This window comes from Synechococcus sp. HK01-R (genome assembly GCF_014217855.1).
In the GTDB taxonomy this organism is placed as follows: Bacteria; Cyanobacteriota; Cyanobacteriia; order PCC-6307; family Cyanobiaceae; genus Synechococcus_C.
On record NZ_CP059059.1, the window covers coordinates 2,208,574 to 2,317,952 of the forward strand.

General features: G+C 61.1%; 130 protein-coding genes, 1 tRNA gene and 1 pseudogene (2 of these 132 only partly in view). 70 read left to right on the plus strand and 62 right to left on the minus strand.

The features are described from left to right. Positions 1–105, plus strand: the end of a protein-coding gene (locus tag H0O21_RS11780; RefSeq protein ID WP_255441021.1) for a thiamine pyrophosphate-binding protein. Its footprint begins 219 nt before the window's first position; only the last 105 of its 324 coding nucleotides appear in the window; its start codon lies beyond the left edge, outside the window; it ends in the stop codon at positions 103–105. Between the two features lie 142 nt (positions 106–247). Next, positions 248–424, plus strand: a complete 177-nt coding sequence (locus H0O21_RS11785; RefSeq protein ID WP_185189776.1) for a DUF4278 domain-containing protein — start codon at positions 248–250, stop codon at positions 422–424. Positions 425–597: 173 nt separating this feature from the next. On the opposite strand, the gene H0O21_RS11790 is transcribed toward H0O21_RS11785, so the two are convergent. Further along, positions 598–825 (minus strand): hypothetical protein, encoded by a 228-nt coding sequence (locus H0O21_RS11790; RefSeq protein ID WP_185189777.1) that lies wholly within the window; start codon positions 823–825, stop codon positions 598–600. Beyond that, the gene (locus H0O21_RS11795; protein WP_185189778.1) at positions 816–986 is read right to left on the minus strand and encodes a hypothetical protein; all 171 of its coding nucleotides are present in this window, start codon (positions 984–986) and stop codon (positions 816–818) included. Before H0O21_RS11795 ends, H0O21_RS11790 begins: the two co-directional genes overlap by 10 nt. Before the next feature lie 154 nt (positions 987–1,140). On the opposite strand from H0O21_RS11795, the gene H0O21_RS11800 reads away from it, so the two are divergent. After that, a complete protein-coding gene (locus H0O21_RS11800; protein ID WP_185189779.1) occupies positions 1,141–1,398 on the plus strand; it encodes a hypothetical protein in 258 nt (85 codons plus the stop codon). 144 nt (positions 1,399–1,542) lie between these two features. Here the strand turns inward: H0O21_RS11800 and H0O21_RS11805 are convergent, their stop codons facing one another. Next, on the minus strand, positions 1,543–1,896 hold the full coding sequence (locus tag H0O21_RS11805) for a hypothetical protein (protein WP_185189780.1): 354 nt from the start codon (positions 1,894–1,896) through the stop codon (positions 1,543–1,545). Between the two features lie 47 nt (positions 1,897–1,943). Here H0O21_RS11805 and H0O21_RS11810 point away from each other — a divergent pair, with 47 nt between their 5' ends. Next, positions 1,944–2,093: a hypothetical protein gene (locus H0O21_RS11810; protein ID WP_164498743.1), complete on the plus strand. Its 150-nt coding sequence runs from the start codon at positions 1,944–1,946 to the stop codon at positions 2,091–2,093. A gap of 8 nt (positions 2,094–2,101) precedes the next feature. Here the strand turns inward: H0O21_RS11810 and H0O21_RS11815 are convergent, their stop codons facing one another. The 7 genes from H0O21_RS11815 to H0O21_RS13500 form a co-directional block, all read right to left on the minus strand. After that, positions 2,102–2,383 (minus strand): DUF1830 domain-containing protein, encoded by a 282-nt coding sequence (locus tag H0O21_RS11815; RefSeq protein WP_185189781.1) that lies wholly within the window; start codon positions 2,381–2,383, stop codon positions 2,102–2,104. 105 nt (positions 2,384–2,488) lie between these two features. Next, positions 2,489–2,917, minus strand: coding sequence for a nuclear transport factor 2 family protein (locus H0O21_RS11820; RefSeq protein ID WP_185189782.1), 429 nt, complete (start codon positions 2,915–2,917; stop codon positions 2,489–2,491). Between the two features lie 65 nt (positions 2,918–2,982). Further along, positions 2,983–3,843, minus strand: a complete 861-nt coding sequence (locus tag H0O21_RS11825; protein WP_185189783.1) for an NAD(P)-dependent oxidoreductase — start codon at positions 3,841–3,843, stop codon at positions 2,983–2,985. Continuing rightward, the gene (locus H0O21_RS11830; protein ID WP_185189784.1) at positions 3,840–4,166 is read right to left on the minus strand and encodes a molecular chaperone DnaJ; all 327 of its coding nucleotides are present in this window, start codon (positions 4,164–4,166) and stop codon (positions 3,840–3,842) included. The genes H0O21_RS11825 and H0O21_RS11830 overlap by 4 nt, the downstream gene beginning before the upstream one ends. 125 nt (positions 4,167–4,291) lie before the next feature. Further along, positions 4,292–5,533: a glutathione S-transferase family protein gene (locus H0O21_RS11835; protein WP_185189785.1), complete on the minus strand. Its 1,242-nt coding sequence runs from the start codon at positions 5,531–5,533 to the stop codon at positions 4,292–4,294. A gap of 127 nt (positions 5,534–5,660) precedes the next feature. Further along, the gene (locus H0O21_RS11840; protein ID WP_185189786.1) at positions 5,661–6,362 is read right to left on the minus strand and encodes a zinc-binding dehydrogenase; all 702 of its coding nucleotides are present in this window, start codon (positions 6,360–6,362) and stop codon (positions 5,661–5,663) included. A gap of 151 nt (positions 6,363–6,513) precedes the next feature. Further along, positions 6,514–6,651: a hypothetical protein gene (locus H0O21_RS13500; RefSeq protein ID WP_240789293.1), complete on the minus strand. Its 138-nt coding sequence runs from the start codon at positions 6,649–6,651 to the stop codon at positions 6,514–6,516. On the opposite strand from H0O21_RS13500, the gene H0O21_RS11845 reads away from it, so the two are divergent. Next, positions 6,592–6,822, plus strand: a complete 231-nt coding sequence (locus H0O21_RS11845) for a DUF1651 domain-containing protein (RefSeq protein ID WP_240789292.1) — start codon at positions 6,592–6,594, stop codon at positions 6,820–6,822. The genes H0O21_RS13500 and H0O21_RS11845 overlap by 60 nt on opposite strands. A 5-nt stretch (positions 6,823–6,827) precedes the next feature. Here the strand turns inward: H0O21_RS11845 and H0O21_RS11850 are convergent, their stop codons facing one another. After that, positions 6,828–7,100 carry a cupin domain-containing protein gene (locus H0O21_RS11850; protein WP_131455545.1) on the minus strand — a complete coding sequence of 91 codons (273 nt, stop codon included), beginning with the start codon at positions 7,098–7,100 and terminating at the stop codon, positions 6,828–6,830. A gap of 20 nt (positions 7,101–7,120) precedes the next feature. Next, positions 7,121–8,440 carry a Rieske 2Fe-2S domain-containing protein gene (locus H0O21_RS11855; RefSeq protein WP_131455546.1) on the minus strand — a complete coding sequence of 440 codons (1,320 nt, stop codon included), beginning with the start codon at positions 8,438–8,440 and terminating at the stop codon, positions 7,121–7,123. A gap of 61 nt (positions 8,441–8,501) precedes the next feature. Between H0O21_RS11855 and H0O21_RS11860 the strand changes: the two genes are divergently transcribed. Next, positions 8,502–9,434 carry a bestrophin family ion channel gene (locus H0O21_RS11860; protein ID WP_185189787.1) on the plus strand — a complete coding sequence of 311 codons (933 nt, stop codon included), beginning with the start codon at positions 8,502–8,504 and terminating at the stop codon, positions 9,432–9,434. 2 nt (positions 9,435–9,436) lie between these two features. Beyond that, the gene (locus tag H0O21_RS11865) at positions 9,437–9,841 is read left to right on the plus strand and encodes a DUF1499 domain-containing protein (RefSeq protein ID WP_185189788.1); all 405 of its coding nucleotides are present in this window, start codon (positions 9,437–9,439) and stop codon (positions 9,839–9,841) included. On the opposite strand, the gene H0O21_RS11870 is transcribed toward H0O21_RS11865, so the two are convergent. After that, positions 9,823–10,956 carry an NAD(P)-binding protein gene (locus tag H0O21_RS11870; RefSeq protein WP_185189789.1) on the minus strand — a complete coding sequence of 378 codons (1,134 nt, stop codon included), beginning with the start codon at positions 10,954–10,956 and terminating at the stop codon, positions 9,823–9,825. The two genes, H0O21_RS11865 and H0O21_RS11870, sit on opposite strands and share 19 nt — an antisense overlap. A 178-nt stretch (positions 10,957–11,134) precedes the next feature. Then, positions 11,135–11,797 (minus strand): SDR family oxidoreductase, encoded by a 663-nt coding sequence (locus H0O21_RS11875; RefSeq protein ID WP_185189790.1) that lies wholly within the window; start codon positions 11,795–11,797, stop codon positions 11,135–11,137. 70 nt (positions 11,798–11,867) lie between these two features. Here H0O21_RS11875 and H0O21_RS11880 point away from each other — a divergent pair, with 70 nt between their 5' ends. After that, positions 11,868–12,110, plus strand: a complete 243-nt coding sequence (locus tag H0O21_RS11880) for a TIGR02450 family Trp-rich protein (RefSeq protein WP_255441022.1) — start codon at positions 11,868–11,870, stop codon at positions 12,108–12,110. Here the strand turns inward: H0O21_RS11880 and H0O21_RS11885 are convergent. Beyond that, positions 12,099–12,764 carry a class I SAM-dependent methyltransferase gene (locus H0O21_RS11885; protein WP_185189791.1) on the minus strand — a complete coding sequence of 222 codons (666 nt, stop codon included), beginning with the start codon at positions 12,762–12,764 and terminating at the stop codon, positions 12,099–12,101. The genes H0O21_RS11880 and H0O21_RS11885 overlap by 12 nt on opposite strands. Before the next feature lie 216 nt (positions 12,765–12,980). Between H0O21_RS11885 and H0O21_RS11890 the strand changes: the two genes are divergently transcribed. Next, a complete protein-coding gene (locus H0O21_RS11890; RefSeq protein ID WP_255441204.1) occupies positions 12,981–13,670 on the plus strand; it encodes an SIMPL domain-containing protein in 690 nt (229 codons plus the stop codon). Here the strand turns inward: H0O21_RS11890 and H0O21_RS11895 are convergent, their stop codons facing one another. Beyond that, positions 13,671–13,811: a hypothetical protein gene (locus tag H0O21_RS11895; protein WP_370523051.1), complete on the minus strand. Its 141-nt coding sequence runs from the start codon at positions 13,809–13,811 to the stop codon at positions 13,671–13,673. Between the two features lie 179 nt (positions 13,812–13,990). Beyond that, positions 13,991–14,227 (minus strand): hypothetical protein, encoded by a 237-nt coding sequence (locus H0O21_RS11900; RefSeq protein ID WP_185189793.1) that lies wholly within the window; start codon positions 14,225–14,227, stop codon positions 13,991–13,993. Positions 14,228–14,495: 268 nt separating this feature from the next. Here H0O21_RS11900 and nth point away from each other — a divergent pair, with 268 nt between their 5' ends. From nth to H0O21_RS11925, 5 genes are all read left to right on the plus strand, one after another. Further along, positions 14,496–15,149, plus strand: a complete 654-nt coding sequence (nth, locus tag H0O21_RS11905) for an endonuclease III (protein ID WP_131455555.1) — start codon at positions 14,496–14,498, stop codon at positions 15,147–15,149. Positions 15,150–15,219: 70 nt separating this feature from the next. Then, a complete protein-coding gene (locus tag H0O21_RS11910; RefSeq protein WP_185189794.1) occupies positions 15,220–15,456 on the plus strand; it encodes a chlorophyll a/b-binding protein in 237 nt (78 codons plus the stop codon). Between the two features lie 73 nt (positions 15,457–15,529). Continuing rightward, positions 15,530–15,799, plus strand: a complete 270-nt coding sequence (locus tag H0O21_RS11915) for a hypothetical protein (RefSeq protein ID WP_185191026.1) — start codon at positions 15,530–15,532, stop codon at positions 15,797–15,799. A 179-nt stretch (positions 15,800–15,978) separates the two neighbouring features. Further along, the gene (locus tag H0O21_RS11920; protein WP_185189795.1) at positions 15,979–16,461 is read left to right on the plus strand and encodes a hypothetical protein; all 483 of its coding nucleotides are present in this window, start codon (positions 15,979–15,981) and stop codon (positions 16,459–16,461) included. Then, positions 16,458–17,288 (plus strand): PfkB family carbohydrate kinase, encoded by an 831-nt coding sequence (locus H0O21_RS11925; protein ID WP_185189796.1) that lies wholly within the window; start codon positions 16,458–16,460, stop codon positions 17,286–17,288. Before H0O21_RS11920 ends, H0O21_RS11925 begins: the two co-directional genes overlap by 4 nt. Here the strand turns inward: H0O21_RS11925 and H0O21_RS11930 are convergent. The 3 genes from H0O21_RS11930 to H0O21_RS11940 form a co-directional block, all read right to left on the minus strand. Then, entirely contained in the window at positions 17,279–17,632 is a 354-nt protein-coding gene (locus tag H0O21_RS11930; protein WP_370523052.1) for an HIT family protein, read from the minus strand. The genes H0O21_RS11925 and H0O21_RS11930 overlap by 10 nt on opposite strands. Before the next feature lie 367 nt (positions 17,633–17,999). Next, positions 18,000–19,076: a photosystem II q(b) protein gene (psbA, locus tag H0O21_RS11935; RefSeq protein ID WP_185189798.1), complete on the minus strand. Its 1,077-nt coding sequence runs from the start codon at positions 19,074–19,076 to the stop codon at positions 18,000–18,002. 207 nt (positions 19,077–19,283) lie between these two features. Then, positions 19,284–20,645 (minus strand): YcjF family protein, encoded by a 1,362-nt coding sequence (locus H0O21_RS11940; protein ID WP_185189799.1) that lies wholly within the window; start codon positions 20,643–20,645, stop codon positions 19,284–19,286. Positions 20,646–20,794: 149 nt separating this feature from the next. On the opposite strand from H0O21_RS11940, the gene H0O21_RS11945 reads away from it, so the two are divergent. From H0O21_RS11945 to H0O21_RS11960, 4 genes are all read left to right on the plus strand, one after another. Then, positions 20,795–21,700, plus strand: a complete 906-nt coding sequence (locus H0O21_RS11945; RefSeq protein WP_185189800.1) for a cation diffusion facilitator family transporter — start codon at positions 20,795–20,797, stop codon at positions 21,698–21,700. Positions 21,701–21,788: 88 nt separating this feature from the next. Further along, positions 21,789–22,451 (plus strand): hypothetical protein, encoded by a 663-nt coding sequence (locus H0O21_RS11950; protein ID WP_255441023.1) that lies wholly within the window; start codon positions 21,789–21,791, stop codon positions 22,449–22,451. 3 nt (positions 22,452–22,454) lie between these two features. Beyond that, complete coding sequence (gene trpS / locus H0O21_RS11955) at positions 22,455–23,468, plus strand: tryptophan--tRNA ligase (protein WP_185189801.1); 1,014 nt, start codon at positions 22,455–22,457, stop codon at positions 23,466–23,468. A gap of 268 nt (positions 23,469–23,736) precedes the next feature. Then, a complete protein-coding gene (locus H0O21_RS11960) occupies positions 23,737–24,393 on the plus strand; it encodes a glycoside hydrolase family 104 protein (RefSeq protein ID WP_255441024.1) in 657 nt (218 codons plus the stop codon). Between the two features lie 7 nt (positions 24,394–24,400). On the opposite strand, the gene H0O21_RS11965 is transcribed toward H0O21_RS11960, so the two are convergent. After that, positions 24,401–24,790 carry a DUF2752 domain-containing protein gene (locus tag H0O21_RS11965; RefSeq protein WP_185189802.1) on the minus strand — a complete coding sequence of 130 codons (390 nt, stop codon included), beginning with the start codon at positions 24,788–24,790 and terminating at the stop codon, positions 24,401–24,403. Continuing rightward, complete coding sequence (locus H0O21_RS11970) at positions 24,787–25,092, minus strand: DUF2605 family protein (RefSeq protein WP_185189803.1); 306 nt, start codon at positions 25,090–25,092, stop codon at positions 24,787–24,789. The genes H0O21_RS11965 and H0O21_RS11970 overlap by 4 nt, the downstream gene beginning before the upstream one ends. A gap of 24 nt (positions 25,093–25,116) precedes the next feature. Here H0O21_RS11970 and thrS point away from each other — a divergent pair, with 24 nt between their 5' ends. From thrS to H0O21_RS12005, 7 genes are all read left to right on the plus strand, one after another. Beyond that, entirely contained in the window at positions 25,117–26,970 is a 1,854-nt protein-coding gene (gene thrS, locus H0O21_RS11975; protein WP_185189804.1) for a threonine--tRNA ligase, read from the plus strand. Further along, positions 26,967–27,365 (plus strand): DUF1824 family protein, encoded by a 399-nt coding sequence (locus H0O21_RS11980; protein WP_185189805.1) that lies wholly within the window; start codon positions 26,967–26,969, stop codon positions 27,363–27,365. Before thrS ends, H0O21_RS11980 begins: the two co-directional genes overlap by 4 nt. Positions 27,366–27,434: 69 nt before the next feature. Further along, positions 27,435–28,484, plus strand: coding sequence for a glucokinase (locus H0O21_RS11985; protein WP_185189806.1), 1,050 nt, complete (start codon positions 27,435–27,437; stop codon positions 28,482–28,484). Positions 28,485–28,515: 31 nt separating this feature from the next. Then, positions 28,516–29,463, plus strand: coding sequence for a homoserine kinase (gene thrB, locus H0O21_RS11990; RefSeq protein WP_185189807.1), 948 nt, complete (start codon positions 28,516–28,518; stop codon positions 29,461–29,463). A 56-nt stretch (positions 29,464–29,519) separates the two neighbouring features. Continuing rightward, positions 29,520–31,091, plus strand: a complete 1,572-nt coding sequence (locus H0O21_RS11995) for an NAD(P)H-quinone oxidoreductase subunit 4 (protein WP_185189808.1) — start codon at positions 29,520–29,522, stop codon at positions 31,089–31,091. Between the two features lie 4 nt (positions 31,092–31,095). Further along, positions 31,096–33,222: a M3 family metallopeptidase gene (locus H0O21_RS12000; protein WP_185189809.1), complete on the plus strand. Its 2,127-nt coding sequence runs from the start codon at positions 31,096–31,098 to the stop codon at positions 33,220–33,222. After that, the gene (locus tag H0O21_RS12005; RefSeq protein WP_185189810.1) at positions 33,215–34,705 is read left to right on the plus strand and encodes an arginine repressor; all 1,491 of its coding nucleotides are present in this window, start codon (positions 33,215–33,217) and stop codon (positions 34,703–34,705) included. Before H0O21_RS12000 ends, H0O21_RS12005 begins: the two co-directional genes overlap by 8 nt. 11 nt (positions 34,706–34,716) lie before the next feature. On the opposite strand, the gene H0O21_RS13695 is transcribed toward H0O21_RS12005, so the two are convergent. Genes H0O21_RS13695 through H0O21_RS12035 form a run of 6 tightly spaced genes read right to left on the minus strand, consistent with a single transcriptional unit; the run spans position 34,717 to position 42,934 of the window. After that, entirely contained in the window at positions 34,717–35,232 is a 516-nt protein-coding gene (locus tag H0O21_RS13695) for a hypothetical protein (protein WP_370523053.1), read from the minus strand. A 31-nt stretch (positions 35,233–35,263) separates the two neighbouring features. Then, entirely contained in the window at positions 35,264–35,857 is a 594-nt protein-coding gene (locus tag H0O21_RS12015) for a triacylglycerol lipase (protein WP_185189811.1), read from the minus strand. Further along, complete coding sequence (folB, locus tag H0O21_RS12020; protein ID WP_131456462.1) at positions 35,857–36,243, minus strand: dihydroneopterin aldolase; 387 nt, start codon at positions 36,241–36,243, stop codon at positions 35,857–35,859. Before folB ends, H0O21_RS12015 begins: the two co-directional genes overlap by 1 nt. Next, positions 36,240–37,553, minus strand: a complete 1,314-nt coding sequence (locus H0O21_RS12025; protein ID WP_370523054.1) for a glutamate-5-semialdehyde dehydrogenase — start codon at positions 37,551–37,553, stop codon at positions 36,240–36,242. Before H0O21_RS12025 ends, folB begins: the two co-directional genes overlap by 4 nt. Positions 37,554–37,578: 25 nt before the next feature. Next, positions 37,579–38,496 carry an ROK family protein gene (locus H0O21_RS12030; protein ID WP_185189812.1) on the minus strand — a complete coding sequence of 306 codons (918 nt, stop codon included), beginning with the start codon at positions 38,494–38,496 and terminating at the stop codon, positions 37,579–37,581. A 28-nt stretch (positions 38,497–38,524) separates the two neighbouring features. Next, on the minus strand, positions 38,525–42,934 hold the full coding sequence (locus H0O21_RS12035) for a translocation/assembly module TamB domain-containing protein (RefSeq protein ID WP_255441025.1): 4,410 nt from the start codon (positions 42,932–42,934) through the stop codon (positions 38,525–38,527). Positions 42,935–42,994: 60 nt separating this feature from the next. Between H0O21_RS12035 and H0O21_RS12040 the strand changes: the two genes are divergently transcribed. The 11 genes from H0O21_RS12040 to H0O21_RS12090 all read left to right on the plus strand — a co-directional run bounded on the left by H0O21_RS12040 (position 42,995) and on the right by H0O21_RS12090 (position 52,338). Then, a complete protein-coding gene (locus H0O21_RS12040) occupies positions 42,995–43,426 on the plus strand; it encodes a Ycf51 family protein (protein ID WP_131593166.1) in 432 nt (143 codons plus the stop codon). Further along, positions 43,423–43,854 carry a DUF4332 domain-containing protein gene (locus tag H0O21_RS12045; protein ID WP_185189813.1) on the plus strand — a complete coding sequence of 144 codons (432 nt, stop codon included), beginning with the start codon at positions 43,423–43,425 and terminating at the stop codon, positions 43,852–43,854. The genes H0O21_RS12040 and H0O21_RS12045 overlap by 4 nt, the downstream gene beginning before the upstream one ends. 68 nt (positions 43,855–43,922) lie before the next feature. Beyond that, complete coding sequence (locus H0O21_RS12050) at positions 43,923–44,201, plus strand: hypothetical protein (protein WP_185189814.1); 279 nt, start codon at positions 43,923–43,925, stop codon at positions 44,199–44,201. Beyond that, positions 44,191–45,849 carry a CocE/NonD family hydrolase gene (locus H0O21_RS12055; RefSeq protein ID WP_185189815.1) on the plus strand — a complete coding sequence of 553 codons (1,659 nt, stop codon included), beginning with the start codon at positions 44,191–44,193 and terminating at the stop codon, positions 45,847–45,849. The genes H0O21_RS12050 and H0O21_RS12055 overlap by 11 nt, the downstream gene beginning before the upstream one ends. Positions 45,850–45,889: 40 nt before the next feature. Then, on the plus strand, positions 45,890–46,654 hold the full coding sequence (locus H0O21_RS12060) for a DUF3887 domain-containing protein (RefSeq protein WP_185189816.1): 765 nt from the start codon (positions 45,890–45,892) through the stop codon (positions 46,652–46,654). A 79-nt stretch (positions 46,655–46,733) separates the two neighbouring features. Then, entirely contained in the window at positions 46,734–49,046 is a 2,313-nt protein-coding gene (gene glgB, locus H0O21_RS12065; RefSeq protein ID WP_185189817.1) for a 1,4-alpha-glucan branching protein GlgB, read from the plus strand. A gap of 81 nt (positions 49,047–49,127) precedes the next feature. After that, positions 49,128–50,186 (plus strand): uroporphyrinogen decarboxylase, encoded by a 1,059-nt coding sequence (hemE, locus tag H0O21_RS12070; protein ID WP_185189818.1) that lies wholly within the window; start codon positions 49,128–49,130, stop codon positions 50,184–50,186. A gap of 11 nt (positions 50,187–50,197) precedes the next feature. After that, positions 50,198–51,205 (plus strand): NAD(P)-dependent oxidoreductase, encoded by a 1,008-nt coding sequence (locus H0O21_RS12075; RefSeq protein WP_185189819.1) that lies wholly within the window; start codon positions 50,198–50,200, stop codon positions 51,203–51,205. 26 nt (positions 51,206–51,231) lie between these two features. Then, entirely contained in the window at positions 51,232–51,591 is a 360-nt protein-coding gene (petE, locus tag H0O21_RS12080) for a plastocyanin (protein ID WP_131456444.1), read from the plus strand. A 217-nt stretch (positions 51,592–51,808) separates the two neighbouring features. Beyond that, positions 51,809–52,135: a c-type cytochrome gene (locus H0O21_RS12085; protein WP_370523115.1), complete on the plus strand. Its 327-nt coding sequence runs from the start codon at positions 51,809–51,811 to the stop codon at positions 52,133–52,135. Further along, positions 52,132–52,338, plus strand: a complete 207-nt coding sequence (locus H0O21_RS12090) for a Nif11-like leader peptide family natural product precursor (protein ID WP_185189821.1) — start codon at positions 52,132–52,134, stop codon at positions 52,336–52,338. Before H0O21_RS12085 ends, H0O21_RS12090 begins: the two co-directional genes overlap by 4 nt. Position 52,339: 1 nt before the next feature. Here H0O21_RS12090 and H0O21_RS12095 read toward each other — a convergent pair whose 3' ends face one another. Further along, entirely contained in the window at positions 52,340–52,546 is a 207-nt protein-coding gene (locus tag H0O21_RS12095; protein WP_131456438.1) for a hypothetical protein, read from the minus strand. Positions 52,547–52,698: 152 nt separating this feature from the next. Between H0O21_RS12095 and clpB the strand changes: the two genes are divergently transcribed. After that, positions 52,699–55,299 carry an ATP-dependent chaperone ClpB gene (clpB, locus tag H0O21_RS12100; RefSeq protein WP_185189822.1) on the plus strand — a complete coding sequence of 867 codons (2,601 nt, stop codon included), beginning with the start codon at positions 52,699–52,701 and terminating at the stop codon, positions 55,297–55,299. A gap of 1 nt (position 55,300) precedes the next feature. Here clpB and H0O21_RS12105 read toward each other — a convergent pair whose 3' ends face one another. Next, the gene (locus H0O21_RS12105) at positions 55,301–55,780 is read right to left on the minus strand and encodes a 6-carboxytetrahydropterin synthase (protein WP_185189823.1); all 480 of its coding nucleotides are present in this window, start codon (positions 55,778–55,780) and stop codon (positions 55,301–55,303) included. Between the two features lie 66 nt (positions 55,781–55,846). Here H0O21_RS12105 and hisIE point away from each other — a divergent pair, with 66 nt between their 5' ends. Next, complete coding sequence (gene hisIE, locus H0O21_RS12110; protein ID WP_131456432.1) at positions 55,847–56,530, plus strand: bifunctional phosphoribosyl-AMP cyclohydrolase/phosphoribosyl-ATP diphosphatase HisIE; 684 nt, start codon at positions 55,847–55,849, stop codon at positions 56,528–56,530. Here the strand turns inward: hisIE and H0O21_RS12115 are convergent. Then, positions 56,430–57,149 carry a peptidase gene (locus tag H0O21_RS12115; protein WP_255441026.1) on the minus strand — a complete coding sequence of 240 codons (720 nt, stop codon included), beginning with the start codon at positions 57,147–57,149 and terminating at the stop codon, positions 56,430–56,432. The genes hisIE and H0O21_RS12115 overlap by 101 nt on opposite strands. After that, positions 57,146–57,637 carry a DUF2214 family protein gene (locus H0O21_RS12120; protein WP_185189824.1) on the minus strand — a complete coding sequence of 164 codons (492 nt, stop codon included), beginning with the start codon at positions 57,635–57,637 and terminating at the stop codon, positions 57,146–57,148. Before H0O21_RS12120 ends, H0O21_RS12115 begins: the two co-directional genes overlap by 4 nt. 282 nt (positions 57,638–57,919) lie before the next feature. On the opposite strand from H0O21_RS12120, the gene H0O21_RS12125 reads away from it, so the two are divergent. The 5 genes from H0O21_RS12125 to H0O21_RS12145 all read left to right on the plus strand — a co-directional run bounded on the left by H0O21_RS12125 (position 57,920) and on the right by H0O21_RS12145 (position 60,660). Then, positions 57,920–58,846 (plus strand): RNA polymerase sigma factor RpoD/SigA, encoded by a 927-nt coding sequence (locus tag H0O21_RS12125; RefSeq protein WP_185189825.1) that lies wholly within the window; start codon positions 57,920–57,922, stop codon positions 58,844–58,846. Positions 58,847–59,083: 237 nt separating this feature from the next. Beyond that, a complete protein-coding gene (locus H0O21_RS12130; RefSeq protein ID WP_185191030.1) occupies positions 59,084–59,455 on the plus strand; it encodes a YkvA family protein in 372 nt (123 codons plus the stop codon). Further along, on the plus strand, positions 59,452–59,793 hold the full coding sequence (locus H0O21_RS12135) for a hypothetical protein (protein WP_131593135.1): 342 nt from the start codon (positions 59,452–59,454) through the stop codon (positions 59,791–59,793). The genes H0O21_RS12130 and H0O21_RS12135 overlap by 4 nt, the downstream gene beginning before the upstream one ends. A gap of 40 nt (positions 59,794–59,833) precedes the next feature. Continuing rightward, positions 59,834–60,097 (plus strand): hypothetical protein, encoded by a 264-nt coding sequence (locus H0O21_RS12140; RefSeq protein WP_185189826.1) that lies wholly within the window; start codon positions 59,834–59,836, stop codon positions 60,095–60,097. Between the two features lie 8 nt (positions 60,098–60,105). Next, positions 60,106–60,660: a phosphate-starvation-inducible PsiE family protein gene (locus H0O21_RS12145; protein ID WP_255441027.1), complete on the plus strand. Its 555-nt coding sequence runs from the start codon at positions 60,106–60,108 to the stop codon at positions 60,658–60,660. Here the strand turns inward: H0O21_RS12145 and H0O21_RS12150 are convergent. After that, positions 60,623–61,192: pseudogene (locus tag H0O21_RS12150) on the minus strand (Nif11 domain/cupin domain-containing protein); the annotation flags it as partial. The gene H0O21_RS12145 and the pseudogene H0O21_RS12150 sit on opposite strands and share 38 nt — an antisense overlap. Between H0O21_RS12150 and H0O21_RS12155 the strand changes: the two are divergent. Next, complete coding sequence (locus H0O21_RS12155; RefSeq protein WP_185189827.1) at positions 61,164–61,397, plus strand: DUF3136 domain-containing protein; 234 nt, start codon at positions 61,164–61,166, stop codon at positions 61,395–61,397. The pseudogene H0O21_RS12150 and the gene H0O21_RS12155 sit on opposite strands and share 29 nt — an antisense overlap. Before the next feature lie 29 nt (positions 61,398–61,426). Further along, a complete protein-coding gene (locus H0O21_RS12160; RefSeq protein WP_185189828.1) occupies positions 61,427–61,765 on the plus strand; it encodes a c-type cytochrome in 339 nt (112 codons plus the stop codon). On the opposite strand, the gene H0O21_RS12165 is transcribed toward H0O21_RS12160, so the two are convergent. After that, positions 61,741–62,010: a YciI family protein gene (locus H0O21_RS12165; protein WP_131456414.1), complete on the minus strand. Its 270-nt coding sequence runs from the start codon at positions 62,008–62,010 to the stop codon at positions 61,741–61,743. The two genes, H0O21_RS12160 and H0O21_RS12165, sit on opposite strands and share 25 nt — an antisense overlap. Positions 62,011–62,112: 102 nt before the next feature. On the opposite strand from H0O21_RS12165, the gene H0O21_RS12170 reads away from it, so the two are divergent. Further along, on the plus strand, positions 62,113–62,484 hold the full coding sequence (locus tag H0O21_RS12170) for an AbrB family transcriptional regulator (protein ID WP_131456412.1): 372 nt from the start codon (positions 62,113–62,115) through the stop codon (positions 62,482–62,484). Here H0O21_RS12170 and trpA read toward each other — a convergent pair whose 3' ends face one another. From trpA to H0O21_RS12185, 3 genes are read right to left on the minus strand one after another with little or no spacing between them, the layout of a single operon-like run. Further along, positions 62,485–63,288: a tryptophan synthase subunit alpha gene (trpA, locus tag H0O21_RS12175; protein ID WP_131594005.1), complete on the minus strand. Its 804-nt coding sequence runs from the start codon at positions 63,286–63,288 to the stop codon at positions 62,485–62,487. Between the two features lie 54 nt (positions 63,289–63,342). Continuing rightward, a complete protein-coding gene (locus H0O21_RS12180) occupies positions 63,343–63,687 on the minus strand; it encodes a DUF3007 family protein (RefSeq protein ID WP_185189829.1) in 345 nt (114 codons plus the stop codon). A 3-nt stretch (positions 63,688–63,690) separates the two neighbouring features. Then, complete coding sequence (locus H0O21_RS12185; RefSeq protein WP_131593120.1) at positions 63,691–63,939, minus strand: NAD(P)H-quinone oxidoreductase subunit L; 249 nt, start codon at positions 63,937–63,939, stop codon at positions 63,691–63,693. A 68-nt stretch (positions 63,940–64,007) separates the two neighbouring features. On the opposite strand from H0O21_RS12185, the gene H0O21_RS12190 reads away from it, so the two are divergent. Beyond that, a tRNA-Leu gene (locus H0O21_RS12190) sits at positions 64,008–64,093 on the plus strand. 74 nt (positions 64,094–64,167) lie between these two features. Further along, positions 64,168–64,368, plus strand: coding sequence for a hypothetical protein (locus tag H0O21_RS12195; protein ID WP_185191045.1), 201 nt, complete (start codon positions 64,168–64,170; stop codon positions 64,366–64,368). Here H0O21_RS12195 and pyrC read toward each other — a convergent pair. Together pyrC and H0O21_RS12205 are read right to left on the minus strand one after the other, a co-directional pair. After that, positions 64,365–65,453: a dihydroorotase gene (pyrC, locus tag H0O21_RS12200; protein WP_185189830.1), complete on the minus strand. Its 1,089-nt coding sequence runs from the start codon at positions 65,451–65,453 to the stop codon at positions 64,365–64,367. The genes H0O21_RS12195 and pyrC overlap by 4 nt on opposite strands. 10 nt (positions 65,454–65,463) lie before the next feature. Then, complete coding sequence (locus tag H0O21_RS12205; RefSeq protein WP_131456394.1) at positions 65,464–67,113, minus strand: SulP family inorganic anion transporter; 1,650 nt, start codon at positions 67,111–67,113, stop codon at positions 65,464–65,466. 120 nt (positions 67,114–67,233) lie between these two features. On the opposite strand from H0O21_RS12205, the gene H0O21_RS12210 reads away from it, so the two are divergent. From H0O21_RS12210 to H0O21_RS12240, 7 genes are all read left to right on the plus strand, one after another. Further along, the gene (locus H0O21_RS12210) at positions 67,234–68,349 is read left to right on the plus strand and encodes a calcium/sodium antiporter (RefSeq protein ID WP_185189831.1); all 1,116 of its coding nucleotides are present in this window, start codon (positions 67,234–67,236) and stop codon (positions 68,347–68,349) included. 130 nt (positions 68,350–68,479) lie between these two features. Next, positions 68,480–68,980: a DUF2231 domain-containing protein gene (locus H0O21_RS12215; protein ID WP_131456390.1), complete on the plus strand. Its 501-nt coding sequence runs from the start codon at positions 68,480–68,482 to the stop codon at positions 68,978–68,980. Beyond that, complete coding sequence (locus H0O21_RS12220) at positions 68,977–69,612, plus strand: DUF2231 domain-containing protein (protein WP_185189832.1); 636 nt, start codon at positions 68,977–68,979, stop codon at positions 69,610–69,612. Before H0O21_RS12215 ends, H0O21_RS12220 begins: the two co-directional genes overlap by 4 nt. Then, the gene (locus tag H0O21_RS12225) at positions 69,609–70,556 is read left to right on the plus strand and encodes a cytochrome c oxidase subunit II (protein WP_185189833.1); all 948 of its coding nucleotides are present in this window, start codon (positions 69,609–69,611) and stop codon (positions 70,554–70,556) included. The genes H0O21_RS12220 and H0O21_RS12225 overlap by 4 nt, the downstream gene beginning before the upstream one ends. A 5-nt stretch (positions 70,557–70,561) precedes the next feature. Continuing rightward, complete coding sequence (locus H0O21_RS12230; protein ID WP_185189834.1) at positions 70,562–72,250, plus strand: cbb3-type cytochrome c oxidase subunit I; 1,689 nt, start codon at positions 70,562–70,564, stop codon at positions 72,248–72,250. A 5-nt stretch (positions 72,251–72,255) separates the two neighbouring features. Further along, entirely contained in the window at positions 72,256–72,861 is a 606-nt protein-coding gene (locus H0O21_RS12235; protein ID WP_185189835.1) for a heme-copper oxidase subunit III, read from the plus strand. Positions 72,862–72,933: 72 nt separating this feature from the next. Continuing rightward, a complete protein-coding gene (locus H0O21_RS12240; RefSeq protein WP_185189836.1) occupies positions 72,934–74,454 on the plus strand; it encodes a GMC oxidoreductase in 1,521 nt (506 codons plus the stop codon). Here H0O21_RS12240 and H0O21_RS12245 read toward each other — a convergent pair. The 9 genes from H0O21_RS12245 to H0O21_RS12285 all read right to left on the minus strand — a co-directional run bounded on the left by H0O21_RS12245 (position 74,436) and on the right by H0O21_RS12285 (position 80,085). Continuing rightward, positions 74,436–74,903, minus strand: coding sequence for a hypothetical protein (locus H0O21_RS12245; protein WP_131456378.1), 468 nt, complete (start codon positions 74,901–74,903; stop codon positions 74,436–74,438). The two genes, H0O21_RS12240 and H0O21_RS12245, sit on opposite strands and share 19 nt — an antisense overlap. 86 nt (positions 74,904–74,989) lie before the next feature. Further along, positions 74,990–75,664 carry a hypothetical protein gene (locus tag H0O21_RS12250; RefSeq protein WP_185189837.1) on the minus strand — a complete coding sequence of 225 codons (675 nt, stop codon included), beginning with the start codon at positions 75,662–75,664 and terminating at the stop codon, positions 74,990–74,992. Then, positions 75,636–75,995, minus strand: a complete 360-nt coding sequence (locus tag H0O21_RS12255) for a hypothetical protein (protein ID WP_131456562.1) — start codon at positions 75,993–75,995, stop codon at positions 75,636–75,638. Before H0O21_RS12255 ends, H0O21_RS12250 begins: the two co-directional genes overlap by 29 nt. Then, positions 75,992–76,354, minus strand: a complete 363-nt coding sequence (locus H0O21_RS12260; protein ID WP_131456374.1) for a hypothetical protein — start codon at positions 76,352–76,354, stop codon at positions 75,992–75,994. Before H0O21_RS12260 ends, H0O21_RS12255 begins: the two co-directional genes overlap by 4 nt. Then, on the minus strand, positions 76,354–76,884 hold the full coding sequence (locus tag H0O21_RS12265; protein WP_240789345.1) for a MotA/TolQ/ExbB proton channel family protein: 531 nt from the start codon (positions 76,882–76,884) through the stop codon (positions 76,354–76,356). Before H0O21_RS12265 ends, H0O21_RS12260 begins: the two co-directional genes overlap by 1 nt. Before the next feature lie 10 nt (positions 76,885–76,894). Continuing rightward, positions 76,895–77,728 (minus strand): sulfite exporter TauE/SafE family protein, encoded by an 834-nt coding sequence (locus H0O21_RS12270; protein ID WP_185189838.1) that lies wholly within the window; start codon positions 77,726–77,728, stop codon positions 76,895–76,897. Then, the gene (locus H0O21_RS12275) at positions 77,725–78,252 is read right to left on the minus strand and encodes a rhodanese-like domain-containing protein (protein ID WP_185189839.1); all 528 of its coding nucleotides are present in this window, start codon (positions 78,250–78,252) and stop codon (positions 77,725–77,727) included. The genes H0O21_RS12270 and H0O21_RS12275 overlap by 4 nt, the downstream gene beginning before the upstream one ends. A 73-nt stretch (positions 78,253–78,325) precedes the next feature. Then, entirely contained in the window at positions 78,326–79,438 is a 1,113-nt protein-coding gene (locus H0O21_RS12280; RefSeq protein ID WP_185189840.1) for a rhodanese-like domain-containing protein, read from the minus strand. 47 nt (positions 79,439–79,485) lie between these two features. Beyond that, entirely contained in the window at positions 79,486–80,085 is a 600-nt protein-coding gene (locus tag H0O21_RS12285; protein WP_185189841.1) for a class I SAM-dependent methyltransferase, read from the minus strand. A 51-nt stretch (positions 80,086–80,136) separates the two neighbouring features. Here H0O21_RS12285 and H0O21_RS12290 point away from each other — a divergent pair, with 51 nt between their 5' ends. Then, the gene (locus H0O21_RS12290; RefSeq protein ID WP_255441028.1) at positions 80,137–80,499 is read left to right on the plus strand and encodes a helix-turn-helix transcriptional regulator; all 363 of its coding nucleotides are present in this window, start codon (positions 80,137–80,139) and stop codon (positions 80,497–80,499) included. An 11-nt stretch (positions 80,500–80,510) separates the two neighbouring features. Here the strand turns inward: H0O21_RS12290 and gorA are convergent, their stop codons facing one another. Further along, positions 80,511–81,872 (minus strand): glutathione-disulfide reductase, encoded by a 1,362-nt coding sequence (gorA, locus tag H0O21_RS12295; protein ID WP_185189842.1) that lies wholly within the window; start codon positions 81,870–81,872, stop codon positions 80,511–80,513. Between the two features lie 170 nt (positions 81,873–82,042). Between gorA and H0O21_RS12300 the strand changes: the two genes are divergently transcribed. Further along, on the plus strand, positions 82,043–82,279 hold the full coding sequence (locus H0O21_RS12300; RefSeq protein WP_185189843.1) for a hypothetical protein: 237 nt from the start codon (positions 82,043–82,045) through the stop codon (positions 82,277–82,279). A 14-nt stretch (positions 82,280–82,293) separates the two neighbouring features. On the opposite strand, the gene H0O21_RS12305 is transcribed toward H0O21_RS12300, so the two are convergent. Further along, the gene (locus tag H0O21_RS12305) at positions 82,294–82,812 is read right to left on the minus strand and encodes a phycocyanin subunit beta (protein WP_185189844.1); all 519 of its coding nucleotides are present in this window, start codon (positions 82,810–82,812) and stop codon (positions 82,294–82,296) included. 93 nt (positions 82,813–82,905) lie between these two features. Here H0O21_RS12305 and H0O21_RS12310 point away from each other — a divergent pair, with 93 nt between their 5' ends. Together H0O21_RS12310 and H0O21_RS12315 are read left to right on the plus strand one after the other, a co-directional pair. After that, a complete protein-coding gene (locus tag H0O21_RS12310) occupies positions 82,906–83,466 on the plus strand; it encodes a DUF2808 domain-containing protein (RefSeq protein WP_185189845.1) in 561 nt (186 codons plus the stop codon). Between the two features lie 91 nt (positions 83,467–83,557). Next, positions 83,558–84,208 carry a ParB-like protein gene (locus H0O21_RS12315; protein ID WP_185191033.1) on the plus strand — a complete coding sequence of 217 codons (651 nt, stop codon included), beginning with the start codon at positions 83,558–83,560 and terminating at the stop codon, positions 84,206–84,208. Here the strand turns inward: H0O21_RS12315 and infA are convergent. Continuing rightward, a complete protein-coding gene (infA, locus tag H0O21_RS12320) occupies positions 84,205–84,474 on the minus strand; it encodes a translation initiation factor IF-1 (RefSeq protein WP_006041809.1) in 270 nt (89 codons plus the stop codon). The two genes, H0O21_RS12315 and infA, sit on opposite strands and share 4 nt — an antisense overlap. Before the next feature lie 223 nt (positions 84,475–84,697). Between infA and H0O21_RS12325 the strand changes: the two genes are divergently transcribed. Beyond that, positions 84,698–84,946, plus strand: a complete 249-nt coding sequence (locus H0O21_RS12325; RefSeq protein WP_185189846.1) for a Nif11-like leader peptide family natural product precursor — start codon at positions 84,698–84,700, stop codon at positions 84,944–84,946. After that, entirely contained in the window at positions 84,943–85,581 is a 639-nt protein-coding gene (locus tag H0O21_RS12330) for a pseudouridine synthase (protein ID WP_255441206.1), read from the plus strand. Before H0O21_RS12325 ends, H0O21_RS12330 begins: the two co-directional genes overlap by 4 nt. Here the strand turns inward: H0O21_RS12330 and H0O21_RS12335 are convergent. The 5 genes from H0O21_RS12335 to H0O21_RS12355 all read right to left on the minus strand — a co-directional run bounded on the left by H0O21_RS12335 (position 85,550) and on the right by H0O21_RS12355 (position 89,003). Further along, the gene (locus tag H0O21_RS12335) at positions 85,550–86,329 is read right to left on the minus strand and encodes a methyltransferase domain-containing protein (RefSeq protein WP_185189847.1); all 780 of its coding nucleotides are present in this window, start codon (positions 86,327–86,329) and stop codon (positions 85,550–85,552) included. The genes H0O21_RS12330 and H0O21_RS12335 overlap by 32 nt on opposite strands. Positions 86,330–86,366: 37 nt before the next feature. Continuing rightward, entirely contained in the window at positions 86,367–86,582 is a 216-nt protein-coding gene (locus H0O21_RS12340; protein WP_131456352.1) for a hypothetical protein, read from the minus strand. A 78-nt stretch (positions 86,583–86,660) separates the two neighbouring features. Continuing rightward, positions 86,661–87,623, minus strand: a complete 963-nt coding sequence (locus H0O21_RS12345; RefSeq protein WP_131593066.1) for an NAD(P)H-binding protein — start codon at positions 87,621–87,623, stop codon at positions 86,661–86,663. Between the two features lie 55 nt (positions 87,624–87,678). Next, on the minus strand, positions 87,679–87,777 hold the full coding sequence (petM, locus tag H0O21_RS12350) for a cytochrome b6-f complex subunit PetM (RefSeq protein WP_007100308.1): 99 nt from the start codon (positions 87,775–87,777) through the stop codon (positions 87,679–87,681). 26 nt (positions 87,778–87,803) lie between these two features. Beyond that, positions 87,804–89,003, minus strand: coding sequence for a N2,N2-dimethylguanosine tRNA methyltransferase (locus H0O21_RS12355; protein ID WP_255441029.1), 1,200 nt, complete (start codon positions 89,001–89,003; stop codon positions 87,804–87,806). Between H0O21_RS12355 and H0O21_RS12360 the strand changes: the two genes are divergently transcribed. Together H0O21_RS12360 and ilvN are read left to right on the plus strand one after the other, a co-directional pair. Next, positions 88,986–90,002 (plus strand): alpha/beta fold hydrolase, encoded by a 1,017-nt coding sequence (locus H0O21_RS12360; RefSeq protein WP_185189849.1) that lies wholly within the window; start codon positions 88,986–88,988, stop codon positions 90,000–90,002. The two genes, H0O21_RS12355 and H0O21_RS12360, sit on opposite strands and share 18 nt — an antisense overlap. Then, positions 89,999–90,529, plus strand: a complete 531-nt coding sequence (gene ilvN, locus H0O21_RS12365; RefSeq protein WP_131456344.1) for an acetolactate synthase small subunit — start codon at positions 89,999–90,001, stop codon at positions 90,527–90,529. The genes H0O21_RS12360 and ilvN overlap by 4 nt, the downstream gene beginning before the upstream one ends. 5 nt (positions 90,530–90,534) lie before the next feature. On the opposite strand, the gene H0O21_RS12370 is transcribed toward ilvN, so the two are convergent. Then, positions 90,535–91,218 carry a peptidylprolyl isomerase gene (locus tag H0O21_RS12370; protein WP_185189850.1) on the minus strand — a complete coding sequence of 228 codons (684 nt, stop codon included), beginning with the start codon at positions 91,216–91,218 and terminating at the stop codon, positions 90,535–90,537. An 11-nt stretch (positions 91,219–91,229) separates the two neighbouring features. Then, positions 91,230–91,766, minus strand: coding sequence for a photosystem I assembly protein Ycf4 (locus H0O21_RS12375; RefSeq protein ID WP_131456340.1), 537 nt, complete (start codon positions 91,764–91,766; stop codon positions 91,230–91,232). Between the two features lie 160 nt (positions 91,767–91,926). Here H0O21_RS12375 and psbD point away from each other — a divergent pair, with 160 nt between their 5' ends. The 4 genes from psbD (at position 91,927) to H0O21_RS12395 (ending at position 99,078) form a co-directional block, all read left to right on the plus strand. Continuing rightward, on the plus strand, positions 91,927–92,982 hold the full coding sequence (gene psbD, locus H0O21_RS12380; protein WP_007100314.1) for a photosystem II D2 protein (photosystem q(a) protein): 1,056 nt from the start codon (positions 91,927–91,929) through the stop codon (positions 92,980–92,982). Beyond that, on the plus strand, positions 92,966–94,354 hold the full coding sequence (gene psbC / locus H0O21_RS12385; protein WP_007100315.1) for a photosystem II reaction center protein CP43: 1,389 nt from the start codon (positions 92,966–92,968) through the stop codon (positions 94,352–94,354). The genes psbD and psbC overlap by 17 nt, the downstream gene beginning before the upstream one ends. A gap of 2,225 nt (positions 94,355–96,579) precedes the next feature. Then, the gene (locus H0O21_RS12390) at positions 96,580–97,851 is read left to right on the plus strand and encodes an autotransporter outer membrane beta-barrel domain-containing protein (protein WP_185189851.1); all 1,272 of its coding nucleotides are present in this window, start codon (positions 96,580–96,582) and stop codon (positions 97,849–97,851) included. A gap of 117 nt (positions 97,852–97,968) precedes the next feature. Beyond that, positions 97,969–99,078: an AAA family ATPase gene (locus tag H0O21_RS12395; protein WP_185189852.1), complete on the plus strand. Its 1,110-nt coding sequence runs from the start codon at positions 97,969–97,971 to the stop codon at positions 99,076–99,078. 60 nt (positions 99,079–99,138) lie between these two features. Here the strand turns inward: H0O21_RS12395 and H0O21_RS13700 are convergent, their stop codons facing one another. The 4 genes from H0O21_RS13700 to H0O21_RS12415 form a co-directional block, all read right to left on the minus strand. Beyond that, positions 99,139–99,351 carry a DUF3955 domain-containing protein gene (locus tag H0O21_RS13700; protein ID WP_185189853.1) on the minus strand — a complete coding sequence of 71 codons (213 nt, stop codon included), beginning with the start codon at positions 99,349–99,351 and terminating at the stop codon, positions 99,139–99,141. 313 nt (positions 99,352–99,664) lie between these two features. Continuing rightward, on the minus strand, positions 99,665–101,053 hold the full coding sequence (locus H0O21_RS12405) for an HlyD family type I secretion periplasmic adaptor subunit (RefSeq protein WP_185189854.1): 1,389 nt from the start codon (positions 101,051–101,053) through the stop codon (positions 99,665–99,667). Positions 101,054–101,089: 36 nt separating this feature from the next. Continuing rightward, entirely contained in the window at positions 101,090–103,111 is a 2,022-nt protein-coding gene (locus H0O21_RS12410) for an ATP-binding cassette domain-containing protein (RefSeq protein WP_185189855.1), read from the minus strand. 107 nt (positions 103,112–103,218) lie between these two features. Next, the gene (locus H0O21_RS12415; protein ID WP_185189856.1) at positions 103,219–104,994 is read right to left on the minus strand and encodes an ABC transporter transmembrane domain-containing protein; all 1,776 of its coding nucleotides are present in this window, start codon (positions 104,992–104,994) and stop codon (positions 103,219–103,221) included. Positions 104,995–105,207: 213 nt separating this feature from the next. On the opposite strand from H0O21_RS12415, the gene H0O21_RS12420 reads away from it, so the two are divergent. The 3 genes from H0O21_RS12420 to H0O21_RS12430 form a co-directional block, all read left to right on the plus strand. Next, complete coding sequence (locus tag H0O21_RS12420; protein ID WP_370523055.1) at positions 105,208–105,810, plus strand: hypothetical protein; 603 nt, start codon at positions 105,208–105,210, stop codon at positions 105,808–105,810. Positions 105,811–105,820: 10 nt separating this feature from the next. After that, the gene (locus H0O21_RS12425) at positions 105,821–106,663 is read left to right on the plus strand and encodes an MlaD family protein (RefSeq protein ID WP_185189857.1); all 843 of its coding nucleotides are present in this window, start codon (positions 105,821–105,823) and stop codon (positions 106,661–106,663) included. A 642-nt stretch (positions 106,664–107,305) separates the two neighbouring features. After that, a protein-coding gene (locus tag H0O21_RS12430; RefSeq protein WP_185189858.1) for a DUF5801 repeats-in-toxin domain-containing protein crosses the window boundary here: on the plus strand, positions 107,306–109,379 show its 5' portion. It continues 2,039 nt past the right edge of the window; the window shows 2,074 of its 4,113 coding nt (coding positions 1–2,074); its start codon is at positions 107,306–107,308; its stop codon lies off the right edge, out of view.

Genomic DNA, 109,379 nt, shown 5'->3' on the forward strand with positions numbered 1-109,379 from the left:
GGTGTCACCAACTTGGCGACGGGTCTGGCCACCGCCACATCGGAGGGTGATCCAGTGCTGCCCTGGCCATCGCTGAAAGCAAACACAGCTGAACAAGCACTGTGACTGTGTAACGAGCTGAACCAAAACAAAAATCAGTAGCCATTGCTACAGACAGTCGCTATACTTCAGTCACGTTGAGCCCAACCTTGGGCTGCAGTTCGTTCCGCGCCAGGCAACGGGGGCGCGGGCACTGTGGAGTTCAACCATGAACACCCTCGATCTCACCCGCAACCGCATCCGCAAAGCGGTAGCACTGCAAGAAGCCCAGCGCCTGATGGCGAAGGCCTACAGGGGCGTTGAGTACATCGACGCCCATCACACGGCCCAGAAGCCCCAGAAACCCACCGAGCTTCGCTACCGCGGCGTTCGTTACAGCGTCTGATTCATCCAGTCGCTGCCAATGGTCAAGGGCTCCGTTTCGGGGCCCTTTTTTAGTGGGCAACGATCAGGTAATAAAAAGGCGGGTGTCTCACGCCCGCCGTCCGGTTCACCACGCAGAAGCAAGCTTCTGCTCAAATGATTCTGCCGCAGCTCTGCGGCTCTACAAGCGCTGCTTCAGCGATTCGGCCCCTCGATCTGTGACTGAGTCTGATCGACATCCTGCGCAAGCGGTCGGCGGCGACGCTCCACCTGCACAAACGCAAGCCAGGCCAAACTTGCCGCCACTCCCCCACGCCAGTCGGAGCGGAGAAGCTCAAGAATCGCCACGGTGCTGGCTCCGATTCGCAGACCCCGGAGCACGAAGCTGACCACACGCTGCTGCAGCTCAGGAGTCAGCGGCATGGACGACCGGCGTCCTGCTGACACATCTCCTGATCAAGAAGGTCTTCGGCCAACATCAACAACGCCATTCCCATCAGGGAAAGACTGGATCCAAGCTCAGTGAGACCGGAAGTTTCCAGGGTGCGAGCGGCCTGCAGATGCTGGGACCAAGTCAGTCGCATGAACAGCAAGCAACCTTTTCAATCTGACCGTCAATCAGCACAAGCGCGAGCGCATTAACAACCCGAAACACTGACATTCACCCGTCTGGGTGGCCATTGCTACAGCTCGACAATGCCTGCTCGATACATTCACGCCATCCTCAGGAGACTGATCATGTCGTCGGGAATTCAGTTCACCACCGAGCAGCTCTTTCATGTGGAGCAGTTCAACCGGGCCCTCGATGCCACCACCGACCCAGGGCAACTGCGCGATCTCGCCAAACAATTACTCCAAGCCTGGCAAACCCAAAAAGCTGCCACCAACTGGGTCCTCAACCAGCAGTTGCAGAGTTCATCCAATGCCCTGGCGATGGCCCGCAACTTGGGCCGAAACGAGTCGGAGGCCAACCGCTACTCAGCCGACGAGCCATAACAATGACGGCGCACCAGTGCCATCACCTGCTCAGGATCGGATTCCAACGCATAGGCCCCCCGTTCTGCTGCCTCCACACTGGGCTTCTCCTTGGAGAGCAGCAGGGCGTAGCGGTCAGAAGCGATGCCACCACCAGCAGCAGCATCAAAAGAGAAGAAGGCACAACCAGATCACAAGCCCTGCACTGAGGCCGATCAACAGAATCAGCAGCAGGGAGAGCCCCAAGCCTGCGGCCATGGCGATGCGGCGGGTGCTGCGGGGAAACAGCAGATAGAGACTCAGTCCAAAGGCCAGAGGCCAGAGGGGCGGAATCAGGAGACAGACCACGGTGAGCGCGAGAAGCTTTCCCCTGTGCTGCAGCTCCGTTTGCTCCTTCACACGCAACTGATCCTGTTCCTGCGCGCGGGCGACAAGCTCATCATCACTGGGCCAGCGCCCCAGCTCGCGGGCATGATCCAGCTCCTGTTCGATCTGTTGTCTCTGGGCGGAATCAGCCATACCCCAGCCTAAATCGAGCAGGATGGGCGTCCACCGATGGCTGAACGATGCGCGAAATGAGTCTGCTGGAACTGGTGATGCGCAACGTCGCCAAGGTGGCGGCGGGATCTGGGATCGCCGCCGTGCTGCTTTGGCTCACCTACGTGATGCTGGATGTGAAGCACATGCAGAGCGGGTTCACGCTGCCCACCAACTGAGGAGAACGTCAGGCGGCAGCGGGTTGGCCAGCGATGTGGCTGGCTTGAACCGCTTCGCTTGCAGCTTCCCTTGCGGCTTCAGTCACGGCGTACTCGCTGACATCCGCTCGCATGCTGAGCAGCTGGCCGTTCATCGCCATCTGCCAGATCTCCACCCTGGAATCCTTAGGAGCGTTGAACCAATAGGTTTCCGCGGGCATGACCACCTTCTCCAGATAAAATCGGTTGTCACCGATACACTTCAACACCACCATTTTCGGAGTGGTGTTGCTGTAAAGGCAGTCCTGCATGGATCGGTCAGAAGCTCACACCACAGTGGGGGGAACCTGTCGAGCTGAGTTGTCGGAACCAACACAGAACTAGGGCGTTTTCAGCTTTTTTTCAGAAATCAAATCTCAGGCAACGAAGCGACGGTATAGCCAGCGCACAAAACCGCCGATCACAGGCACCGGGGCAAAGGTCGGTCCAACAAAATCGAAGTAATCACGATGGTCCACGACCTTGCCCTCGGCATTGAACTGGAGGCGGCTGGTGCCCGGGTAGAGGAACTCAATCCCTTTGATCTTCAGACCCATCTCCCATTCCACAAAGGCGGTGTTCCCCTCGATTGCAATCGCAGCAGGCGCCAGGAACACATCATCACAGCGCTGAATGAGCCCGTCCTGAGCAGCGATGTAAGCAGCGATCCCGTGCTTCTCCTGGGTGGGATCTTGAAAATGCACAGCATCGTCGTAAAGCTCCCGCCACTGGGCCTCGGAGGGAGCGGGCTTGCCGTAAGGCTTGGTGAACAGAGCGCGCAGGCGATCAGCATCGAGACGGTGCATCAGTCAGGCCGCGTAGGGGGAATGAAGGGGGCTCAGCCTATGGAGACTGTCGATCAACCGAGACATCAGTCCGAGGCCTGGGTCAGCTCATGCAGAGCTGAGTAATCGCCCGCATCCAGAGGTGTTCCCTCGGCGCCTGCAAGCAGAGCCGCCAGACCGTCAAGACCGTGGGCATTCACCCCGGCGAGGGCCGCCTCCCTCAGGAAGAGCTGAAGATCCTTGCGCAGCAGGGCGGTGCTGAAGTTGGGGTCCTCGTAGTGGTGCGACTGCATCCGTTCAAGCTTTTTATCGACGGTGGGGGCGTAGAGCGCCGATGGCCGCAACACCTCCATGAAACGCTCCACATCCAGCCCGGAAGCCTGAACCAGTCGCAGGGCTAGGGAATAACCGTGGGTGAGGCTTGCAATCAACTGGTTGAGCGCGAGCTTGGCAGCGGCACCGGTGCCCACAGCTCCCATCAGACGGGGCTGGGCGGACAGGTGGGCGAGCAGAGAGCTCTGGCGCGCGAAGGTCTCCTGGTCTCCCCCAGCCATCACCAAAAGAGTGCCCGCTAGGGCCTCCGGGCGGCTACCGAGCACGGGCGCTTCGAGATAGAGGCCCCCTTGCACGCGAGCCTGAGCGGCCAGCGCCACGCTTTCACTGATCCCCATGGTGCCCATCGGCATCAGGCAGGCTCCCCCAAGCGCTCCAATCCGAGTCACCACCTCAGCTGTGACTGGACCATCGCGAAGCACCGTGATCACAGTGGCTACCCCCTGAGCAGCCTCCGCGGGATCGTCAACGACCTGCGCACCGGCTTCCGCCAGCAATCGGCAGCGGTCAGGGTTGCGATTCCAAACACGCAGGCTGATGCCCTGAGATAAGAGACGCTGAGCAATCGCTGCACCAAGCAAGCCTGTGCCCAGCAAGGCAACCGTTGTCGTCAAGCAGCGATGGCCTCCATTTCGGGCTGAAGCAGCACGTCGCGGGCATTGTTCAGACGCGTCATCATCTCCGGGTCACCTCCCTTATCGGGATGGTGTTGCACAGCGAGCGCTTTGTGGGCACGTTTCACCGCCTGCTCCGTTAAGCGACCGGACAGAGCCAGCCCAAGGGTCTGGCGGGCACAGATCGCCTCGAACTCAGGGTCGCGCCCTAGGGGCTGGCGCTCACGCTGATGGTTGGACTGACCCGGTTTGCGTTTGCTGTCCTTTCGACGTCTGCCGGGACCCTCAGCGGAACCGGTCGATCCGAAGCCGTTGCCAGCCATTGCGTCGTTTTGAATTCACACCACCTTGCTTGATCGTCGGCCCAGGCTCCGGTGACGCAGCGAACAGGCAGTCGCTCAGATCGGGGCAGCTCAGATCAGGAAAGCTCAGATCAGGACCATCGGACTCAAGCCAGAAAGGGGCGGGGGTCCTGATCAAAGCGATGCTGCAGGGGCAGCGGCTCTGGCTGAGCCGACCCATCCAGAGCCGCGGTGGCTTCAAGGGCCTGTCGAAGGCAGCGAGCACTCAGAAGAGGCATGTCGCGGGGCACGGAGATCCGATCGCGCAGGTTGCGTAAGGCCAGGGCGGAACCGGGTTCCGGCTGAACAGGTTCCCTGTGCAGCATGCGCGTGAGTGCAGCACGAAGGGGCTGATCGAAGCCAGAACCGAGCGAGCTCCGCTGCACCAGGGTGTGGCGATGGCGAAGAACCCGCTCCAGGGCACGATGTTCCGGGGAGGGATTCGAGCCATCGGAGTCCTGACTCCAACGGGTCTCCCAGTCGGCAATTCCCTCACCGCCATCGATCCGACGAGCCAGGTCCTCCTGAAGAGGATTGGGGTGAATCCAGCAGCCCCCCATCTGAGGGGGCAGATCGTGGGCATGGGTGTGAGCATCACTCTGCGTGCCCCGATAGGTCTCTAGCTGCTCGAGGGCTGTGAGCCAGCGATCGATGCCGGGATGGTGCTCGCGAAGCAGAAATCCCTTGAAGTAGGCGAGTGAGGCGTTCATCCGTTCCACGTAGGGAATGAACACCAGATCGGCCGTCCCGGGGATCTCCCCAGCCGGAGCCGCGGGATCCAGCCAGGAACCTGCTCCATCCGCCAGGGCTGCTTCCATCTGCATCGCCACGCGCTGAAACTGATCACGGGCCAACGCGTCCTGGCGTTCACTGAGCCCCGGAGAGCAGAGCCACAAACACCAGGCGCGGAAGAGACGTCGCTCCAGGTCTCGCAAGCGGCGGACCGCTGGATCTTGCATCCCGGCGCCCAAGGCACCGAAGGTCTGCTCAAGCGCTTCAAGAATTCGATCGCTTTCGGTGATCAGACGAGCGTCGATTTCAAGAGCTGGAAGCATTCCTGAAGGCACCTTGGCGGTGAACCAGGGTTCTTTGGGGCCGTAACAGCGCATCGTCACCTTGCGGATCCGGTAGGGAATCCGCCGGAACTCCAGCCAGAGCCAGACCTTCTGGCAGTAGGGACACCAGGCATGGTGATCGCGGTAGAGCGTGACCCGCACAGCGGACTCCGGCTCGCCGAACAGACGCAGGACGGCCTGAGCGTTGGTGGGGCCGTGCACACGCTCGGCTGGCTCAGGAGCAAGGGCGAGAAGTTGCTCCCAGCTCAACGCATTGCTGGAGGCCGTCACCATCGCAACTCCAACCACTCCAGCGATCGAGGGCTAAAGGATGGCAGAAAAAAAGCGCCCGCTGGTGTGAGGAAGACGAGCGCCGATTTCCCAGCCCCATGGTTAACGCCTCGTAAAGACGTCCGGCTGTTCAATCCGCTACCGAATCGAGCACAAAGCGATAACGCACATCCCCAAGGCGTAAGCGCTCGATGGCCTCATTGACGCGATCCATCGGCAGACGTTCCACCTGAGGGCGAATGTCATGACGCCGGCAGAACTCCACCATCTTCAGCAAGCTCGCGGGCGACGAGGTGGGACTACCGGTGATCGATCGCCGCGACGCAATCAGATCAAAGGCACCCACGCTGATCGGCTCCAGCACAGCGCCAAGCTGATGCAAGCGACCGAGGGGGGCGAGTGAGGCCATCACTGCCGACCAGTCGAGGGATTGGTTCACCGTATTGATCACGAGATCGAAGCGACCGGCGCAATCGGGCAACGCCTCCAACAGCTCCACGTGATGGGCACCGAAGCGCCTCGCCTCCTCCGCCTTGCCGAGGTTCGTCGTGAGGGCCGTGACCTCACAACCCCAAGCGCGGGCGAACTGCAGGGCCATATGCCCGAGTCCCCCAACGCCGATCACAGCCACACGACCCACCACCTCAAGCCCCGGCACCAGCGGATAGGCACTCATCCCCCAGTGGTTGTCGAGCATCGACAGGTCGCTGTGACAGAGGCCGCAATGCAACACCTGCAGCAGCAGCTCATCACGGGCAGGCTCGAGCATCGGCCGCTCAGCCCGCTCAAGGGGAGCACCGGCCTCGCGGGCCTGCCAGACAGTGACGCCCATCGGACGACGCAGCAGAAGACCCACGTTCTAGTCACCCAGCGCAGCAAAGCCCGCCCCAGGACACACAACCAACACCGATCAGCGTTGACACATTTGTACTAGCCACCTAGAACAGGTGTATCAGCGACGGACCAATGGCTCCCAGCTCCCCCTACGCACCGTTTAAGGCCGAGGACTGGATGCGCGCCTCCGTCATCACGCCCCGCAAGCGATGCCAAGGCACGGTTGGATCCAAGACCCCCACACCAGCGACACGAAGCGTTTCCACGCCGATGAAAAAAGCTGGCATCGCGATCCACGCGTGTTCGTGGATTCAGGGCGACCTCTTCCAGGTCAGCCCCCTTTGCTGAAAAACAGAGTGCACCTTCGCCGGGAAACCGCTGAATTGCTTTGGCGCGAACTGCTTCGCGTGGGCTGGCGCACCTGCGAGCCCCAGTGGGGCAGCGATGCAGATATTTGAGCGATTCAGCTGAAGCGGTAATGCTTGCGCACGGGTTGGTGCACGTCCCAGGTGCATTGCAACCCTTTGGGAAATTCGACCAAATCTCCTGCGCCAAAGCTCACGGGCTCACCCATTTCTGGAGTCACAGTGACGGCTCCTTCCAGCAGCAGGCAGGTCTCATGCTGCTCATAGTGCCAGGGGAACCGGCTCACTTCACAGCCCCAGATCGGCCAGTCCCTCGCCCCCAAAGCAATGATCACGCTTTCGGGGCAGGGAGAGGTCACACGAATCGCCACAGCATCAGCAGCAGTCCTGATCAACCATGATTACGCGGCGCCAGGCCATCTCCTGCCAGCAGTCCCCGCTCCCAACGTGACACCTGCCGCATCACCAGGCCAGTCGCGATTGCCAGCAGCACGCCGAGGAGGCTGAGGGCGCCCAACTGACCAAGTCCAATCAGCACCGCCGACAACCAGAGCCCACCCCAAAGCCAGGGCTTCAAGGCCCGCAAGCGCTTGAGAGCCTGCGCACAGCTGCGGCACTGTCGAGTGTGACTGTTGTAGCGATCCATCAGGCTCTCCAGTCCCTGCCGCGGCGGCAGAACTTGACCAGCGAACGGCTCCCCACCATGGGCCTTGACCCAGCGATGCAGAGCCGCCACGTAGCGATCAGCTGCTGTCGGCAAGTAAAAGGCCCGCTCCACCGCGGCACTGCCACCCGCCGCCGCCAAGACCCGCTCCTGCCAATGCAGGAACACCTGATCGTCTTCCAACACCTTGTGATTGCCGATGTGCTGCAGCCAGCGGGGCCTCAAGCCCAGCAGCAGCCTCGGAGCCGCAGCCTCAAACTGAAATGGGAAGCGGGCGAAGAGGCGGCACTCACCACGACGAATCGGCACCGCATACACCACCGTGAGAATTCGGCCAAATCCCTTGGCCGTCAGGTCATGCCACATCAGTTGAGGGGCACGGAAGCGCGTGAGCTGGGAACCAAGACGCCCCCGTCTCGGCCCCTCCTCCCACAGCCCCTCAAATCCGTCATCGCCCTCTCGCGTGATCTCCAGCTCAACGGGAGCGGCATTCTCCCGCCGCCCCACCGTGCGGTGGTGGGTGAAGGGCACATGACTCACATCCAGCACGTTCTCCAGCAGGGTGAGCGCATCCATCGGCAGATCCCGGAAGGTGTCCTGCACAATCCAGCCATCGGCCCAGCCGGCACCCTCCTCCCGCAATAGGGGCACCAACGGAAGGGTCTGCGGATTGGCCGAGGCCGGATCGCCGCTCCACACAAACAGAAGTCCCTGCCCCGTCGCCGTCGGAAGCGCCTGGCAGCTGGATCGACGAGCCTCCGGCGCGGCCCCATCCCCCATCTGGGGGATACTGCGGCAGGTGCCAGAGCCATCGAAGCTCCAACCGTGATAAGGGCACTCCAACTGCCCAGCCCCATTGATGCGTCCCTCACTCAGGGGCACGAATCGATGCGGACAGACGTCTTCAAAGGCACGCCAAAGCCCAGACTCCCGATCCCACCAAATCACCAAATCCCTCTCGAGCAGGGTGAAGCGAGCGGGCCTCAAAGGGTCGAGATCGCGCAGGTAGGCCACGGGCCACCACTGATCGCTCCAGCTGGGGGGCATCGTCAGGACACAGGTGGCGTCATGATCGCCCCATGGGCAGCAACACCGTGACCTCAAGCCGATGATCGAATCCGGCACCTACGGCAATCCGCCGCGCACACGGCGTCAGGACTATTCGCATGTCCTCCTGCAGCTGCTGAGCCGCATGCGCTACGACCTGCTCGTGCTGGTGGCCGTGACCGGCCTGGTGATGCGTGATGTCATCCCAAGGGGATGGGTGGAAAGCGATGAGATCGTGCGCATCCTTGGCATCGCCGTGTCGATCTTCATCGGTTTTCGCAACACCCAGGCGATCAGTCGCTGGTGGGAAGCGCGCAAGCTCTGGGGATCCATGGTCAACCACAGCCGCAGTTGGGCTGACACCCTCGCCGCCCACCTTCCCGCTTCCCCCGCCGGCCGGCGCTGGTCCAGATCGCTGGTTCGCCTGCAGGTGGCGATCGTTTGGCAACTGAACTTCCAGCTGCGCAACTATTGGCATCGGGATCTGCGCAGCCTTCAGAACGGACTGCTCGAAGGCCTGCGGCTGCCAAGCACAACCAACCTGCGTCAACTCGGGATGCAGCGGGGGCTCTGGTTGCAGCGCCTTCACGACGAAGGCTTGATCGATGGCTGGGGGCGACAGCAACTGATGGAGTTGGGCAATGCCTGCACCGATGAGATCGGAGGCCTGGAGCGCATCCGCAACACTCCCCTGCCGGCGTCCTACGACGTGTTCGTGCGGGTCATCAACTGGGTCTTCGGGATCCAGTTGATGCTCAGCTTCCACTACCAGGACGCAGGGCGCTTCAGCAGCTTCAACGGTTTCATGATCATGCTCTGCTTCCTGATGGCCGAGCGGATCGGCGCCTACGTGGAGGGCCCCTTTGATGCCGATGGCAGCAGCTTCTCGTTACCTCTCAACAGCATCTGTCTCACCATCAGCCGCGACCTGCTCGGCTCAGAGACCGATCATGTGCTTCACCTGCAGTCGCAGGATCCCGTGCGCTGGACCTAACCATGGACTCTCTGCTCCGTCTCACCCTGCCGATGATCCTGGGGCTCCTGCACCTGATCGGGCCGGTTCCCGCCGACCTTGGTGTTCACCAGAGGCAACTCAGTCCTTGCACCTCGAGCGCCCACTGCGCCCGCCAGGTCTGGAGCGTGAGCGATCCGCAGCAGGCGCTCAACAGCCTGGCTGCCCAGCTCAGCGAGGCCCCACGAACAGTGGTTGAGGAGCGCAGCAACGACTATCTGCATGCCACTTGCAGCAGTCGACTGTTCGGCTTTGTCGACGATCTCGAGCTTTATGCAGACCAAGACAACCAGCAGCTGCAAGCCCGATCCGTCTCGAGACTCGGGGATTCCGATCTAGGCGTGAACGCTCGGCGCCTGGAGGACCTCCATCAGCAACTGAGCAGTTGATCGGACAGGTCAAGGGCACTTTGAAGCGCCCCCTCGGCGAGCCCGTACCCAGAGCCAGCAATCCAATCGCCACAGAAACCCACCTGGCTTTGGGGACACCACTGCAGGGACTGGGGCAGTCTCCGACCAGTCGGCCGAGCCGCCCCCCAACGCATGACCCCCAATGATCGGGCCTGGGGCAACAAGCGCTCGAGTTCAGGCCAGGGAGCCAGGAGTTCCGGGAGCTGAGCGCGAAGCCGAGTCTCCTGTGCTGCGATCAAGGTGGGTTGACTTTCAGGGGTGATCGCCTGCCCATCATCGAGACCATGCACCACCAAACCGAGCCGTCCATCCCCTTGCCGTTGCAAGACCAGACGTTCGACACCGAAGCGTTCCCGTGCTGAGGCCGTCAGCCAAATCTGCCGAGGCAACGACGCATCACTGCCAGGAAGCTCCAGCATGAGATTCCAACGCACCGACGCGTCTAAATCAGCGATGGTTGCCAGGGCCTGATCCAGCTGTGGATCCGCTCCAACCGGCACCGCTGCACGAAGCGGCACCTCAGTCCAACCCAGCATGGCCAGGGAACGGGGATGGGCCAGGAGGGTCCCGGTCAGGACAAGTGAGCGAGCCTGCCAGGTGTCATCGAGCAGCCAGGCCTCGGGGCGACGCCGCAAGCGCTGGATCCGGGTGCCGTAGTGGGCCTGGGTGCCGGCTCCGCCAGCGCTGAGCAGCGCTTCCGCCACCGTCGCCATCGTCGGCTGACCACGCCAACGATGGCCAACCAGCTGTGGATCATCGGGTAGAGCCGTGACTCCTCCATCGGGATCCAAGCCAACAACCGGTTCCCGATCGGGCACCAGAACCCCTTGGATTTGCAGCGACTCCAGCAGTTTGGCCAGAGGCCCTGTGGGCTCGCCCGTCATGGTGAGAGTGGGAGCCCCATGGTCCAGCCGCCAACAGGGATCCTCACGGCGCCGCCTGGTCGCGGCTCGACCTCCCGGCCCGCGGCCTGCCTCCAGGACGAGGATCGTGCCCTGATAACCGCCAGCCCGCAGGCCTGCCACCAGGGCTGCGCCGGACAAACCAGCACCAATAACGGCCAGGTCTACGGGCCGCTGCTTGGACAGATCCATGCTTAAAGGACCTCCTCCATGCTGTGGACGACCGCTTGAACCATCACCGGGATCGTTGTTAGCGCATAAAAAAGACGGGTGGCGGCCCGTCTCCCATCTCCCGACGTGACGTCTCGAAGGTTGTCCCTCCCGACAGAGCTGTTATCGCGCAACCCGACCAGGGTGGCTGTAGGAACAATCACTTAATCAGTTGTTCAAGGGGTTGGGGCGATTGATCCTGGCGGCTGGTGACTTCGAGAATCCTGCCAATGGATGCCGGCGTTGCCAGGGCCTCCACGCAAGCCTGGGCCACCAGTCGCCGAGGGATGGAATCGCGCAGTTGTTGATCAGGGCCGGTCCAGACAATCCCTTCAGACTCCAGCTGCTCTTCCCGCTCAGAGAGACCGCCAGGGCGAATGACGGTCCAGTCCAGACCACTGGTTTCCAAGGCCCGTTCTCCGATCCGTTTCCACACCAAAATCAGACCAAAGAGATTGAGTGGGTGCCGCCAGCGTCCGGCGCAGAGTGAGCTGACGAGCAGAATCCGGCGAACCCCCAGACGCCGGCAGCTCTCCACCTGCCGCTGCACACCCCAGGCATCCACCCGCATCGGCGCGGTCAGGTCGATCGACGGTCGAGCCCCGGTGGCGATGACCAGAGCATCCACCCCCTCGAGGGCCTGATCCAGGGCAGCCTGATCAGAAAGCTCCAGTCGTCGCTGATCGCAATGGTTGAGGCTCTCAGGGCAGATGGAGCTAGGTCTCAGCAGCAAACGCGGCGTCTCGCCTGCCTTGAAAAGTTCTTCGGCAATCCGGTAGCCGGTCTTGCCGGAAGCACCGCTGATCGCAATCGTGCGCGCCATTGGGCGACCTCACGGAGTGGTGCGGGCAGCGTAACGATGGTGCTGCAAAGACGGCGTTTGATCACCGACGATGGGGGGGACCTGGTGGCCTCCAATGCCGGCACGCCTCTCTCAGGCCTGGACAAGCAGCTCCGCCCGCGAGGGCTATCGCCACTTCCGACTGATCCTCCAGGGGGGTCGCGGAAACGAGCGCTGGGTTGAACTCGAGCCCCTACTGCAGCGGGGGCTGCGCCTTCGCGTCACCTGCCAGGAACTCAAAGACTCCAGCCAATGGCTGAGCGGCTGGCAACCGCTACCCCCGTCAGACGACTGACGAAGGCACAGGACGCGTGGCGATCACGGCGAAGAAAGGGTCCCCCGGCGCACCGAGCCAACCAGACACCCCCGTCGCCCGGGTGGATTCAGCAATCAGCTCGGGGCGAGGCCAGCCCTGGGCAAGCAACAGCTCGGCCACGTAGGCCAGGTGCTCGCGATCATCACTGTCGGTCCAGACCTGGGGCGCCTTGCTGAAAAACATCCGGTTGCTGAAGGCAACGATCAGCTGCCCATTAGGCCTGGTGATCCGTAGCAGTTCGGCCGCCACCGCTTCCGGTTGCTGCAGGTACTGCCACCCCGCCACGATCAGCGTGCAGTCCACGCTGGCATCGGCCAGGGGCAAACGCTGATCCTGATTGAGGTTCTGCACCCAGTGGCGATCAAGGCGGTCATTGGCCCTCAGTTCCTCGGCATTGAGCCCATGGCCAATCACTTGCTCGTACGTCACTTCATCAGGGAGATGGCTAACCCAGCTGCTCATCAGATCGAGCACCACCGCGCAGCTTGGGATGCGCTGCCTGTAGAGCGCGGTCAATCGTTGACGGAAGGCACCATCAAGGTGATGCACAAAGCGCGGCTCTGCATAGAAGAGCGCGTCATCGGCACCATCGAGCTTGGTGCGCTGAGCTTGAGTCAGCACCTGCACCACCATGGATTCCGCTTCAGCGCAACCCACAGACGCTAGGCAGCCTCCTGGGCCAGCTGGGCGGCGTCATCACTGGTCACAGGTCGAGACGGTTTCAGTCATGACTTCACTCTGATGATTTTTAGGGTGAATCCAGAACAAGTCACTGCTTTGACGGATCCTGCAACGACCCACCATCGCGTCCTCGACTTACTCCGTCGCACCCCTCCACTCGTGCTCCCCATGCTCGTGCTGAGTGCGGGGCTTGTGGTCGCCGGCGCCGTGGCCGTGAAAGGGATTCGGACCGCATCCGACACGATCACGGTGACCGGTGCCAGCACAGAGCGAATCCGCAGCGATTACGTGGATTGGACCGTGACCGTGAGCGGGAGTGGTCCCAGCCAACAGAGCGCTTACCAGAGCCTCCAACCGCAGCTGCAGCGCACGCTGGCCTATCTGGAGGAGCAGGGAATACCGGCCAAAGCGATCGGTCGGGGCGTCATCCAGTCCTCCAGCAATGACATCCGCAACCGCGTGACCGGTGCGCTGATGAGCACCACCTGGACGGCTCGCCAACCGATCCGGATCAGCTCAGCCGACGTAACCCTGATTCGTGATGTCTCGATCCGAATTAGTGATCTGGTGGGCCAGGGGGTCTCGATCACAGTGGAGCCACCGGCCTACACCTACACGAAGCTGGCAGAGAAACGGGTCGACATGCTGGCCAAGGCCACAGCGGATGCTCGCAAGCGAGCGATCGCGATCGCCGACCAGGCGAACTCAGGAATCGGCGCGATCACCAAGGCCGATACAGGCACCTTCCAGATCACAGTGCCGAACTCCACGGAGATGGGCAGCTACGGCTCCTACAACACGAGCACGATCGACAAAGACATCACAGCCGTCATGGGCGTGACCTTCCGAGTGCAGTAGTCAAGGGGCCTCGCTGGGCAGAAAACGTGGGGCCAGTCGAACGGCCAGCACCACCGCAGCGGCTCCGTAACCGGCGAAGGTGGCCGCCTGCCCCAAGGAGGCGGTGGCGTACACCTCACGGGTGAGCAGCAACCAATCCACCAGTGAAGAAGCAGTTCCCCAGATCAAAACCCAGACAGACACGTACACCACTCCTCTCACTGTGCGATTCACTGGGCCCCGGCAACTGCCCGGACGCTAAATCAAGCCTCAGTGACGGCGCAGCCATAGGGACGCTCCTCTCAACCAATCGCCGAGGTCCTCATGCGAACCGTTCGCCCTCAGCCCCCTTCCATCGACTGCTGATGACTGTGTTGCCTGTAGACGTCACTCAGTAAATCCTGGTCAGTGACTGGATCCTGATCCGTCCCATCGGAGATGTGATCAAGCGGCCCCATGGGTTTCGGGTCTGCCTCTTGATCGTTCTCCTGAGCGGTTTCCCCGGCGAGCTCCCGTGCAATGACCCGTTCGTAAGCGCTTTGGGCAACTCCTTCGTCAGACCGGCGGTCCTGGGTCATGGATTCAGGTGGGAGATGACGCGGAGGGACCGTCCTCGAGATCGCAGCGATTAATCGCCTGCGCCTGAGGGTCTACCTGCTGGAGGCGCTGAAGAATATGACGCAGATCGGCACCGGCAAGTTCGCCGTTAACTTCCCATTTCAGGCTGGTTCCCCTGCGGGGATGACCGCTCTGCACCATGACCGTTGTCCAGGTCCGAAAACTCTGATCAATTGAGAGACCGCCCGACCAGACAACGGATCAATTCTTAATAAGCCCTTAAGAGCCGTGAGGAAACAGGAGCGAGCCAAAGCGATTCAGGCGCACTTGGAAGCGCGCTACCCGGAGACGCCGATCCCCCTCGACCATTCCGATCCCTTCACCCTGCTTGTCGCCGTGCTGCTGAGCGCCCAGTGCACTGACCGCAAGGTGAATGAGGTCACACCAACCCTGTTCGCCGCGGGCCCCACTCCGGCCGCGATGGCCGCCCTGGAAGAGGCCGAGATCCTGCGTCACATCCGCCAGCTAGGGCTGGCCAATACCAAGGCCCGCAACGTCAGAAAGCTGGCCCGAATCCTCGTGGACACCCACCAGGGCCAAGTGCCGCAGACCTTCGAAGAGCTGGAGGCCCTCCCAGGCGTTGGCCACAAAACGGCCAGCGTGGTGATGGCGCAGGCCTTCGGAGTCCCCGCCTTCCCTGTGGACACCCACATTCACCGACTCGCCCAGCGCTGGGGGCTCAGCTCAGGCCAAAGCGTCGAGCAAACCGAACGAGACCTCAAGCGCCTGTTCCCGATCGAAGCCTGGAACAAGTTGCATCTACAAATCATTTTTTACGGGCGTGACTACTGCACGGCTCGGGGTTGCGACGGCACGGTTTGCCCGCTGTGCCGAGAGCTGTATCCCAAACGCAACAAGCCTGTGCCTTGGCGGAAGGCCTGAAGGAGAACCACACGAAAATCCCCCTCGTCAAAACCCTGTTACAGTTCTTATCAGTTGATCGGTCATCCCCATGGAGCGCAATCAAGCCAGTGACAAGTGGTTCCAAGATTCAGCAGCTCGCTCCATCCACCAAGAACAGCTCTCCAGGGTTGAGCTTTTCAATGGTCGCGCTGCCATGCTCGGCATTGTCATCGGCATCCTGACCGAAGCACTGACTGGCCAGGGCATTGTTCACCAGATCGGCCTAGGCCCCCTAGTGGACGGCTACGTCGCCTGCAGCGCCCGCTTCCTGCCCTTCTGCTTCTGATCGCAAGCATCCACCCACGTCCACCAACAGGCGTCCATCACAGCGGTAGGGTGATTTGCCGCGAGTGGGCGCCATGGCAAAGAAAAGACGGAAACTCAGCAAGCCGATGGAAGCTGAGATCAGCGCTGCTCAGAAAAAAGTGGAATTGATCTCAGCCAAGATTCGCGATATTCGCGAAGAAGATATTCAGAATGATTATGCAGAAGCCTTTTCGAGGGTACATGCCGCAGTCACCCACTTGGCCAAGCTCTACACCCTCGAGGGGGTGACCGAGGAAAGCGAAGGCACTCTTGCTCTCTATCAAGGATTGATACAAAGCTTCGAAGAAGAATACGAGCTTTGACCCCAAGATTTCAGCGAAGCAATCAATCAATGCTTTGATCGCTGGCTACAGAGACAAGCCTTGAAAATCGTTGTTTTTTAGATAAAACGTGTTGGCATTCTGTCGACCAGTCGATATCAATGTCAGAACTCACACGCCCGAGCAATCAGCAGGATCCCCCTCGTTGGTTCTCCCTTGCCATGGCGTCTCGATGGCCGCTAGCCGTCGTGATTTCTGCTTGGGCCATCGCTGTCGCAACCATTCAGGTGCTCAAGCAACCGCTCCCTGTCGGTCTTCACCGCAATCAGCCCCTACCCGTCAGGCTGGTGGGTGGAATCACCCTGGATCAGGTTCGAGCACCAGTTCGCGTGCAAGGTGAAGAACCGCTGAAAATCGAAGCCTCGGCGACCCTGCCGGTCCGAGCAGACGTGGAAGTACCCGGCGGCGTTGCTGTCAGCAAACCCGTGGCTGTCACGGGTGCTGTGAACGTGAGCGGCAACGTCAACGTTGACGAGGTGACCGCTCCTGTGACCGTGCACGGTCCTGATCAGGGTCCGATTCTGGTTGGGAGCCCGGAGGATCAGCCTCTCAGCGTGGATGGCAACGTGGATGTCAAACAAGTTGGCGGCAAAATCAAGGTTCAGCTGCGCAACGCAGCGCAATCAGTGCTGCCGATCCCGTGATCGCAACGCCACAGAGATTGCCGCCCCTCCAACTGGCCGTGGTTGGCCATCTCGAATGGGTCAACTTCCTAGCTGTGAATGCGCTGCCTCAGGCTGGTGTGATCAGTCGCGCCCATCGCAGCCTCGAGGAACCGGCTGGGGCTGGAGCCGTGGTGGCTGTGCAGCTGGCTCGACTCAGCCGCAGGCCCGTGCTGTTCTTCACGGCCCTTGGCCGCGATGCCCATGGCGAACGCAGTGAAGCTCGCCTGCGAGAGCTTGGGGTGGTGCCGGTGGTGGCCTGGCGCGAGCAACCGACCCGACGGGGGATCAGCCTGGTCGACGGCAGTGGTGATCGGGCGATCACGGTGATTGGCGAGCGACTCACACCGCTCGCCAGCGACCCCCTCGACTGGGAGCGCCTGGAGGACTGCGACGGAGTCTTTGTGTCCGCCAGCGACGCCGCTGGATTGCGCCTGGCTCGTCAGGCCAGAGTTCTAACGGCCACACCCAGGCTGCGACTGCCGCTGCTCCAGGACGCCAGGGTGAAGCTCGATGCCCTGATCGGCAGTGGCCTGGATGCCGATGAACAGATCCCCTTGGACGCGCTTGATCCAGCTCCTGCTCTAACGATTGCCACGGAGGGTGCCGCCGGTGGCACCCTGACCCCTGGGGGGCGCTATTCACCCGAGCCCCTGCCAGGCCCCCTGGTGGAGAGCTATGGCTGCGGCGACAGCTTCGCGGCTGGCATCACCGCCGGACTCGCCGCCGGCTGGACCGTTGATGACGCCGTAACACTCGGGGCCCGTTGTGGCGCAGCCTGCGCCAGCCGATTCGGCCCTTACGGCTGACGACTGATCCAACGCGCAGCACGGGAGCGGGCGCGGCCGATCCAGTCATGCACCATGTCGCGATCCGCCTGGGGGCTGTGCCCCGCCTCCACGGCTCGATAAAGGTCGGCCACCGCCCAGGCGGTGGTCTTCGGATCCTCGCCATGACGAGGGATCAAATGCAAATGCAGGTGGCGAGCCTCCTCTCCGAAGGCAATCGCATAGACGCGATCGCAGCCGCTCAGCTCGCACACCAAACGTGATGCCCGCTGAACCACGCTTCCCCACTCGCGGGCCTCTTCAGGATCGAAATCCACGGGCCCGCCCAAGTGACGGCGAGCATCGAGAAAGCACCAACCAACCATGGGGGCCGGGATTGGATGGTGACGGAGTAACCACCGATCACTTCGCCAGATCTCGTCAGGGTCCAGACGTGCTGGATCGCCATGCAAGGAACAAATTCCGCAGCTCAATTGCCCTTCGGCACAAACAGCTGAGACGCAGCCACAAGAATGCCAGCAATCAGCAGAGCGGGAAGAATGACGGCGGGGCCACCAGGGGCGGTTTGGGATGCAAACAGCACAGGCATGACCGAACTTGATCGACTAAAAATCAACAATGGCAGATTTGGATTCACAGACACAGGGCAGACACTATTTGTCACCACAAAAAGCCCCCTCCGAGGAGGGGGCTTTCCGGTTCAGTTGACCTGAACCTGTTGTTGATTCCAGATCAACCGATGGCGGGAGCTTGCAGAGCCACGGGGGTGGACTCAGCAGCAGCCAGGTCGAGGGGGAAGTTGTGAGCATTGCGCTCGTGCATCACTTCCATGCCGAGGTTGGCGCGGTTCAGCACATCAGCCCAGGTGTTCAACACCCGGCCCTGGGAATCCAGCACCGACTGGTTGAAGTTGAAACCGTTCAGGTTGAAGGCCATGGTGCTGATGCCCATGGAGGTAAACCAGATGCCGACAACAGGCCAGGCAGCCAGGAAGAAGTGGAGGCTGCGGCTGTTGTTGAAGGAGGCGTATTGGAAGATCAGGCGACCGAAGTAACCGTGGGCAGCCACGATGTTGTAGGTCTCTTCCTCTTGGCCGAACTTGTAGCCGTAGTTCTGGGACTCGCTCTCGGTGGTTTCACGCACCAGGGAGGAGGTCACCAGGGAGCCGTGCATGGCGGAGAACAGAGAGCCACCGAACACACCAGCCACACCCAGCATGTGGAAGGGGTGCATCAGGATGTTGTGCTCAGCCTGGAACACCAGCATGAAGTTGAAGGTGCCGGAGATGCCGAGGGGCATGCCGTCAGAGAAGGAACCCTGACCGAAGGGGTAGATCAGGAACACCGCGAAGGCGGCCGAGAGTGGAGCGCTGTAGGCCACACAAATCCAAGGGCGCATGCCGAGGCGGTAGGAAAGCTCCCACTGACGCCCCATATAGGCAGAGATGCCGATCAGGAAGTGGAACACAACCAGCTGGTAAGGACCGCCGTTGTAGAGCCACTCATCGAGGGAGGCAGCTTCCCAGATGGGATAGAAGTGCAGGCCGATGGCATTAGAGGAAGGCACAACAGCACCGGAGATGATGTTGTTGCCATAGATCAGGGAGCCGGCGACGGGCTCACGGATGCCATCAATATCGACCGCAGGAGCGGCGATGAAGGCGATGATGAAGCAGATGGTTGCCGACAGCAGGCAAGGAATCATCAGCACACCGAACCAACCCACATAAATGCGGTTGTTGGTGTCGGTGACCCACTGACAGAAGTTTTCCCAGTTGCTGAGACGACCGCTGCGAATTGCAGTAGCCATGGGACAAAAGATGAGAACGGGTCAGCCCGAGCCACTCCAGCAGCAGAAACGCAGCAGTAGAGACATAGGGCAGGACTTAAGAGTATGGAAAGGTCACCGTTTTTCCCGAAAACCAAACATCTCGAGTCACTCAGACAAGCAACTTCATGAACCACTTCATGAACGCTTCATGAAGTTTTGAGCAAGTGGTGTGTGTGCTGATCGGGCTTAACCCGGGCGCAGGGACGGGCCGCTCTGGGCCCAGTCCCGTGCCTGCTGCAGAAAACCGCTCCAATCGAGACGTTCCCGTTCCGCCGCCTTGGCCACAAGCAGCGGTGCCTGCTGCTTGAGGCGCTCAAGATCTGGCTCCGCAACACCTGCATTCATCGCCATCCAATCGGCCATCGATGCGCCGACCACTCGGGTGAGATAAGCGGCGCTGAGAGCCTGGAGAGCACCAGCCGCCAACCAGCTGCCGCCATCCAATTTCGCCAGCCCCAGCAGGGCTTGACCACTCCACTCGACGACGCCCTGGGCAAGCGCAGCCCCGCCGAGATGTCGAGCCGCCACCTGCAGCACCTCCGCTCGCCATGGGCAGTTCCAGATTTGAGCCATCTCGCGAAGCATCAGCCCATTGCCAACAGCAACGACCACCAGGTCCGTGCTCGGTAGCGGGGAGGCAACCACCGCACCGGCCACCAGCCACTGACTGCGCTGCAACAAAGCTCGGAAGCGCTCCCGCCGTAGTTGCTCCAACTCGCCCTGCCAACTGCGATGCAAGGACGCCAGCAGGCGTTGACGGGTGTTGTCGAGGGATCGCTGGGGCTGACGAAGCAAACGATGAATCGGTTGCAGGAGCGGCCTCAGCCCCTGGCTGGACCCATCCCAGAGGAGGAGGCGATCGTGCCAGCGCTCGGGCAACTGGGCCATGAGGGCACGGCGACCCACATCAACGCCATCGCCTGGTTGCTGGTCCAGGAGTCCCCCCTGGACCAGCAACCAGGCCGGCTGGTCGACAGGAATGTCGTCGAGGCGTAAGAAATCCGATGCCCTCAGGGGCAGAGGCAGCAGAAAAAGCAGTGCGTCCTGTTGCTTCAGCACCTCTGGCAGCCCCCAGGATTCCGCTGCCGTGGATAGCGGCTTGGCCATCGAGAGACTCAGACTGCTGGCACCCAACAACGCTGTCTCGAACCAGGCGGAGGGAGGCAGCTCGACCCCCTCTGAAGCCACGACTGCAAGGGCCAATGGTCCTGAGTGGTTCAGAACGGCCTCCAGCTGCTGCTCCCGCGGCGCACGCAATGCTTCGACACCGAGCTGAGTCTCGAGCTGATCGAACTGGTCAAGCACTTGACGGCATTGACTCACCCAAGCGGGCAGCGTCGTCGGAGCCTTGAAACTCGCTTGAGCCGCAGGGCGACTCAACCACCAAACACCAGCGCCGGCCGCCAGCAAACCGAGGCCGCCTCCCGGAAGATGAAGAACATCGGCACACACCCATTGCCCCAGCAGCAACGTGCCACCGGCCATCAGCAGCCGGCCCGTCAGGGCCGGCGACGGACTCAAAGAACCGAGGAACGGCACCGGAAGCATGCGGGAGTGCCCAGACGTCCCGGCCTTCCTAGCTCACTCCATTGCAGGGCACCAGCGCAGCGCCACAACGGGCAGCGCGGAATCCGACCCCAACCCAAAGACGGAGCCGGAAGGGATCCATACCTTGGGACAAAAGGCAACCCCTAGAGATGGTCACTGATCGTCGCAATGAGGTGAAAAGGGTGCTGATGGTGGCCCTGGTCATCAACCTCAGCATGACCGGCCTGAAACTGGTTCTGGGACTCGTCAGCGGCTCCCTGGCGGTGGTGGCCGATGCCATGCACAGCGCCACCGATGCACTCTCCAGCCTCATGGGGTTGCTGACCAACGGGCTTTCGGATCCCCACCCGGATCGCGACCATCCCTACGGCCACGAGAAATATGAAGCAGTCGGAGCGCTGGCGATCGCTGGGTTCATTTTGTTCACGGCCCTAGAGATCCTCATCACCGCAGGGGAACGACTGCTGCAGGGTCTGACCCCGTTGCGAATCAACGGCCCGGAACTGCTGCTGCTGCTCGTGGTTCTCCTCTGCAATGTGGGACTGGCCATCTACGAGCGCCGTCAGGGGCGTCGACTCCAGAGCCAGCTCCTGCTCGCAGATGCCCGCCACACCATGAGCGATATCTGGACGACGGTGATCGTGCTGGTGGGCCTCAGTGGGGCCTGGTTGCTGGGAATCAGCTCGCTGGATGTGGCTCTCGCCGTGCCCCTGGTGCTCCTGTTGCTCAGGGTCTGCTGGCAGGTGCTGCGCGCCAACCTGCCATGGCTGGTCGATCACATCGCCATCGCGCCGGAGGCGATTCACGAACAGGCGATGGCCGTGCCAGGGGTGCTCAACTGCCATGACATCGCCAGCAGAGGTGTTCTCGGCCAACGCGTCTTTATTGATATGCACATGGTTGTGGATGCTGATGATCTGCCCACCGCCCACCGCATCACCGAACTAGTGGAGGAACGACTCGAGACACGCTTCGGACCTGTGCGTTGCACGATTCATCTAGAGCCGAGGGATTACGCCGAACAGACCATCACCTTCCGCGGGACCCACGGTTGAAGTGGCCGGTCGTCAGGGCGGCGCGCCCGAACACCGACAAGCCCCCTGTCATGCGTCACACTTGCGCCTGATTGCAAGGCCATGGGCCATGACTGATTCCTACGGTGATCCCCAGGCCTTCGGGGGAGCGGGTGAAGCCGGCGGCACGGCTGCTGGACATGAAGCTGCTGGGCATGAGTCCGGCGGTCATGGGGATCCTGGCCAAGAAGGAGGCGCTCGTGGAGGCTTCCGCAGAGGCGCAGGCCGTCCCCAGGGCGGCGGACGTGAAGGTGGCGGATTCCGCATCCGCTTGAGCGACAACGAAATGCGCGCCACCCGTGCTCTTCAGGAGGCCTTCAACCTCCGCTCCACCGTGGCCGTTCTCGGTTTTGCGGTGCGCACCCTTGGCCAGATGCTGGAAGATGGCGAGTTGGATGCCCTCGTGCAGCAACAGCGCTCCCAGGCACCGCGGGGCGGATTCCGTGGGGAAGGTGGCCGCGGTGAAGGTGGGCGAGGAGAGGGTGGTCGCCGTGAAGGTGGTCGCGGAGATGGCCGGCGAGGCGAGGGTCGCAATGAGGGCGGTCGTGGTTCACGGCCCGACCCTTTTGCCCGCCCAGCCAAGCCCCAGCCGCCCGCACCAGAGCCCACACCGGAGCCCGAAGCCCAGCCCGAGCCTGAGCAGGCAGTGGACGCCACTGAAAGTCAGGTCAAGGAGCCAGCAAGCCAGCCAGAGGTTGACACCGATCTGGCCGCCAAGACAGAAGAGGCCTGATTCATGGTCCGGTCGCGGGTTCTCTCCGGGGTCCAGCCCACCGGAGCCCTTCATCTGGGCAACTGGCTGGGTGCCATCCGCAACTGGGTTGATCTGCAGAACGACCACGACACCTTCGTGTGCGTGGTCGATTTGCATGCGATCACCGTGCCGCATGACCCGGCCCGTCTTGCCGATGACACCCTGACAACAGCGGCCCTTTATCTGGCCTGCGGGATTGATCCAGCGCGCACCACGGTGTTTGTGCAGAGCCACGTGGCCGCCCATTCAGAGCTTTGCTGGCTGCTGAACTGCGTCACACCGCTCAACTGGCTGGAGCGAATGATCCAGTTCAAGGAGAAGGCTCTCAAACAGGGAGACAACGTGTCGGTCGGACTCCTCGACTATCCGGTGCTCATGGCCGCCGACATCCTTCTCTATGACGCCGATCTGGTGCCGGTGGGCGAAGACCAGAAACAACACCTGGAATTGGCCCGCGATATCGCCCAGCAACGCATCAATGCCCGCTTTGGCTCCGAGGATGCACCACTGCTCAAGGTGCCCAAACCTTTGATCCTGAAAGAGGGGGCCCGCGTGATGAGCCTCACCGATGGGCGCAGCAAGATGAGCAAAAGCGACCCCAATGAAGGCAGTCGCATCACGCTTCTCGACCCCCCTGATCTCATCACGAAGAAGATCAAGCGCGCCAAAACTGATCCCCAGATGGGTCTGGAGTTCGACCATCCGGATCGACCGGAGACCGACAATCTTCTCGGGCTCTACGCCATCCTCAGCGGTAAGGGCCGAGATGCGGTTGCCAGCGAATGCGCCTCGATGGGTTGGGGCCAGTTCAAGCCATTACTGGCAGACGCCACCGTGGCCGCCCTCGAACCGATCCAGGCCCGCTACAGGGAGCTCATGAATGAGCGGAGCGAGCTCGAACGGGTCCTCAACCAAGGACAACAACAGGCGGAAGCAGTGGCACAAGCCACGGTTGAGCGGGTGCGCCAGGGACTTGGCTTCCTGGCACGACACTGAACGACCACGGCACCAAGCCAAGCTGATCAATCGATTGAGATTAAAAAAGTTTTCCTAATCCTTAAGCCTTCCTGAGAACTTGGGCGAGCCAAAACCACTGCCCAGGGAAAAGACCGCCCTCCTCACACGCGTCTCACGCGTCTCATTCGCAGACGCGTCTTTGAGTGTTTTGCTAGGCACATCACGAGCCTCTCGTCAAGGGCGGTCGTCGCTCTCTCGCCACGGCCCCTCACTCCGCTGCAAGGTGATGAGCCCTTGAACCGCCGGTTTGCCTTCAGTTCCTGCTTTCAATCGCAAAACCCTTGTTGCCATTGGAGCCGTCAGCGTTCTGCTTCTGCCCTTCGGCCAAGGGCTGCACGCTGAGCGATCCAACGAGCGCCTCCAGCAAGACGATGCGATCCGGACGGGCCTGACCAAGACAGAACAGGTTCAGGACTTGCTGGCAGCCCGCCCTTACCGGATCACCCCCGAGCGCAGGGCCCTGCTCAACACGATCCGCTATGCGGAAGGCACTTGGAAGGACGGTCGTGATCTGGGTTACCGCGTGCTCTACGGCGGCAGCCTCTTCCGCGATCTCTCCCGACACCCGGAGCGGTTGGTGGTGAAGCGTTACGCCAGTGCAGCAGCAGGCGCCTATCAGTTTTTACCCGCGACCTGGCGCCAGGTCGCCCGTGAGTTGAGGCTGCCAAGCTTCGAACCCCAACATCAGGACCAGGCAGCCCTGCGCCTCGTGGAGCGTCGTGGTGCTCTGGAGGAGGTGGATCGCCGCGGCCTGACCCCAAGCGCCATGCATCGCCTGGCCCCCGAATGGGCCTCCTTCCCCACCCATGCCGGCACCAGCGCCTATGGCCAGCCGGTGAAGAGTCAGGCGGAACTGGCCCGCTTTTACTCGAACAATCTCCGGGAGATCCGCCAAGGGGCCTGAGGCCTGCTCAGCCCGGCAAGGGCACTCCGGCCAGCCTCCAGCGGAACAGCCGCATCAGCCAGTAGATCAAAAGCGCCGCCGCCACGGCAGCCGCTGCCTGCCAGCGCCGCCGCCCGAAGCGCAGGGGCCGCCCCAGCAGCCCCTGCCTCCAGCCCAGCCAGCCCAGGCTCAAGACCAAGGGAGGTCCAAAGAGATGCAACTCCAGGGCCTCTCCCAGATCGCCCTGGAGCGTGGCCAGGGCTGATCGGGTCAAGAAGCATGTCGGGCAGGGAACACCGGTCAGGGCGCGCCAGGGGCAACCGGGCAAGAGCAGAGGCAGCCCTTGAGCGCGCAGGCTCAGCAACATCAGCAGAGCGATCGCCGCCAGACCAGCCTTGGGGCGTCGGGGCAGGGTCATCGTGCCGCCTGGGAAATGCGCGCCGCCAGGGCCCAAACATCCATCACCAGCTGATGCCAGGGAGCCATGGCCTCCATCGAGACAGCCATGGCCGTTGGTGAGGCATCCACCAGGGCCCGGGTTGCAGCAATCGCCTTGCGCCCCTCCTCGATCCGGGCTGCCATCACAGCCCGCTCCTCCGACGCCATGACGAGATCGGGGCAGACCGCCAGCAGCTCCTCACCCCGCTGAAACCAGTGGCTGAAATCCTTGAGCAAAGAGTCGAGGAGGCTCTCCAGCAGGGCGTCGGCTTCCGGGTCCATGGCGCTGAATCACACGCCCATAGGATGGCGTCTGTTGTGCATGAACTGGTGAGCAGCGCTGCAGTAACCGCTCCTGCCCAGGCGGAGCACCCCAAGAAAGAAATGGTGGTGCTTCCCAAAACCAGTGAAAGCGAGCAGCTGCTCAAGATCCGCCACTCCATGAGCCATGTCATGGCGATGGCGGTGCAGAGCCTCTTCCCCAAAACACAGGTGACGATCGGGCCCTGGACGGAAAGTGGCTTCTATTACGACTTCGACAGCCCCGATCCCTTCACCGAGGCTGACCTCAAGGCGATCCGAAAGGAGATGATCAAGATCATCAATCGGAAGCTTCCCCTCGAGCGGATCGAGGTGAGTCGCCAGGAGGCCGAAACGAAAATCAAGGCTCAAAACGAGCCTTACAAACTCGAGATCCTCGCGGGCCTGCAGGAACCGATCACCCTCTACACCCTCGGAGATCAATGGTGGGACCTCTGCGCCGGTCCCCATGTCGCCAACACCAGTGAACTCAACCCCAAGGCCTTTGCCCTAGAGAGCGTTGCCGGTGCCTATTGGCGGGGTGACGAGAAGAATGCCCAACTCCAAAGGATCTACGGCACCGCCTGGGAGACTCCGGAACAACTGGCTGAACACCAGCGCCGCAAGGAAGAAGCCCTGCGCCGGGATCACCGCCGCCTTGGCAAGGATCTCGATCTTTTTTCGATCGAAGATGAAGCAGGTGCTGGCCTTGTCTTCTGGCATCCGCGTGGTGCCCGCATGCGCCTGCTGATCGAAGACTTCTGGCGTCAGGCCCATTTTGAAGGCGGCTACGAGCTCCTCTACACCCCCCATGTCGCCGACATCAGCCTCTGGAAGACCTCAGGCCATCTCGACTTCTACAGCGAGAGCATGTTCGGCCCCATGGAGGTGGATGAACGGGAATACCAGCTCAAACCAATGAACTGCCCGTTCCATGTGCTCACCTATGCCAGCAAGCTGCGCAGCTATCGCGAACTACCAATCCGCTGGGCTGAATTGGGCACGGTGTATCGCTACGAGCGGCCCGGGGTGATGCATGGCCTGATGCGCGTGCGTGGCTTTACCCAGGACGATGCCCACGTGTTCTGCCTGCCCGATCAGATCAGCGATGAAATCCTGCGCATCCTGGATCTCACCGAGCGGATCCTCTCCACGTTTGATTTCCGTCACTACGAGATCAACCTCTCCACACGCCCAGACAAATCGATCGGTGATGATGCCGTCTGGGAGCTGGCCACCAAAGGACTGGTGGAGGCCCTGGAGCGCAAGGGATGGGATTACAAGATCGATGAAGGCGGTGGCGCGTTTTACGGCCCCAAGATCGATCTGAAGATCGAGGATGCGATCGGCCGGATGTGGCAATGCTCGACGATCCAGCTCGATTTCAACCTGCCGGAACGCTTCAAGCTCGACTACATCGCCGCCGATGGCAGCAAGCAACGCCCGATCATGATTCACCGGGCGATCTTTGGTTCGTTGGAACGGTTCTTCGGGATCATGACCGAGAACTACGCCGGTGATTACCCCTTCTGGCTAGCTCCTGAGCAGGTGCGCCTGCTGCCTGTCACCGATGAGGTGCAGCCCTCCGCCGAACAGATGCTGGAGCAGCTCACAGCCGCTGGAATTCGGGCCACGGTTGACCGCAGTGGTGATCGACTCGGCAAGTTGATCCGAAGTGGTGAACAGATGAAAATCCCCCTTCTCGCGGTGATTGGGGCCAAAGAGGCCGAGCAGGGAGCCGTGAGTCTGCGCAGTCGACGGGATGGTGACCTTGGCGTTGTGGATCGCGACGCGCTGATTGAGGCAGCAAGGCAGGCCAATCAAAACCGTCACACCTCCCTGACGCTGCCTCGCTCATGAACGAGTCCCACATCCAACGCATCAGTGATCTGACCCCGCTGCGCAGTGCGCCCAGCCTCAGTACTGAGCAAACCAGCGTTCTGCGGGCAGAACTAGCCCGGGAGATGGGCGCCTACTCCTGGTTCACCGTGGGCGTGATGGCGACCAGCGCCGCCGAGGCGCTCCGCAGCCTGCGCCAGCTCGAGACAGCCTGCGGCTGGGAACCGATGCGTCTTGAAGGCGAATGCAAGGCCGAGGACGGCGTCTTTCTTAAGGCCAATCAGTCCAGCGGCATGGTCCGAATCCGAGCTGAACAGGGGCTTGGAGAGGGGATCTTGATCAGCGGTCATCAGCAGGAGCAGGGCGCGGCAGGTCCCACCTGGGGCCCCTTCCCCCTTGATCTGTTCACCACCTGATTCAGCTCCGAGACTTGCCGATTGCCGCCAAGCTGATCAGCTTTAGGACAAAGAGATCCATCCGAGGCAATGGCGCAGAGAACCTATCTGGCCGGTGATCTCGGAGGCACCAAGACCCTGCTCTCGCTGTTCACCAGCGTTGATGGTCAGCTTCAGGCCCTGGAAGGGCAGCGCTACGCATCGGCAGAGTGGACCTCCCTTGAGGCCATGCTCACTCACTTTCTTGAGGGGCTGCCGTCAGAGCTGGAACGGCCTGCGACCAGCTGTATCGCCGTGGCCGGTCCCGTACAGAACGGTCAGGCCAAGCTGACCAACCTTCCCTGGGAGATGAGCGAAGCCTCGCTCTGTGCCGCCACAGGGCTGGAGCGGCTGGAGCTGGTGAATGATTTCGCCGTGCTGATCCATGGCCTCCCCCACTTCAGCGACAGCCAGCAGGTGGTGCTGCAACCCGGGCAAGACGGATTGAACGAGCCAGGGGCCCATGGCGGCAGCGTGGCCATCCTTGGGGCAGGCACAGGCCTTGGCATGGCCAGGGGCATCCCCGGCCCCCAGGGCTGGATTGCCCTGGCCAGCGAAGGAGGACATCGGGAATTTGCTCCACGCACGGAGCAGGAATGGGCCCTCAGCCGCTGGCTCATGGCGGACCTCGGCATTGATCGTCTTTCGATCGAACGCATCGTGAGTGGCACAGGTCTGGGGCATGTCATGCACTGGCTCCTGCAACAAGAGCAACGCGAGCATCCCCTTCACAGGATCGCCAGAGCCTGGCGCACCATTCCTGCCGAACAGCCCGGACATCAGGATCTGCCTGCCCACACCGGCAAGGCCGCAGCAACTGGCGACCCGCTTGCCCTGGCCGCCCTGGAGCTCTGGCTCGGGGCCTATGGGTCCGCTGCGGGGGATCTAGCCCTGCAGGAACTGTGCAGCGGCGGGCTTTGGGTCGGCGGTGGCACCGCGGAAAAAAACCTCGCTGGCCTCCGGTCTCAGCACTTCCTGGCCCCCCTTCGTCGCAAGGGACGGTTTCAGCCCTTCCTGGAGAGCCTGACCATTCGGGCCGTCATCGACCCGAATGCCGGACTGTTTAGCGCCGCCTGCCGAGCGCGGGCCCTGGACGCCTAAGTGAGACACTGGCTTCAATAGGACAGTAGGGATGGTGCAGCCGCGCATCGGCCAAACGGTGGTGGTGGACGTACCGGCCACCACAGCCAACATCGGACCTGGGTTCGACTGCCTGGGGGCCGCCCTCGACCTGAACAACCGCTTCACCATGCGCCGAATCGAAGGCGACGGGGAGCGGTTTGAACTGATCATCGAAGGCCAGGAGGGCAGTCACCTTCGCGGTGGGCCCGAGAACCTCGTGTATCGCGCCGCCCAGCGGGTCTGGAAGGCCGCAGGGGAGGATCCGGTCGCCTTGGAAGCACGGGTCAGACTTGCTGTACCACCGGCGCGAGGCCTCGGAAGCAGCGCCACGGCCATCGTTGCGGGACTGGTGGGCGCCAATGCCCTGGTGGGAGAACCCCTGAGCCGGGAAAAACTTCTGGAGCTGGCCATCGACATTGAAGGCCATCCCGACAATGTGGTTCCTTCCCTCTTGGGGGGCCTGTGCATGACCGCGAAGGCTGCCTCCCAACGCTGGCGTGTCGTGCGCTGCGAGTGGCTCGCGTCGGTGAAGGCCGTGGTGGCCATTCCGGCGATTCGGCTGAGCACCAGCGAGGCACGACGGGCGATGCCCAAGACGATTCCTGTTGGCGATGCCGTGGTGAATCTGGGAGCACTAACGCTGTTGCTGCAGGGCTTGCGCACGGGCAACGGCGATCTGATTTCCGATGGCATGCACGACCGGCTGCACGAGCCCTACCGCTGGCGGCTGATCAAAGGCGGCCAAGAGGTGCGACAAGCGGCCCTCAAGGCCGGAGCCTGGGGCTGTGCCATCAGCGGAGCCGGCCCCAGCATTCTGGCCCTCTGTTCGGAAGGGGTGGGCCCTGCGGTCAGCCAGGCCATGGTGAAGGCGTGGGAAGCGGAGGGGGTGGCCAGCCGTGCCCCGCTCCTGAGCCTCCAGACCACGGGAAGCCATTGGCAGGCCAAGGAACCTGAGTAGATCTACTCAACAGCCCCCCTGGGGCTGATAAGTTCAATCACAATCTTTCAGTCGCCATGGACGTCAACCTGCCCCTGTCGGTTGCGTCCCAGACGGCGTTTCCCTGGCTGTCCCTGATCGTGCTGTTGCCGGCGGTCACAGCACTGGTCATGCCCCTGCTGCCAGGGGATGACAGCAATCCCTCCCCCTGGCCCCGCAACCTCGCCTTGACGGTGCTGGCCGTGGATTTCATTTTGATGGTGGCCGTGTTCAGCCGCCTGTTCGATCGCCTCGATGGCGGACTGCAACTGGTGGAGCGGGTCAGCTGGCTGCCAGTGATCGGTCTTGAGTGGTCTCTCGGAGCTGACGGTCTCTCCATGCCTCTGGTGGTGCTCAGCGGCCTGGTCACCATGCTCTCGGTGGCGGCAAGCTGGAAGGTTGAGCACAAAGCCAAGCTTTACTTCGGCCTTCTCTTGGTGCAGGCCTCAGCCCAGGCGCTGGTGTTCCTGTCCCAGGACTTCCTGCTCTTCTTCCTGGCCTGGGAACTGGAGTTGGTCCCCGTCTATCTGCTGATTGCGATCTGGGGGGGCCAGAACCGCCAGTACGCCGCCACCAAATTCATCCTTTACACGGCCCTGGCCTCTCTGCTGATCCTGATCAGCGGCCTCGCCCTTGCCCTCTCCGGCGACAGCTTCACCCTCAACCTGAGCGAACTCGCCCAACGCTCCCCTGGCGGCAGCTTTGGCCTGCTCTGTTACTTGGGCTTCTTGGTGGGATTCGGAGTGAAACTGCCGATGTTCCCTTTGCACACCTGGCTACCCGACGCCCATGGAGAAGCCAATGCACCGGTCTCGATGCTCTTAGCCGGCGTGTTGCTGAAGATGGGCGGTTATGCCCTGCTCCGCTTCAACGTTCAGATGCTGCCGGAGGCCCATCTGGTGCTGGCGCCAGCCCTGATCGTCCTCGGGATTGTCAACATCATCTACGGCGCTCTCAACGCTTTCGCCCAAGACAACGTCAAGCGACGAATTGCCTGCAGCTCGGTGAGTCATATGGGCTTCGTGTTGCTGGGCATCGGCGCTGTGGATGCACTCAGCCTCAGTGGCGCGATGCTGCAGATGATCAGCCATGGCCTGATCGCCGCCGCCATGTTCTTCGTCACTGGCAGCTTTTACGAGCGCACCAAGACGTTGTCGATCCCCAACATGGGTGGTCTGGCCAAGGTGTTGCCGATCACGTTTGCCTTCTTCCTGGCCAGCTCCCTCGCCTCCCTGGCTCTCCCGGGGATGAGTGGCTTCATCAGCGAAATCACCATCTTTCTGGGCATCACCAGCCAGGAGCAGTTCACAACCCTGTTCCGGGTGATCACCATCGTGATCGCCGCCATCGGTCTCGTGCTGACCCCGATCTATCTGCTCTCCCTCTGCCGGCGGGTCTTCTTCGGCCCACGCATCCCGGCCCTGGCCTTCGTGGACGACATGAATCCCCGTGAATTGGTCATCGGTCTCACCCTGCTGGTGCCAACACTCACCATCGGCATCTGGCCACGGGTCGCCATGGACGTCTACGAAGCCTCCACCGATGCCCTCGCGGAAACCCTCTCCAGCCATAGCCTGATTGCACTGAGCAACTGGCTCCCTCTCGGCTGACCCCATGCAAGAGACCCGCGAACCTGCCCTGCTCGCGGGCCAGGGACTTCCCAACTACCACGACGTCACCGCTGATCAGGTTCGGGAGTCGATCCCGGCCCTACTGGAGCAGCTGACCAAGAGCTTTGCCGACCTAGAGGCCACTCTCGAGAAGCAACTGAACGGCTCCGATCCACTCCCCTGGGACGCGGTGATGCCGCCCCTGCACGCGATCGGCGAACAACTTCGCTGGAGCTGGGGAGTGGTCACCCATCTCAACGCCGTCTGCAACACTCCCGAACTACGGGAAGCCCATGCCTCCCAGCAGGCGGATGTGGTGCGCTTCAGCAATCGCCTCGGCCAGAGCAAGGTGCTGCACCGTGCCCTCGAAGCGCTCCAGGCGAACGCAGCCCAGCCCCTCGATCCTGCCCAGCAACGCATTCTCCAAGCCGAACTGCTTTCCATGCAGCAGCGGGGTGTGGGCCTGAGTGGGGAACGGCAGCAGGCGTTCAACTCCACCAGCGAACGGCTGGCGGAACTCTCCACCCAATTCAGCAATCACGTGCTTGATGCCACCCAGGGCTGGAGCCTGGTTGTGCACGAGCGGGAGCGCCTAGCCGGCCTTCCCCAGCGCGCCCTCGACATCCTGGCCGCTGCGGCCAAGGAGGCAGGAGATCTCCACGCTGACGGGAGCGAAGCCAACGGAGAACGGGGCCCTTGGCGCTTGGGACTCGACATGCCGCGCTTCCTTCCGGTATTGACCCATGCAGACAATCGACAGCTGCGCGAAACCCTCTACAGAGCCCATGTCAGCCGCGCGAGCCAAGGAGAGCTCGACAACACCCCTCTGATCGAGGAAATCCTCAGTCTCCGCCGTGAGCAGGCGATCCGGCTCGACTACAGGCACTGGGCGGAACTTAGCCTCGCCGGGAAAATGGCCGAGGACGTGGATGCCGTGGAGGGGCTGCTGGAGGAACTGCGTGCGGCCGCCTACCCAGCAGCCCTGCGGGAACTTGACGACCTGCAAGCCTGCGCCCTTCACCATGGTGCGCCTGAGGCGGAGTCTCTGGAACCCTGGGATGTGGGCTACTGGTCGGAAAAACTGCGACAAGAGCGCTTCGACCTGAACCAGGAGGCTCTGCGCCCCTGGTTCCCACTGCCACAGGTGCTTGAGGGTCTATTCGAACTCTGCGAACGCCTCTTCCGCATCCGGATCAGCGCCGCTGACGGTGAAGCGCCGATCTGGCACCCGGATGTGCGCTTCTTCAGGGTTGCAGAACAGGACGGAACGCCTTTAGCAGCCTTCTATCTCGATCCCTACAGCAGGCCCGGCAGCAAGCGGGGCGGTGCCTGGATGGATGAATGCCTCAGCCGCCAACCGGATGGAGAGGGTGGCTGGATCCTGCCGGTGGCCTATCTGATCTGCAACCAGACCCCCCCCAACGGCGACACTCCAAGCCTGATGAGCTTCGAAGAGGTCGAAACCCTCTTCCACGAGTTCGGCCACGGGCTCCAGCACATGCTCACCACCGTGGAGCATCCACAGGCGGCGGGCATCAACAATGTGGAGTGGGATGCCGTGGAACTGCCCAGCCAGTTCATGGAGAACTGGTGCCTCGACCGCAGCACCTTGATGGGAATGGCACGGCATTGGCAAACCGGGGAACCCCTGCCAGAAGAGGACTTTGAGAAGCTGAAGCAGAGCCGCACCTTCATGGCAGGTTTCGCCACCCTGCGCCAAGTGCATTTCGCTCTCAGCGATCTGCGGCTTCACAGTCTCTGGACACCGGAGCTGGGACTGAGCCCCGACCAGATGCGACGGCAGATTGCAGAAACCACCACCGTGATCCCTCCGATTGCGGATGATCACTTCCTCTGCGCCTTCAGCCACATCTTCGCCGGTGGCTATTCGGCTGGTTACTACTCCTATAAATGGGCGGAAGTGCTCAGTGCCGATGCCTTCGCTGCCTTTGAAGATGCAGGTCTCGATCTCGAAGACGCTGTGCAGGCCACTGGAGAGCGCTTTCGCAACACCGTCTTGAGCCTCGGCGGCAGCCTCTCGCCCTCTGCTGTGTTCGAGGCGTTCCGGGGCAGAGCGGCAAGCACGGACGCCCTGATTCGCCACTCCGGCCTGGTGACGAGCCATGCCTGAACCCCTCTCCATCTCGGAGCACTGGGGTGAGCTGGCCGAGGACCGGACTGATCAGGCCCCTCTGATCAGCCTCAGTACCGCGCTCGAGACCAGCTGGTTGCGGCAGGGCATCCGCCGCGATGCGTTTCTCGGGGAGCTTCTCAAAGGTCTGCATCAGCGCCGTCTGGTGCCACTGCTGGCGATGCTTCCCCGTGGCTGGCGCCTTGCCCCGGCTGCCCTGCCCGAGCGCCTGCAGGGAATTGGCTCCCTACTCGAGCAGGGACTGGTGAGTCCGCTGCTGCTGGGGGCCCTCGCCGATGATCTGCAACATCTGATTCCGCACCCCCAGGAGCACGATTCCCATCTGGATGGGCTCGATCGCTGGTGCGCCCGCGACATCAGCACGCCGGCCGGCGTGCCGCTGCCTCTACCGCAATCCCTTCAGGGATGGCAGGACCTAGCCAGACAATTGGATGAAGGGGATCAGGACTCTGGGGCTGAATCCCTCGCGGGTCCCCTCCCTGAGCCAAGTTTCGGATCCCTGGGTGCGGGCCTGGTCTGGCGGAACCATGGCCTTCAAGCCCTGCAGAACGGTCGCTGCCGCTCAGCCAACCGGGTGATGGCGCAGGTCTTCAATGCTCTTGGTGCCAACGGCTTACCCAACCGCTCCGGTGCCGCGTCCGAGCCCTACCAGTTCGAGGGTATGGATCGACCGAGACAGCTGGTGGCTTGGCTCCAGCAGCATGGATGGCACTGCCGCGGCCGCATCCGGGCCAGTGTGGCCAGCTTCGGCCTCGGTGCCAGTTGCCCCTCGGAGAGCGGCGTCTGGCAGCAAGTCCCCCTGGCGGTGCCCTACCGAACCGGGCTGATGCGCCACGGCCTCGAGATCGAATCGTTACTCCCCCATTGCAGCCTCGAACTGGAGCTGCAAGCACCGGAGGGGGAGGCTCCGGTGCTGATGCAGTACTACCAGGGCACTGAGGGGCTGAATGGCTGGGCGCCCCTCAATGATCTCGAGCGGCCCTGGCAAAACGATCGTCAAAACGGCACCGTTGCCTACCCGGGGGAGGCGTTTGAAGACGATCAGCTTGGCCTGGCCCTTGATCTCTGTGATCTGATGGCCGCGGTGCACAACAGCACAGCCTCGGACGGCCAGCTCCGCTTCGGCGGTTATGGAGCCCTTGGATTCTGCATTGACTCCACCGCGCTCCTCGAACAGGCGATGACGGGGCGCAGCAATCTCTTTCCCCTCACCCTTGGTGGGCTGTGGCGGGAACGACTCGGACTTCAACTTGAAAAGCTGCTCGACGCCGGCCTACGCCCCGGACAGCAGGGAGACCAGGAGGATGTCGTTTCGCGCTACCGCCAGGCCCTCGAGCAACTGCCCCAGGACCTGAGTGTTCAGGGTGAAGCCTGCATACGAGCCGAAGCACGGCTCATTCGCTGCCAGCCCCGTCACAGCCCCTTCCTGAGCATTCGGCGACTCAATGGCGAATTGATGTAGACAATCAATCCTCAGGCAGAGGTGAGCTCAAGCTCTCGCACGATCTCTCGCACCACCTGGGATCGGTCGGCAACGCTGAACGGACCGGACGCACCATTGTGGTTCATGCCCTCGATGCTGATGCGATGCAACGAACGGGTGCGCTGCCAGCGATTCCAGTTTGAGAGTGGCAGCAGAGGAAGAGGGCCTGGATAGGCCAGCCGTCCAAGGGCAGCCACCGGATCCCGGCTACCACCCACCTCCTTCGCCAGGGTGTTGTAGCTGGCCCGCCAGCGCTGGGCGAACAGCAGGCCAATCAGCACAAGAGCAAGGCTGAAACCGGGAGCACTCACCAGCAGCCCTTCTCTCAAAGAAACGCCGTAGCGCGCCTGGAGCAGCAGGAGCCCATTGAAATGCATCCAACCCAGCAGGCTCACCGCGATCAGATCGCTACGTAAGGGGCAGCCACCAGGACGTAAAACAATCCTGGCCAAAGAGCTGCCAGCCTCCGGTTCGCCAGGGTGATCAGCAGATTGGCGTTGATGCATCAATGCTGCCAACGGCAGCATTGTCTGTCACTTAATCGCCAAGAATGGTCTGCATCAGCATCGACAGCGCTAAGGGGTGCGCCATCAGCTGTTGATGGGTGAACACCGGCACCGCATGGCTAGCCCCCACGGGTAACACCGCCTGCCAACCTGGAAACACCATGGCATCCCAGCGGCAGTAAAAGCTGGTGCAGGAGAGAGAGGCGAGGGCGGAGCTGTCGGCGTTGAGCTGACGCAACAGAGCACTGCCGCGCTTCATGTCAGCCAGACCAGCGAACAGCCAGCGAGGAATCCACTGGGCCGTCAGTGTTCCCCGTTGGGGACTACCGACACTGATGAAACGCCGGCTTCGGCTGGCGCCACCCAGCTCCTGCAACCAGATGCGGCTGATGATCCCCCCCATGGAGAAACCAAGGATGTCGATGGGCTGCTCGGATCCCCAATGGGCCTGAATGTGCTGATCCAGATGGGAGGCCAGGGTGCGCAGAGGCACCGCCCCCAACCGATGGGGGAGGTGGGGGACCAGCAGTGGAACATGCGCACGATCCAGCTGCCCCACCAACCGATGAAAAAGATGAGGGGTATCCCAAAGCCCGTGCACCAGAACCAGTGGTCTGCGCTCCATCAGCTACCGACGCGCTCCGCGAACTCCGGCCAGCGCCGGTGACGTTCCACGGCAACGGTACCGGCAAATCCCGGAATCGGTGCCTTGCACTTGCGCAAGATCACGCGCATGGGCAGCAGGCCATAGAGCGCTTCCAGCTGCTCGAACACCTGCTCGCTGAAATGCTCAATCGTCTGACAGCGGAGACGGGTGGCCAGCTCCTGCACAGCCTTCACCGCCAGGCTGTAATCGGCGGTGGCCGCAAGATTGTCAGAGCTGGCTGCCCGGTGAAGATCAACAAGCAGGGTGAGATCGAGGCTGAACCACTGACCATGGAGACGCTCCTGCTCCAACACTCCGACATGCGCCCAGACGCGCAGATCCTGGATGTGAATGGCGTCGTTCACGCAGCCAGATCGCGATGGCTGAAGCAACGACGGCCTTCAGCGAAATCAGCGGCGATGTGGCCATCACCGCGCAAGCGGTAGCGGTAAGTCACCAACCCCTCAAGCCCCACCGGTCCACGCGGTGGCAGGGTCTGGGTGCTGATGCCCACCTCGGCCCCAAAGCCATAGCGGAAGCCGTCGGCGAATCGAGTCGAACAGTTGTGATACACCCCAGCACTGTCGACAGCCCGCAGGAACCGTTCGGCTGTCGCCGTATCCGTGCTCGCAATCGCTTCAGTGTGCCTGGAGCCATAACGACGGATGTGCTCCAGAGCGTCCTCCAGATCGCTGACCACCTTCACCGCCAGAATCAGGTCAAGATATTCACGGCCCCAGTCGTCCTCGCTGGCGGCGTCTTCGACGCCGAGAGCCTGGCTACGGGCATCACCGAGTAGGCGCACCCCTGCAGCGCGGAAGGCGGGGATCGCCTCGGCAAGGAAGGCCGGGGCGCTGTCTTGATGGACCAACAGCGTCTCGATCGCATTGCAGGCGGCGGGGTACTGCGTCTTGCTGTCGATCGCAATGCGCAGTGCCTGAGTCATGTCCACCTGAGCATCGACGTACAGATGGCAGACGCCATCGGCATGGCCCAGGACGGGAATACGCGTGTTGTCTTGAATGAAACGAACCAGCTCATTGCTGCCGCGGGGAATGATCAGATCCACCAGGCCATCGAGCCTGAGAAGCGCCAGGCTCTCCTGACGGGTGGTGAGCAGAGCGAGGGCATCCTCCGAGACAGCGCTGGTGACGAGGCCATCCTTCAAGGCTTCGATCACAGCACGGTTGGTGCGGTTGGCTTCACTGCCCCCCTTGAGGATCGCCCCATTGCCGGAACGAATGGCCAGAGACGCGATCTGAATCACCGCATCAGGACGCGCTTCGAAGATCACCCCAAGCACGCCAAGGGGCACGCTGACCCTCTCCAGCACCAGGCCATCGTCGAGCTCGCGATGGAGTTGACGCACCCCGAGTGGGTCCGGGAGACCGGCCACCTGACGCACGCCTTCAATCGCCCCTGTCAGCTTGCCTGAATCAAGCTTGAGACGAGCCATCAGGGCGGGAGCCAGCCCCTCGGCCGAGGCCTGCTCCAGATCCTCCCGGTTGGCAGCGACGATCCGATCGGCATGCCGTTCGAGGGCGTTGGCCATCGAGGCCAAGGCATCCTGGCGCTGATGGTCCTCGGTCTGACCGAGGAGCGTGGACGCCTGACGCACGCCCGTGGCCAGCCTCAGCAGGTCGGCGCTGGGTTCGGGCACAGCCACTGTGGTCATGATCGCGAACAGATGCTGCTGTGCATCATCCCGTCTGGAGGGAAGCGTCCTTGCCCAGCAAGCGATCGATCGCCAACCGGGCCGCCCCCAAGCGGCCTGCACCATTGCCCAGCTGACAAGCCAGGATCTCCAAACCCTCTCGGCTCACGGCCTGGACCCTGGTCTCCACCTCGGCACGAACGGCCGGCAAGAAATGCACCGCCGCGGCCGCCAGGCCGCCGCCCAACAGCACCCGTTGGGGAGTGAAGAGGTAAACCAGCGAACTGATCCCTACGCCGAGCGTGCATCCATAACGCGCCCAGACCGCCAAGGCCTCAGGATCTCCAGCGTTGGCCAGATGGTTCAGCTCCTCTGGGTCCCCGTCCCAGAGCCGTCGCAGCGCCGCAATGCTGGCGTACTGCTCCAGCGATCCCCGATTGCCGCTGTTGCAGGGGGGGCCATCGGGATTGAGGCCGATCAACCCCGGTTCTGCCGCAGCCCCGTGGTGACCAGTGAAGAGGGAGCCGTTCAGCATCACACCACCACCGACTCCTGTCCCCAGGGTTAGGAGCACCACATCACCGCACCCCCGGGCCGCCCCCAGCCAGGCCTCGCCCACAAGGGCGCAATTCCCATCGTTGGCCAAGGTGACACGCCGCTGCAGTCGGGGCTCCAGCCAATCGGCCAAGGGCACATCGAGCCATCCAGGCAAGTTGATACACACGCGAGCGACCCGGGCTGCAGCATCCATCGGTCCGGGCAGCCCGATCCCCACCACCCCCGCCAGGTGATCAGGATCAAGCTGCTCGATGGCTTCGCACAAGGCCATGCACACAGCACCGGGCACTGCGGGCTGAGGAGTGGCGATGCGCTGTTGGGCCAGACGTTGCCCACTGCGATCAAAACGGGCGAGCTTGATCCCCGTACCGCCCAGATCGATGCCGATCACCTGGTCGCCGTTCATGGTCTGCCCCCCATTGCAGAACAGCTCCTCAGAAACGGAAAAACAGCTGCATCTGGCTTTGCCAGGTGCCCTGACTGTCGACCGAGCCGGAAAGACTCATGTTGGGATTGATCTGATACGACAGTGTGCCCTGGGGAGGGATGTCGTTGCGATTGGGAGCTGCCAGCACCGAGAAGTTGAAGCGATCGGTGATGTCGACTCCTAAGTCGGTGACGACGGCCAGCTGGGGGGGAACACGACCAGAGATCCGCTCCTGGTTGTCCTGCACCTCGGGGGTGACATAGGTGGGGTAGAGGGCGAACTGCAGACGCTGACTGAAGGCATCGGTGAGCGATCCGATCACTGGCGACAGCAAGGACTGACCCAGAACGGCGGCCAGGGCAGCACCACCGCCAGCCCCCGAGAGTCCGGCCAGTGAATTGCCACCGATCAGACCGAGCAGCTGGGTCTTCGGCATCGGTGGCGAACTGCGCAGATCGATCGAATCGGCGAGCCGATCGGCCGGGCCTGATGCGGTCAGCATCACCTTCACCAAACGCAGCTGACCACCGGCCCCCAAGGCCCCGGCGCCATTGGTATCGAAGACATTGGTGGATACCGCATTGCTGCCGGTTCCAACACTGATGCTGTCGGAGACCCGGCTGTTCAGAGCAACATCCACGTAGGGGATCAGACCGAGCGACGGGGTAAACACCGCAACGTTCGGGGAGCGTCGATCGAGATTGAAGGTGGTGGTGAACAGCGAGACGCGCCCGGAGAGGAGTTGCACCACCCCGCGAAGCTGAAGGCTGGGGTCCAGGGCACCATTGAGGGTGAGCAGACCCGCGGTACTGAAACTGGCGACAGGCTCCACCGTGACCCGCAGCTTGGGACCGAGTCGAAGACGGAAGTTGGCAAAGCTCACGGCAGGAATGCTGGGCAGAGCGGCCCTGAGCGAACGACTGCTGCTGGCCTCGACGTCGGGACCGAGAAGCACCAGAGGCTTCTGGAAGTTCCAGTTCTCCTCCAGCAGGGTGTCGGCCGAGACCGGCGGGCCGACGCTGACGACCGCTCCGAGGTCGGCACCAACAGGCTTCACGAACATCGAGCGAGCCGGTTTAACAACCCCGTCATCAACCGTGAGATCACCGGAGAGTTGGGGTTGGATCAGGGCCCCGCTCACCTTCAGATCAGCCGCCACGGCCACATCGGCGATCGGCAACTGGATTCGGGCCTTCTGAAGGGAGAGCGTCAGGGGCTTGGGCTCAGGCGAAGGAGAGAACAGGGCCAGGGCCCCTTGCCCAAGCAACTGACCCTGGGCACCGATTCGCGCCTTCAGCGATTGCACTTCCAGCCGGTTGAAATCAAAAACGATTTCGGTGTTCAGATCACTGATCACCTGCTTCTGCAACGTGAAGCGGCCCTGATTCACTAGCAGGAAGCCATTCGCCTGGGGCGCAGACAAGCTGCCGCTGAGCAGAAGGCGCAAATTGGAATCCCCAGCTGTCCAAGCGATCTGGTCATCGGTGAATCCCGTGAGGAAACGCAGGGCATCGCCACGACTCACCACGCGCACATCGAGGGGTTGATCGGGTGCGAACGGCACCTGGCCGGTCACGGTCACCGCTTCCTGAGCACCAGTGCTGCGCAGGGCCAGATCAAGGCGGAGGCCCTCAGCCGCCAGGATCACCTGGCCACGCTCGAGGTTGAGGGCATAGCGACCAACCTTGGCATCCTCAAGCTCAAGGTTGGTGCTGAGCTCCGGCAAGCCTTGTCCAAGGCGGTAACGGCCTTTCAGTCCGAGGGCGCCCTGCAAAGCGGGGGGCACCGGCGCCACCAAGGCCAGCAGGCTGAAGGGCAGGTGATCAAGAGAAAAGCTGCCTTCCCCGGTCTGCAACGGCCCCTGGATCGTCGCAACGAAGGGCTTGATTTGCAGAGCCCGATCCTGGTCATCGCCCTCAACCCAGAGGTGCCCACGAGCCTTGAGATCCAGGTCGAGCTTCGCAAGACTTTGGCCTTGCAGTTGGATCACGGCATCCACCTGACCACGCAGATCCTCGGGATGAAAGGAGCTGTCGTTCCGGCGAGCCTGTTCCTGTTGCTGCAGAGTTTCGCGACTCTCGCGGAGCGCACGCAGCTGACCATCGAGAGAACCTCCGAAGGTGTTCACCAAGAGGGTGCCCAGATCACTGGCCCGCCCCCGGGCGGGGGGTAAGTCCTCGTTGAGCTGAGGCAGGCTGAGGGCCCCGGCGGTGAGCCAGCGCATGCTGAGTCCCCGGGCCTGCAGCTCGGCAGCCAGCCCACCCCCGAGTCGTCCCTTGGCCTTGAGCAACATCTGACCGCTATCGGGCGGAAGCAGCTCGCCGCTGACCAGGTAATTCCTGTTGTCGTACTGGAGCTGCAGACGGGCCTGTCGCAACTGCAGGCCCATCAGGCCCGGGTAGCGGAGGGTGAGATCACCGGCCATCGCCAATGGCTGGAGACCAACACTGCCCTGGCCATCCAAGCGGCCGTAGAGCCCTTCAAAGCGTCCTTTAGGAGGCAAGGCCAGTTCCAGGCCATCCAGGCTCAGGCCCCTGGCCTGCCAGCGATAGGCAGCCGGGGTGCCATCGAGCACCAGCTCGCCGTTGCGTCGGGTCAGCAGCACCCGACGTGGCAACCAGTTGCGACCGAGGGTTGCTTCCAAGCTGCCTGGGAGAACAGACCCAACCGAGGCCATGCGCAGACGTCCACCGCCACCGGACACACCCTCAAACCGCCCTTGCCAAGTTTCCAGCAGTCGCAGCGTGCCGGCCCTGGGATCCTCAAGCCTGAGCTGGAGATTGGGCTGGAGCGCCGTCAGGGGGCCATGGACCTCACCAAAAGCCGAGAGGCTGCCGTCCATGGGCGTGCCCAGGATTGGACCGACCCTGGCGAGAGGGAAGGCATCGAGGCGCAACTGGGCTGCCAGGGACCCCAACTTGAGGCCGCCACGGCCAAGAGCCAGGGGCAGCGTCGCTTGGGCCTGAAGCAAGGGGCTCTGGAAATCACGCAGCTGCAGCGCTGATCGGGCAGCACTCCAGTCGGCCTGAAGCGACCAACGCTCCAACAGTGGATTGCGGGCCTGCTCCAGCTGAAGCGAAAGGGCCGGGCTTTGCGTGGCACCTGTGAGGGCCAACGAACCGTTGAGGGGGGCTTGGGTACCAAGCAGTTCTGGGACCAGCGGGAGCTGTTTCCAGGCCTCACCAGCCAGCTGCAGCTGCTGACTGCGGATCGCCAACCGGGGATAGAGGGCACCGCTCAGACGAACGGCCACACCTGGGCCCTGGACGGCCAGACGCTCCAGCCGAGCCGTGGGTGCCTTGGCCTGACGCCAGTCGGCACTGAGGGCAAGGGTCAGATCGAGAGCATCGGCCAACGGAACACTCTCAGGGAGTGCCCAGCGGCCAGCAAGCTGAAGACGGGGCTGACGCCAAGGCCCATTGAGCCTGGCCTTGAGGTTGCGGTCATGCCCCGGTTCCCTCAGGCTCGCGCTGAGGTCGAACGAACGGTTCAGATCGACGCGGCCAGCCAGACGGGCGCGATAGCTGCCGTAACGCCACTCGCTGTTGGGCAAGAACAACCGCTGACCTCGACAGGTGAGGCGCCACTGCGGATTACGCAGGGGTTCGGGAAGGGGCTTGCCCTGCACCTCAAAGTCCACCAACGTCAGGCCTCCCTGACAGCCGGCCCGGCCCTGGCGCCAGCTCAAACGCAGATCAGCCCCCAGTTGTCCGCGAAGACGCAGCGGCAAACCAGGAGGCAGCACCCCCTCGAAGGGTGCCAGTCGAACCCGCTCCAACCGAGTCTGCAGATCAAATTCGGGGTTCACCCAGCGCCCGCGTCCTTTAAGGGACACCCGGCCCTGGTCTGGAAGGGTGACACCAAGGGCCAAGTCGGCCCAGCTTTCTGCCAGATGCACCGTGCCCCTCCCCGAGGCCCGAAGCACAAGACCAGCGGGTTGAACCGCCAAGCGCGCCGGATCGAGCAAACGAACCTTGAGGTCCAAGTTTGGTGGCGCCCCGCCGGTGGAGGGACCAGGCACCCAATAGACCCCCTGGGCATTCCGCCTGAGCTCCACCCTCGCTCCCCGCAAACTGAGGGTGGCCACCGGACGCCAGCGACGCAGGCTGGCCAGAGGGTCGATCTGAACGGTGAGGGACGTGAGCGAAGCCCGAGATTGATCCTTAGGTCCCGGCAGGACCTCTGAAGGACCAATCGCCAAGCCCCATGGCCTTAAACCCTTGTAAGCACCAATGCGTAATGGATGTCCCAGGGGCTTGGAGAGCTGGGCTTCCAATCCGGGCTTGACCCGGTCAAATACTTCAGCAGCGATCCGGTCGAGCGCAATCCAGGTCAGGCCACCCCCCGCAAGGAGCAGAAAGCCACCCCGCAGACACGAGCGGGACAGAGTCTGCGTTGTGACACCACGCCCCTCCAACGCTGCAGACTCCCCGGGCGAGTGCGCAAAATAACTCCCTCGCCCCTGATTCACCAGCCCATGTCTCTCCCCGATCTACTTCAACGATCCATTGTTTGGCTGGCCTGGGGAGGCCTGGGCTTTGGGGTGCTCACCGTGGTGGCTTTTCTGGCGGGCTGGGGGCTGCGCTTCCGTCTGGTGGGGGTCACAAGCTTCACCCTGCTGCTGGCAGTGAGCTGCTGGGCCTTTAGCGTCAGCTACACACCGCCTGTACGGATTGAAGGTGCCGTACGGGTGCCGGTCGTGTTCGACAACGGCGATGACCTGGTGGTGGCCCAGGCACCGGCCACCATGCCAATCGAGGCCATCGAACCCACCCTCGCCCAACTGGCCGCCAATTTGCGCAGCAACGGCCGCAGTAGTCAGAGCGTCGTCATTCGTCTCCGGCAGCTACAGGCGGCGGGTGAGGGCAGCAGCACGCCTGTGTTGCTGGGCAAGGTGGTGGTGGAATGAGCACTGGCGGTGGTGCCGAGCCAAGGGGCGACAGCATTCCGCTGGCGGCATTGCCCGCCAGCTTCCGTGATGAACAGAAGGCGCTCAACGCTGCTGGAATCGCGAGCTGGGATGGTGTTCGGACCCTCGATGAGCTGCAGCTGAGTCGCCTGGCCCGCAGCGGACGGGCAACGGCACGGAATCTCCGCCGACTGCAAGGCATGGCCGTCCTGATTTGTGACTTGGACCTCGCCCCTGCCGATGCAGCCCTGTTGCTGCATGCCGGGGTGGCCACGGTGTCGGCACTTGCCGCATCGACACCCCAAGATCTGGTCACCCGCACCGGTCGTCTCGAGCGGCAACTGCGCAGCGGACGTCCTCCTGTGGTGGACCTGCCCACGGCGCAGCGCTGGATCCAACGGGCGAAGCACTGGCAAACGACGAACTGACCCTGGGGTGCTGCGCTGCACGGCCCAACCGGTATCAAATGAATCAAGTCAATGGAGGAGGCACCACCATGCGGCACCTCTTTCTTCCTCTAACGCTCAGCGTCGCCTTGCTGGGGGTTGCCCCAGCCCTTCGGGCTCAACAATCCAGCCTGCTCGAAAGCGTCAAGCGCAACCCACAGGAAGCCCGATCCCTCTGCAACCAATTCAAGGCACTGAACGCACAGGGCGTGTCCGCCACCTCGCCACAGGCGATCAGCAACTTGGCGAAGCAGCGCAGCCTCACGCGTCAGGATGCTGAGATTCTGGCCACCTATGTGATCGGCCTTTACTGCCCGGATGTGCGCTGATCAGCCCCTATTTCGGCGGCGCAGCGACTGCTCCCTCTTAACCCCCGACGGGATCCGTCTTCAAGCCTCCCTCTGGCGCCCCCTGGGGGAGGGTCCCTGGCCTGCTCTGTTGATGCGCCAGCCCTACGGAAGGGCGATCGCTTCCACGGTCACCCTGGCGCACCCCCAGTGGTGGAGCGAGCAAGGTTTTCTGGTGATGGTGCAGGACGTTCGCGGGCAGGGGGAATCGGAGGGGCACTTCGGTGGGTTCGGCCAGGAGGCCGCAGACACCGCCACCACCCTGCGCTGGCTGCGTAGCCACCCGAATTGCAACGGCCGCATCGGCCTCTACGGCTTTTCTTATCAGGGGTTCACCCAACTGGTGGCCGATGAGGTCACCGAACCGCCCGACTGCCTGGCACCGGCAATGACGGGCCTTGATGAGAGGGAGCACTGGAGTTGTGAAGGTGGCGCTCACTGGTGGCATCTCGGCCTGGGCTGGGGATTACAGCTGGCTGCCCTGCAGGCGGCCCGGCGGGGCGATCGCCAGGGCTGGCAGACGATTCGTCAGTCCCTCGAGAGCGGACGCTATCTCGCGGAAGGACTGAGCTTGTTGGAGGAGCATGACCCCCATGGCATGGCCCTGCGCTGGTTCCAGAGCGATCCAGAAGAGCGACACGTCTGGCCCCGGCACACCGCTCCCAGGGACTGGCTGGCGCAACCGATGCTGATCATTGGGGGGTGGTGGGACCCCCATCTCCGCGGCTGTCTGAACCTGATGGAACGCAGCCTGGCGGCCGGTGGCCAGCCGGAACTGCACATCGGCCCAGCCACGCACCTGCAGTGGTGGCCAGCCGTGCAGGAGCTCCATCGGCGCTTCTTCCAACGCCACCTGCAAGAACAGACCGGCGTCTGCAACGCGTCAGCGCCAAAGGAGCCGCGCTTGCAGCTCTGGGATCAACGGCTTGAGCGCTGGAGTGGTTGCCAGAACCCAGCCCCCCAGGGCGGCCACTGGCAGCTGGAGGGCAGCGGGCTGAGCTGTCATGACCCCCTCGCGGGTCGGCTCCTGCCACAGACCGGCCAGCGCAACGATGCGAACCGCTCCGACGTTGAACCAGCCAATGCGAACGCATCGATGGTGATGCTTGTTCACGACCCCTGGCGTCCAGCACCCGCTGTCGGTGGACACCTCAGCCCAACGCCTGGGCCATGCGAGCGCGGCTCGCAGGATGCCCGCAGCGATGTGGCCACCTTTACAAGCTTGCCCCTGCAGGAGGATTGTCTACTGCGAGGCTTTCCGGTGCTCGAGCTGAACGCCTGGGCCGATCAGGAGGGGTTTGACCTCTGCGCCGCCCTCTCTGTGATCCCGGTGGCCAGCGAAGCGGTGCAGCAACTGAGCACCGGCGTGCTGCGCCAGAGGGGTGAACAAGCCCTGCAACCAAAGACGCTGCGGGTGCAGCTACAGCCGCTGGAAGCCGAACTCCAAGTAGGGGATCGCCTGAGGATCTCCCTGGCGGGAGCAGCCTGGCCTGCGATTGCGATCAATCCCGGCCACACCAATTCAGCCTGCGGCGCCCCGGACCCACACTGCCGAGTGATCAGCATCGCCATCGATGTCGCAGGAGCATCGCTGCGATTTGCGCCGCTCCTCTTCCCCCCGTTGCCCTAAACCTCCGGCAAACTGGGCCCCAGGATCGCTCGCCAACATCGTGAACACCGCCGCCTGCCTGCTCGCCCTCGCCCTCAGCGGCCCCCTGGCGGCCGTGCTGCCAAGCGGCGCAACGTTGGCTCAGAGCAAAACAGCCGTTGCGCAGACCGTTGCGCAGACCACCCCGGCACCGACCACCAGCCTGACGGCGACCCAGGCCAACGAAGCAGCCCGGACCCTTCTAGAAGCCATCAAGACCAAAGACGGCCAAGCGATCTACCAAGGGCTCTCAGATCCCCTGCGCAACAGCACCACAACAGAAGCGGTGCAGCAGCGGATGAACCGCTCACCCAAAGTCAGCTCCTACCGGATCAGCGAGATCTCCCGCGGGATCGATGACACCACCGTGGAAGCTTTCGCCGTGGTGGAGACCCGCAAAGGAGAGGTTCCCCTGCTGCTCGTGCTCGATGACAGCGGCAAGTTGGTGGCCTGGAAGTGGGTCGGCACCACCCTGCCGATCGAGACCACGGCCCTCAAGTTTGTGAACGATCTGAAAGCAGGCCGCTGGATTGAAGCCCGCTACTACCTCGACCTCGATTTCCAGAAGGAGCTCAGCCCCCAGGATCTGCAGCGCAAGTGGACCAAGCTGTCGAGCACCCTCGGCGGCGTGCAGACGATCAAGAGCGCCCTCGTGGCAAGCCAGGGCGGTGAACAGCAACTGGTGCTGGTGACGATTCAGTTCGGCAAGGTCACCGACAACCTGTTCGTGATCTTCAACCGCCAGGGGCGGATCATCAACGTCGACTTCTCCTCAGATCTGGTCTGATCCGGATCAGGACACCAGCACGAACGGTTCTGCTCCGTTTTTTCCGCTTAAGCTCCCGCCCAATCAAGCGTCTGCCGGAATGACCAGCACAGTTCTCGACTGGATGGTTGAGGACGCTCAGCGTCTTGCCGAGTGCCGACACGACCATCCCTTTGCTGTGCTTGGTCCTCAGCCTCTGCAGGACGGCAGCTGGGTGGTGAGGGTGTGGATGCCAGAGGCGCGGTCGGTGACCCTGCTGGCGGGGGGCCAGGAGGTCCCCACACAGACGCCCCACCACCCCTGGATCTTTGAGGCGTCCCTGAGCCATGACCCAGGGTGCAGCTACACGGTGCGTGTCGAGCGGGGAGAGATCACCCACGAACAGCACGATCCCTGGGCCTTCCGTGATGAGTGGATGGGAGAGATGGATCGCCATCTCTTTGCCGAGGGCAACCATCACCACATCTGGCGGCGTATGGGTGCCCACCGCACAGCGCGCAACGGCATCGACGGGGTGATGTTCTGCCTCTGGGCCCCTCATGCCCGCAGCGTGAGTGTGATCGGTGACCTCAATTCCTGGGATGGACGCCACCACCCCATGCAGCAGCGACTGGGAGGGATCTGGGAGCTCTTCGTTCCCGGTCTGTCCGAGGGACAGCTTTACAAATACGAAATTCGCACCCAGGAGGGCCACTGCTACCAGAAGGCTGATCCCTACGGTTTCCAACACGAGGTACGCCCGGCCACCAGTTCTGTGGTGAGCCACCTGGATGGCTTCCACTGGAGCGACGGCAGCTGGATGCAGCAGCGCGACAGCCGCAATGCCCTTGATCAGCCGATTGCGGTGTATGAAATGCACCTCGGCAGCTGGATCCATGCCTCCGCGGAGGAGCCCTTCATTGAGCCCGATGGCTCAGCTCGTGCTCCAGTGCCCGCAGCAGATCTCAAGCCGGGTGCCCGCCTCCTCACCTATCCGGAACTGGCGGATCGCCTGATCCCCTACGTGAAGGAACGGGGCTTCACCCACATCGAACTGATGCCCATCACCGAGCATCCCTTCGATGGCTCCTGGGGATATCAGGTCACCGGCTGGTACGCCCCCACCAGCCGCTACGGCACACCGGATGAGTTCCGTGCCTTCGTGGATCGCTGCCATGCCGAAGGCATTGGCGTGATCATCGACTGGGTGCCCGGCCACTTCCCGCGCGACAGCCACGGCCTCGCCTTCTTCGATGGCTGCCATCTCTATGAGCATGCCGACCCTCGCATCGGCGAACACAAGGAGTGGGGCACGCTGATCTTCAACTACAGCCGCAATGAAGTTCGCAACTTCCTTGTCGCCAACCTTGTGTTCTGGTTTGACCAGTTCCATATCGATGGCATTCGTGTGGATGCAGTGGCTTCCATGCTGTATCGCGACTACCTGCGGCCCGATGGTGAATGGCTACCGAACGAACATGGCGGCAGGGAAAACACTGAAGCGGTGCGCTTCCTGCAACAGGCGAACCACGTTCTGTTCCAGCACTTCCCTGGTGCCCTCTCCATCGCAGAGGAATCCACCACCTGGCCCATGGTGACCCAACCCACGGATATCGGTGGCCTGGGCTTCAACCTCAAATGGAACATGGGCTGGATGCACGACATGCTCGATTATTTCGAGCTGGATCCCTGGTTCCGCCAGTTCCACCAGAACAACATCACGTTCTCAATCTGGTACAACTACACCGAAAACTTCATGCTGGCTCTTAGCCACGATGAAGTGGTGCACGGCAAGAGTCATCTTCTCCACAAAATGCCTGGGGATGACTGGCAGAAATATGCAAATACACGAGCGCTGCTTGCTTACATGTGGACCCATCCCGGTAAGAAGACGATCTTCATGGGGATGGAATTCGGCCAGCGCGCCGAATGGAATGTGTGGGGTGATCTGCAGTGGGATCTTCTCCAGTTCGAACCCCATCAAGGCCTGCAGCGGATGGTTGGCGACCTGAATGCTCTTTACAAAGCCGAACCCGCGCTCTGGCGCGACGACTTTGATCAATACGGCTTCCAGTGGATCGACTGCAACGACAACCGTCATTCAGTAATCAGCTTCATGCGACGTGAAAGCGCTGGTGGCACTTGGCTGGTGGTGGTGGCCAACTTCACGCCCCAAAGTCATTCTCACTACCGAGTGGGTGTTCCCATCGCCGGTTTCTACGAGGAGATCTTCAACACCGATGCGGCCCAATACGGGGGCAGCAATATGGGCAACATGGGCGGCAAGCCCACCGATGAATGGGGCATCCATGGCTACGACAATTCCCTGGATCTCTGCCTGCCGCCCCTGAGCTTGATGGTCTTCCGTCACGACCCAAAGCGGAGTCTCATCTCCGCCACCGATGAGGCAGCAGGGTCGTCCGCCTCCGTGTGACGAACACCCCGGACTGACCCGGAGCGCTTGCGATCTCGGCGGTTCTCTCAGGTAGGTTGCCGTCTTCACCTTGACGCATTCATGAGCGACTCACTGCCCCTGCTGCTCCGTGCCGCCCGCGGCGAGTCAGTCGATCGTCCCCCGGTCTGGATGATGCGCCAGGCAGGGCGTTACATGAAGATCTATCGGGACCTGCGTGATCGTTATCCCAGCTTCAGGGAGCGCTCCGAGAACCCTGATCTCTCCTACGAGATCTCGATGCAGCCGTTCCACGCCTTCAAGCCTGACGGCGTGATCCTGTTCTCCGACATCCTCACGCCCCTACCCGGCATGGGGATCGATTTCGACATCATCGAGAGCAAAGGTCCGCAGATCGGTGACCCGATCCGCACGATCGAGCAGGTCAACGCCCTGCGCCCCCTCAACCCTTCCGAGTCGATGCCCTTCGTCGGCGAGGTGCTCGGCAGGTTGCGTCAGAGCGTTGGCAATGAGGCAGCGGTGCTGGGTTTCGTCGGAGCTCCGTGGACCCTGGCCGCCTACGTGGTGGAAGGCAAGAGCAGCAAGAACTACGCGGTGATCAAGGCCATGGCCTTCCGCGAACCCGACATTCTTCACAAGCTGCTGGATCATTTCGCCGAGTCGATCGCCACCTACCTGCGCTATCAGATCGATTCCGGCGCCCAGGTGGTGCAGATGTTCGACTCCTGGGCCGGCCAGCTCAGCCCCGCGGATTACGACACCTTCGCGGCTCCTTACCAGAAAAAAGTGGTCGATCTGGTCAAGCAGACGCACCCCGACACCCCCTTCATCCTCTACATCTCCGGCAGCGCTGGAGTGATCGAGCGGATGGCGCGCACGGGTGTGGACATCGTGTCCCTCGACTGGACCGTGGATATGGCTGAAGCCTTGGCCCGGCTCCCTGAGCACATCGGTGTGCAAGGCAACGTGGATCCAGGCCTGCTGTTCGGAACTCCCGCAGCTATCCGCGATCGGATCGACGATTGCGTGCGCAAGGCCCGTGGCCGGAAGCACATCCTCAATCTCGGCCATGGCATCCTGCCGGGTACACCGGAGGAAAACGGTGCAGCCTTCTTTGAGTCGGGTAAATCCGTGATGGATCGCCTCGGCGCGCTGGCCTGAGCACACCCTTTATGCCTGCCCGCATCCTGATCACCGGCGCCAGCGGCTGCGTCGGTCAGTACACCGCCGCCTGGTTGCTTGAGCACAGTGATGCGGAGCTGCTGCTCTGGCTGCGGGATCCCGGCAAGCTCACGGCGATCCGGAAGGACCACCCCAGGGTGCGCCTGCTGGTGGGAGATCTGAGGGAAACCGATCGCTTCGCCGCCGAACTGGCCAGCGTGACCCGTGTGATCCACACCGCAACGGCCTGGGGTGACCCGGAGCGGGCTCATCAAGTGAATGTGGTGGCCGTGAAGCGGATGCTGGCCCTGCTCAATCCGCTGCTGATCGAACAGATCACCTACTTCTCCACCGCGAGCATCCTCGACCGCCACCTGCGTCCTCTTCCTGAAGCTCTGGCCTACGGCACGGAATACATCCAAACCAAAGCGCAGTGTCTCCAGGACTTGGAACAGCATCCCCTGGCAAAGAAGATCGTTGCGGTGTTTCCGACCCTGGTGTTCGGGGGGCGCGTCGATGGCAGCAGTCCGTTTCCCACCAGCTACCTCACCGAAGGGCTGGCCGAAGCGAGCCAGTGGTTGTGGTTGGCGCGCTGGCTCCGAGCTGACGCCAGTTTCCACTTCATCCATGCCGCCGACATCGCTGCCATCTGTGGCCATCTGGCCACCACCCCCCACGGCCCCAATCCTGAGCCGGGCCAAGGCCCCGTGCGCAGGATCGTGATGGGGCAGCAGGCCATCAGCGTGAATGAAGCGGTCGCCACGCTCTGCCGTTGGCGCGGCGTGAGGCGCACCCCTGGAGTTCCGCTCTGGCCCTGGCTGATCGAAACTCTGATCCGCATCCTGCCGATCGAGGTGAATGCCTGGGACCGCTTCTCGATCCGCCAACGGCACTTCATCCATGATCCCGTGAGTCAGCCGGAGCGCTTTGGAGAACGCAGCCATGGGCCAAATCTGACGACTGTGTTGCAAGACAGCGGGCTGCCGCAGCGTGGAAGGCCCAAACCAGCGTTAAAGTGATTCCCACAACACGATCTAAAACCGTCATGGTTCAACGCTTGCGTTCACTTCTCTCGGCTTGCTTTGCTCTGCTGCTGGTTCTCGGCCTTGGTGTTGCCTCCGTCAACGCGGCCACCGTTGAGGTGAAGCTCGGCTCCGATTCCGGCATGCTCGCTTTCGAGCCCAGCACCGTCACCATCAAAGCTGGCGACACCGTCAAGTTCGTTAACAACAAGATGGCCCCCCACAATGCCGTCTTCGACGGTCATGATGAGCTGAGCCACTCCGATCTCGCTTTCGCTCCCGGCGAATCCTGGGAAGAGACCTTCAGCACCGCTGGCACCTACGACTACTACTGCGAGCCCCATCGTGGTGCTGGCATGGTTGGCAAAGTGATTGTTGAGTGATTGCACTCTTCCGTCCTTGAGATTCTCCACAGGGGATCTTCAAGCTCTGATTTGAAAAATCATCCAAACCCGACCCAATGCTTTTGCTATTGGGTCGGGCTTTTTTTTTCGCGGAAGCTGGATAGGGTGAGCTGAGAGACCCCTCCCCGCCGTGCACGAGCCTGGTCGCTGGATCGCATGGACCATCAGCGTGTGCCTCAGCCTTTGGTTCGGCCTGCTGGTTGAGGCACCGGTCTTGGCAGTCACGACCAGCAGTATCGAACTGACAGGCGATCGTGAGAACGGTGCTCAGCTATTTGCCGCCAACTGCGCCGGCTGTCACATGGGTGGAGGCAATGTGATTCAGGCCAACCGCACCCTCAGCCTTGAGGATCTTCAGTCCCACCTGGAGGCCTACAGCGAAGACCGTCTCGGGGCGATTGAGTATCAGATCGAATACGGACGCAATGCGATGCCTGCCTATGAAGGCAAGCTCACGGACCAACAGATTGCTGATGTGGCGTCCTACGTGGAAGAGCAAGCGGAACGGGGTTGGCAACGATGAGCCGCAAAGCCCTCAAGGATTTTGTTCACGCCGTTGAACACAGTGCAGCGCTCAGACGCGAACTGCATGCCATCAGCGCCACAAGCGACCTACTCGAACTCGCTCATCGCTGGGGCTTTTCGATCAATCAACAGGATCTCGACGAGGACGAACGTTGCGATGCCCTTCAGGGCTGGTTTGAAGCCAGCAGGATCAGGCGTTAACTCAGCGACAGCGTTCAAGCACCGCGAGGTAAAGCGCTTCATCCACCTCGCGGATGTCGTATTCAGTGGGCATCGCACCGTGGTGGTGCTCATGGACCACGGTCCAGCACATGCGCTCTAAATCCTGCGGTTGGGGTCCATAAAGCTCGTGAACTCGCGCTACGAGCGCTGTCACCAAGGCAGGATCCACTTCACTCCTCTCAGCCATTGCTGCTGACCTGCCACCCAACGCCTTCGGTTGACCCTACCCAGCGGGGCCGGTTTGCCGCAGCCTGCCGCGCAGACCGAACGGATCGGATCGGTTCTCCGCTCCCCAGGGCTTTCCTCCGTTCATACGGTTGATTCAGCAGAACCAGACCCATGCAACCCACGGCCGAACAGTTCACCGAAAAGGCCTGGGCCGCAATCCTTTCGGCCCAGCAGCTTGCCCAGAGTCGCCGCCATCAACAGCTGGAAACCGAACATCTGCTCTTGGCACTGCTGGAGCAGAACGGACTGGCCACGCGGATCCTCGAAAAGGCGGACGTTTCTCCCCCCGCCCTGCAAAACGCCGTTGACCTTCATCTCAGCCATCTGCCGGCCCTGCAGTCCCCTGCAGAGTCGGTGTACCTGGGCAAGGGCCTCAGCAACCTGTTGGAGCGGGCCGAGCAGCACAAGCAGAGTTATGGCGATCGCTACCTTTCGATCGAGCATCTGCTGCTCGCCCTCGCCGATGATGCCCGCTGTGGTCAACGGCTTCTCGAGCAGGCCGGAACCAATGCCAAAGCTCTCAAAACTGCCATTGATGCCGTGCGCGGCAGCCAAACCGTGAATGATCAAAACCCGGAGGGCACCTATGAATCCCTCGAGAAATATGGCCGTGACCTCACCGCCGCCGCCCGCGACGGCAAGCTCGATCCGGTGATCGGCCGGGATGAAGAGATTCGACGGACGATCCAGATTCTCAGCCGCCGCACCAAAAACAACCCGGTGCTCATCGGTGAACCCGGCGTCGGCAAGACCGCGATCGTGGAGGGGCTGGCCCAGCGGATTGTGAACGGCGATGTGCCCCAGGCCCTGCAGAACCGCCAGCTCATCGCCCTCGACATGGGCGCGCTGATCGCCGGTGCCAAATATCGCGGTGAATTCGAGGAGCGGCTCAAGGCTGTGCTCAAGGAGGTGACGACCTCCGAGGGCCGCATCGTGCTGTTCATCGATGAAATCCACACCGTCGTGGGAGCCGGCGCCACCGGCGGCGCCATGGATGCGAGCAACCTGCTCAAGCCGATGCTGGCCCGGGGCGAACTGCGCTGCATTGGTGCCACCACCCTCGATGAGCATCGCCAACACATTGAGAAGGATCCAGCCCTCGAGCGTCGCTTCCAGCAAGTGCTGGTGGATCAACCCACGGTGGAAGACACGATCTCCATCCTGCGCGGGCTGAAAGAGCGCTATGAAGTGCACCACGGCGTGCGCATCGCCGATAGCGCCCTGGTGGCCGCGGCCGTGCTCAGCAGCCGCTACATCGCCGACCGCTTCCTTCCCGACAAAGCGATCGACCTGGTGGATGAATCCGCCGCACGTTTGAAAATGGAAATCACCTCCAAACCGGAGGAGATCGATGAGATCGATCGCAAGATCCTGCAATTGGAAATGGAGAAGCTGTCTCTTGGCCGCGAATCGGATGCGGCCAGCCAAGAGCGGCTGGGGCGCCTGGAGCGGGAGCTAGCCGAGCTGGCCGAACAGCAGAGCAGTCTCAATGCCCAGTGGCAGCAGGAAAAGGGCGCCATCGATGAGCTCTCGGCCCTGAAGGAGGAGATCGAACGCGTACAACTCCAGGTGGAGCAAGCGAAGCGGAACTACGACCTCAATAAGGCCGCTGAACTGGAATACGGCACCCTGGCCAGCCTCCAGAAACAGTTGAGTGAGAAGGAAACGGCCCTCGCCAGCGACGAAGCGGGTGCTGGCAGTGGTGAGAAGTCGTTACTGAGAGAGGAAGTCACCGAGGACGACATCGCCGAGGTGATCGCCAAATGGACTGGAATTCCCGTCGCCAAGCTGGTGCAGAGCGAAATGGAGAAGCTGCTTGGTCTCGAAGACCAGTTGCATGAACGGGTCGTGGGCCAGCAGCAGGCGGTCAGCGCCGTTGCCGATGCGATCCAGCGCTCCCGGGCCGGCCTCAGCGACCCCCATCGACCGATCGCCAGCTTCCTCTTCCTCGGCCCGACCGGTGTGGGCAAGACGGAACTCTCCAAAGCTCTGGCGGCCCAGCTGTTCGACAGCGAGGACGCCATGGTGCGCATCGACATGTCGGAATACATGGAGAAGCACAGCGTCAGCCGCCTGATCGGTGCCCCTCCGGGCTACGTGGGCTACGAAGCAGGTGGTCAGCTCACAGAAGCAGTGCGCCGCCGTCCCTACGCGGTGATCCTGTTTGACGAGGTGGAAAAAGCCCACCCCGACGTGTTCAACGTGATGCTCCAGATCCTTGATGACGGGCGCGTCACCGATGGGCAAGGGCGCACGGTGGATTTCACCAATGCGGTGCTCATCCTCACCAGCAACATCGGCAGCCAGTCGATCCTCGATCTCGGCGGCGATGACAGTCAGCACAGCGAAATGGAACGCCGGGTGAACGAGGCCCTTCGCGGCCACTTCCGGCCCGAGTTTCTCAACCGTCTGGATGACCAAATCATCTTCCACAGCCTGCGCCGCGAAGAGCTGCGTCGGATCGTGAGCCTTCAGGTGGAGCGCCTGCGCCAGCGCCTTGGCGAACGCAAGCTGGGGCTGGCCATCAGCGAAGACGCCACCGACTGGCTGGCGAATGCCGGCTACGACCCGGTCTATGGCGCCCGGCCGCTCAAGCGCGCGATCCAGCGAGAGCTGGAAACGCCGATTGCCAAAGCAATCCTGGCGGGGCGCTACGGCGACGGCGGCACGGTGGATGTGGCCGTCGATCAAGAACAGTTGGTGCTGCGCTGAATCAGCTCGCTGTAGAGCTGAACCAACCTGGAAGCGCTTCATAGCAAGCCGCATTGGCCCGGTTCTCCCGGGCCTCCACCTTCCAGCAGCAGCTGCGACCGTGATCACGGTCGAGTAACAAAGCATTCGCCCAGCCCCAGAGCAGCTGGGCGCTGGCTTCCATGCCCACGTTCTCCATCACGCGTAGATCAAGGGCACCCAGCGCGTGCAAGCGCTCCCACTCAGGCAGCAGGGGGTCATCAGCATTGACCAGAAACGTGTGGTCGAACTGCTGGCGCAGTTGGGCCTCTAAGGGCCGCAGGCTGGAGAAATCCACCACAAAGCCATTGGCATCCAGCTCACGGGCTGAAAACCAGAAGGTGAAACTCCGGCTGTAACCATGCACGAAGCGGCAGTGCCCCTGGTGCTGCCACTGACGATGGCAGCAGGGATAGCCATCAAAGTGCTTACTGCAGGTGTATCCAGCGGGGGGCGACGACATCAGAACAGGAAAGGAATCGCACTGCGGGAGGATCTTCCTGTCTACATCTGCAGGCTCCCCGATCCGATGCAGCCTCCCTCCACCGCCTTCCTCGATCAGCTTCGCTTCAATGAAGCCGGTCTGATCCCCGCCATCGCCCAGGACTGGCTGGATGGTGCCGTGCTCATGCAGGCCTGGATGAACCGGGAGGCACTCGAGCGCAGCCTCTCAAGCGGAGAAGTGCACTACTGGAGCCGCTCGCGGCAGGAGCTCTGGCACAAGGGAGCCACCAGTGGCCACACCCAAAAACTCAAGGGAATGCGCTACGACTGCGACGCCGATGTGCTGCTACTCACAATCGAGCAGACCGGTGATGTGGCTTGCCACACCGGGGCGCGCAGCTGCTTCTATGACGACAGTTTCGGGCCCGGTGGCCGGTCAGCCAGCGGCGGTGGTGCCCAGGCGGAGCCACCGCCGGCGGATGTTTGCACGGAACTCATGCGCGTGATCGAAGGTCGGCGCGAGCAGCCCGAACCGGGGAGCTACACCAACAAACTGCTGGAGGGCGGCGACAACCGCATCCTCAAAAAGATCGGCGAGGAGAGCGCCGAATTCGTGATGGCCTGTAAGGACGACAACGCGTCCGAGATTGCCGGCGAAGCCGCAGACATCATTTTTCACCTGCAGGTGGCTCTCGCTCACCATGGGGTGAGCTGGCGCGAGGTTCAGCAGGTGCTGGCTGCCCGGCGCGGCGCCCCCAGGCGGGACTAGGCAGGCCAAAGCGCGTCGGCTGGAGCCGCAACCATTCCAAGGTGAGACGATCTCGCGCTGAGAGCTTCAACACCGGTGTCCCTCCCTGGTGCAGCGCCATCGCATCCCCAGGATCCGGACTATGCCCCCACAAACCGAAGCCATGGCCCAGCTCATGAAGCGCGGCGGCTTGGAGCACCGGCGCTCGCAACTCCGGGGACACCAACACGCGAACCTGGGGCTCCAGCCGCCACTCACCCTGCCGACGGGCCGCCACCACGTTCAACAGGCTGCGTCCATTGCTCGCCCTCCAGCCACTCGCCAACCTCCTCAACGGAGGACGACGGCGCTCAATGCGCAGATGAGCCCGATTTGGGTCTGTCACCCGCCGAATCGGCACGAGCTCTGACCAGCTGCCGATCGCGGCGTCCACAGCCGTCAGCCAGCGACGCTCCCAGCGATCAGGCTCTTGACCAAGAGCAGGTTCCACCCAGATGCACCAGAGGGGAAGGCTTGGTGGGCCTTCAACCGTGGTGGCCAGAGTATCGGCGTAGTCAACAGGAGCTGCTGCCCCAAAAGGCTGAAGCGTCACGTCCAGCACACGCAGTTCCTGCGCCGGGGGGCAGGGATCAGTCGTCATGCGGCGGGCAGACCGACCCCACGGGCCATCAACGTGGCCAACAGAGGCACCAGGGCAAATCCCACCAATTCCACATTGATGATCCAGCCAAGCCGCGTAGCAAGGGCCTCACTGACCTTGGGGAGCTCCCCTTTCCGCAGCGGGATGGCCCAGAGGATGTAGGTGACCGTGGGATACAGCGACAGAGCACCCACGCTCAGATACAGACCCACCTTCCACCAGAACAGGGGGTTCTCGGTGTAAAAGCTGCTGCCCTGCCCGAAATACAACACCCGCAAAATGCCACTCACCAGCAGCGCCAAGGCAGCAATGCCATAAACGATGTCGGTGATCACCATCGCTGTGGCCGCCCGCCGATCGGGATCAGGCCGCAACAATCGTCGCTCCACCACCAGGGCGGCGAAGCAGAGCATGAAGCTCAGGTAGTGCACATAGGCCACACCGGCGCTCTTGGCGATCTCGGGAATCAACAAGGTGGCCAGAGGCATGGGTTAGGCAGCGAAGAGGCCGACAGTAGCGACCCCGCTGGCCGCGACGCCGCCACCAAGGCGACAAGTGGGTGACAGCGAGGCGACAACCAAGCGATAACCGGAGATTCCACAACGGGAAGGCTGCAAAACAACAGCCAGGCAAACACAAAGAAAAGCGAAACTATGCAGCAATTCCGAATAACGCACAAAGCATAAAATCCGCACTCTTTATTACACCTCAACAGGGAAAAGCTTTTCGTTCTAGGTTCAAAAAACACCGGAGTCAACCTGGAGTTTCTGATGGTGAGTTCACTCAGTGCCTTCCTTGGAGAAATCGGACGACATCAACTGCTCACCCCAGAGCAAGAACTCACTCTCGGACGCAAGGTTCAGGCCATGGCGGCGATCACCGAGCGCTGCATGCTTGCTGGTGGTTCAGGCCCAGCCTGTGCTTACAGCGATGACGAAAAACGCACGATCAAACGTGGAGAGAAAGCCAAGAACCAGATGATCACGGCCAATCTTCGCCTTGTGGTGAATCTGGCCAAGCGCTACCAGGGCAAAGGGCTTGATCTGCTTGATCTCATCCAAGAGGGAACGCTTGGCCTCACCCGAGCCGTTGAGAAATATGACCCCACCCGTGGCCATCGCTTCTCCACCTATGCCTATTGGTGGATTCGCCAGGGCCTGAATCGCGCTCTTTCCACCCAAAGCCGCACGATTCGCATTCCTGTGAATGTGAATGAAAAGCTGACCAAACTGCGGGCCGCGAAGGCACGGCTGATGCAGCGCAATGGTCAACCCGCCAGCCCAGCCCAATTGGCCGAAACGATGAAGATTCCCCTCCCGGAAGTGGAGGATCTGCTCGCCTGTGAGCTGCGCAGCGTGACCGTAAGCCTGCAGGGAATCGTGAAATCAAAGGCCGATCCCTCCGAACTGGTCGATGTGCTTCCCAGCGATGAGCTGCCGCCGATGGAGCGGGCGGAGATCGCCGAACGCACCGCCTCAGCCTGGACGCTTCTTAAAAAAGCCAATCTCACCCCCAAGGAGCGGACGGTGGTAACGCTGCGCTTCGGACTGGATGGCAGCCACGAGTGGCGCACCCTCGCTGAGGTAGCTCGCCAGATGGGATGCAGCCGCGAGTATTGCCGCCAGGTGGTGCAACGGGCCCTGCGCAAACTTCGCAAGACCGGGATCCAGCAAGGCCTCGTGGAGAGCGGGTTCTAACCCAGGTCGGTTCCCCTCCCTCGCCACGGGGGGGCGCACAGCCCAAATTGGAATCAGATCCACGCATCCCTTGTGATGGCACAGTTTTTTGACGCGGGAGCCGCGAACGGAGGAGCTGCTGCAGGGCGATCGGTGAATGGCACTTTCATCAACAGCGAGGTCATCGACAGCGAGGTCATCGACAGCGAGGTCATCGACAGCGAGGTCATCGACAGCGAGGTCATCGACAGCGAGGTCATCGACAGCGAGGTCATCGACAGCGAGGTCATCGACAGTGAGGTCATTGACAGTGAGGTGATCGATGAGGGGGTGTTTCGCCGCCTGCTCCGCCGTGCTGGTCGAACCATCGCCCGTCCCGCTCTTGAAGCCCTGGAGTTGGTTCTCGACCCAGGCACGCCTCCACAAGTGCGTTTAACGATGGTGGCGGCGCTCACCTACCTGCTGCTCCCCACAGACCTGATTCCCGACCTGCTGCCCGTTGCCGGATTCAGCGATGATCTCGTAGCTCTCACGGCCCTGATCAGCTTGCACAGCAATCACGTCAGCGATGCCATCCGGCAGCGAGCACAACGCAAACTGGATCGCTGGTTCCCCAACGGTCGCCCATGAAGCGCTGGACCTCCGAGATCGAAACGGAACTCACCGTCCTCCTGAAGGACTGGCTGAAGCAGCAGGGACGCACCCAGGCAGATCTGCGGCGCAGCCTGCGAGCCAGCTCCACCCGCATGCCCGCCCTCATGGAGGTGCTGGAGCGAGAGCATCGGCTCGGTGGTATGCCCCGCCTCGCCGCGAGGCTCTGCGCGATTGAGGCTGAATGGAGCACCACAGCCCAAATGCAGAGCGGCCACGAAGCCTCCGGACGCTCGGATCTGGGCGGAGCAGACCCTGACCCCTTTGGACAGCTGGACCTCCTCCTTCAGGAGATCCGCGACGATCGCGTCAACTGAGCGGGATCAGCGGCAGGATGGGGCAAGTCACAGGTAAGTCGTGAGCCTGACCAACACCGCGATCACATCCAAGGGCCTGCTGCTCGGGTTGCTCTCAGGGCTCAGCCTTCTCGCCCCAGTGGAACTACGGGCCCAGACCGAAGGATGGCTTTTGGGTCCCAACAGCCGGACCGGGCAAAACAGCAAGGTGGTGCCCACTGATTGCGTCGAAGGCGCCGACGGTGCAGTCACTTGCAACACCAAGATCGTCAATCCCCCCGGCGACACCCCTGCCAAGCCCTACTACCAACCCTTCAGCAACTGACGAGACCCTTGACGCGCTCCAGTCGTCCCTTCCCTTCATTCCTGCACGCGGTCGACAGCGTTGAACGCATCGTGGCCAAAGTGCTGGCTGTGATCACCTGTGTGGTGATTGCCGCTTCGTTGCTGCAGCTCATCCAAAGGGTGGTTGTTTCCCTGCTCAACACCGGCAACACCTCCTGGCTGGGCGATGGTCTGATCAAAGTGCTCGGTGATCTCCTCACGGTGCTGATTGCCATCGAAGTGCTGCAGAACGTCACCAGTTATCTGCGCCGCCATGTGGTGCAGCTCGAGCTGGTGCTGGTCACGGCTCTCACCGCAGTCGCCCGAAAGGTGATCGTGCTGCCGGCGGGCTCGGAAGACAAACCGCAGCTCCTGGTCGGGCTGGGCGTGGCCTCGATTGCTCTTGCCGGTGCCTACTGGCTCGTCATGCGGGCGAGCAACCAACGACCGCTTCCGAGCGATCCTTCCACAGCAGAACCAACCAAAGCGTTCCTGGATCAGGATCCGTACGCTCAACGCGGTGTCGGCGGTGAGGCTCTAAGTAAAGCGAATCCCCCACGCTGAGATCCCGCAGCTCCTCGGGTCCCTCAAGCCGAATGGTGGCACTACCGCGAAGGACCACCAACCATTCATGCTCGTCCTGGTCATACCAGAAGCCTTGAGGGCTTGCTGCATCAGAGGAATGGATGGTTTGCAAACTCCAGTCAGGGCCTTGCTGAAGGGTTTGCACCACCTCCTCGCCCGCCGGTGGTGCAGACGATCCGAGCAGATTGTCTGTGCGATCCCCCACCGACTGTGGTGCATCACCCCAGCGCCTGCCGATTGCAAATCCCCAGGAGCTGGCCAACTGCACCACCTGGTTGTGATCCGTGCATGCTGCGAAGCGGGCCCGCCGTTCTGGATCCGTTTCTAGGCACGCCACCAGAGCGTTCAGTTGGTTCACCTTATGGAGAAACTGCTGCAAATCTGCTTCCGCCAAGCGAGGACCTCTATCCAACGCCGTGATCCTGGCAACAGACGAATCGATGCTGCTCCACTGAAAGTCATAACGATCTCGCGGATCCAAGATGACAGCCTCCAGCAGAACCCTGACCATTGGAGAACTGGAGGCAGGCTTCGCCAGCTACTGCCAAGCACTCAGGCGGCTGGTGTCCGAAGGACGTGATCTCCAAGCGATTCAACGCACGATCTGCTGGGATTATCTGGAGCGTCTGCACACCTGCCTTCCCCAGAGCTATCGCTCCCCGGTTGACCTGGTGCAGCGCTATCAGCGTGCCACCCTCGAAGCTGGCGCAAAATAATCCAATCAACTGATTGGACGAAGGCCCCGATGAAGCTTCTGCGCTGGATCGCTGGTTTCTGCATCGCAGCCACCATCAGCCTGGCCCCGTTCTCCATCAGCGCTCAGGCCGCAGATGGGGAGCAACTGTTTGACCTCCATTGCGCCGGATGCCATCCCCATGGGGGCAACATCATTCGTCGGGGACGCACGCTCAAACTCTCTGCACTCGAGAAGCGAGGACTCGACAACCAAGAGGCAATCGCCAGGGTGGCCCGAGAAGGCATCGGCCAGATGTCTGGCTATGGCGAAGTGCTCGGGGAAAACGGAGACATCGCAGTAGCCGCCTGGGTCTGGGACCAAGCTCAAAAGGCCTGGATCCAAGGGTAAACCTCTAATTCGGTCCAGATCTTTTGCCGCCAATAAACGTCTTGCTGAAGCAGAGACAGGATCTGAGCACGGGATTCGCCTTCAAAAATCCCAAACACATGGGTACTGCTCTCCGTTGGACCGAGCGTGATCAATGTGCCCTCCTGCTTCAAGGTCGCCAATCGAGATAGATGCTCTTCGCGGAAGGGTGCACGTTTTTCTAGGGCGTTCTCGCAGTAAGTACCCCAGAGAACGAATCGTGCCATCGGTCGAGTTTGAACCAGCTTCTGAAGAAGTATCGCGCAAAGGTTGGCGCAAAGGCACGATCAAACGCTATCTTTGCGGAGTAGATCTCTTTAATCACGATCATGCTCACCGGGAGCGACCTGCTCACTAAAGTCAAAGAGCTGGGCGATGTCAGCAAGTCGGATCTCGTCCGCGCCTGTGGCTACGTCTCCGACAAGAAAGATGGCGGCGAACGGCTCAATTTCACCGCGTTCTACGAGGCTTTGTTGGAAGCCAAGGGCGTCAACCTCGGCGCCGGTGGCGGCGCAGGTGTTGGCAAAGGCGGCCGCAAACTCTCCTATGTGGCGACAGTTCAAGGCAATGGCAATCTGCTGATTGGCAAGGCCTACACCGCCATGCTCGACCTCAAGCCTGGCGATGAGTTTGAAATCAAGCTTGGCCGTAAGCAGATTCGTCTGGTTCCTGTTGGCAGCACCGACGAAGACGAAGAGTGATCAGCTGCTAGCAGCGCTCCGTAGCTGCCGGCAAAAATCACCCGCTTCCGCCGCTGCAGATCCAGGATCTGCAGCGGCGATTCTTTTGACTAGGGCACTACCAACGATCGCCCCGTCGGCACCCCATTGCTTGACTTGAATCACCTGGTCAGGACCAGAAATTCCGAAACCAACGGCCACCGGAATCGAGCAGCAGCCCTTCAGAGATTCCACAAGTGACGCCACGCGTCCTTCCAAATTCGCGCGTTCTCCCGTCACTCCAGTGACACTCACCAGATACGTGAACCCGCGGCTGGCGGAAGCAATCCTGGCCATGCGCTCTGCTGGGGTGGTGGGTGCCACCAAAAGCACAAGATCCAGGCCCTGCTGAGCCGCCAAGGGAGACAACCTCTCCGCTTCCTCCAAAGGAAGATCTGGAATCACCAGTCCGGCGGCGCCAGCAGCAGCGGCTTCGGCAAAAAATCGCTCCGGACCACGATTAAGCAGTGGATTGCTGTAGGTGAACAGAATCACAGGAATCGTGAGTCTTCCCTTCAGTCGTTGAAGCATCTCAAGCACCTTGCCCGGTGTGGTTCCTGAACCAAGGGCCCGATAGGCCGAGGCCTGAATCACAGGGCCATCGGCGAGCGGGTCGCTGTAAGGAATGCCGAGTTCCACCAGGTCGGCCCCATTGTCCTGAAGGCTCAGCAAGACATCAGCGGTGACGTCCAGATCCGGATCGCCAGCCATCAGAAAAGGCATCAACGCCATCCGGCCCTCGGCCTTCAGCGTCTGGAAGCGAGCGGTGATGGCGCTGCAGGGCATGGCTTTGGATTCTTGAGAAGCGGCGGATTCCTGGGACGACCTCATGGGTTGAGCCTACGGTTCAGGGCTTGGGGTCTGATCGGAATCCCCTGCAACCTCAGCAAGAAGCCTTTGCTGCTGCTCAGGACTGAGCGCATCGAAACGAGCCAACAGTTCCGCATCGGTGACCTCGTCGTAGGCCTGGCGATAGCGCCGTCGTTGCTCCATGAAGGTCATTCTTCCGGTGACAACACGGAAGAGATAGGAGCCGGTCCAGATGATGACGATCACAATCAGAACCGCTTCAGCAGCGATTCCGGCCGAAGCATCCTGAAAACCTGCGGCGGAGAAGGCTCCATAACCAACACCACCAAGCACCAGGACCATCAGCCCCAGCAGAATCACCTTGAGACGAGTCAACGGTCAGACCTCTCCTTGACCCTGAAGACGGAAATTAAGGAAAGGAGCAAACAGAATCATTCCTGGGAAGAACAGGAAGACGAGACCGTAGATCCCAAGCCGCTCGAGCTTACCCATGTGATGCCAACGGCGATTCATCCACAGAAACAGCCCCAGCGGCACGATGAAGAGATAGGCCCCACCCAACAACCCATAGGCCACAAGCACGGGAAGCCAGGTTGGATCGAGCAGGCTCGTCAGGGCATCCAACACGACATCAATCAACCGGTTGCGTCGAAATCTAGGATGCCGTTCAGGGTGCCGGAAGCCGACCACCCACTGGGGGCGTGGCGGAATCGGTAGACGCACGCGACTTAAAATCGCTTGGGATGAAAATCCTGTGGGGGTTCAAGTCCCCCCGCCCCCACTCAGTCTCTGGGCAATCACTAGGGAAGTTCATGCCCTCTGCCTAGCTTGAAGCTGACGCGAGATCGATGCTCCATGGAGCCCGCAGAACTGCTGCGCTGTCAACAGCGAGATGCGGGGCACGAGCCATGGGGTCGCTGGGGCACCTACTTGAGCGACCGTCAGTGGGGAAGAGATCAACCCGAATTTCAGCTGGTGCACTCCGGCGCCAGCTACATGACCGCCACCAGCCTGTTCGCCGACGGCGGCATCATGATGAGCAGTCCTGGGCTCTAACCATCCACCGCGACACGCCAAGCCAGGGTCTCCCCGGCATGGAACAAACGCGGCGCTTCCGCTGCATCGAGGGCATCCGCCCTGCGATCCGACAGCGTCAGGCTCTGGGGTACCACCTGGGGCTGGCGCACCAGGGTGACCGTTTCGCTGTTGAGAGGCAGGCGATAGAAACGGGGCCCATGCTCACTGGCAAAGCCTTCCAAGCGATCCAACGCCCCTTGCTGCTCAAAGATCGCGGCGTAGCTCTCCAGGGCGTGGGCCGCATTGAAGATGCCCGCGCAGCCACAGCTGGTTTCCTTGGCGGAGCGGGGGTGGGGAGCGGAATCCGTGCCCAGAAAGAAACAGGGCTCACCACCGGTGGCCGCTGCCACGAGGGCACGACGATGGCGCTCCCGCTTCACGACTGGCAAGCAATAGAAATCGGTGCGCAACCCACCCTCAAACATCGCGTTGCGATTGAGATGCAGATGGTGAGGGGTGATCGTGGCCGCCAGGGTCTGTTCCCCTGATTGGTGCGCAGCGCGGACATAGTCCACAGCTTGTTCGGTGGTGATGTGCTCCAGCACCACCCGCAGAGAGGGAAACCTGCGGCGCAACGGCACCAGATGCCGTTCGATAAACACAGCCTCCCGATCAAACACATCCACCTCTGGATCGGTGACTTCGCCGTGGATCAAGAGGGGCAGATCGATCGCCTGCATCGTCTCGAGCACTGGCGTGATGGCGTCTAGCTCCCTGACCCCGGCAGCAGAATTGGTGGTGGCATTGGCGGGATAAAGCTTCACCGCCGTGAAGACTCCAGCCTCGAACCCCTGCTTCAGATCCTGAGGGTCGGTGGAATCGGTGAGATAGGCCGTCATCAGCGGCGTGAACGACAGACCTGGGGGCAACGCCGCCAGGATGCGCTCGCGGTACGCAACAGCGGCCTTCGTGGTCGTCACCGGGGGCCTGAGGTTGGGCATCACGATGGCCCGGGCGAAAAGACGCGCTGTCGATGGCAGCACCGCCTCCAACATGGCCCCATCCCGCAGGTGCACATGCCAATCGTCGGGGCGACGCAGGACGATGCGGGATGGGATATCCATGGGCGAGGGATCAAACGGGAAGACCAGCCACCGCGGAGTGGAGGGCCTGCAAACGATCCTCGCTGATGCACTCCCCGGGAATCTGCTCGATCAGCTTCAGCTTCTCCAGACGGGTGCGGGCCGCACCAGGAAGCACCACCAGATGCACCCGGCGGCCCACCTCAAGGGCCTCCTTGATCGCGTTTTCAAGGGCCAAAGAGGCGGTCACACCCAAATGGGTGACTTCCCGCAGGTCGAACACCACCGCGTCGCAATTGGCGATGGCGTTGTGTTCACGGGCAATTGTCTTGGCAACCCCGAAAATCATCGGACCAGCGAGCTGAAAGAGCAGCACGCGGCCAGCGGCCTTGTCGAGAAGCTGCTGCTCCTCAGGAGCAAGCTCCACATCATCATCAGCGGTGCTGATCGTTTTCACCCGCTTCGACTGCAGGGCGCTCATGCGGTCGATCGTGAGCACGTTGGCCACGAACACTCCGATTCCCACCGCAGCAATCAAATCGACCAACACGGTCAACGCGATCACGCCATAGGTGATCAGGGCCGCCTTCAGAGACAGGTGATGGGCGCGGCGCAGGAAATCCCAGTCGATGATGTCGAGACCCACCTTGAGGGCAATGCCCGCCAGCACGGCCAGAGGGATCGTCGACACCAAGGGGGCTGCCAGCAGGATCACCAGCATCAGGATCACGGCCCTGACAACGCCGGAAAGGGCGGAGCGGCCACCAGCCTGAATATTCACGACGGTGCCCATGGTGGCGCCAGCACCAGGCAATCCACCGAACAGACCAGAGGCAATGTTGGCGAGGCCTTGACCCACCAGCTCCTTATCGGAATTGTGCTCGGTGCGGGTGAGGCTGTCCGCCACCACCGAGGTGAGCAGAGCATCGATGCAGCCGAGCATGCCCAGCACAGCGGCATCGATCACCATCAGCCGAATCTGACCTGCTGAAAATGTGGGCAGGTGCAGGGTGGGGAACTGAGCCTGGAATTCGGGAATGGTGCGCAGATCCGCCGACGCAAACAACGTGACCGACAGGATCGTTCCCACCACCAGAGCCAGGAGCTGGGGGGGGCAGATCTTCTTCAGCCGGCTGGGGGTCAACCACAGAATCGCCACGGTGATCAGGGCCAGGGCCAACTCGTAGGGCCGAACCCCAGAGAGCAGCTGCGGCAACTGAGTCAGCGTGCCGACCACTCCCCCCTTGGGGCTGACCTGCCCCAGGAAGGGTGCCAACTGAAGGATCACGAGAATGATGCCGATCCCGGACATGAAGCCGGAGATCACCGTGTAAGGCATCTGGGTGACGTAACGACCCAGGCGGAACACCCCGAAGAGGATTTGGAACAGGCCGGCCAGGATCACCACCGTGAAGGCCATCGCCAGGGCGGTCTCCTTATCGGGAGCTGTGGCCGTAAAGCTGAGGATCACCGAGGTGAACACCACCGTCATCGGACCGGTGGGTTCGGAAATCAGGGTGGGCGTCCCACCGAACAGGGCGGCGACCAGTCCAATGATCACTGCGGCCCAGAGTCCAGCCGCGGCACCGGCACCTGAGGCCACACCGAAGGCAAGGGCCATGGGCAGGGCGATCACGGCGGCGGTGACGCCACCAAAGGCGTCACCCCGGAGATTCCGGGTGCTGATGTGATTCAGAAGCACCTTGAACAAGAGGGTGAGGTCGCGAAATGCTAGGTGTCTGGTTTGAGGGCAGACCTGTCGGACGACCAGGATTCGTCATCACCCTCAAGAGCAGACTTAATCCTCTCCCTCAGCGTCGCGATGCCCCCCTTCCTGATTGTCGCCCTGGAAGTGCTAGTCGGAATCGCCCTGCTGTTTGGAGGCGGTGAACTGTTCGTCCAGGGCTCCGTCACCCTGGCTCTGATTCTGGGGATTCCCCAGTTGGTGATCGGCCTGACGGTGGTCGCCCTTGGCACTAGTGCGCCGGAATTGTTTGTGAGCGTTGGCTCCGCCCTTCAAGGCTCCGCCGATCTGGCGGTCAGCAACGTGGTTGGCAGCAACATTTTCAATGTGATGGTGGTGCTCGGCAGCAGCGCCCTCGTGCTGCCTCTGCGAGTGGAGAGTCGTCTCGTGCGCAGGGATGTTCCCCTGCTGCTGGCGATCTCAGCCGCCGTCTGGGGCATGGCCTCGGCAGGCCGGGTCACCTGGCAGGCAGGAGTAGCCCTGCTGGTCGCCTTAGCAATCAACACGGTTTGGGAGATCCGCACGGCTCGGGAAGAGCCTGATGGCATGGAGGAAGCCGAGCCGGAGATCGATCCGAGCTCGGCTGATCAGGGGCTCTGGGGGGCGCTGCTGCGCCTGGCCGCAGGCATTGTGCTGCTGGGTTTCGGCTCCAACGTGCTGGTGAAAGGAGCCAGCGCCGCCGCTGGCTTCCTCGGGGTGAGCGAGGCCGTGATTGGACTCACGATTGTGTCGGCGGGCACCTCGATGCCAGAACTGATCACCTCCCTGGTGGCGGCGATCCGGGGGCGGACCGATCTGGCCATCGGCAACGTGGTGGGAAGCAACCTGCTCAACCAGCTGCTGGTGCTCAGCTGCGCAGCCCTCGCTTCCGGGGCCCATGGCCTGCATGTCGACCCGATGCTGATCGAGCGTGATCTGCCGGTGATGGTGCTGACGACCTTGGCCTGCATGCCCATCTTCTGGACCAAAGGGCGGATCACCCGACTGGAAGGAGGAATCCTCGTTGGCCTTTACATCTTTTATGTGATTGACCAGGTGCTGCCCCGCACCCTGCCGAGCTGGCAAGACGAATTTCGACTGGCGATGCTCTGCCTTGTGCTGCCTGCCGTGCTGGTGCTGATCGCCCTCCAGGCGATCCTCTACTGGCGCCAGCTTCGCTATCGCCGAGACAGCCTCGACAGCGAGCCATCGTGACAGTGAGCAGTCGTGACAGGGATCACCTGCTTCGGTGATCAAACACACATAAGGCATTCGCAATCCGACAAGGAGGGATGACTCCTGAGCAGAGGCTGATCATTCTTGAAAGGCAATGCGCGGCTTGCTGATGCTCGAGCTGCTCCCACCTCTTAACGACAAGAATCTGCCCTGGCTCGATGTGATCCACCCGATCGTGGTTCACTTCGTGATCGCGATGGCCCTGATCACGGTCGTCTTCGACCTGCTCGGGGTGATCACCCGGCGGAGAAACCTGTTTGAAGTCAGCTTTTGGAATCTGGTGGTCGCCACCGTCGCCATCTTCGTGGCGATCATCTTTGGTCAGATCGAAGCAGGTCTGGCCAATCCCTACGGAGCTGCCCGCGATCTGCTGAATTACCACAGCACGATCGGCTGGTCGCTGGCCGGGGTACTCGGCCTTTTGACCGGTTGGCGTTACGTCGTTCGCCAGAAGGATCCCACCGTTCTTCCGGCGGGTTTCCTCGTGATTGACGGAGTCCTGGCCGTGCTGGTGTTCTGCCAGGTGTATCTCGGCGACATGCTCGTGTGGGTCTACGGACTCCACACCGTTCCGGTGGTTGAGGCCGTGCGCAGCGGAGTGATCTCATGAGCCCTCGCTTCAGCGAACTTTTCACAACGATCTCTTCGCCGATCAATGAGATCGTCGATCAGTTGGGAGCCAACGATCTCCCCTACATCGTTCCGGTGCATCCGAATCTGGTGCACTTCACCATCGGCCTGTTTGCGATCGGCATCGCCTTCGACTTCGCTGGTGCCTTTTATCCACTTGAGAAGCGGGTGTTCCGCTACCTCGCCCTGCCGGTCACGCGGGTCGGTTTCCACGATGTGGGCTGGTACAACCTGCTGGCCTGCAGCCTGATCAGTTTCTTCACCGTGGGCGCCGGTTTCTACGAGATGTTGCTCGCGGTTCCCCTGCCAGGAGTGCGCAGCGTGATCGGCCAGAACGCCATCGACACCATGCTGTGGCATGCGGTAGGTGGCGTGGCTCTGCTCCTGATGATCGTTGCCATGACGATCTGGCGCGGCTACCAGCGTTTCGTCTGGCGCAAAGACTACGGACGTCAGGTGAGCTGGCTCTATCTGGCCTGCGGAAGCCTGATCCTGGTGCTGATGGGCGTCCACGGGAGCCTTGGCGCCTGGCTCGCCAGCGAATTCGGGGTGCATATCACCGCCGACCAACTCTTGGCGGCAGGTGCTGATCTACGCGAGGTACTGCCATGACGACCAGCACACCCAAGGGGCGTGGCGGACTGCCAGTCCGTCTCGTGGCAGTGATCCTGATCTGCACGTTGATCGATGCTCTGCTCAGCTATCAGGTTTCCCGCTGGGCCTATGGCTGGTTACCTATTCCGGCCTCGACTGCAGCTCCTTATGTGGATGGGCTGTTCAGCCTTGAGGTGGGGATTGGCAGCTTCATCTTCATCGGTTGCGTGGGTTTCATCCTCTGGTCGGTCATTGTCAACAGGGCCGAAAAATATGACGAAAGCGATGGCCTACCGATCGAGGGCAACACGCGCCTGGAGATCACTTGGACAGTGATCCCTTTCGTGATCGTGATGGCACTCGCCTTCTATTCGATCGATGTCAATGAGAAGCTCGCGGCTCTCGGCCCCAAAGTGAAATACGACGTGGAAGGTGGCCTCGGTCCGGAAACATCCCTTGTGGTCGATCCCCACAAGGACTATGGCCCCATCCAGGTGATCGCCCGTCAGTGGAGCTGGGAGTTCATCTACCCGAACGGCGTTCGCAGTTCCGAACTGCATCTGCCGATCAATCAGAGAGCCAACTTCGAGCTCAGCAGCCTGGATGTGATCCACGGCTTCTTCATTCCCGCCTTCCGCCTCAAGCAGGACATCGTTCCAGGCAGTGTGATTTCTTACAGCATCACGCCGACCCGCGAGGGACGTTACCGGCTCCGCGATTCACAGTTCAGCGGTGCCTATTTCTCGCACAACCAGACCGATGTGATCGTCGACAGCGAGGACGACTTCGAATCCTGGCTCTCCACCAGCTCCGCCCAGCCTCTGGTGGCTGGTTTGAGCCCGGGCACAGAGCTTTATGCCCAGCGACTGGCCCAAGGAGACCGGGGCTGGGCAACGGTTCCCCCAGCTCCACCACCGATGGTCAATGACCCCGGCAACCCCAACGCGCCTCACGACGCCTGAGAACCATGACCACCACAAAGTACGACCTCCGTGTTCTGAAGGCGCCCCATCCAGTGCCGGGAGCTCCTGACAACTGGAAGCGGTTCTTTACGTTCAATACAGACGCCAAAGTGATCGGGCTCCAGTACATGGGCCTGTCGCTGTTCTTCCTGCTGGTTGGCGGCCTGTTGGCGATGGTGATGCGCGGCGAGCTGATCACACCACCATCGGACCTTGTAGACCCAACCGTTTACAACGGTCTCTACACGATGCACGGAACAGTGATGCTGTTCCTGTTTCTCTTTCCGGTTCTCAACGGTTTCAACAATCTGTTGATCCCCACGATGATCGGAGCACCAGACATGGCATTCCCGAAGGTGAATGCTGCGGCCTTCTGGCTCGTGCCGGTGTTCGCCGTTGTGCTTTTAGCAAGCTTTTTCGTTCCAGGCGGTCCAGCATCTGCCGGCTGGTGGTCTTATCCACCAATCAGCATTCAGAACCCACTGGGGCATCTCATTAACGGAGAGTTCCTGTGGATCCTGGCGGTGGCCCTTTCCGGAATCTCCTCCATCATGGGCGCGATTAATTTCGTGACCACCATCATCCGCATGCGGGCTCCTGGCATGGGTTTTTTCCGCATGCCTGTGTTTGTTTGGACCGCATGGGCTGCCCAGACCCTGCAGCTGGTCGGCCTGCCCGCTCTGACCGGCGGCGCAATCATGCTCCTGTTTGATCTGAGCTTCGGCACCAGCTTCTTCCGCCCTGAAGGTGGCGGTGATCCAGTGCTCTATCAGCACTTTTTCTGGTTCTATTCGCACCCGGCCGTTTATGTGATGGTTCTGCCGGTGTTCGGAATTTTCTCCGAGCTGATCACGGTCTATTCACGCAAGCCCTTGTTCGGCTACAAGTTCGTGGCGATCGCCTCATTCATCATCACTTTTCTGGGCTTGATTGTGTGGGTGCATCACATGTTCTATTCAGGAACTCCTCAGTGGATGCGCAATCTCTTCATGGTGACCACGATGTTGATCGCCGTCCCTACAGGAGTGAAGGTCTTCGCCTGGCTTGGCACCCTCTGGGGCGGCAAGATCCGACTCACCACTCCGATGCTATTCGTGCTGGGGGGCCTGGTGAATTTCATCCTCGGCGGGATCACCGGCATCATGCTTGGCACCGCACCGATTGATATCCATGTGGGCAATACCTATTTCGTGGTAGCCCACTTCCACTACATCATCTTCAACACCATTGGGTTCGGCATCTTCGCTGGTATCTATCACTGGTTCCCCAAGTTCACCGGCAGGATGTATTACGAAGGCTTGGGCAAGGTGCACTTCACCCTGACCTTTATTGGTGCCACCCTCAACTGGCTGCCCCTGCACTGGGCAGGACTCTATGGAATGCCCCGCCGGGTGGCCTCCTACGACCCGGAGTTCGCTCTCTGGAATGTGATCGCCAGCATCGGGGCCTTCATGCTTGGCGTGGCCTCGATTCCCTTCATCCTCAACATCGTGAGCTCCTGGGCCCGCGGTGCCAAGGCATCCGCCAATCCTTGGAATGCCATCGGTCTTGAGTGGCTTTTGCCTTCGCCACCTCCGGCCGAAAACTTCGAAGACGATGTGCCCACCGTCATCAGTGAGCCCTATGGCTACGGCCTGGGCAAACCCCTCGTGCAGGACGAGGACTACTACATCCGCCGCGCCCAGGAGGCCTGAAGATCATGACCACCGCCAATCCAGATCTACCGCATAATCACCAGCCAGGCCATATCAAGCATGACGGCCACAATCTCACTGGTTTCATCATCTTTCTCTGCTCAGAAAGCATCATTTTTCTGGCCTTCTTCAGCGGCTTTGCCCTGTTGAAACTGACGGCACCGGAATGGTTGCCCGAGGGAGTGGAGGGACTGGAAACCAAGCTGCCATTGATCAACACGATCATCCTGGTGAGCTCCAGCTTCGTGGCCTACGTCGCGGAGCGCTGTCTGCATAAAGAAAACCTCTGGGGATTCCGGGGTTTCTGGCTGCTGACCATGGCCATGGGCAGCTACTTCGTGTATGGGCAGTACGTGGAATGGTCAGAACTTCCCTTCAGCCTGAGCAGCGGTGTGTTCGGCGGAACCTTTTATCTGCTCACTGGATTCCACGGATTGCATGTGATCACAGGCATTCTGCTGATGGGTCTGATGCTCGCCCGCTCCTTCCGACCCAACAACTATGCGAAGGGGGAGATGGGAGTCACATCCGTGAGCCTCTTCTGGCACTTCGTGGATGTCATCTGGATCATCCTCTACCTCTTGATCTACGTCTGGCAGCGCAGCAGCTGATTCCGCGACGCTTTCCCGTCTCGACAGCCCCTGGTCTCGACAGCCCCTGGTCTCCACAGCCATCACTCAGCCATGATCATCGACGATCGCCATTACGACTTCATCGTCATCGGCAGCGGCGCCGGTGGCGGAACCCTGGCCGGAGCTCTGACCCGCCTGGGCCACACGGTGCTGGTGCTGGAGCGTGGCGGAGCCATGGCGCTCGAAGACCAGAACGTTGCCGATGTGGATCTGTTCCGCAAGGACCGTTACCACCCGAGGAATGAACGTTGGTTTGGGCCGGATGGTGATCCCTTCGCCCCGCAGACCACCTATGCCCTGGGCGGCAACACCAAGATCTGGGGGGCAGCACTCGAGCGGATGCGCGAGAAAGACTTCGGCGAACTCCCACTGCAGGAAGGGGTCTCTGCGGCATGGCCTTTCGATTACAACGCCCTCGCGCCTTACTACGACAAAGCTGAGACGCTGTATCGGGTGCATGGCAAAGCCGGCATCGACCCGACCGAACCCAACCGCTCGGGCCCCTACGCCCATGCCCCGAAACCGCTGATTCCATTCCTTGAGCCCCTGCGCGAAGGACTGCGACGGCAGGGATGCCAGCCCTACGACCTTCCCCTGAGCTGGTCCGAAGATCGGGAGGATCCCAGTGGCGATGCTGAGCTCTTCGGTCTCAATGAGGCGGACAGCACCAAGCTCGAGGTGCGCAACCAGGCCAAGGTCACGCGCCTGCATGTGAATCCAAGCGGCCGAGCCGTGAAAGGCGTCGAAGCAGAGGTCGCCGGAGAGAGGTGGCTGTTCAGCGCTGACATCGTGGTGCTGGCCGCCGGTGCGATCAACTCCTCCGCGATCCTGCTGCGCTCGGCCAACCACCACCACCCTCGCGGTCTGAGCAATGGTTCCGATCAGGTGGGGCGCAACCTGATGAATCTGCAGCTCACCTCAATCCTGCAGCTGGCTGCGGAACCCAACAGCGGACGCTATGCGCGCTCCCTAGGCATCAACGACTACTACTGGGGAGACAAAAACGTCAGTTTCCCCCTCGGACACATCCAGAGCGCAGGTGGTGTGCTTCAGGATGCGCTGTTCGCCGAATCCCCCCCGGTGCTGTCTTTGGTGAGCAAACTGCTGCCCGATTTCGGCCTGGAAAGACTCGCTTCGCGCTCGGTGGCCTGGTGGGCCATGACCGAAGTTCTGCCGGATCCCCACAACAAGGTGTGGCTGAACAACGACCAGATCAGGATCAACTACCTGCATAACAACCGTGAGGCCCACGATCGGCTGGTATACCGCTGGATCGATACGCTGAAGGCGGTGGAGAGCGATCCAATCACTCGCGTGGTGAGCACAGCGCCGACTCACCCCCGCGGGGAAGCACCACTCAGCGTGGTGGGCTACGCCTGCGGAACCTGCCGCATGGGAGAAGACCCCGCCGCCTCCGTGGTCGATGCCGACGGCCGCAGCCATGAACTCGACAACCTCTATCTCGGCGACACCAGTGTCTTCCCGAGTTGCCCCAGCGTTGGACCAGGCCTAACCACCATCGCCCTGGCCTTGAGGTTGGCGGACACCCTGCATCAAAGGGTGAGCAGGTAAGCGCGCATGCTGCCGATGGCTCCGGCCCGCTCTGGCTCCACCACCAGGGCACCGGCGAGCAAGCCTGCGGCAACAACAGCATTGGGAAGCCATCGAGAGGCCAGACGCGCCTCGAGCTCCGAGTTGACCTCCGCCTCGGGGTAAAGGCTGAGCACAGCCATCACTTCCCCATCGTCCATGAACTGACGCACCAAAGGGGTGAGCAGAGAATCCGGGAGAAACCCCTGCTCACGCTGAAACTGATGCTGAACGGCGTGAAAGAACTCGTGCCGTGCCACTTCCGCGAGGGAACGCCCGCGTTGCGAGGCCACCTTGGGGCAAAGGCTGACCTGCTGACTGACGGGATCGAAACTTCCAGCCCCGTTCTCAAAGATCTGACAGGCCACACCACCCTCCTGCACGCGAAATCCCGCAAAGGAGGCCAGCAGCACCAGAAGAAATAGGGGCATGAATGAAGGAGTTAAAGGGGGTTAACAAATCCTTAACCCCTTCATTCTTAAGGGTCTCACCCGGTTCCCTCTGTGCGCAATTAGACCTAATTCAGGGTCTGCCGCGCGATCCAGACCCCCTGATCGTCCGCTCGCAACTGGAATTGAGCCGATGACGACGTCATCGTCAACTTGTGAAGTTGTTTTGCGCTGCGTCCGCCAAGGGCCTTCAACGGGAGTCGACGGATCTGAGCACCCTCCGGAACAGGACCAAACACCTCGGGCCAAACCGCCACCGGCACTGCTTCGCCCCAGAGTCGGCTGATTGTCTCTGGAGAGAGCGACTCAGGGCCTTCGAACGCAGGGGCAACGGCAGGAGTCGAGCGGGCGATGACTGCTTGGCTGCTCGATGCTTTTGAGCTGGCTGCTTTTGAGCTGGCTGCTTTGGAGTTAGCGGCTTTGCCGTTTGCAGCCCTCCCCCCACAGTCATCCTTCGCTTCAGGCTGCTCGGTGGTCTTGAGCAGCTCTGGCGGTGGAGGCGGCAGGGTGGCGCTAAGGCTGAGCACCGAGGCGGCCACCAGGGGTTCCTTGCGATTGATGCGACGGCTCAAGCGCACGAGCTGAGGCGTGTTGTCGATCACCGCAGGCTCCGGCGGCGAGGCCTCGGCCCCACGGCCACGCCAGCTGCCAAGGCCGATGAGCAGGGCATGAATGAGCACCGCAATCGCGAGGGGAAGCGCCAGGGCACACGCCTCAGGAGCGCGGCGTCGGAGGAAGTTCAAGGTCCACATGAAGGGGGCTGGAATCAAGACGGGGAAGCAGGTCCTGCACCACACCCCAGGGGACCTGGGGAGCGACCACAAGGCGGATCCTGGTGGAGGGGGAGAGGCGACGGGTCCGCGCCAGAAGCCCGGGAAGAGCCGCAGAGGCAATCGGCTGATTCCACAACCGAAGAGACCCATCCGCAGACAGATGGAGGCTCACCACGCCCCGACGGGCCGGCAACTGTTGCTGCCATTGAGGAAGCAGCAACAGGGCCGTTGCCAACAAACAGAGGCAGAGGCTTGAGCCGCTGAGGGCCAGCAACCAGTGAGCCGAAGCGGGATCCCTCATGGCTGCCATGCCCCTTCAGGACGGTCAATCCGTACGGGACGATTGCTCTGCGCTCGAAGCCAGCGAAGATCCCCCGCCACATCAGCTGCGGTGCGGGCGCTGGAAGGCATCAGCACCACAACGGAAGGCTTCGGGCTCGACTGGCGAAGCGAGCGGGACAGGACCGCAGCAGACACCGCATCACCGTTGAGATACCAACTGCCAGTTGCGGAGCGGACCACCAACCATTGGCGGGTCGCCGGCGTGGGCTGCCCTTCAGCGAAGGTGTCGAGCCGTGGAGAGGAGAGCAGACCAGGAAGCACAGCCAGCAAGGTGCTGAGGCTGAGCACTGCAACGCAAGTGGCGAGCAGGAAAGGCATCAGACAAGCTGCGCGCGTCGCAGCAAACAGGCCTCTTCGAAGCGGCCGATAACCGCCTGGCGCTGCATCCGGGTGAGCCTTTGCACGAGCAGGGCGACCAAAGCAATCAGCAGACCCAACACGGTCCCCGACAGAACCTGGCCATAGGCAGCGAGCAGATCAGCACTGCGGGCGGGGAGCACCAAGTCGGGGCCTAGGGCTTGGAGCAGACGCATGAGGCCCACCACCGTGGTCAGAAGACCAAGGAGGGGACCCAGCACCAGGGCGAGATCCAGGAGCGGATCCCAACGGGACAGGGAGCGCTCCAGGCGACGCACCAGCAGGTCCTGGTGGAGAGACTGCTGAGATGGACGACAACTGTCGAGCTCGGCGAGCCATCCATCCAGCCGCTGATCCTGCCGTTGACGCCATTGCCACCAGAACAGAATCCGGTCGACCGCCACGGCCACTACGGCGATCGAAAGCAACAACAGGGGCACGATCAACAGACCTGCCTGGCGGAGGGAGTCAGCGCTCAGCACAACTGCCATCAGGTCCCAATCATGCAGACCCTAAAGAGGGCCACTGAACGGTGCTGTTGCTCACTTGCTTGACAGGAGCGCGTTGACGCCGCAACCCCTCCCATCCCGTGAGCAAGGCCGCAGACACCAGCAGGACAGCGAAGCCGATGCGGAGCTGGCGGTCCTTGAGATGGGGCGCCAGGGCCTGGCCGAGCAGCCCCCCCGCAGCACCGCCGATCAAGAGGGGGATCACGAGGGGTAAGCGTTCGGCAGGCCAGTGACCCAGGGCACCGAGGGCCACCAGACTGTTCAGGGCAATCAGCACCAGGCTGGTGCCGCTCGCCAGCTGCATCGGCAGGCCGGCCAAAAGCACAAGGGCGGGCACGATCGCAAAGCCGCCACCAACGCCTGCAATGCCCGTCAGCAAGCCCACCAACACCCCCTGCAGCATCAGGGCCGGTGCTCGCACCGTGGCAGCGGCAACCGCAGGCTCGTCGTCCGCTCGATCCGATCGCTTCTGGCGACTCAGCATCAACCAGGCCGCCAGCAGGGCCGCGACGGCAAACACAGCCAGCTGCACCGGTTCGGCGATCCAGCCGGCCTTCACCATCGTGCCTCCGATCCAGGCCCCCACCAGGGCAGGCACCCCCAGGAGCAGGGCCGGACGGGGCGCGACGAGGCGACGGCGCAGGTAGGGCAGCAGGTTGGCGATCGCCAGCAGGGTCACCACCACCAGCGAGAGAGGAACCGCATCGCGGGTGGAGAGGCCGGCTCCCGTCACGAGGATGGGAAGCAGCAGGATCGAGCCACCGGCACCGAGCACCGCCAACAGAAAACCGATCACACCACCGCCGAGAAGCAGCAGCGCGATCACGGGCGCACCTGATTCCAGGGCATGGCAGCCAGCAGTCGGGCCATCCCGCAGAAACCACTGATGCCGGCAAACATCAAGCCGGCACCGACAAAGCCACTGAGCCAGATCCAGCCCGGTGCCACCAGCACCGAGAGGAGCACGCCAGCGAGCACCAGGCCACCGGCCACGATCTGCACCTGACGCATCAGGGGCAACGGCGCCCCCTTGCGCTTCTCCACGGGAAGACCGGCCTGCTGCCAAGCCAGCATGCCGCCCTCCAGATCCGCGAGACCTTCGCCGAAGCCCTTGGCGCGCAGAGCCGCCATCCCCCGCTCACTGCGGGCACCGCTCTGGCACACCAGCACTACAGGGGCGGAGGGAAGTGGCGCCTGGGTGAGCTGACCGAGGGGCACATTGCGGCTGCCGGCGATGTGGCCGCCGACGTATTCCATCGGTTCACGTACGTCGATCACGCTGACGCGACCCTGGCGCAAACGGTCCTGCAATTCGTGGGGACTGAGACGCAAGGGAGTGGTGCTGGTCATGGCGAAGGGAAGGGGTGAATGGGAAGGGGAAGGGAGGCGATGAATCGACCCAGGGAAGCAGGGCCGGTACCGCTCAGACGCTCAGGGGTTCGGGCATGGGCAGCCCTTTGCGATACCAGTCCTGAAGTCCGCCGCGCAGGTTGGCGACCTTCTTGAAACCAGCCTTGACCAACTGCTGGGTCGCCAGGGCGGAACGGCTACCGGCATGGCAGAACACCACGGTGGCAGCCTCCGGATCGAGCCGATCGAGATGCTCCGCCAGCTCGGGCAGAGGGATGTTGCGGCTGCCAGGCAGCGCGCCATCCGGCCCCTTGGCTTCATCGGCGTTGCGAACGTCGAGAATCGTGAGCTCGGCGAGATGGTCGGCGACCCACTCGGGCTCCAGCTCCGGCAGGCCGGAGTAGCTGCGCTTCAACGGTGCCCAGGCGGGTTGGTCCGGCCCATCGATCCGGGGGCGGCCACTGCGCAGATTCGCCGGCAGGGCCTGGGCGATGCGATGGGGGTGGGGAAGCTTGAGTGAGTCCATGTGAATCACGAAATCCCGCTCATCGGCCCCACCACCCAGACGGGCGTTGAGGGCACGCTCCTCGGCAACGCTGGTCACCTGACGACCGCTGTAGTCGTGGCCGGGATAGAGAAGGCACTGATCGGGCAGGGAGAGGATCTGCTCGGTGATCGAGCGGTAGAGCGTGCGCGCATCTCCCTGCTGGAAATCGGAGCGGCCGCAACCTCTGATCAGGAGAGCGTCTCCGGTGAAGGCCGCACTGAGATCGTCGAGCACATAGGTGAGACAACCGTCGGTATGTCCTGGAGTGGCACGCACCTCCAGGGCCCGAGCACCGAAGGCGACCCGATCGCCATGGCCCAGCGGAAGGGTGACATGGACAGCCCGAGCAACCGTGGCCAGGCCGATGTCTGAACCCGTGGCCTCATGCATCAACCAACTGCCCGTGACATGGTCGGCGTGGGCATGGGTATCCAGGCAGGCGACAAGGTGAACGCCAAGCTCTCGCAGGAGAGCCAGATCACGCTCATGGCGCTCGAACACAGGGTCGATCAGCACACCCTTGGTCGAGGGGACATCCACCAAGAGGTAGGTGAAGGTGCCGGTCTCTGCATCGAACAACTGGCGCAGAAGCAGCGAGGTCCCTCCAGCGGCGCTGAGGAGCAGCGGAGCAGCAACCATGACAACCTCAAATTGCTGTTATGAGCTTACACGCATAACGGCATCGATCAGATTTTCCGGCCTCGCAGCTGCACAACAGCGCTCTCTCCCTGGTGATAACGCCCTTCCCTGATCAAGCGGCGACGCTCCCGCAGGATCTCGAGCCGCAGTCCAGACAACTCACGCTCCAGCTGATCGGGTTCCACCAGCAAGTCCAGCGATGGGGGACCACCGCTTCCAAGCCCCAGCTGCCTTGGGGTGTAAGCCTCCAGCAACAACACACCGCCAGGGCGCAGCGCGCAGACCGAGGCCGCCAGCACCTGTGCTCGCAGGGGTGGCGGCAGATGCATCCAGATCGCCACCACAAGATCCACGCTCCCCGGCTCAGGCCGCCAGTCGGCAAGGTCACCTTGCTGGGTCTTCAGGGACAGCCCCCTGGACTCCGCCAGGGCCTGAGCTTTGTCGAGCCCCACAGCACTCAAATCCTGAGCTGTCACGTGATGACCGAGCGCCGCCAGGTGCACGGCGTTACGCCCCTCACCTTCTGCCAGGCAAAACGCATCCCCTACCGGAAGCTCCGCGGCCTGTTCGCGCAGGAAGTCGTTGGGCTGGTCGCCATAGGCAAACCCCTCCTCCCGGTAGCGCTGATCCCAATACAAGACGTCCATGGAGCCGTAGCGATCCAACTGCATAATGCCTGTATCGGCATAGGAGGGAGGATGGCGGGAAAGGCAGGGTCTGCGGAGGGCTGCACCATCAGCCAGCTCTCCCCGGAGATGGTGGAGGAGCTCAGTGGCTTTTTCCGGTTGCTCGGCGAACCGGCGCGGCTGCGTTTGATGTGCGAGATCCGCAATGGCAGCAATGATGTCGCCACGCTGATGGAGCGCACGGGCTTCAGCCAGTCGCACCTCAGTCGCCAGCTCGGACAACTGCAGAAAGCCGGGCTCGTGCAGGTGGAGCGGGATGGGAACCGCTCTCTGTATACCGCCACCGATCCGGTGGTCGAAGCCATCTGCCAGCTGGCGCAGGAGCGGCTGATGACCCACCTGCGCCGGCGTCTCGACAACCTCAGAGCCGCCTGAGCCGCCCCAGCTCAGGCCATCGTGACGAATTCCTCCGAGATCGTGGGGTGCAGCGCCATCGTTCGATCGAAATCGGCCTTAGTGGCGCCCATGCCAACGGCGATCGCGGCCATCTGAATGATCTCGGCCGCATGCTCACCCACCATGTGGCAACCCAGCACCCGATCAGTCGAACGTTCCACAACGAGCTTGAGGAGACAACGAGGCCCCCGCTGAGGCAAAGCCTGCGCCATGGAGCGGAACCGAGCCCGATGGACCACGACAGCCTCACGGCCATATCGCTCAACCGCCTGCTCCTCACTCAGCCCCACCGTGGCCAACTCCGGCTGACTGAAGACTGCACTAGCCACGAGCTCATGGTTGACCTGCCGAGGAGCCTGACCAAAGACGCTGTCGGCATAGGCGCGCCCTTCATCCACCGCCACCGGCGTGAGACAGATCCGATCGGTCACATCGCCGACGGCATCAATCCCGGGAACATTGGTGGCCTGCTGGGCATCGACCGGAATGCGATGACCTTCGACCGCCACCCCAGCAGCCTCCAAATTGAGGCCATCAAGGAAGGGACGCCGACCGGTGGCTAGCAACACACCACCGCAGGAGAACGTTTCGCCCGACTGACTGAGGACCTTAAGGGCGCCTGGGGCTCCGCTGATGGCCGCCGGACTGTGGCAGAAGCGCAGATCGATGCCTTTCTCCTCCATCCCTTCCTGCACCACCGCCGAGAGCTCGCGATCGAAGCCGCGCAGCAAGTGGTCGCCACGCACCAGCTGGGTCACCTGCACCCCTAAGCCACTGAGAATGCAAGCGAATTCACAGGCGATGAAACCGGCACCGACCACCACCACATGGCTGGGGAAGCCTTCCTGCAGAAACATGTCATCGCTCACCCAAGCCAACTCAGCACCGGGAATCTCCGGGCGATGGGGACGACCTCCGACGGCGATCAAGACCCGCCCAGCCTGCAGGACCTGATGGGCTTCGGCTCCGGGCATCGCCGAGACGGCGATGTGATTCGCATCCTGAAAGCGCCCCCAACCCGAAACGAGTGTGACCCCGGCCTTCTCGAGCAAGCCGATGTGAAGCGTGTTCAGTCGATCCACCTCCCGGCGCACATTGGCCAGCAACTGCGCCGAACTGAAACGCGCACCAGCGATCTCCACCCCGTAGGCAGGAGCTTCATCGAGCTGCTCTCGCACCCTGGATCCGTAGACCAGGAGCTTCTTGGGCACGCAGCCGCGAATCACACAGGTCCCGCCGACCCGATCCCCCTCCACGATGGCGACCCGAGCACCATGGCGGGCGGCCCGCTTTGCAGCAGCCAGGCCCCCCGAGCCAGCGCCAAGAACCACGAGGTCAAAGGAGGTCTGCATCGGCTACGGAAGACAGAACATTGAGGTGCATCGTCATTGTGATGGCCCTGGCCATGCACCTTGGCCATCAAGCCGTTCTTCCTTCAAACAATCAGATTCCGTCGAGGTGCGCCGGAACACAGCCCAAAAGTAAAGAGCTCGTTATCTTGAGGGAAAGGAAGTTTTTACCCATGACCCGTCGCCAACGTTCTCAGCCACCGGATCCCGCCCTCGCCCCAGAGGTGCGACGTGAGTTAACCATGATCATCACCAGCGACGACATGGGCGCCCAACTCAAGCGGCTGGCCCGGGAGGGTCGGCGCGACGACTGCATTGCGCTGATGCAGGAGCTCGGCGACTGGCAAAGCCGCGCAAAAAAAGGGAGCAAGGAGCCCATTCTCTGGATCCCCTCACTCCCAAGCGATTGACCTCACGGTCGCAATCAGGCGACAGCAGCAGCAGCGCGGTCGAAGTAGGTGCCGATTTCGCTCATCAGCGCGGTGCAATCACCCTGGGTGATGCCGGCCTTGTCGTTGGCGATGGAGATGGCGGCTTCCTTCATCAGGTTCACGCCAGCAGCCACGGAAGCACCGGGGGTGCCGAGGGCCAGGTAGGTCTCGCGCAGACCGTTGAGGCAGCGGTCTTCCATCACGGAAGCGTCGCCGGTGAAGATCGAGTAGGTGACGTAACGCAGGATGATCTCCATGTCGCGCAGGCAAGCAGCCATGCGGCGGGAGGTGTAAGCGTTACCGCCGGGGGCGATCAGCGCAGGCTGCTGAGCGAACAGGGCGCGAGCGGCGTTAGCAACGATGGTGGAAGCGTTGCTGGTGATGCGGTTCACAGCATCCAGACGCTTGTTGCTGTCGGACACCATGGCGGCCAGGGCGTCGATCTCGCTGGCGTTGATGAACTGGCCCCGGGCATCAGCCTGGGCGACAACCTTGGTGAAGGCGTCGAACATGGGGATCGGAGAGGGTAACGGTTCTTCCACTCAAATTAGGCAGGCAGAACGCGCGAGTGCGACCCAGAATCAGCGGCGTCTGATCGCTTTCCCATGCGGCGTTTGCGTGCCGGCCTCACGGCCACGATCACAGGCCCCCTCCTTGCGACAGCCTCTCTCGTTGCGATCGCCCCAGAGGCTCCAGCCCTGGAAGTGGAGGGGCAGACCAGTTTCGTGGCGGTGCCCACCAAGGCCAAATTGATCAATTACCGCTGGTATGCGTTTGAGGGAGGCGCGGTGATGTACGTAGTGATGGAACTGCCGTCGGGAGCGCAGGCGGGCCTTGGGGGAATCAGCCTGGAGCAAATCCGCGGCGTTCAACCCGCGTTTTATTACGGAGCGATTCAACCCACCGCCTTCCTAGGAACCCCTCGGCGCCAGGGAGCTGCTGTGCCGGTGTCGGCCAGCTTCAGCAACGAGGCCCGATCGGTCGCGATCAGCTTTCCCGATCCAGTGCCAGCCGGATCAACCGTGACCGTGGCCTTCGAGCTCGGTGTGAACCCCCCGGCGGATCTGTATGTGTATTCGATCTCAGCCACACCCTGGGGGCCCAATCCCATTGAGCAGGATGTGGGAGTGGTGCAGATGAGCATCTTGGACAACGGCGGACTCTGAGGCCTGACCGCTGGCGCAACCCAAGGCTGGGGCGTGATCAAAGTCGCCGGAATCTTCGCCATAGTGAACCAATTCTCTTCAGGTCGAGACCCTGCACCTCCATCGCTACGACCCAATTCCCGATCCCAGCGACGGCTTCCAGCTGTTTGAAGTTGCTGTCGCTGCACTGCAGCCGACTCAGATGTGCATCGGCATGGCTGAAATCCGCAGCCGGCAATTGGATTTCAGCGAGGAGAGCCACGAGGAGCGTCGTCGATACCTCCGCAGCAAACCGGTGCCACTGGTGCGCAACGGCGCGGGCGATCTCTGGATGGTGGATCGACATCACCGACTGCGGGCCCTACTCGAACTGGACAGCCGCGTGACCACCTATGGGTATGTGATCGCCGAGGTGGAGAGCCACGATCGCAGTGACGTGCTCAGGGAACTACAACGACGCGGCTGGCTCTATCTCCATGACGGACGAGGGAAGGGGCCGTGCCCTCCGGAACAGCTGCCCTCGAGCCTGCTGGATCTTGAGGATGACCCTTACCGGAGCCTGGTCTGGAAGCTCAAGAAAGAAGGAGTCCTGCGACCCCAGCCACTAATCCCGTATCACGAATTCCGCTGGGGGGCCTGGCTTCGTAGCCGCCCCTTACCGCCGTTTCATTCAGGGTTCCTTGATCCTGCGTTACCGGCGGCCAGGCGCTTGGCACGATCGGCAGCCGCCTCCCATCTGGCCGGCTGGAAAGGGGAGACTTAGCGGCGGCGGGGGCCGCCGGGGCGATTGCCGCCCGGACGGCCACCGGGAGCACCTGCATTGCGTTCGCGATAGGTGATTCGGCCGCGGGTCAGGTCATAGGGGCTGATCTCGACCAGCACCTTGTCGCCTGCCAGCAGTTTGATGCGGAATTTGGTGAGCTTGCCTGCAGCACGGCAGAGGCACTGATGACCGGCGGGTTGCTCCAGGGTGACGAGGTAGAAGCCATTCCCCTGCTCTTTTTCAATCACACCCGAGGTTTCGATCATTCGGCAGTGCCAGAACGCAATGGTGAAACCAGTTTAGGTGGCCGCCTGCAACCCCTGAAACAAGCCATTCCCACTAGGGTCGTCGACCACGGTGCGCCATGCGGTGATTCTCCCCCCCTTGACCCTTGATTTGGGCCTCCTGTTGATTTCCATCGGGATTGTGAATCTCTGGCGGGCTCGCCAAAGCTCTACGTAACCTGCGGTCAACACGTCTTCCCCTGCTGTGTCTGAATCCGCTCTGGTCGCTTTTGCGTCACTCGTGCAGTCCGATTCCCAGGTGCGCGAACAGGTCCGTGGGGCTGCCACTCCCAAGCACGTGGTCGATCTGGCCAGCGAGAAGGGTCATGAATTCACCCAGGCCACGCTCATGAAAATGCAGGCCGACAAGATGAAGCATCTTCACGACGACCACCTCAACGGTGCGACCAGCTGGGGCGAAGCCCTGCTGCTCTGCTTCGGCGGCCACAGCTGACAGGCACGATCACCACCCTGCTGCTGCACAAGCCCTACGGAGTTCTGAGCCAGTTCACCCCAGAACCTGGCAGCCGTTGGGGCTGCCTCGCTGATCTTGTGCCAGTGCCTGATGTCTACGCTGCCGGCCGACTCGATGCCGACAGCGAAGGGCTGCTGCTGCTGACCGCCGAGGGGCGGTTGCAGCAGCGACTCACCGATCCGCGCTTCGGCCACTGGCGCACCTACTGGGTACAGGTTGATGGTGAAGCCGACCCAGACCAACTGCAGCGCCTACGCAGCGGTGTTCTTGTGCAGGGCCGTCAGACCCTGCCGGCCAAGGCCGAGATGCTGGCCAAGGAGCGGCTCAGCAACTGGCCGGAGCGGGATCCACCGATACGTGTGCGACGTTCGCTGCCCACCTGCTGGCTCGAGATCAGCCTGCGGGAGGGGCGAAACCGTCAGGTGAGACGCATGACTGCAGCCGTGGGACTTCCCACCCTGCGGCTGATCCGCACCGCCATCGACCTGATGGACGGCCAGCCGCCCCTGAGTTTGGAGGGCCTGGAGCCAGGCCAGTGGCGCTCGCTGACCAGCAGCGAACAACAGCGGCTGCAGGCCCTGCTCAGGCGGCCGGCAGCACGCCGACGAGGGTGACCGCGCGAAATTCAATGCCCTCCACCACCCGCCAGGGCTGTTCGGAACGCTCGGCATACCGCACCTGCTCAAACCCGAGGGCGGTGAAGTCATCAAGGAAGGCCTGCTCCTCCCAGGCGCCACTGATGCAACCACTCCAAAGCTCTGGATCCTGCTGGAGAGCCAGGGGCACGGGGCGATCACACACGATGTCGCTGATCGCGACGCGACCACCAGCCCGCAGCACCCGGCGGATGTTGGCCAGCAGCAGCCGCCGCGAGGAGGGATTCACCAAATTGAGCACGCAGTTGCTCAACACCACATCCACACTGGCGTCTGCCACCAGGGCCCTCCCCTCGGCATCCACAGCATCCAGGGCCTCAATCGCCCCCTCGAGAAACTGCACGTTGGCAAACCCGATCCGCTCCGCCACCACAGGCAAGGCCGATCGCGAGAGCGCCAGCATGTCTGGATTGCGATCCACACCGATCACGCGGCCGGAGGCCCCCACCACTTGGGCGCAAATGAAGGCGTTCTTACCGCTGCCGCTGCCGAGGTCGAGCACGGTATCGCCAGCCTGCACCCAACGGGTGGGGTCCCCGCAGCCGTAATCACGCTCCACCACGTCTGAGGGGATCACCTGCAGGAGAGCTGGATCAAAGGAGACGGGAGTGCAGAGGCAGGTCTCACGCTCTGAAGCAGCGGCGCCGTAACGCTCTTGAACCGCATCAGTTTGATCAAGGCCGGCAGGGCCGCAGCAGGACGTCATGCAATCGATCGCGCGAATCAGACCATTGTGGCGAGATTCAGCCGAGGGCCTGCTGCAGCTCCCGCACGGTCTGCCACTGACCGTAGTAGTAGTTGGCTGTGGCCCGCCGGTCGCCATCCTCAAGACCATCGAAGGCATCGAATCCGAGGCTGCGCCAGAGCTCATGACCACAGGCCCGGGTGAGCTCCTGCTCCGCCTCGCTGCAGAGATTGTCCAGCCGACGCTGGAGGTTCTTCACTTGCGCGACGGACATGGGTAACGACGGGGATCTAACCACCCTAACGCCTCAGTAGTACAAACCAACCCCTCGCGCTGCGTGGGTGGCGTCAGCTCAGAACGGCAGCTTTTTCTTGGCGTCCTTATCGAGATCCTTCTCCATGTCGCGCAAGCGCTTGAGGATGGTGGTGTAGTACTCGCGGATGTAGTCCTCCAGGGTGGTGGCGTCCGCTGGGTCGAGACCGAAAGCGCCATAGGTGGCCTCCATCGGTGCATCGAGGCTCTCTCCACCACCGGTGACCTCGGCAAAGGCGAGACGCTCAGCCACGTTCACGGCGGGTTCGAAGAAATTGCAAACCCCGCGCATCAGATCAAGCAGGACGGGAGGAACGCGGAACACCCGGGCTGATTTGCCCGAGGCCTGCTCACAGAGCTGCACCACTTCACCGGTATTCCAGGCCTTCGGGCCCACCACGGGATAGCTGGCTCGGATCGTCTCTGGCCGCTCAAGGGCAGCGACCGCAAAACGGGCCATGTCTTGCGTGTTCATGTAAGCGATCGCCGTGGGGCTGCCACTCACCCAAACCGTCTGGCTCTCAAGCACCGGAATGGCGAACTGACTGATCACCCCCTGCATGAAGGCAGCGCCCTGGAGGATCGTGTAATCGAAATCCGACTCACGCAGCAGCTGCTCAGTGCAGTGCTTGATGTCCATCAAGGGCACCTGCCGGAACTGGGCGGCTGCCAGCAGCGAGAGGAACACAAACCGCTTGACGCCGGCCTTCTCGCAGGCCCTCAGCAGATTGAGTTTGCCATCCCAATCGGTCTCGTAAACACTGCGGGGATCGGACGGGCGGCTGGTGGCGGCGTCGATCACAGCATCGACGCCCTCCAGGGCGTAATCGAGGCTTGCGGGCTCGAGCAAATCCCCTCGAGTGAGCTCGCAACCCCATTCCTGAAGGAATGCGGCCTTGCGGGGTGCCCTCACCATGCAGCGCACTTGATGGCCGGCTTCTAGAGCACGGCTGGCAATCTGCCGACCGAGCGTGCCGGTTCCTCCAACCACCAGAACCTGCATGGGGTCCGTCATTGCAAGGAAGGAGCCTAAAGCGGCCACCTCGCCTGCGTGGGGATCAGTCCTTCTGGAGCTTCAGGAGGAGAGCACCACCGGCCAGTCCCACAGGGATCAGCACCCAGAAGATCGCGGCAGTCCCAAAAATCTCCGAGGCCATGGCGGGCAAGCAAAAGCAGCCCCTATTTAACGATCCTCAAGGTCCAGATTGCGGCAACATTGCAACAAGCGCTCGTACGGAGCATCCGTGCGCACCTGACCAGCCATCACGGCACTCCCGAACGCGTTGAATCCCTGGGCCCGCAACGCTGTCACCAGGTCGAGCTGAGAGGGGGGGCCAGGCAGACGCAGACGCTGGGCCAATTCCGCGGTGGGCCAGACCGTGGGCGGCAGGCCTGGATCGGCACTGAGACGCTCGAGCAGACGCCTGGTGGCGGGGGCGACGCTGGCTGGCATCTCCTCCCCAAGCCGACGGAGGTCCTGCAGAAAGGATTGGTTCTGCAACGGCCCCAGCCAGAGCGGACCGCTGACGGCCCAGCGTCCCCCAGCGTTCGAGCAAGCACAGGGGGGCCAGCCCTGCAGGCGCAGCAGGGGCTGAATCGCCTGGGCACCACAGGCATCGCAACGGGCCAGTAGACCAAGTTGGTGCTCCTCCTTCGGCTGCATGTGTTGCCGCAGGCGGATCGCCAGCCGGAAGGTGCGGCCTTCGCTGAAGGCCAGCAGGGGCTGCAGTCCACGGCCAAGCAGCCAGGCTTCCCGGGCCAGGGCGGCGAACTGCAGGCGCAAGGCGATCTCCCAGCTGGCCGGATGCACCCGCGCTGCGGCACCAAAACGACGTACCGCCGCCGGACGGTCATGGCCCGTGGGGGATCGACCGTCGGTGCTTGCCAGCAGCAGCACCCCCTCGAAGGCGAGCGCCTGCACACTCGCCTGCAGCAGGGCATTGGGGCAACCAAAGGCATCGAGATCGATCAGATCGAAATAGCGCTGATCGAGATAGGCCTGACGCAGCAGCACCTCGGCTGGCAACCGGCGGAGCTGAAGACGCTCCCCGAAGGCGGTCAAGGGAGCGAGATTGCGCTGCAGCAGCGGCCCACGCTCCCCATCGGCATCATTGACCCAGAGCTCGGGCAGCAACGGGGCCTCATCGGCGCAAGCCTCCAGCCCCCAGCGCAGGGCGCGGATGCCACAGCCAGCCATGAGATCGAGCCAACGCTGGGGGCGCTGCGCCCCGCCCTGGCGCAAGCCAGCGGCAATCAGCACCGAGAGATCGCGAGAAGGACGGGAATCCGGCCGAAAAAACCCCTCTCCCAGCTCCAGGACGGCAGCGCCTTCGCGATAGTGAGAACAATCCTGTTGCAGGGGTTTGTGGAGGCAACCACCCACCAGATTGCTCTGAAGCGGGACGCGCTCCCAGCAGCGACGCCTGCGGACTGGGGCGATGGCGCCGAGTGGCATTGGCAGGGGTTTCGTTCCCACTGGCGGGTGCTGGGGCCGGAATCAGGTCGGCCTCTGCTGCTCCTGCATGGTTTCGGTGCAAGCAGCGACCATTGGCGTCACAACGCCGAGCCGCTTGCCGCTGCCGGATACCGCGTGTATGGGCTCGACCTGATTGGCTTCGGACGCTCCGAACAGCCAAGACATCAGCGCCAGCGCCCCCTCGACAACCGTCTCTGGGCCAGGCAGGTGAGTGCCTTTCTCGAGCAGGTGGCGCAGGTCCCCCAACGGGGAACGGCGGTGCTTGTGGGCAATTCCCTCGGTGGGCTCACGGCCCTCACCACTGCTGTGTTCAGGCCCGATCTGGTGGCAGCAGTGGCAGCGGCCCCGCTCCCGGATCCAGCCCTGATGCAACCAATCCCCCTGCGCCAGCCAAGGCGCTGGCGGCGCCTGCGCAGACCGCTGGTGGTGCTTGCCATGCGCCTGCTCCCCCTGGAGCTGCTGCTGCCTGTGATCAGCCGCACCGCCCTGCTGCGGATCGGGCTGCAGGGGGCCTATCGGCGCTCAATCCGTCACGACCGGGACCTTCAGCAACTCATTGCCCGACCGGCGCGACGGGCGACGGCCGCCAGGGCCCTACGGGCCATGAGCATTGGCATGGCCCTGCGTCCCCGGGGCGCCACGGCACCGGCCCTTTTGGAGCGGCTGAGCCAGACCAGCACCGCCCCGCCGCTGCTGCTGCTCTGGGGCCGCCAGGATCGCTTCGTGCCAGTGCTCATCGGCGAACGGCTGCAGCAGGAGCACCCCTGGCTGGAGCTCGCGGTGCTTGAAAACAGCGGTCACTGCCCCCATGACGAATCACCGGATGCCTTCCACGGCATGGTGCTGGGCTGGCTGGACCGTAATTTGGAATGCAACGATCCACTGGGAACTGTTCGAGGGGCATGAAGCACACCCTGTCCGTGCTGGTGGAAGACGAATCCGGCGCCCTGAGCCGCATCGCCGGCCTCTTCGCCAGACGCGGTTTCAACATCGATAGCCTCGCCGTCGGGCCGGCGGAGTCGGACGGCCGCTCCAGGCTGACCATGGTGGTGGAGGGTGATGAACACACCCTCCAGCAGATGACCAAGCAGCTCGACAAGCTGGTGAACGTGCTGCAGGTGCTGGACCTCTCCCAGATCCCTGCGGTGGAAAGGGAACTGATGCTTCTGAAGGTGTCGGCCCCTGCGGCTCAGCGCAGCGCGATCTTTGATCTGGTGCAGGTGTTCCGGGCCAAGGTGGTGGATGTGGCCGATGAGGCGCTCACCCTTGAGGTCGTGGGGGATCCAGGCAAGCTTGTCGCCCTCGAACGTCTGATGGCCCCCTACGGCATCCTCGAGATCGCCCGCACGGGCAAGGTGGCCCTGGAGCGGGCCTCCGGCGTGAATACAGAACTGCTGAAGGCGGCCATCACCGGAGGGCGAGTGCCGGCCTGAGCGGATCAGGGAGTGATCAACTCGGCCTTGATGATCTTGTCGTCTTGCTGGATCGCATCCACCACGTCAAGGCCTTGGGTCACCCGGCCAAACACGGCATAACGGCCATCGAGCTCAGGCAGGGGGCGCAAGGCGATATAGAACTGAGCACTGGCTGAATCCGGTGCCTGGGAGCGAGCCATGGCCAGAGCGCCCCGGTCGTGGGCGAGCTCGATCTGGAGCAGATCGCTGGGATTGCTGGTGACACGGCCGTAACGGGGCTGATCCTCTCCGCGAAACTTCACTTCGAGGGGAATGAAACGAGCCTGGCCAGAGGCGGGATCGATGAAGCTGCCGGTGCCGTAGCTGCCTTTGGGAGTTTTGGGATCGCTGGAGGCGGGATCCCCCCCCTGCACCACAAAGGGAACGGGCTCGCGCACCACACGGTGAAACACGGTGCCGTTGTAGACGCCACGCTTGACCAGATCGACAAAGTTACCGGCGGTGACGGGGGCAGCATCACCATTCACCTCCAGGGTGATGGCACCGCGGCTTGTGGTCATCTGCACCATCGCCTTGCCGGTCAGGCAGGGACTGGTGGACTGGGCACAGCCGGCAGGCACAGAGGCGGTGGTGGAACGGGCACAACTGGCGAGCAGGGGCACGCAGACGAGCAGGGCCAGGGCGGAACGCCAGAGCTGACGAGGCATCAACAACACGATCAGAGTCCTTCGAGATTCACACCAAGAAACCTGGCCAATTCGGCGCCTTCCTGCTCCAGCTGGGCCAGGGGAAGGGGTTCACCAACCCGGGTGAGCGGCATGTCGCGACGCCCCTGCACACGCAAGGAAACGCGCCTGCGCGTGTTGAAACCATCGCGCACCTCCACCTTCACCGCCTTGACATCCTTGAGCGGGATCTCGACGCTGATCGGCTTGCGGAATCCCCGACGGGAGATCGTCACCACACCGGCACCTTTGTCGAAACGGTTGGTGCCGGCGCCCACGTCAATGGCAATCACCGCCCAGAGGTAGGTGGCCAGCAATGCGGCCGCAATGCTGTAGAGCCCCATCACCAAACCCTGGGGAACGAAGATCAGAGCGGCGGGGTGACCGAGAGGCAGCAGGTCTCGACCCAGGTAGCTCGAGAGCGATGCCAGCAAAAAGCCTGCACCACCGATGCTGACCATGAGTGCCACAAGCACATTGGAGAGGCGGCGGGAACCCACCACCGGTTGTTCGAGAAGATCGGCCGCCATCGAAGCCCTGAAAAGGCGACCATTGTGGCCTCCAACGGGATGGAGAAGCGTTTCAATACAACGGATTTCAGCTCTACAACTTCAGCCTCGCGGACCGCTCCGAGATTGTTAAGGTCGCCTGGTATCCCACAGCCTGCGGCTTTCCGCACCGTTCACCCTCATGACGATCGCTGTAGGACGCGCGCCACAGCGGGGATGGTTCGACGTCCTCGATGACTGGCTCAAGCGCGACCGCTTCGTTTTTGTCGGCTGGTCCGGCATCCTGCTCTTCCCCACGGCCTATCTGGCCATCGGTGGTTGGCTCACCGGCACCACCTTTGTCACCTCCTGGTACACCCACGGCATCGCCTCCTCGTACCTGGAAGGTTGCAACTTCCTCACCGCTGCTGTGTCTACCCCCGCTGATGCGATGGGTCACAGCCTCCTGCTGCTCTGGGGCCCTGAGGCCCAGGGTGACTTCGTGCGCTGGTGTCAGCTCGGCGGCCTTTGGGCCTTCGTGGCTCTCCACGGTGCCTTCGCGCTGATCGGCTTCATGTTGCGTCAGTTCGAGATTGCCCGTCTCGTCGGCATCCGTCCTTACAACGCCATCGCCTTCTCCGGTCCGATTGCGGTGTTCGTCAGCGTCTTCCTGATGTACCCCCTCGGCCAGAGCAGCTGGTTCTTCGCGCCCAGCTTCGGTGTGGCCGCGATCTTCCGCTTCCTGCTCTTCCTTCAGGGCTTCCACAACTGGACCCTGAACCCCTTCCACATGATGGGCGTGGCCGGCATCCTCGGCGGTGCTCTGCTCTGTGCCATCCACGGCGCCACCGTGGAGAACACCCTGTTTGAGGACGGCGAGCAGTCGAACACCTTCAAGGCGTTCGAACCGACCCAGGAAGAAGAGACCTATTCGATGGTCACCGCCAACCGCTTCTGGAGCCAGATCTTCGGGATCGCCTTCTCCAACAAGCGCTGGCTGCACTTCTTCATGCTGTTTGTGCCTGTGATGGGCCTGTGGACCAGCTCCATCGGCATCATCGGCCTGGCCCTCAACCTGCGCGCCTACGACTTCGTGTCGCAGGAGATCCGCGCTGCAGAAGATCCCGAATTCGAGACCTTCTACACCAAGAACATCCTTCTCAATGAAGGTCTGCGTGCCTGGATGGCACCGGCTGACCAGCCGCACGAAAACTTCGTCTTCCCTGAAGAGGTTCTGCCCCGTGGAAACGCCCTTTGATGCTGGTCTTGTCGCCACTGGCGGCAAAGACCTCGACTCCACCGGCTATGCCTGGTGGGCCGGCAATGCCCGTCTGATCAACCTGTCCGGCCGTCTGCTCGGTGCCCACGTGGCCCACGCAGGTCTGATGGTGTTCTGGGCCGGCGCCATGATGCTGTTCGAGGTGAGCCACTTCACCTTCGACAAGCCAATGTATGAACAGGGTCTGATCCTGTTCCCCCACGTCGCCACCCTGGGTTACGGCGTGGGTCCTGGCGGTGAGGTCACCGATCTCTACCCCTTCTTCGTGGTGGGTGTGCTCCACCTGATCAGCTCCGCCGTGCTCGGCCTTGGCGGTCTGTACCACGCCCTGCGCGGTCCTGAGATTCTGGAGAACTACTCCACCTTCTTCTCCCAGGACTGGCGCGATAAGAACCAGATGACCAACATCATTGGCTACCACCTGATCCTGCTTGGGGTCGGTGCGCTGCTGCTGGTGTTCAAGGCGATGTTCTTCGGTGGCGTCTACGACACCTGGGCCCCCGGCGGTGGTGACGTGCGTCTGATCACTAACCCCACCCTGGATCCCGGTGTGATCTTCGGTTATCTGTTCCGCGCCCCCTTCGGTGGCGAGGGCTGGATCATCGGAGTGAACTCGATGGAAGACATCATCGGTGGCCACATCTGGCTGGGTCTGACCCTGATCTTCGGTGGCATCTGGCACGTGATCACCAAGCCTTTCGGCTGGGTGCGTCGCGCCTTCATCTGGAACGGTGAGGCCTACCTGAGCTACAGCCTCGGCGCCCTGAGCTTCATGAGCTTCATCGCCTCGGCCTACATCTGGTTCAACAACACCGCTTATCCCTCGGAGTTCTACGGCCCCACCAACGCCGAAGCCTCCCAGGCCCAGAGCTTCACGTTCCTGGTGCGTGACCAACGCCTCGGCGCCAACATCGGTTCCGCCATGGGTCCCACCGGTCTGGGTAAGTACCTGATGCGCTCCCCCACCGGCGAGATCATCTTCGGTGGTGAAACCATGCGCTTCTGGGACTTCCGTGGTCCTTGGCTGGAGCCCCTGCGTGGGCCCAACGGTCTGAGCCTCGACAAGCTTCAGAACGACATCCAACCCTGGCAGGTGCGTCGCGCTGCTGAGTACATGACCCACGCGCCCAACGCGTCGATCAACTCCGTGGGCGGCATCATCACTGAGCCCAACTCGGTGAACTTCGTGAACATCCGCCAGTGGTTGGCTGCGACCCAGTTCGTGCTCGCCTTCTTCTTCCTGGTGGGTCACCTCTGGCATGCGGGCCGCGCCCGCGCTGCTGCTGCTGGTTTTGAGAAAGGCATCGACCGTCAGGCCGAGCCCACCCTGGCTATGCCCGACCTCGACTGATCAGCTCGATCACTCGACTTTGCTCCAACCCTCGCCGCAAGGCGGGGGTTTTTTTGTTGCAAAAATGAACCGCGAGCCGCCTGCTTCCGCGTGAGCAAATTCTCTAGCAAGAGTGAGTGAAGAGTGACACCTCGCGTTAACACACTTGCCTTATTGATAGCTGAACGATTGAATCAGCTGACAACATACCGAAGAAATCAACTTTCAAGCTCCGCAGAGGAGCCCAGGGAAGACACATGAGGGCAGCAAACACAACACAAGCAGCAACGAGCACATCGATGAGACTCGGCAAGACTCAACAAGCGGGCGAATCAGGCCGTTGGCGCCAACCAAAAAGCTACTAGAGTGGTACAGATTTTTTTAGTTGAACCCAAGAACCATGGCGAAAGGACGGAAGAGAGCAAAGATCTGCCTGGCCCTGTCATTGTGCGCCAGCCCCTTCGCCATGGATTCCGCCCAAGCGCAGGTAACCTCAGTCACCGTGGGTGGCAAAAATTACAGTGTTGGCTACACACGTATTTCGTATAATTCAAATCCTGAGTTCTTCAATACGCCAGCCAATGGAGGAGTGATGCCATGGTGGACAAATGCGCCCGGCGATGATGCAATCGCTCTAGACTTTTACTCTCTACTCATAGACCGATTTGCAGGTTTGGGCAATGCTACAGCTGTTATCGATGCCTCAGGGCCTATTTATGCCTACTCGACTAATACTATTAATACTGCTGCCCCCTTTCTCTGGGGGGTATCCTGTTTCAGAGAACAACCAAGCAAGTGCACCACACGAGGCCCGAGTTTATACTACGAGAATCTTTACTACGCATACACACTTAACCCCATCCTACCCGGGGGCAACAATACGATCAATCTAACAAGCAATCTAGGCATATTCCTGCTACCAGAATTCTCAGGTGGAACACTGAAAGTTGATCAGAGCAACCAATTAATCAGCGAAGTATTCTATATCGGCCCAGTCGACTCCTCCGAAATAGACACAAATAATGCTTTCACAGAGTTCAGCGGCAACTTTATGGGCTCCGACCCAAACAACACGACACTAACATTCAGCAATAGCAGCACCCTCACCAATAGCACTGGCACCAGCAAAGGGCACAGCTGTCTTATCGGGCAGCACGCTGGAGTTCACCGACCTATTCATCGAAGGCAACACCGAGGTCATCATCTCCAAGGCAGGTTCACTAACCAAGACCCCGCGCATCAATCTGGTCAATGCCCCCTCTACGCTCACCCTTGAGGGATCGCAAACTATTTCCAGCCTTGAGGGTTACGGCGAAGTTATTCTGTCCGATAGCGATTTAACACTGAAAGGCGACTCGCCTTTTCAGTCTGTAAATTCTGAAAACACCATCTCCGGCACAGGCGACCTCATCAAAGAAGGCCTATTCGAGCAAAAGCTCTCTGGCACAAGCAGCTTCGACGGTGACGTCTTCGTTAGAGAAGGATCCCTCTCCGTTGATGGCCAACTGATCCGTGCATCCGGCAAACCACAACGGGAACTTATCGTATTTGAAAAGGGCATCCTGTCTGGAACTGGCTTCATCGAACGTGATGTCGTCAACGAAGGGTTGGTTTCACCTGGCAACAGCATTGGCGAGCTCACAGTCAGCAACTACGAGCAAACCGGAGGCGGTGTTCTGCAACTTGAAGTCAATGGCCCGCAAAGCGACCTTCTCAGGGTGACTGGCGCAGTCTCAAATCTTGCCGGCACTGTTGAGATCACAGGAAATCCAACGCCTGGCCTTGTCTACACAGGAATCACGGCTCCTACGGCGTATGCAGGTTCAAGCACAGCCAACGCTGACACCTCATCAGCCGTTGTCGCCACTGGCTATCACTTCGTCCGCGGTCAAAGCTCGGATTTCAACAAACTAAGCGGGAATCCCTCCTACGACCCCACCAAACTGCAATATGGCTGGGTTCAGAATGCCGCAAGTTCAGGCTCTGGCACGACTTCAGGTGGTGGTGCAGCAGGATCTGTCGTAGCTCCTAATAGCAACCCTGGACAGGGAACGATCAACCAGGTCAAACAAACAGGTGGTGCGATCACGTCCACCATCACACAAACATCAACCCAATCAAAGGATCAGTGCGTCGCCAATACAGGCAACGCCACCGCCTGTAATTCAACGTCTTCAGGTGGAAACTCTGGCTCGAGCGCAGCCAACGCCAACAACATCAATAAGGCCAAAGCCATCGATGCCGGCATGACCTCCGTCTTCTCGGCTGTCAATGCAGGCATTACGGGCGGTGCACCGATCCCGTCCAGCACTGGTACTCCGACCGGCTACACCACCAATCAAGCCAAGGCAGCCCTCGTCACGCCGGATTTCGTCACCGTCTACAGCGCCTTACTCAATCTCCCCACCGTGGCGCAGGTGAACCAGGCCCTGCACTCCATCTCCGCTGAGCCCTACGCCTCCATGCAGTCGGTGGCTCTCGAGGCCATTGAGCAACTCGGTAAAAACTCCCTCGCCCTCACGGATCGATCCGTTCCCCTCACCCACACCGCATCCTTCTGCAAGCTCGACGACGGCACACTCATCCCCGCAGACTCTCCAAATCGACCCGACACCTGTGACGAGCGCACCAAAACTGTCGGCAGCCGCTGGAGTCTTCTCCTGGATGGCACCAACACCGAGGCCAGCCTTGATGGCACCAACGATCTTGCCTCGCTCGATTACAACGTCTTCTCCACCATCTACGGCCTCCAATACGCCTTCTCCCCCGAGTGGAGTGCTGGTGCTGCCTTTGGTTATGGACAAGCACGCCTCTACAACTACGAATACGCCAATACACACATCAATTCCGACACCTATTCCGGTTCCATCTGGGGCATCTACAGGCCTTCACCCGATTGGAAGTTCTCCGGCCTCCTCGGCTACATGAATCTCCAGTACGACTCCAACCGCACCATGGCCTTTGGGGGCCTCAATCGCACCGCAGAAGCCAACTGGGATGGCAATGGTTATCTCGCATCCCTTGAGGCCCAATACAACTGGGCGCTTAATGGCAACAACAACGATCCCGACGCCATTCGCCTCAAGCCACGCACCTTCCTCTCCTACGCCAACCACCAGCAGGGCTCATTCTCCGAATCAGGCGCCAAGTCACTCAACCTCGCCGTTGACTCCCACACCGCCGACTCCCTCCTTTGGGGGATTGGCTTCACATTGGAAACTCCAATCAAGCTCAACTCAACCAATCGACTCATCCCAAGACTCACCGTCGGCTACGAGTACGACTTCATGGGCGATGCCAACGAGGAGCATGAACTCACCGCGTCCTTCTCTGAAATGCCGGCTCTCGGTTCCGTTGATGTCCTCGGACAGAACCGCGGTGCTAACGCACTCGATGTGGGCCTCTCCATCGAAATTGAAACCTCCGATTCCGTCTCCCTCTATGCCGGCGTCAACGGTGGCTTCTGGAGCAACGGCACCGAAGTCTCCTACGGAGGTGGCCTTAAGTACTCCTGGTGACGACCATCCGCAACGATCGTCATTTCACCCTCGCCGCAAGGCGGGGGTTTTTGTTGGACCGATGAACCCAGAGGAGTTCATTCGGATCAGAATCAAACTTCGCGACCGGCTGAACCGATGATTCACCGCCTCGCCGTGAGCGGCTATCGCTCCCTGCAGAACGTTGTTGTGCCCTTCGGGCAACTGACTCTGGTGACCGGCGCCAACGGCAGTGGCAAATCGAACCTCTACCGGGCCCTGCGCTTACTCACAGCCGCAGCGCGAGGAACGATGGTGGGAGCGTTGGCCCAGGAGGGAGGCCTGCCAGCAGTGATGTGGGCAGGGCCGGAGCGCCTCAGCCGGGCCATGCGCGAAGGCGAGCAGCCCATTCAAGGAGGTCCGCGCCAGCAGGCGGTGCGGCTACGGCTGGGGTTTGCGGCCGAGCCCTTCTCCTATGCCGTGGAACTGGGCTACCCACAGGAACGCCAGAGCGCCTTTGCCCTTGATCCCCAGCTCAAAGGGGAATGGATCTGGGCGGGCGAGGGATTCCACCCCAGGGCTGTGCTCAGCAGCTCAGGGCCTCAACACCATCCCGATCAATCACTGTTTCAACGCGGTTTTGATCCTGATCAACAACCGGAGGTGATGCTGCTGCGTGAGCAGATCCTCAGTTGGCGCTTTTACGACAGCTTCCGCACCGATCCGGAGGCACCAGCCAGACAACCGCGGGTGGGCACCCGTTGCTTTGCCCTCAGCGGCGATGGCAGTGATCTACCAGCCGCGGTGCAGACCATCCTTGAAAACGGGGATGGCAACGGTCTGCAACAGGCGATGGATGATGCCTTTCCGGGCTGTCATCTCAGTGTGCAAAACGATGGCGGATTGTTTCGCCTGCATGTGCATCAGCCAGGGCTACTGCGGCCGCTGGAGGCAGCGGAACTCTCCGATGGAACCCTGCGCTATCTTCTCCTCACCGTGGCACTGTTCAGCCCGCGGCTGCCACCCCTGTTGGTGTTGAACGAACCGGAGAGCAGCCTGCACCCAGAGCTCCTGGGCCCCTTGGCTCGGCTGATTCAGGCAGCAGCCGAACGCACGCAAGTGTGGGTGATCGCCCATGCCCCAGCGCTGATCAATGCCCTGGCCGAACAGCCCCACTGCCGTCATCTGCACCTGGAACGGGAGCTGGGGGCCACCCAAGTGCAAGCACAAACAACTCTGGAACGCGGTAGCTGGCGTTGGCCCGGATAACGCAGGAGGGTGAATGCCTAAGGCGAAGCGATACGGCTCCGGCCAGGGCGCTGCAATGGCTCATGGTTGACGAGAGGTTTGGCGCCGAATCCTTTTGAACACGAGCACTCCGCCACCTGAAAGGGTGATCAGAGTGCTCAGGGCACCCAGCGGGATCAAGGCAAAGGGCTCCCTGAGGATGCCACCCCCATCAAGGAACGAGGGGCAGGCTTGCAGGCCAATGAAGCAGGCCACAGCGAAGCCGCATGAGAACGCAACGAGGATCTTGAGCATTCAATTCTCCGTTTGTGAGACGATCAGATGGGGCGGCGTGTGCAGTCATTCCAACGAAGAGAAGTCTCTACAGCACGCACCTCGAAAACTGGTGAACTGAAGATTCAGCGGCGATGGCGGTGAACAGATCAAAAGCACCAGTTGTGGTAGCCATCGCGCAAAGAACAACATGATCGGCTACGAACAATGTCCCAAACTCGAGCGACCACAGGGAGAAGTCGACTTAGAGCAGTGGAATGTCAAAAAGAAAGGCTTCAAGAGCGACAGCATGGAGGCATCAAAGGTGAAAAGCCTCTACTACTCATAAAAGTAGTTAGCCGCCCTCTTCACGGAACGCATCACCGAAGCCACGCCGAATCGGCCCCAGTAGATACATCAATAGATTCGTACGATCCGTCAGGATATCGGCCGTCAAGGTCATACCTGGGACAAGCAGATTCTTGCCCTTCACCTTGCCTGCATAGTCACGATCAAGTAACGCTCTAACCTTGTAATAAGGCTGACCAGTTTTTTCATCCTGGAACGTACCAGCCGAAATCGACTTAACCTTGCCTGAGATCGTTCCATAGCGGCTGTAGTCATAGGCCTGAACCTTCAGCTCCACCTGCTGGCCAACCGACACGTTGCCGATGTCAGCAGGTTTGACCCTCAAGAAACCTTCCAGATTGTCGCCAACGGGAACCACCTCAGCAACAACAGAGCCAGGCGCAATCACTCCGCCGACTGTCCTAACGACATAGCTTTTCACAATCCCATCAACGGGTGATCGAACCTGTAACCGCTCCAACTCATCCAACTGCTGACCCAAAACACTCTGGAGTTCTGCCTTTTCACTCGTGACATCAACCAACTGCTCAAGGATGTCTGTGCGTAGCTTTGCACGCAGCTCAAAGCGCTGAGTTTCGGTTTCCCGAATCGTGCCATCAAGCTCTGCCAGAAGCGTTTCTGTGGAGGCAATGCGACGTTCCGCCTCCAACACGTCATTATGTGCAATGGCTCCAGCCTTATCCAAAGCCTCATAAGCCTTAGTTTGCTGCTTAAGTAAGGCAACTTCATCGAGATACTCCTTGCGTTTGGCCTTCAGGGTGGCCAGGCGCTGATCGGCAATCTTGATCTGACGCTGGATATCCAGGGACTTCTGTTGCAGTAGTTCTGCGAAAGCCTTCTCCACTTCAGGCGATGGCTTCGCGGGTGTCCGTTGCGTACTGTTGATCGCCTCCTGCCCGAGCGCCTTACGCAGCTCACGCTGTTCAAGCGTGAGATTGGTAATTCGTGTCGCTGTCTGCTTCTCTTGAGAACCAATCTCTCCCTCATTGAGCTGAATTAGCACCTCGCCCTTGCGAACTCGCTCCCCCTCCTCAACAAGCTGTGCACGAATAATGCCACCCTCGAGATGCTGCACCTTCTGTATCTCACCAGCAGGCTCAATTTCTCCTGAAGCAATCACATAATTCTGAATCGGAACAAGGGCAGAAACAACGATAGAACCCGCCAAAATTGCTGTACTTCCAAGAAGCCAACGAGTGAGGTTTGGGGGAACCTGTCCCGCTTCAAGAGATAAAGCCTCAGCTCTGCGACCGTGACCAAAGGCTCTGTCAGCCTCATCGGCCCGCATCTGCCAAAGCGAAATCTCCTCGGAAACAGGTGGATCAGACGTGTTCAACTTGCCGGAACCAGTGGAATTGGATGGGGAAAGAGACATTTTAAGAAGGAAGCGGTAGGGGCCGAAAGCATCTGGTTATGTGGACGGTGGGGAACCACCCAAGGCGGCCATCGCGGCTTGCTGCATTGCAGCTCTCTTCTGGGCTTCCATGAGCTCTTGAGGGGTACCAGAGAAACTGACAGTGCCAGCCTTCATTAAAACAAGCTGATCGGCAGCCTCAAGCAACTGTGGTTCATCCGAGACAACAATGGTGGTTCCCTTGCCTTTCCTTTGCTGAAGAAGTTTCAGCAAAGAGCGGCAGCCAATTGCGTCTAAACGACGGAATGGATGATCCATCAAGATAATCGGCTGCGGGCTCAAGAATAAACGTGTAATTGCAATCGCCTGTGCTTGATGACAGGGCAGAGCATGCGCACCCAGTCCACTCACAAGTCGATCCAGACCGGGAGCTTCAAGCAGTTCATTGAGGCCCATTGCTAGGAGGGCGTCCTCAATTACCGAGTCGCCGATGAAGGGATCGGCAATCAACATATTTTCTCGCAGGGTGGCACTGAAAAGTCCTGGCTGCTCAGGCAAGAAGTCGATCGCTTCACGTAGCTGCGTTAAGGGAAACTGACGGGAATCAGCACCATCGAAGCGAACGACACCGCTACCAGGCTGAATCTGAGAATCGATCACACGAAGCAGGGTGGATGTGCCCGAGCCTTCCGGCCCACTCAACACAACTAACTTGCCAGCTTCAATGCTGAGATTCACCTGAGTAAGCGCAGGGTCCTGCAAAGCGTTTAAACGGAGGGTGACATTGCTGAGCTCCACAGCACCGCTGGGCATGGGCAGCACCCAGCGCGCGGTGAGGGAGGAGCTCGGCTCCACATCGGTTGCAGCCATCAAACGATTGAGCTGATCAAGACTCGGCTTGATCTGCGACCAACGACTCAAAGCCTGATAACCCATTTGAATCGGGCGAAACACACGCCACACGAAAAACATGGCGGCAATCATGGTGCCTAGTTCAATTCCATTGCCACCAGCAATCGCTAATCCAGCACCTGTGGCCAGAACAAGCGCACCTGTGAGCTGAGCAAATTCACCGGTCAGAATCGATAAAAGCTGTTGAAGTCGTAAAGGGGCAAGTCCTTGAATGACCGCCTCACTGGATGCCTGCTCAACTCTGGAATACCAGATTCGCTCCATACCAGTCCGCTTAATCCGACCATGATGATCCAATAGATCAAGGAGTAATGGTTCCAGGTTGGATGGGTTACGACTGAGAGGCTGCTGAACAGCGCGTGCAGTCTGTCCGACAACATAGACACCGCCAAAACAGACCAACATCATCAAGAGAGTGAGCACCATCAAGGGGACACTCATCACACCGATCGCAATCAGATAAATAACAATGAAAGGCAAATCAAGCGAAGCCTGAGCCAAGGGTCCTGTCACATAGGTGCGAAGACCTTGAAAAGACCGAAGACGACTGGCCAAGGAGAGCGGGGTGTAGCGCTCAAGTTGGGGAAGACGCAGAAGCATCAATTTCTCAAGCACACGAATGCAAATGGTGATATCTAATTCCGCCCCAAGATCAGCCAGCCGGGCCTGGCGTCGCTGCGTAAGCCACATCTGCAACATCACCCCCAGGACTGCAAAGGGCAACAAGCCGAAAAGATCATGAACCTGACCTCCAGGAATCTCCAGGTTGTATACAGCTCGGATATAAAATGGAAGAACCAAAGCAAGCAGAGTAATGAACAAAGTCATCACATAAAGCTCGGCAATACTCCCTCGGAAACGAAGGACCTGCGCCTGAAACCATTGTCTCTGCTCGGAGATGGTTTGCGGTTCAAAGCGAAAGCTATATACAAACAGACGTCGAAAACGCGGCAGAGCATCTCGAAGCTGTTGCTCGTCTTTGACAAGGAGGAAGTCTTGAGCGCGTTGCCCGCGGATCAGCACAGGAAAATCCAATGGGGGCAGTTGACTGGGTGTCAACAAACCACGGAAACGACTGACATCCCATCGATAGCCGAGATTCGCCAGGGTGTTCAGTAGGTCGACACCATCCATATGCAAGGGGCTACCGCTGAGTGCATTGCGCAACTGCACGGGCTCACCGATCCAGGCAAGACCCTCAAGAAGATCAGGCAAGATGCGGGCTGCCGACGATTCACTATTGGCCAATAGCTGAAACAACTCCTCCCTTGTGATCACGACGACACCTCCACAAGACGATCGCCTTGCCAGGTGATTCGCCGGACTGGCTCAGGCAGGCGAACGGGAGGATTCTGCAAGGCAATCAAGCGCGCGCAATCGATATCTAGACCTAACAACCATTGCAATGCATCAGTGCCGACCTGCGGGAATGTGCCATCCAGAATCAACGCAACTGGAGAATCCAGAAGTGCCTGAATCACACTCATGCGAAAGCGCAAGCCTACAGCAAGCGGATAATCCTGCATCTCACCAATCGTAGTGTCATAGCCCCTGGGCAAAGTTTTGATCAGCGTGGAGACACCATGGAGTTCGCAAAGGGCAAGAGCATCGGCCGCCCTGGTGTTCACTTCAAAACCAGTCATCGACTCAAGCAAGGTGCCACGAAAAGGCTGGGGCTCAGGCTTCAGTCGCACCAGTTGGCGACGTAACCAGGTTTTACGAAAGGCTGCCAAAGACTGGTCAGCAAACTTGATTTCAAAGAAATCATCACCGTTCGCGGCGTGAATCGAATCGAGAAGCGATGTTGATTGACCTGGGGATCCCCCCAGCAACAGCAAAGTCTCACCTGGCCGCAACACTTGACCGGCAAAACAAAGAGTAGCGTTGTCGTTTCGCTGATCCCAACCAACCAGCAGGTTGCTCTCCTGAGGTAAATTCAACAATTGCTGATAGTCGAGAGTTGCTTGCTGTTGATTGGCAAGCTGACCATCTGCGGAGAAGAGCTTTCCCAAAGGCGCCGCCACCTGTCCGCTTAAAAGAGTGCAAGCAGCGAGGGCTCCCGTGGTGAGATCCTGCTGAATCACTAACCAGCCACCAATGCTCACAATCAAAAGCTGATTAAGCTGAGAAAACAAAGCCGATAGATTCTGAAGTTTTGCCGTAGCTGATTCCTGCTCAAAAGAACGACGACTAAGTCGCTCTTGCAGCGGCTCCAAACGCCTGATGAGAAAACCCTCGAGATTCAGCGTTTTGATGGTGGAGGCCAGAGCTAAACCATTGACAACGAGCTGATTACGATTCACCTCAAGATCATGATGATGACGAGTGCTACACGCTGCCTCATGCGCTGCCCTCTTAGCCATCAAAACAAAGACTGGAGCCAGAAGGATTGGGGGGAGAATCAGCCAACCACCGATCAGACCGAGAGCAATCAGATACACCAGAGAAAAGGGAAGATCCACATGGCGTACCAACCACTGCTGCTCGAGGTTGCTGCGAAGCAATGTTGGACTCCTCAGCTGGGCCATCCGAGCCTGGAGGGGCTGCTGCGCCACCTCCACGGCAGACGCCCCCAACACAGCACGCACCGCCTCCATACGAAGACGGTGTTCGGTGGAAGCGCCGAGCCAGGTCAACACCCAACTACGAAGTGCCTTCAGCACCACATCAAGCACGAGTACGGCAGCCAGAAGGATGGTGATTCCAGCGAGACTGTCGCCGGCCTGCTCGGGCACCACTGAGGTGTAAATCCTATTGATGTAAAGCGGGATGGCCAAAACGATCAGGTTGATCGCGATGGTGGACGCAATCAAAGCCACGAAGTCTTTGCCTTGCAATCCAGAGCTCAAAGCTCGTATCCGAGCTTGCATCGATGGCCTGACCACGGACTTGGGTGTCGCAGACACTAGAGCGTTGCTTCGATGCACAAAATGTACTGAGAAACTTGGGTTCTGGCAGGCCAGCATCACCCAATCGGGGGATGGCGAAACGTGATTACCTTTGTAGCCTGGAAATCTGAACTGGCTCCCTAATGGCATGGATCCCTTCAACCAAGCGCAGGGTGCTCAACACGCAAGCGAAACGGCCAATTCAGCCGCCGCTGAAACCCATGGCAACTCTGTTGCCAGCGAAGTTGAGGGGGCAACGGGTAGTCATGCACCAACCGAAGTAGCTCCCCCAAGACCACAGGCGAGCAGACGCTGAAGGGTGTGATCCAATTCCTGCTGGGCTCCTAATCGATTTGAATTTCAGTGTCTCGTCCCTTGAACAACTGCCTCCTGCTCGCCGAACGCGACGGTGTTCGTTGCGCCGGTCCGGTGCTGATGGCAGGGTTTGTGGTGGGTTTTGGGGTGATCGAACTCTCGACCAGTGTGCTCAGCCAAACCAGCCGCTTCAGTTTGGAGTTGCTTGTTCTGCTGGTGCTTCAGCTGATTGGGCCCATTCTCGTCAGCGTGCTGGCCATGGCCCTGCTGCTGCCCCGCTGGCTGGAGCGCGTGGTGAAGCAAGGGCAGAAAGCCTGGCGTCAATCCGTGCCGGCTGCAGGGTTCGTGGGTCTGTTGCTGATGCTGCTGTTTTTCGTGGGCGCCATTGTTGGCGGGGTGCTCGTCACACCTCGGGCTGATCTGTTCCGGGAAACAACAGAGTTGCTCTCTGGGATCAGGCTTAGGGATCTGCTGCGCACCCTGATACGCAGTGGTGTGTTCCTGAGCTGCATCTGCGCCTGGTGTCAGTGGCGGGCGTCGACAGCACTCAGAAGCGGTCGCAGCGAGGCACTGATTGTCAGCAATCTCTTGGTGGAGGGGCTGATGCTGGCCTTCGCTCTCAAACTGGTTTGGGTGTTGGTGTTCAACACCGTGATCTCGTGATGCGTTGAGAATGAACTCGATCGAACCGTCCCACCCCCGCGAACGTTGGTTGTTTCTGGGATCCGGTGCCTTGTTGCTGGTTGCCGTGCTCTTCGGGCTCGCCCGTGAGCAGCGATGGGGCACCCGGTTCGTGAACGTTTATCTACTCGCGAGCGACATCAGTGGTCTGCACTCCGGTGAAGAGGTGCGCATCTCCGGTTTTCCCGTGGGTCAAGTGGGTGGGTTAGAGCTCAAACCTGATGCAGGCGTGCGAGTGCAATTGCGGATTGAGCAGAGCAAAGCCCGGCTGATCGGCCCCAACAGCAGCGCAAGGCTGGCCCAAGAGGGCCTCGTTGGAGATCGCTTCATCGACATCAGTCCTGATCCTCAACGTGTTGGTGATGCACAGGCTCTTGATGGCAAAACCATCGCCTACGCAGAGCCCCTTAACCTCGCCGATGCCCTCGAAGACCTCGCTGTCACGCAGCAGCAACTCCAGGCCACCTTGCGCAACACCACCTCGCTGACTGCCAAGAACGGCGACATCAACACCACGCTCGCTGATCTGCGCAACACCCTGAAAAACACCAACACGCTCACCGCCACAATCGAACGTGAAGCAGCCGAGACCGCACCGGTGGTGCGCCGCTCCCTGGACAACGTGAGCGCAGAGATCAGCCAGGTAAGCCAGGAGGCGCGTGTGGCGGAGAAGGAAGCGCAGCTGTTGCTGCAGGAGTCGAGGCCTCTGATCACCAGCACACTCCAAGACGTGCGCGAACTAGCGCAGACCAGCCGGCGATTACTCAACAGCCTGCTGGGTGTAATCGGTCCACTGTTGGAACCCGCAGGGCAAGAGAGCAGAGAAGATCAATAGATCGAAGAATCTCTATTCAGCAGATCAAAGACACCCAAGCGATAGGACATGCCACTGAAAAGAAAACAAAAGCCGTTGCATCAACCAAAGAATACATCGCGAAACTGGCAGACTCCTAGAAGGCATGACGACCAATTGATTCAAACGGAACACACTTAATGTAAATAATCTAACAGATTCCCGAAAAGCAGGATATCCACAGTCGCCGCAAGGTCACAACCTCTCCTCAGACTTTTCTTCCAGACAAAAAGAAAACATCGACGCCAGCCAAGTAAAAACGCAAAACAACGCGTAAACACTATCCAAAAGCCTTCAGGAAAAGAACTTTTAGAGCAAAGCAAAACGTTTTATCATGCAGCGAGGCAAATACAAGACGCGCGAAAGAAGAGCAAGATCTACACAGCAAATGTCAATTCAGACAAAATCAAGGCCCTGAAGCCACTAGCCAGAAGTCCGAACTGACAAGCGAAATCCGGTCCCGAATCCACGACCCGAGCAAGGCTTGAGTGGCATAGGGATACAGGCCTATGTGCACGGAAATCCCGCCAAACCCCTATCACTCAGAGATTGAACAATAAAAAAAGTAAAAGATCCGGAGGCAGCCAAATTCAAGCTACAATAAGGAAAAACTTGCTGATAGCCATGAAAGAGCTTAATGGCACCATGCCTTCGGTCGAATCGGGCTCAAATAGCGAATTGATTACTCAAAAACTAAAACGACTTCTTGATCTCGCAAATCTTCACGACGGGGACCGAGAAAAGCGTGACGAGGTAATCACATCTCTTCCCGAAGGAGCGAGCAGTGATGAGCAAAAATACGGATATGAATCCATCGGAAGTACGCCGTCACTGCCCAATGCTCCCCTCTCAAGAGAGTGGACTAGCAATGGTTTGCCAGATCGCAATGCTGGTCCAAACCTTCAAACGGAAGGGGTCCCCCTTTACAGCGCACGTGGAAATGCGGGCTCTGGAGGAATTGAAGTTTTAAACAATAACGGCGGACAGGGCCTCATTCAACCGACGACGTACCAACCAGAACCTGTTGCCGGATCACCCGCGACAGGAGACAGCGGAAGCCAAACACCTCAAACCAACACTGGACATAAAACCGAAACCGCTAAGGAACCATCCAGTCAGCCGCAGGCTGAGACGGCTCAACCACCTAAAGGGATTCAGGCGCCTCCAGACCGAGCCACGATCTCGGTAGTTGGAGCTCCGAATGAGCTGACAGTTGATGAAACAGACCTAACAACAGACTCAACCGCCAACTTCGGTGCGTATTTCTCAGCCACCTACGGAGTCAACGGGACAGGGGTCGGTGGGATGACCTTCAAAATCGGCGTCGCAAAGCCAGGTACAGACAGTGGCCTTGTTGATGAGAGCACTGGCGAACATCTGTTGCTATTCCAGAATCCAGACGGGAGCATCAGCGGGCGCACCCCAAGCGGTAAAGAAGGCTTTCACATCACCACTGATCAGGTGGGAAACATTGAGTTGGATCAGCTGCGCTCAATTGTGCACCCCGACCCAAACAACACAGATGAGAGCATCACACTCAAAAACCCAAATCTGATCACCATCACCGGAACAGCTGTGAGTGCTGGTGGAGACAGGGCATCTGCAACGATCGGTATCGGCCAGGTGTTTCACTTCAAAGACGACGCTCCAAGTCTTCAGCTCACAGCCAATGGGCATCCTCCAGTCCTTGGTGTTGATGAAACATTCATCGGACAAGCAGGCGGCTCATCAACTCAATCATTCGCCTCCGTTTTTAGCGGCAGCCATCAGTTCGGTGCTGATGGATCAGGAAGCTTTCAGTCCGTGTACGAACTTAATCTCAGCAAAGATGGAGTGGATTCTGGATTAGTCGATAGCGAAACACATGAGCGAATTCTTCTACATATTGATTCAAAAACAGGTGAGGTCACTGGGGTACTAGAAAACAGCGGACAAGAAGCATTCAAGATCAGCACCACTCAAACAGGAGATATTACATTCACTACTGAACGATCTGTCCTGCATCCAGACCCAACCAATACAGACAAAGAACTGCACCTTTCGCCAGGTCTGCTGTCGCTCAAACGCACTGATACGATCGTTGATAAGGATGGGGACCGCGCACAATCTAGCTCCCAAATCGAGCTTGGGTCATCTCTGAGTATTCACGATGATGCTCCGACGCTAAATCCTGCCAATCTCGGTTCAATCCAGCCTCTCGTCACTGATGACGACGACCTCAACACTGATCCTTCCACCAACCTCGCTCCTCTCTTCCAAAACGCCTTCACACACAGTGCTGACGGTGATTCCATCACCTATTCACTCGCTCTTGCAACGCAAGACTCCAAGTCCGGTCTCTTCACTCTTGATCCAAACGGTGGTCCGACCTCTGGTCCTGAAATCCTTCTTCATCAGGATGCAAATGGCGTCATTCATGGCTATCCAAAAGGCGGGACATTTGACGGCTCACAGGATCTCTTCACCATCACAATTGATGGCAATAATCATCTCGTACTCAATCAAATTAAACCCATCTTTCAAGGTGATAACACCAGTGACAATGAACAAGTTCTTCTTAATGCAGCAAAAGGTCTCTTAAATATTAAAGCCACCATCACCGATACTGATGGTGACTCGCAAACCGCAACCATTGATGCCTCTCAAGGCATCTTTGCCTTTAAGGATTCAGGGCCCTCAATCACAACCAAGGCCGCTG

Coding starts and splice junctions, on each gene's coding strand:
- H0O21_RS11945 (WP_185189800.1), top strand. CDS start 20,795: ATGGTCACTGATCGTCGCAATGAGGTGAAAAGGGTGCTGATGGTGGCC.
- pyrC (WP_185189830.1), bottom strand. CDS start 65,453: ATGGATATCCCATCCCGCATCGTCCTGCGTCGCCCCGACGATTGGCAT.
- H0O21_RS11815 (WP_185189781.1), bottom strand. CDS start 2,383: ATGCAGGACTGCCTTTACAGCAACACCACTCCGAAAATGGTGGTGTTG.
- H0O21_RS12055 (WP_185189815.1), top strand. CDS start 44,191: ATGTGCGCTGATCAGCCCCTATTTCGGCGGCGCAGCGACTGCTCCCTC.
- H0O21_RS12005 (WP_185189810.1), top strand. CDS start 33,215: ATGCCTGAACCCCTCTCCATCTCGGAGCACTGGGGTGAGCTGGCCGAG.
- H0O21_RS12155 (WP_185189827.1), top strand. CDS start 61,164: ATGACAGCCTCCAGCAGAACCCTGACCATTGGAGAACTGGAGGCAGGC.
- H0O21_RS11790 (WP_185189777.1), bottom strand. CDS start 825: ATGCCGCTGACTCCTGAGCTGCAGCAGCGTGTGGTCAGCTTCGTGCTC.
- H0O21_RS11890 (WP_255441204.1), top strand. CDS start 12,981: ATGCTCGTGCTGAGTGCGGGGCTTGTGGTCGCCGGCGCCGTGGCCGTG.
- H0O21_RS12405 (WP_185189854.1), bottom strand. CDS start 101,053: ATGTCTCTTTCCCCATCCAATTCCACTGGTTCCGGCAAGTTGAACACG.
- H0O21_RS13695 (WP_370523053.1), bottom strand. CDS start 35,232: ATGCATCAACGCCAATCTGCTGATCACCCTGGCGAACCGGAGGCTGGC.
- H0O21_RS11860 (WP_185189787.1), top strand. CDS start 8,502: ATGATCGAATCCGGCACCTACGGCAATCCGCCGCGCACACGGCGTCAG.
- H0O21_RS13700 (WP_185189853.1), bottom strand. CDS start 99,351: ATGCTCAAGATCCTCGTTGCGTTCTCATGCGGCTTCGCTGTGGCCTGC.
- hemE (WP_185189818.1), top strand. CDS start 49,128: ATGAGCGACTCACTGCCCCTGCTGCTCCGTGCCGCCCGCGGCGAGTCA.
- H0O21_RS12245 (WP_131456378.1), bottom strand. CDS start 74,903: ATGCCCCTATTTCTTCTGGTGCTGCTGGCCTCCTTTGCGGGATTTCGC.
- H0O21_RS12260 (WP_131456374.1), bottom strand. CDS start 76,354: ATGCCTTTCCTGCTCGCCACTTGCGTTGCAGTGCTCAGCCTCAGCACC.
- H0O21_RS12040 (WP_131593166.1), top strand. CDS start 42,995: ATGTCTCTCCCCGATCTACTTCAACGATCCATTGTTTGGCTGGCCTGG.
- petM (WP_007100308.1), bottom strand. CDS start 87,777: ATGGCCTCGGAGATTTTTGGGACTGCCGCGATCTTCTGGGTGCTGATC.
- H0O21_RS12310 (WP_185189845.1), top strand. CDS start 82,906: ATGCGGCGTTTGCGTGCCGGCCTCACGGCCACGATCACAGGCCCCCTC.
- H0O21_RS11970 (WP_185189803.1), bottom strand. CDS start 25,092: ATGGACCCGGAAGCCGACGCCCTGCTGGAGAGCCTCCTCGACTCTTTG.
- H0O21_RS12275 (WP_185189839.1), bottom strand. CDS start 78,252: ATGACCAGCACCACTCCCTTGCGTCTCAGTCCCCACGAATTGCAGGAC.
- H0O21_RS11915 (WP_185191026.1), top strand. CDS start 15,530: ATGGCAAAGAAAAGACGGAAACTCAGCAAGCCGATGGAAGCTGAGATC.
- H0O21_RS12345 (WP_131593066.1), bottom strand. CDS start 87,623: ATGCAGGTTCTGGTGGTTGGAGGAACCGGCACGCTCGGTCGGCAGATT.
- trpA (WP_131594005.1), bottom strand. CDS start 63,288: ATGCCCTGCAGCGCCATCACCGCTCGCTTCCAGACGCTGAAGGCCGAG.
- H0O21_RS12125 (WP_185189825.1), top strand. CDS start 57,920: ATGGTGAGTTCACTCAGTGCCTTCCTTGGAGAAATCGGACGACATCAA.
- H0O21_RS11835 (WP_185189785.1), bottom strand. CDS start 5,533: ATGGTGACGGCCTCCAGCAATGCGTTGAGCTGGGAGCAACTTCTCGCC.
- H0O21_RS11830 (WP_185189784.1), bottom strand. CDS start 4,166: ATGGCTGGCAACGGCTTCGGATCGACCGGTTCCGCTGAGGGTCCCGGC.
- H0O21_RS11910 (WP_185189794.1), top strand. CDS start 15,220: ATGGAGCGCAATCAAGCCAGTGACAAGTGGTTCCAAGATTCAGCAGCT.
- glgB (WP_185189817.1), top strand. CDS start 46,734: ATGACCAGCACAGTTCTCGACTGGATGGTTGAGGACGCTCAGCGTCTT.
- H0O21_RS12265 (WP_240789345.1), bottom strand. CDS start 76,884: ATGGCAGTTGTGCTGAGCGCTGACTCCCTCCGCCAGGCAGGTCTGTTG.
- H0O21_RS11980 (WP_185189805.1), top strand. CDS start 26,967: ATGAACGAGTCCCACATCCAACGCATCAGTGATCTGACCCCGCTGCGC.
- hisIE (WP_131456432.1), top strand. CDS start 55,847: ATGCAGCCTCCCTCCACCGCCTTCCTCGATCAGCTTCGCTTCAATGAA.
- H0O21_RS11985 (WP_185189806.1), top strand. CDS start 27,435: ATGGCGCAGAGAACCTATCTGGCCGGTGATCTCGGAGGCACCAAGACC.
- H0O21_RS12045 (WP_185189813.1), top strand. CDS start 43,423: ATGAGCACTGGCGGTGGTGCCGAGCCAAGGGGCGACAGCATTCCGCTG.
- H0O21_RS12160 (WP_185189828.1), top strand. CDS start 61,427: ATGAAGCTTCTGCGCTGGATCGCTGGTTTCTGCATCGCAGCCACCATC.
- psbA (WP_185189798.1), bottom strand. CDS start 19,076: ATGGCTACTGCAATTCGCAGCGGTCGTCTCAGCAACTGGGAAAACTTC.
- H0O21_RS12215 (WP_131456390.1), top strand. CDS start 68,480: ATGCTCGAGCTGCTCCCACCTCTTAACGACAAGAATCTGCCCTGGCTC.
- H0O21_RS11800 (WP_185189779.1), top strand. CDS start 1,141: ATGTCGTCGGGAATTCAGTTCACCACCGAGCAGCTCTTTCATGTGGAG.
- trpS (WP_185189801.1), top strand. CDS start 22,455: ATGGTCCGGTCGCGGGTTCTCTCCGGGGTCCAGCCCACCGGAGCCCTT.
- H0O21_RS12165 (WP_131456414.1), bottom strand. CDS start 62,010: ATGGCACGATTCGTTCTCTGGGGTACTTACTGCGAGAACGCCCTAGAA.
- H0O21_RS12050 (WP_185189814.1), top strand. CDS start 43,923: ATGCGGCACCTCTTTCTTCCTCTAACGCTCAGCGTCGCCTTGCTGGGG.
- H0O21_RS12025 (WP_370523054.1), bottom strand. CDS start 37,553: ATGACCACAGTGGCTGTGCCCGAACCCAGCGCCGACCTGCTGAGGCTG.
- H0O21_RS11995 (WP_185189808.1), top strand. CDS start 29,520: ATGGACGTCAACCTGCCCCTGTCGGTTGCGTCCCAGACGGCGTTTCCC.
- H0O21_RS12285 (WP_185189841.1), bottom strand. CDS start 80,085: ATGGACGTCTTGTATTGGGATCAGCGCTACCGGGAGGAGGGGTTTGCC.
- H0O21_RS12390 (WP_185189851.1), top strand. CDS start 96,580: ATGACCTCCGTCTTCTCGGCTGTCAATGCAGGCATTACGGGCGGTGCA.
- thrS (WP_185189804.1), top strand. CDS start 25,117: ATGGCGTCTGTTGTGCATGAACTGGTGAGCAGCGCTGCAGTAACCGCT.
- H0O21_RS11840 (WP_185189786.1), bottom strand. CDS start 6,362: ATGGGCGTCACTGTCTGGCAGGCCCGCGAGGCCGGTGCTCCCCTTGAG.
- H0O21_RS12015 (WP_185189811.1), bottom strand. CDS start 35,857: ATGGAGCGCAGACCACTGGTTCTGGTGCACGGGCTTTGGGATACCCCT.
- gorA (WP_185189842.1), bottom strand. CDS start 81,872: ATGCAGACCTCCTTTGACCTCGTGGTTCTTGGCGCTGGCTCGGGGGGC.
- H0O21_RS12210 (WP_185189831.1), top strand. CDS start 67,234: ATGCCCCCCTTCCTGATTGTCGCCCTGGAAGTGCTAGTCGGAATCGCC.
- H0O21_RS12425 (WP_185189857.1), top strand. CDS start 105,821: ATGAACTCGATCGAACCGTCCCACCCCCGCGAACGTTGGTTGTTTCTG.
- H0O21_RS12030 (WP_185189812.1), bottom strand. CDS start 38,496: ATGAACGGCGACCAGGTGATCGGCATCGATCTGGGCGGTACGGGGATC.
- H0O21_RS12395 (WP_185189852.1), top strand. CDS start 97,969: ATGATTCACCGCCTCGCCGTGAGCGGCTATCGCTCCCTGCAGAACGTT.
- H0O21_RS12240 (WP_185189836.1), top strand. CDS start 72,934: ATGATCATCGACGATCGCCATTACGACTTCATCGTCATCGGCAGCGGC.
- H0O21_RS12135 (WP_131593135.1), top strand. CDS start 59,452: ATGAAGCGCTGGACCTCCGAGATCGAAACGGAACTCACCGTCCTCCTG.
- H0O21_RS11900 (WP_185189793.1), bottom strand. CDS start 14,227: ATGACCCAGGACCGCCGGTCTGACGAAGGAGTTGCCCAAAGCGCTTAC.
- H0O21_RS12225 (WP_185189833.1), top strand. CDS start 69,609: ATGACGACCAGCACACCCAAGGGGCGTGGCGGACTGCCAGTCCGTCTC.
- H0O21_RS11920 (WP_185189795.1), top strand. CDS start 15,979: ATGGCGTCTCGATGGCCGCTAGCCGTCGTGATTTCTGCTTGGGCCATC.
- H0O21_RS12075 (WP_185189819.1), top strand. CDS start 50,198: ATGCCTGCCCGCATCCTGATCACCGGCGCCAGCGGCTGCGTCGGTCAG.
- H0O21_RS12340 (WP_131456352.1), bottom strand. CDS start 86,582: ATGTCCGTCGCGCAAGTGAAGAACCTCCAGCGTCGGCTGGACAATCTC.
- psbD (WP_007100314.1), top strand. CDS start 91,927: ATGACGATCGCTGTAGGACGCGCGCCACAGCGGGGATGGTTCGACGTC.
- H0O21_RS12255 (WP_131456562.1), bottom strand. CDS start 75,995: ATGAGGGATCCCGCTTCGGCTCACTGGTTGCTGGCCCTCAGCGGCTCA.
- H0O21_RS12090 (WP_185189821.1), top strand. CDS start 52,132: ATGAGCCGCAAAGCCCTCAAGGATTTTGTTCACGCCGTTGAACACAGT.
- H0O21_RS12300 (WP_185189843.1), top strand. CDS start 82,043: ATGACCCGTCGCCAACGTTCTCAGCCACCGGATCCCGCCCTCGCCCCA.
- H0O21_RS12290 (WP_255441028.1), top strand. CDS start 80,137: ATGGCGGGAAAGGCAGGGTCTGCGGAGGGCTGCACCATCAGCCAGCTC.
- H0O21_RS12170 (WP_131456412.1), top strand. CDS start 62,113: ATGCTCACCGGGAGCGACCTGCTCACTAAAGTCAAAGAGCTGGGCGAT.
- H0O21_RS12105 (WP_185189823.1), bottom strand. CDS start 55,780: ATGTCGTCGCCCCCCGCTGGATACACCTGCAGTAAGCACTTTGATGGC.
- H0O21_RS11785 (WP_185189776.1), top strand. CDS start 248: ATGAACACCCTCGATCTCACCCGCAACCGCATCCGCAAAGCGGTAGCA.
- H0O21_RS11810 (WP_164498743.1), top strand. CDS start 1,944: ATGCGCGAAATGAGTCTGCTGGAACTGGTGATGCGCAACGTCGCCAAG.
- H0O21_RS12375 (WP_131456340.1), bottom strand. CDS start 91,766: ATGGCGGCCGATCTTCTCGAACAACCGGTGGTGGGTTCCCGCCGCCTC.
- H0O21_RS12305 (WP_185189844.1), bottom strand. CDS start 82,812: ATGTTCGACGCCTTCACCAAGGTTGTCGCCCAGGCTGATGCCCGGGGC.
- H0O21_RS11940 (WP_185189799.1), bottom strand. CDS start 20,645: ATGCTTCCGGTGCCGTTCCTCGGTTCTTTGAGTCCGTCGCCGGCCCTG.
- clpB (WP_185189822.1), top strand. CDS start 52,699: ATGCAACCCACGGCCGAACAGTTCACCGAAAAGGCCTGGGCCGCAATC.
- H0O21_RS12095 (WP_131456438.1), bottom strand. CDS start 52,546: ATGGCTGAGAGGAGTGAAGTGGATCCTGCCTTGGTGACAGCGCTCGTA.
- H0O21_RS12000 (WP_185189809.1), top strand. CDS start 31,096: ATGCAAGAGACCCGCGAACCTGCCCTGCTCGCGGGCCAGGGACTTCCC.
- ilvN (WP_131456344.1), top strand. CDS start 89,999: ATGAAGCACACCCTGTCCGTGCTGGTGGAAGACGAATCCGGCGCCCTG.
- H0O21_RS11870 (WP_185189789.1), bottom strand. CDS start 10,956: ATGGATCTGTCCAAGCAGCGGCCCGTAGACCTGGCCGTTATTGGTGCT.
- infA (WP_006041809.1), bottom strand. CDS start 84,474: ATGATCGAAACCTCGGGTGTGATTGAAAAAGAGCAGGGGAATGGCTTC.
- H0O21_RS12230 (WP_185189834.1), top strand. CDS start 70,562: ATGACCACCACAAAGTACGACCTCCGTGTTCTGAAGGCGCCCCATCCA.
- H0O21_RS11885 (WP_185189791.1), bottom strand. CDS start 12,764: ATGGTGGTGCAGGTGCTGACTCAAGCTCAGCGCACCAAGCTCGATGGT.
- H0O21_RS12280 (WP_185189840.1), bottom strand. CDS start 79,438: ATGGTTGCTGCTCCGCTGCTCCTCAGCGCCGCTGGAGGGACCTCGCTG.
- H0O21_RS12235 (WP_185189835.1), top strand. CDS start 72,256: ATGACCACCGCCAATCCAGATCTACCGCATAATCACCAGCCAGGCCAT.
- thrB (WP_185189807.1), top strand. CDS start 28,516: ATGGTGCAGCCGCGCATCGGCCAAACGGTGGTGGTGGACGTACCGGCC.
- H0O21_RS11930 (WP_370523052.1), bottom strand. CDS start 17,632: ATGGTTGGTTGGTGCTTTCTCGATGCTCGCCGTCACTTGGGCGGGCCC.
- H0O21_RS11965 (WP_185189802.1), bottom strand. CDS start 24,790: ATGACCCTGCCCCGACGCCCCAAGGCTGGTCTGGCGGCGATCGCTCTG.
- H0O21_RS12115 (WP_255441026.1), bottom strand. CDS start 57,149: ATGACGACTGATCCCTGCCCCCCGGCGCAGGAACTGCGTGTGCTGGAC.
- H0O21_RS12120 (WP_185189824.1), bottom strand. CDS start 57,637: ATGCCTCTGGCCACCTTGTTGATTCCCGAGATCGCCAAGAGCGCCGGT.
- H0O21_RS12335 (WP_185189847.1), bottom strand. CDS start 86,329: ATGACGTCCTGCTGCGGCCCTGCCGGCCTTGATCAAACTGATGCGGTT.
- H0O21_RS13500 (WP_240789293.1), bottom strand. CDS start 6,651: ATGCCAGCTTTTTTCATCGGCGTGGAAACGCTTCGTGTCGCTGGTGTG.
- H0O21_RS11880 (WP_255441022.1), top strand. CDS start 11,868: ATGGGGGGGACCTGGTGGCCTCCAATGCCGGCACGCCTCTCTCAGGCC.
- petE (WP_131456444.1), top strand. CDS start 51,232: ATGGTTCAACGCTTGCGTTCACTTCTCTCGGCTTGCTTTGCTCTGCTG.
- H0O21_RS11875 (WP_185189790.1), bottom strand. CDS start 11,797: ATGGCGCGCACGATTGCGATCAGCGGTGCTTCCGGCAAGACCGGCTAC.
- H0O21_RS11865 (WP_185189788.1), top strand. CDS start 9,437: ATGGACTCTCTGCTCCGTCTCACCCTGCCGATGATCCTGGGGCTCCTG.
- H0O21_RS11795 (WP_185189778.1), bottom strand. CDS start 986: ATGCGACTGACTTGGTCCCAGCATCTGCAGGCCGCTCGCACCCTGGAA.
- H0O21_RS12220 (WP_185189832.1), top strand. CDS start 68,977: ATGAGCCCTCGCTTCAGCGAACTTTTCACAACGATCTCTTCGCCGATC.
- H0O21_RS12370 (WP_185189850.1), bottom strand. CDS start 91,218: ATGCCTCGTCAGCTCTGGCGTTCCGCCCTGGCCCTGCTCGTCTGCGTG.
- H0O21_RS11950 (WP_255441023.1), top strand. CDS start 21,789: ATGACTGATTCCTACGGTGATCCCCAGGCCTTCGGGGGAGCGGGTGAA.
- H0O21_RS12195 (WP_185191045.1), top strand. CDS start 64,168: ATGGAGCCCGCAGAACTGCTGCGCTGTCAACAGCGAGATGCGGGGCAC.
- H0O21_RS11820 (WP_185189782.1), bottom strand. CDS start 2,917: ATGCACCGTCTCGATGCTGATCGCCTGCGCGCTCTGTTCACCAAGCCT.
- H0O21_RS11855 (WP_131455546.1), bottom strand. CDS start 8,440: ATGCCCCCCAGCTGGAGCGATCAGTGGTGGCCCGTGGCCTACCTGCGC.
- H0O21_RS11805 (WP_185189780.1), bottom strand. CDS start 1,896: ATGGCTGATTCCGCCCAGAGACAACAGATCGAACAGGAGCTGGATCAT.